Raw genomic sequence first — 115,343 nt, 5'->3', positions numbered from 1 at the left:
CGGCCGTGGTGGTCGCCGATGGCGCCGACCCCGATCCCGAACACCTGCGCGCCCTGGTCCGCGACCACCTCGGAGACCTCCATGTCCCCCGACGGGTGGAATTCGTGCGGAGCATCCCCGTCACCCCGGCGGGCAAGCCGGACAAGGTCAAGGTACGAACCTGGTTCACCGACTGAGCGGCCCGAGAAGTCCCGCGGGCGACGTCCGCCCCCGCCCCAACCGACGCACGCCTTCATCCGACGAGCATAAGGAGACAACGGTGAGGCAGATCGAAATCGAATGGGTCCAGCCGGGCATCACGGTCACGGCCGACCTGAGCTGGGAACGCAACCCGGAGCTGGCCGAACTGCTGTGGACGGGGCTTCTCCCCTACAACAGCCTGCAAAACCACGCCCTGGTCTCCGGCAACCACCTCTACCACCTCATCGCCGACCCCCGGCTCGTCTACACCGAGGCCCGTTATAAGGAGGACCGCACGAAGTCCCCCGACGGCACGGTCTTCCTGTCCCAACTCCAGCACCTGGCGGTCAAGTACGGGCCGCTGACCGAGTACCTGCCGGCCGCGCCCGTCGGCTCGGTCGTCCCCGAGGACATCGACGCCCTGCGCGAGGCCGGCCGGGCGTGCTGGAAGGCCGCGTGGGAGACCAAGCAGCCCATCGAGGTCAGGGTGCGCCGCAAGGGCGAGGCGGTGACCGACTTCGCGCTGCCGCGCACGCCGCCCGTCGACCATCCCGGCGTGCAGAAACTGGTCGAGGAGATCCAGGACGAGACCGAGCGGGTGTGGATCACCCCGCCCGCCGAGATCGTGGACATGCACCAGGGACGGATCGCGAGCCGGGCCGGAAGCTACGACCAGTACTTCTCCACCCTGGTGTTCCTCAACGGAGAGGTGCGGCCGCTCGGCTACTGCGCCCTGAACGGGCTCCTCAAGATCTGCCGGACCACCGACCTCACCCTGAACGACCTGAAGCGGATCACCCCCACCTTCATCAAGACCCCGGCGGAGTTCCTGGGGTACACGGGCCTGGACACGTTGTGGAGGTTCACCCAGCAGGTGCTGACGCTCCTGCCCGACGTGGAGACCCGGGAACAGTACTTCGCCCTGGTCAACGCCCTCGCCCTGTACGCGAACATGCTCAACACCTGGAACCTCCACTTCTTCCCGTGGCAGCACGGCACCGACTACCGCTATCTGGACGCATGACCGACAGGGAACCGGTGGGGCCGGCCGGGCCGTACGCGGCGGTGCTGGAGGACATGCGGCGCAGGATGTTGCGTCCCGACGAGCAGAACCGCGACGAACTGCGCGAGCGGATCGGCGTCCTGTTCTCCGGCCTCCCCCGCGACACGCCGGCCGACGACTCCTGGCTCGGTACGGCGACCCCGGACTACGGCTGGTTACGGGCGTTCGAGCACATACCGCGGACCGGCGCGGATCGCGATCTGGTGCTCGGCGCGGTCGCGGCGGCCCTCAACGGGCAGTTGCGCCAGCACTCGCTGGGCACCTTCTTCAACCTGATGCCGCTGCCGCTGCTCGACGCGGTGGCGGCGGCGGCCGTGACCGATCTCTACAGCCCCAACGCCCTGTGGGACCTGGTCAGTTCCGGTGTGCTCGACGTCGAACGGCAGATCGTCCGGCAGCTCGCCGGGCTGGCCGGCTGGCGGCCCGAGCTGGCCGGGGGCACGTTCTCCTTCGGGGGCAAGGCCGGGCTGATCTACGCGATCCGCCTGGGGCTGAACCGCTGCCGGCCGGAGGCATCACGGCGGGGGCTGGCCGGGGGACCGGCCCCGGTGGTGATCACCACCGGCCACAACCACGACAGCGTGGAGATGGCCTGCTCGCTCCTTGGGCTGGGGACCGAGGCGTGCCTGCGCGTCCCCGTGGCCCCGGGGCGGGCGGTGTCGCCCCGGGCGGTCGAGGAGACGGTCGCCGGGCTGGTGGCGCGGGGGGTTCCGATCGCCTGCGTGGTGCTGTCGGGCGGCAACATCCTGCACAACGCGATGGACCCGGTCCACGAGGTCGCCGACGCGCTGACCCGGACCTGTCGAGGGCTGTCCTACCGGCCCTATCTCCACTTCGACACCGCGTTCGGCTGGCCGTGGCTGTTCTTCGGGGACTACGACTTCGCCGGCAACCCCCTCGGTATCGAGGAGGGCGTGCTGGCCCGCATCGAACAGTCCACGCGCCTGGTCACCGGGGTCGAGGCCGCCGACTCGATGACCGCGGACTTCCACAAGATCGGTTTCTGCCCCTACTCCTCCAGCGTCTTCCTCGCCAAGGAGGACGCCGAGCTGCGATCGCTCCACGGCGAAACGACGACCCCGCGCGAGGGGGCGTGGGGGGACACCCTCGTGCTCCACCACACCATCGAACACTCCCGCAGCGGGGCGGGGATCCTCGCCGCCTGGGTGGCCCTGCAAAGCGTCGGCCGGACCGGTTTCCAGGTCTATCTCGCCCACATGATCGCCATCTCCGACGTCTTCCGGTCCCTCCTGCCGGGCGGGGGGTATGAGCTGCTCAACCCGTGGGCGACCGGTCCCACGGCCGTGTACTGGCCCGTGCCGCCAGGGGGGCCGGACCGCTTCGCCGACCTGCGCGGCGGCGACTCGTCGCCGCTCATCGAGCGCGCGAACCGCTACACCCACGCCCTGTACCGGCGGCTGGCCGGCCTCGACGGGAAGGCCGGCGCGAGCAGGATCACGTTGGGGCTCCTCCCCACCTACGAGCGGAGCGCCCGAGGAGAACCGATCGCGGCACTGCGGCTGCTTCCCACCTCGCTCCACCACGACCATTCCCGCACCGCGGAACTGGCCGGACGCATGGTCGAGGTGAAGAAGGAACTCGACAAGACGGTCGAGCGCGGTTCGGGGTGGCTTCCCGACGCCCGTCTCTATCCGGTTCCGGAGTGAACCTGCGGCGCGGGGCGGGTCCGGGCCGGACACGAGGGGTTTCCGCCAGTGTCGGACGTACCGGGCCGGCGGCGACCTCGCGAACACCCAAGGCGTGTACGGGGAACCCGTGAAGCGCCGCGGGTGGCCGAGCGCGGGTTCCGCCCGCCCTCGGCCGGCGCGTACCCGTCTCGTTCCCGCAGGCGGTTCGAATCGGATGCGGTGATAGATCAATGGGTCCTTTCCCATGGGGAGCGGCCTGGACGTTCAGGTCTGGGCGAACATGGCGGCGTGGTCGCGGGCGAAGTCGGTGATGTCGCGCGCGGGCCTTCCGGTGAGGTCGGTGACGCAGGAGTACACCTCCGCGGCTTCACCGCGGGCGTAGTGGGCGTAGTCCTCGACGAGGCCGTCGAGCTGCCATGGCGGCATGAGCCCGGTCAGCGCGGCGGCGAACTGTTCGTCGGGCACCTCCTGGAAGGTGATCTCCCGCCCGGTGGCGGTGGAGAGCGCCTGGGCGATCTGGCCGTGGGTCACGGCGCGGGGCCCGGTCAACGTGTAGGTGCGGCCGGTGTGCCCCGACGTGGTCAGCACGACCGCGGCGGTCTCCGCGATGTCCCTGGTGTCGATGACGCTGACGGCGGCGTCGCCGATGGGCGCGGCGAACCAGCCCTGTGCGATGGTGCCGGCGAAACCGAGCAGTGCCTGCATGTAGAGGTTGGGGCGCAGCACGGTGTGGTCGAGGCCGAGTCGCCGCACGTGCGCCTCGACTTCGGCGTGCCAGCGCAGGAACCGCACCGGCGAGTCGACGCGCGCCGCGTACTGCGAGAGCAGCACGAGCCGGCTGACGCCGGCGTCGCGGGCCAGGTCGGCGAACCGGATCTGTAGCGCCGCGGCGTCCTGCGCCGAGGGGCTGTTGAGGAAGACCGCGTCGACGCCCTGCACAGCGGTGGCGACCGCCCGCGGGTCGTTCAGGTCGGCGACGACGTTCTCGACGCCGGGGACGGCGCGGCCGGCGTCGCGGACCATGGCGCGGACGGTGGCGCCGCGGGCGCGTAGGGCGGGGACCAGGGCGGATCCCACGGTTCCGGTCGCTCCGGTCACGAGTACGGTGGGCGTGTTCATCGGTGTGTCCTTTCCTGGTGGTGTCATCGGGGTCTGTTGCTCGAAGGGGTTATCGAAGGGCAGGAGGGGCCGGCGGCGGCCGGGGGCATTCGGGGGTGGGACAGAGGGAGAAGGGCCAGGACGAGGGAGACGACGACGAGCACGCTCTGGCCGAGGAGGACGGTCGTGAACGCGATGCCGCCTGATGTCCCCGCGGTGCCGATGGCGATCCCGGCCAGGGCGGCGAGCCCGATCGCGCCGCCCAGCCGCTGCACGGCGTTGACCAGCCCGCTGAGCACACCCGATTCGCCTTCCCCGGTGTCGTGCAGCGCCATCGAGGTGGCGGTGACGGCGCCGAGGCGGCCGCCGAGCAGCAATCCGGCGAACGCGATGAGGTAGCCGTTCACGACGAGTGTGAGTTCAGCGGTCGAGAGCCCGAGGTCCTCGCGGATCGCCGGCTCGGCGAGGTCGATCATCGCGGTGGTGAGAACGATCAGGAACATGGAGGTCGCCAGCCCGGCCACCGCGCGTGGTACTCGCGGGCGTGGGCGGGTGTCCGCCGTGGGGGGCGTGGTTGGGGCGCTCATCGGTCCGTCCTTCCAGCGAGTGTTCGCTTCCACGGTTGGGGCGGTGGTGACGCGCTCCCGTCTCGATGTGCCCGGTCGGTCGCAATTCTCTCTTTGAGAGTGAGTAGTCACTATCAAAAACTTAAAAAACACGTTGCTTCCGGCGCTCAGGAGCCGGAATCCAGAAAACGCTTGGCCCACTCGTCGTGTTCGGCGCGGGCCGGCAGGTCCATGGAGGCGGCCACCATGTACAACATGCCCGCGGCGAAGAAGTCGTGCGCCGGATCGGTGCCGACCTCGGGCAGGACCTCCAAGCGCTCGAAGACGTCCTGTGTCCATCGGTGCATCAGGTCGCGAATGTCGGGATCCTCGCAGGCGGCATACCCCTGGAGCAGGATGAGCATCAGCTCGCGTCGTTCCATCAGGCTTCCCCAGGCGTCCGCCATCGTCTGGAGTGGATCGCGTTCGGCGGCCTCGCCCGGAACGAGCATCTCCTGTGCGATCGTTTCGAAGGTCTGCTCCAGGACCGCGATGAACAGCTCCTTCTTGGTCGAGAAGACACGGAACAGGTTCGGGTGGGAGATCTCGACCGCCTTGGCGATGTTCACGGTCGAACCACCGTGGAGCCCCTTGTGACTGAACTCCTTCAGCGCCGCGGCGAGGATCTGCTCGCGGCGGCGTTCGAAGCTGACCCGTGGTCTGCGCCCTCCCGGCATGTTTGATAGTTAACACTCACTACGAAACCGGCGTCAACCCTGCGGCCTCTGGAGCGGGTGCCAGGGTGTGGTGTGCGGCGACGCCGCCGTTGAGCTGGCCGAAGACGTGGTGTGGGTCGTGGCCCCGGAGTCGGGGAGGGCCGTCTTGGGACGGGTAGGGAACGCCGGAGGGGCCGGGAGCGCGGCCGTGATCTGGGGTTCGGTGTCCGGAGGCGGAGAACGGCGCACTCGCGGTCACGAGGTGCGGTGTGGGTCACATTCACGTCGGCGTGGTTTGGTGGCGGGGACGGGCGGCCCGGGCTGTCCGTCCGGGACGCCGGCGGCGGGGGAGGCGAGGCGTCCACCATCAGGACACCCCCGAGACGGAGCGGCGGGGACTCGGTGTGCCCGAGTGCCGAAGGTAGAGGGGCGTGGTGACCCCCGCCCCCCGGGGGTGAACGGCTCTTCGCCGTGACACCGGTGCTGGGGAGCGTCAGCGTCGGGAAGACGAGAACGGGTCCGCCGGGACGGTGGTCTCCCGGAGATCTCTGCGGCGGAGTACCAGGCTCCGCCGAAGGCGGCGGGCTCCAGGCGGAGTCGCCGGCCCATGCTCCCGCGGTGCGCGCAGCGGTCGGTCACGCGGTCCGATGACGCCGGCCGGCGCGTACAGCACCATGAAGGCCGCGCTGAGCGGTGGCAGGACGGGAAGACCCTTGTTCGGCGGTCACCGGGCGAGGGCCGGTTCCCCGGCGGCCCGCTTCGCGTGGGCGGCAGGACCCGTTCGCAGGACCACGCGCCCGCACGAGGGCCGACTCCCGCGGAAAACCGCCGTCCTCCGCGTCCGGCCCCGTCGGGGAGCGCGCCGGCCGCGCGCTCTGAGCGGCGGACGCGATCGCCGCAGCACCGCCGGCCGCGCCTGTCCCGCCATGCGAGGCCCTCCCCGACACCACGGGCAAGGCGCGTCTCGCCCGCGCCCTACGGCACCGCTGCGGCGAAGACCGTCGTCCTCCGGGGCGCGTACACGTATCCGAGGTGCCGTGATGAGGTGGCCCCTCGACCGTGGATCAGACGCCGCCACGGACCTTCGTGTAGACGAACAGCAGCGCGCTCATCGACGTGCCCGCCACGATCTTCCGCTGCGCGACCAGCTCCGGTACCGACGCCAGCGGTACCCACTCGATCCGCTCGGCCTCCCAGTCGTCAGCCGGATCGCCCACGCGCTCCGCCGTCTCGGCGAGGAACACGTGATGCTCGGAGTCGCTGATGCCCGGGCTCGGCTGGACACGGAGCAGCGGACGCAGCGGGCCCGGCCGCCAGCCGGTCTCCTCCTCCACCTCGCGGGCCGCGGCCGCCGCCGGTTCCTCGTCGTCGTCGATGCCGCCGAGGGGGATCTCATAGCCCCAGGTGTCGGTGATGAAGCGGTGGCGCCATTCCAGCAGCACCCGGTTGCGGTCGTCGAGGACGACGGCGCCGGCCCCGGGAGCCGAGCGGATCAGCCGGTGCCGCAGGTGTCGGCCGGCGGTGATCTCCACATCGGCGATCCGGACATCCAGCCACGGATCGGTGTAGAGCGGCTTCTCGGAATGGACGGTCCAGCGCATGGGGCGACTCCCAGGAGCGAGGGCGGCGTCAGCGGCGTCGCTCCCTAGGACACCACACCCCGGGAGGGGGCTCCGCAACGGCGTGTCCGACGGACTCCCACACTCGGGCCGACCACTGCGGGAGGCCACCGCCGCGCGCACGGACCGGAGGCGGCCGTGGAGCCACCCGGACTCGATCCCGCGAACCCGTTGCGGCGTGCGCCGGGTCCGCGCTGGCGCCTCGTCGACACGGCCACGCCGGGCGCAGCCGGGGACCGGGCCGGCGGATCCGCCCGCGCGGGTGCGCGCCGCGCTGCGCCGAAGCGAGATCGCCGAGCCGCCGTAGTGCCTCGGCTCGCCGGGGCACCAGCAGGCCGGGTTGTACGCAGGAGGACTCCCGCGGACCGCGTGTCGACGCGGATACGCCCGGCCGGGGACCCCGGCAACGAGGCCAGGGGCGCGCCGATCGCCATACGGGCGGACGCGCGGACCCGTGCCGCGTTCGGGACGCCGGTCAGGGCCGTCGGCGCGCGCAGGGCCGTCCCGTAGCTGGACGGCCAGCCGGTACTCACTCCGTGGCGGCCACGGCCCGGCCGACAAGAGAACGGGGAGACACCGAACGCGCGGCCCCGCCCGCCCCGGCCACGCGCGGCGCGGCGAGGAAGTGGCCAGGGCGTCCTCGGTGCCGACCGACGTGTAACACCGCGCCCAGTCCCCAGGGGACACGATCATGGCCGGGGGCTCGGCAGGACACAGGGCCGGCTCGTGCAGCCCGTCGAGAAGGGCCCGCAACGGCCGGTAGCGCGAGGTGCAAGACGCGGCCGGTCGCGCCCTCGACGTGGCCCACGGGCGGGCCGTCGGGGAACTCCGGCGGCGTGACCGGGACGGCGCTGCCGCAAGGGCGGTGCCCACCCCGAAAACGAAAAAGGCCTCCCAGTCGTCTCCCACGTCGGCGTGAACCGTCGAGGGATCTCTCTGAGAGACCCATGGTGTTACTGGTGGGCGATACAGGATTCGAACCTGTGACCTCTACCGTGTCAAGGTAGCGCTCTAACCAACTGAGCTAACCGCCCGAGTCGAACTCGAGGTGGAGACGGGATTTGAACCCGTGTCGACGGCTTTGCAGGCCGCTGCCTCGCCTCTCGGCCACTCCACCGGATTCACTTGGAGGAACGCGCTCCTCCTCGTCTCCGAGCGGACGACGGGATTCGAACCCGCGACCCTCACCTTGGCAAGGTGATGCTCTACCAGCTGAGCCACGTCCGCCTGAGGTTCGGCCCCCGGTCCGTTTTCCCGGCCCCGGCGCCGCCCTGCGAGAAGAACTTTATCGGAATCTCCGGATACGGCAAATCGAGGTGAGAGGGGTGGACGGGCTCCCCGGGGCGAGGAGGGGCCGGCGCGCCCGAGGGGGTTGGGGGCACGCCGTGGCGCGGATGCCGGGGATATAAGTGGAGGGGTGCGAGTACACAGAGAGGCGAGGGCCCACGGCGCGGACATCGCCCGGCCCTGGAACGTCGCCCGCGCGGCGGCGCGCGACCTCGGCGCCCGGGCCGTCCGTCCGCCCACGCGGCGGCTGCCGTTAGAGGAGGCACGCGGCGCGACGCTCGCCGAAGACCTGGTGGCACTGGTCGGGGTGCCCTCCTACGACACCTCCGCCATGGACGGCTACGCCGTCGCCGGCCCCGGCCCCTGGAACGTCGTCGGCCGTGTCCTGGCGGGACAGCGCGACGGCCACGCGGCGCTGCGACCGGGGCAGGCCGTCGAGATCGCCACGGGCGCCCCGGTCCCCGGGGGAACCGAGGCCGTACTGCCCTACGAGCACGCGCTCCGCCGTGGCGCCGAGGTCACCGGTGAGGCCCGGCCGGGCCGGCACGTCCGCCGGGCGGGGGAGGAGACCGCCCGCGGCGAGACGGTGCTGCCGGCCGGGACATCGGTCACGCCGGCCGTGCTCGGCCTGGCCGCGAGCCTGGGACACGACGCGCTCGCGGTGCGGCGGCCGCGGGTCGCCGCCCTGGTCACCGGCGACGAGCTGGTCCACTCGGGGCTTCCCGCCCCGGGGACCGTGCGGGACGCGATCGGCCCGCTGCTGCCCGGAATGGTGGAGTGGGCGGGCGCCCTGCTCGAGGACCCCCGCCACATCGGCGACGGGTTCGGGACGATGGTCTCGGAGCTGTCCCGGATCGTGACGGCCGGGACGGTCTCGATGATCGTGGTCTGCGGAGCCTCCTCGGTCGGGCCGGCCGACCATGTGCGCGGGGCGCTCGCCGAGCTGGGGGCTCGGACGGTCGTGGACGGGGTGTCCTGCCGCCCCGGACACCCCCAGCTCCTGGGGCACCTCGGTTCGCTTCGGGAACCCGGCCCCCTCGTGGTCGGGCTTCCGGGCAACCCGGGCGCGGCGCTGGCGGCGGCGGTGACCCTGCTCGTGCCAGCCCTCGCCGCGCTGTCCGGCCGGGCCGACCCCACGGCGCGGTCGCCCCGCGCGCTGCCCCTGCGGGGGGAGGTCGAACCGCACGGGCACGACACCCGCCTGGTCGCGGTGCGGATCGAGGACGGCCACGCGGTCCCCGTCGGCCACGACCGGCCGGGAACGCTGCGCGGCGCGGCCATGGCCGACGCGCTGGCGGTGATCCCCCCGGGCTGGTCGCCCCCCGAGGCCGAACTGGTGTGGCTGCCCCGGTAGCGCGGTCCCGGGATCAGCGCAGCGTCAGGGCGTGCTCCCCCTGGGGGAGCAGTTCCCCGATGACGGTGCCGCCGGGGATCTCGCCGGCCACCAGCAGACCACCGGAGGTCTGGGCGTCGGCCAGCAGGAGCAGGCCCTCCTCCCCGGTCCCGCCCGGGTCCAGGTGGGGGGCCACCCAGGCGAGGTTGCGCCGGGTGCCGCCGCTGACGTGTCCGGCCCGCACGGCCTCGCGCGCGCCGGGCAGGAGGGGAACCGCCGCGACGTCGATGACCGCGGACACCTTCGAGGCCCGGGCCATCTTGTAGCAGTGGCCGAGGAGACCGAAACCGGTGACGTCGGTGGCGGCGGCGATACCGGCCGCCACCGCCGCGCGCGCCGCGTCGCGGTTCAGCGTGGTCATCGTGGCGATCGCCTCGGCGCTGACCTCCCCCGTCGCCTTGTGGCGGGTGTTGAGCACGCCGACGCCCAGGGGCTTGGTCAACGACAGAGGGCTTCCGGGGCGCGCCGCCCCGATACGCAGGAGCCGCGCGGGGTCGGCGAGCCCGGTGACCGCCATGCCGTACTTGGGTTCGGGGTCGTCCACGCTGTGACCGCCGGCGACGTGGCATCCGGCGGCGTGTGCGACGTCGAGGCCGCCGCGCAGCACCTCGGCGGCGAGGTCGCCGGGCAGGATGCCACGCGGCCATCCCAGCAGGTTGACGGCGACCAGCGGTTCGCCGCCCACGGCGTAGACGTCGGACAGCGCGTTGGCCGCGGCGATGCGCCCCCAGTCGTAGGGGTCGTCGACCACCGGGGTGAAGAAGTCCGCGGTGGCCACGACCGCCCGGCCGTCCCCCGTCCGCACGACGGCGGCGTCGTCGCCGTCGTCCAACCCGATCAGCAGCTCGCCGACAGGGGAGCGCGGCGTCCCCCCGAGCAGGCCGGCCACCACCGTCTCCAGTTCGCCGGGCGGGATCTTGCAGGCGCACCCGCCCCCGTGGGCGTAGTGGGTCAGGCGGGGCGCGGCGGGCCGGGGCGAGGCGACTTCGGGCTCCTTCGTCGTCATGCGACCACGCTAAGTGACGACGGCGTCGGTGTCGCCTTCCCGGCGTTCTCGGCCTTTCGCGCCGCGGCCCTGCCCCGGCCGTGGGGTTGAGTAGACTTCGGGCACGACAGCCCCGGACGCCCCGGGCCTTTGACCCTCGACGAAAACGGAGCCGCTCCGCCCATGGCCGCATCCCGTTCCTCCGAAGGGCTGCTCACCAACCGCGTGCAGCGTCCGGTCCCGTTGCGTGAGGCGGTGTATGAGGCTCTGTTGGAGCTGATCACCCGGCGTCAGTTGGAGCCGGGGCGGCATCTGGTGGAGAGTGAGCTGGCGGTCCAGTTGGGGGTGTCGCGTCAGCCGGTGCGTGAGGCGTTGCAGCGGTTGAGCAACGAGGGGTGGGTGGACCTGCGGCCCGGGTATGGGGCGTTCGTGCACCGGCCGACCGAGAGCGAGGCCGATCAGCTGCTGGCGGTGCGGGCCCTGTTGGAGACCGAGTCCGCGCGCCTGGCCGCGCGCAACGCCGACGAGGACGGCGTTGCGCGGCTGCGCGAGCTGTACCGCGCAGGGGTGGCGGGACTGGAGCGCGCCGACAGCGACGCCATGGTCGACGCCAACGCCGACCTGCACCGCTGCATCACCGAACTGTCCGGCAACACGGTGCTGGCCGAGCTCGCCGGTCAGGTGGCGCGCCGGGTCCGCTGGTACCACGCGTTGGTCGTGCTGGACCGCGGCGCCGCGGCCTGGGACGAGCACGCCCGCATCATCGACGCGATCGCGGCCGGCGACGCCGAGCAGGCCGCCCGCCTCATGCGCGAGCACACCGAGGCCACGCGCCGGGCCTACCACGAGCGGGCCGCCGAGGAGACGACGGAGGACCGCTAGCCGGGCGCGGGCCCACGACGTGCCGGGTCAGTGCCCGCTGTTCTCGGGCGCGCGGTAACGCCCCGCCCCGCGCAGCAGGAACCCGGCCTGCACCGCGGCGTAGGCCACGATCACCATGCCGATGAGGCTGGTCACGTGGATGCCGTCGGTGAAGGCGGTGCGCGCGGCGAGCATCAGCGCCGCGCCGGCCTCCCCGCCCAGTCCGCCGGCCGCCTCGACCGCCCCGCCCAGCGTCTCGCGGGCGGCGTCCATCACCGCCGCGGGCACCCCGGCCACCGGTTCGAGGTGGGAGCGGTACATGGCGGTCAGGACACTGCCGAGGACGGCGACGCCCAGCGCTCCGCCCAGCTCGTAGGCGGTCTCGGACACCGCCGAGGCCGCGCCGGCCCGGCTCGGCGGGGCCGCCGACATGATCGCGTCGTTGGTGAGCGTGTCGGAGAGCCCCACGCCGGCGCCGATCAACGCGAACGCGATGGTCACCGGGACCACGCCGTCGTCCAGCGGCAACCGGGTCAGCAGCGCGAACCCGACCGCGGTGAGCGACAGCCCGATGACGATCACCCCGCCCAGGCTCAGCCGGCGGGCCAGGGCGACCGCGACGAAGTGCGCCACGATCGTCAGGACCAGGCCGGGCAGGAGGAGCACGCCCGCGCGCAGTGGGGAGATCCCCTGCACGATCTGGAGGTACTGGGTGAGGAAGAACAGCGACGCCGACAGCGCGAACACGACCATCAGGTTCGTGGCCACGCCGACGCTGAAGGCCCGGATCCGGAACAGGCGGACGTCGATCATCGGCGCGTCCAGGCGGAGCTGACGCCGGACGAACACGTAGCCCAGGAACAGGCCGAACGCGATCGCCGCGAGCGGGACGAGTCCGGGACCGCCCTCGGCGATCTTCTTCACGCCATAGACCAGGGGCAGCATCGCCAGGAGGGACAGCGCCGCGCTGGGCAGGTCGTAGCGGCCGGGGGAGGGGTCGCGCGACTCGCGCACGAGGAGCGGGGTCAGCGCCAGGATCAGCAGCATGACGGGCAGGTTGATGAGGAACACCGACCCCCAGCGGTAGTGCTCCAGAAGCCAGCCGCCCAGGATCGGGCCCAGCGCGGATCCCGCGGAGAACATCGAGGCCCACGCGGCGATCGCGAGCAGCCGCTGGCGGGCGTCCAGGAAGATGTTGCGGATGAGCGACAGGGTCGAGGGCATCAACGTGGCCCCGGCGAGCCCGAGGAGGGCCCGCGCCGCGATCAGCATCTCGGGGCTGGAGGCGTAGGCGGCCGCGAGGGAGGCCAGGCCGAACCCGGCCGATCCGATGAGGAGGAGCCGGCGGCGGCCGATGCGGTCGCCCAGGGTGCCCATGGTCACGAGCAGGCCGGCCAGCATGAACGAGTAGATGTCGACGATCCACAGCAGCTGGGTGCCGGTGGGGGCGAGGTCCTCGCTCAGGTAGGGCACGGCGAAACCGAGCACGGTGGCGTCGACGGCGATCAACAGGACCGGCAGGGTGAGCACGGCGAGGGCGGCCCACTCGCGCGGCCCGGCCTTGGGAGCGCCCGTGTGGGTGCCGGTAACTGCGGAGGTCATGGTTCCTGATCTCTTCGGAAAGTGGGATGCGGGGCGGCGAGGGGACGCACGGATCCCATTCTCAACCGTCCGGCCGGTACAGTACCGTCCAGCCGGTACAGTGTCAATCGTGAGTGCTGCGACCACCCGAGACCGTATTCTCGACGCCCTCCAGGACATCCTGATCGAGCAGGGCGGATCCGCCGTGACGCTGGAGGCCGTCGCCGCCGCCGCGGGCGTCTCCAAGGGCGGCCTGCTCTACCACTTCCCCTCGAAGTCGGCGATGATGACCGGACTGGCGCGCCGTCTCGCCGACCGGGCCCGCGACGAGTTCCACGAGGCGGTCCACAGCGAGGAGGGCGTCGTCCGGCGGTTCCTCAGAACCTCGCTGCCCGAGTCGGTGGAGGAGACCGAGCTCTACTGGTCGGTCATCGCCGCGTTGCGCGGTGAGGAGGACGTCTCCGACGAGGCGCGCCGGCTCATCGGTTACGTCTTCGCCGAATGGGCGCGGCTCCTGCACGACGAGATCGACGATCCCGTGCTCGCCGAGACCATCCGTCTCGTCGGCGACGGTCTCTACCTCACCGCCATCGCCGGTCTGCCCCAGCCCGACCCCGATCTGGTGCGGCGGGTCATGGGCCGGCTCGTGGCGCAGGCCGAGTCCCACCGGCGCCGCTGAGCGGTCGCGGGCCGGGAAACGCCCGTCCCCGGCCCGCGCGTGCGGCGTCGCCGTGACGGGATGCCCCGGCGCGGGGCCGGCCGCGAGGTCAGCCCGCCCCGCCCCCCGCGCCGTGACCGGCGCAGGCCAGGGCCAGCAGGACGGCGGCGGCCTCGGTGGGACGCGAGGGGGAGTATCCGGTCAGCTCGGCGAAACGGGACAGCCGGTTGAGAACCGTGTTGCGGTGGCAGTACAGGGCGCGCGCGGTCTCGGCCACCGATCCCCGCGCGCAGTAGACCGTCACCGTCTCCAAGAGCCGTTCCCGCTCGTGCGGGGCCACGGTCTCCAGCCCGCCCAGCACCACCTCGGCGAGCATCGCGCCGACGTCGCCGAGCCGGGCGGCGGCCACCGGGGCCCACGCCTCGCCGAGCGTCACCGGCTGCCGGGCGTCGCCGTCCAACGTGGTGGCGACCTCGGCGGTCGCGCGCAGCACGTCGGGGACCCGGGCCAGGCCGCGGGCCCTCGGGCCGATCGCGCACGGCACCCTGTCCAGCCAGGCCGGCGCCGTGCCGCGCCCACGCGGCAGTTCGGCCACCAGCACCAACAGGCCGTTGTGATCGTGCAGGTGCAGCGCGTCGTCGGAGGGGTGCGCCGCGACCGCCGCGCGCAGGGCGGACTGGTGGTCCGGCGGCGCCACCGCCACCACGAAGTCGGCCTGGGCGTTCATCCGCAGCGCCGTCGCGACCTGCGCGACCAGGTGGGTGTCGCGTCCGTCGGAGGAGAGCAGACGCCCCATGAGCACGGTGCGCTGGCGCTCCCGCTCGCGGGCGAGCACGGCCACCTCGTCCAGGTAGGCCGTGTGCACCTGCACGGTGTGGAGCTCCACGGCCTCCCAGACCCGCACGGCGCCGCGGGTCAGCGCCGGCAGGTCGGCCGGGCGGATCCGTTCCAGCATCGCCGTCCACAGCACGCGGAAGTCCATGCGGACCGCCTGGAGCAGCAGTTCCAGCGGAAGCCCCTGGTGGACCCGGCGCCGTCCCAGGCGCGCGGAGATGTCGGCCAGACGGTCGGGGATCGACAGCCCCCCGATGATGCGCAGCAGCAGCTCCAGGCAGGGGCGCGCGGTCTCGCGCAGGTCCTCGACCGGCACGGAGTCGTGGTAGCCCTCGACGGCGTTCACCTGGGCGACGAACAGTTCGACGAGCTCGTCGAGGTCGTCCAGGCACTCGTGGACGACCTGACGCAGCGCCTCGGGGACGGGCAGGGACGGAGGAACGCCGAAGTCGTCACGCACCGCGACGGAGGCCGCCGCTGGGTCGCCGAAACGGTCCGAATTGTGCATGTGCCCATTATGCGCCGGCGAGGTCGCTGCGATTCACCATTGTCTCCGCCCAGGTCACGGCGGCATGGTTGAGGGAAGGTGAGCGGCCCCACATGGTGACCGTGGTCGCATCGGCACAGCCCGGCGGCCGCGTCCCGGCGCCGCGCGGAGACCACGACCACGGGAGACGGCGATGCATGTGACGCCACGCGAGCAGGAGCGGCTGACACTGTTCGCGGCCGCGCAACTCGCCCGGCGGCGGCTGGAGCGCGGCGCGCGCCTCGGGGCGACCGAGGCGATCGCGCTGGTGTGCGACGAGATCCTGGAGATGGCCTGGGACGGCCTCGCGCTGGAGGAGGTGGTCGAGCGCGCCCGCTCCGTCGTGCCCCGTGAGGCCCTCCTCCCCGGTGTCGCCGCGACGGTGCCCAGCATCCAGGTCGAGGCATTGTTCCCGCACGGCTCCTCCCTGGTCCACGTGGACCTTCCCTTCGGACCCCCCGAGGCCGACGGGCCCGGGGCGGTGCGCACCGCGGCCCCCGACATCGAACTCGCCCCCGGGCGTCGCCGCGCCGAGCTGGAGATCGTCAACACAGGCCACCGCCCGGTCTGGGTGTCGTCGCACTTCCCGTTGGAGGAGGCCAACGCGGCGCTGGAGTTCGACCGGGAGGCCGCGCGCGGCTACCGGCTGGACGTCCCCGCGGGCACGTCCCTGGAGTTCCGTCCGGCCGAGCGCCACACCGTCGGCATCGTCGAGCGAGGAGGAGACCGATGACCCGCATGGACCGCGGAGACTACGCCGCCCTCTACGGGCCGACCACGGGCGACCGGATCCGACTCGCCGACACCGACCTGTGGGTGCGTGTCGAGGCCGACGACACCGAACCGGGCGAGGAACTGCTCGGCGGCTGCGGCAAGACCGCCCGTGACGGCCTGCTCGTCACCGGAAAGGCCCCGCGCGACAGCGCGCTCGACATGGTCATCCTCGGCGTGGTCGTCATGGACCCGCTGATCGGCGTCCGCAAGACCAACATCGGCATCAAGGACGGCCGCATCGTCGGCATCGGCCGGGCCGGCAACCCCGACACCACCGACGGCGTCGAGCTGGTCGTCGACTCCCACACGGCGATGATCACCGGCGAGGGCATGATCGCCACAGCGGGCGTGGTCGACTCCCACGTCCACCTCTCCAGTCCCGAGGTCGTGCCCGCCGCGCTCGCCGCCGGCGTCACCTCGCTGGTCGGGATGGGGATCGGCGGCGTCTGGGATGTCGGCGCCAACCCCGCCTACAACCTGCACAGCCTCATCGAGGGCTGGCGCGACGCGCCGATCAACGTCGCCTTCCTGGCCCGTGGCTCCTCCTCGTCCACGGAGCTGCTGGAACGGGCGGTGATGGCCGGCGCCGGAGGCTTCAAGATCCACGAGGACTGGGGGGCCACCCCGCGCATCGTCGACACCTGCCTGGACGTCGCCGAGCACGCCGACCTGCCGGTGGCGCTGCACACCGACACGCTGAACGAGTCGGGGTACCTCTCCGACACGCTGCTGGCCACCCGCGGGCGCACCGTGCACGCCTACCACGTCGAGGGCGGCGGCGGCCATCCCGACCTCCTGGAGATCGTGTCCCAGCCGCACGTCCTCACCTCCTCCACCACCCCGACGCTGCCGCTCACCCCGGCCACCGTCGCCGAGCTGCTGCCGATGACGCTCACCGTCCACCGGGGGCACCATGGCGTCGACAGCGACCTGTCGATCGCCGCCAGCCGGGTGCGCGAACACGCCATCGCGGCGGAGAACGCGCTCCACGACCTCGGCGCGATCAGCATCGTCAACTCCGACTCGATGGGCATGGGCCGCATCGCGGAGACCGCCCGGCGCACCTGGCAGCTCGCCCACGTCCAGGCCCACCTCGCCGGCGAGGCCGGTCCGGACGTCGACAACAACGCGCGCGTGCTGCGCTACCTCGCCAAGATCACCCTCAACCCCGCCATCGCGCACGGCATGGCCCACGAGGTGGGGGCGTTGCGCCCCGGCGCCATCGCCGACATCGTCCTGTGGCGGCCGGCGACCTTCGGCGCCCAGCCGGAGATGGTGCTCAAGTCCGGGTTCGTCGCCTGGGGCGTGAGCGGTTCGGGCTCCGGCTCCACCCGGCTCACCCAGCCCCGCGTCATGCGCCCCTACTTCGGGGGACTGGGCGGGGCGCCGCGCCGGCTGTCGCGCGTGTTCGTCTCCCAGGCGTGCCTGGACGACCGCGCCGCGGCCGACGCCCTGCCCAAGGGGGTCCGCTACGCCGCGATCCGGGACAGCCGTGGCCTCTCCCGCGCCGACATGATCGCCAACACCGCGGTCCCCGACGTGAAGGTCCCCACCACACCCGACTCGGTGCTCGTGGACGGGCGTCCCATCGACATCCACCACGCGGCGCAGCTCCCGCTCACCCGGCTGCACCACCTGGCCTGACCGGCCAGGGCATCACCAACGGAGAATGAAGTCCACGTGCTCGACCTGAAACTGCGCAACGCCCGGATACGGACGGTCGACGACGACCGGCCCCGGGCCCACACCCTGGGCGTGTTCGCCGGCCGCATCCTCGGCCTCGACGAGGACGTCGCGGACCTGCCGGCCCGCACCACGATCGACTGTGGCGGGGCGGTCGTCGTCCCCGGGTTCGGCGACGCGCACAACCACATGGCCTGGTACGGCCAGTCCCTGGGGGAACTCGACCTGGAGGGCGTGGCGACGCTGCCCGCGCTCTACGACGCGGTCGCCCGCCGCGCCGCGGAGCTGCCGCCCGACGCCTGGGTGCTCGGTTCCGGCTACGACGACACCGTCATGGGCGCGCATCCGCACCGGGCGGAACTGGACCGGGCCGCGGGCGGGCGCCCGGTGTGGCTCAAGCACCGCTCCGGCCACATGTGCGCGGTCAACAGCGAGGTGCTGCGGCGGGCCGGGGTGCTCGACGGCGGCGCGCGCGTCCCCGAGGGCGGTGTCGTGGTCCGCGACGCCGACGGGGAGCCGACGGGCCTGCTCCAGGAGCAGGCCCAGAGCCTGGTCTCCGCCCTCGTCATGCCCTACTCCGTCGAGGAGCTGGCCGAGGCCGTCGGCCGGGCCAGCCGCATCTACGCGGCCGAAGGGCTCACCCACGTCGTGGAGGCGGGGATGGGCCGCGGCCTGATCGGCCGCAGCCCCGTCGAGGCCGCCGCCTACCAGCTCGCCCGCGACCGCGGCACGCTGCTGACCCGCGTGGAGCTGATGCCGGCCGGCGACAACCTGCACCCGTTGGAGTCCCACGCCGACGACGGCATCGACGTCGGACTGGACCTCGGCCTGCGCACCGGGTTCGGGGACGACCGGCTGCGCCTGGGACCGATGAAGATCTGGCTCGACGGCTCCCTGATCGGCCGCACCGCGGCGGTGAGCGAACCGTTCTGCGGCCACCACGCCCACGGCAGCGGCTACTTCCAAGACGACCCGGAGCGGATGCGCCGACTGGTGATCGACGCCCACCGCGCCGGCTGGCGGGTCGCCGCGCACGCCATCGGGGACGAGGCGATCGACCTCGCGCTCGCCGCGTTCGCCGAGGCGCAGCAGAGTCTCCCGCGCCGCGACGTCCGCCACCGGATCGAGCACTCCGCGGTCGTGCGCCCCGACCAGCTCGACCGCTACGCCGAACTCGGCGTGGTCCCCGTCCCCCAGGCGCACTTCCTCTACGCGGTCGGCGACACCATGTCCGAGGCGCTCGGCCCCGAGCGCACCCGCTGGATGTACCGGCACCGGTCCTTCCTGGACCACGGGCTGCGGGTGCCGGGCAGTTCGGACCGGCCGGTGGCGCCGGGCGCGCCGCTGCTCGGCATGCAGTCCATGGTCGAGCGGCGCACCGCGTCGGGGGCCGTCTTGGCCCCACAGGAGCGCGTCACCGCCGAGGAGGCGCTGCGCGCCTACACCCTCGACGCCGCCTGGGCGAGCCACGACGAGCACCGTCGCGGCAGTCTCACCCCGGGCAAGGCAGCCGATTTCGTGCTGCTCGCCGACGACCCGCTCGACGTCGACAGCGGCCAGATCGGCGGAATCCACGTCCTGGCCACCTTCGTGGCCGGCGAATGCGTCCACGGGGCCGACCTGATCGCCGGCCACGGGCTGGCCGGCGACGGCCCGATCCCCCTGCCGCCCAACGCGGCCGGACTCTAGGAGCAACACCATGACCCAACACAGCCCGTCCGCACCCGGCGCGCCGCCCCAGGGGGGCAAGCCCGTCGTGACCGACAAGGACGCCGGCCGCATCGCCTTCGCCGCGTTCGTCGGCACCGCGCTGGAGTGGTACGACTACTTCCTGTTCGGTACGGCCGCCGCCATCGTCTTCAACCGGCTGTACTTCACCACGCTCAACCCGACGGCCGCCACGCTCGCCGCGTTCGCGACCTTCGGTGTCGGCTTCGTGGCCCGCCCCGTCGGCGCCGTGATCTTCGGCTGGGTCGGCGACCGGATCGGACGGCGCCCGGCACTGCTGATCACCGTGGTGATGATCGGTGTGGCGACGGGCCTCATCGGTGTCCTGCCCGACTACGCCGCGATCGGGATCGCCGCGCCGATCCTGCTCGCGCTGCTGCGGCTGCTCCAGGGCATCGCGGTGGGCGGCGAATGGGGCGGCGCGGTGACGCTGGCCGTCGAGCACGCCCCGCCGGAGCGGCGCGGACGCTACGCGGTGCTCCCGCAGATCGGCTCGCCGGTCGGTACGCTGCTGTCCTCGGGGGCCTTCTCCCTGGTGCTGATGATGCCCGCGGACACCTTCGACTCCTGGGGTTGGCGTCTGCCCTTCCTCGCGGCCTTCCCCCTGCTGGTCGTCGCCGTCTACATCCGCCGCAAGGTCGAGGAGTCCCCGCTCTTCGACGAGCTGCTCCAGCAGGACGACCGCGCCAAGGTGCCGGCGGTGGACGTGTTCCGCCAGGCGTGGGGACGTCTGATCGTCGCGATCGCCTCGGCCTTCCTCGGCGTGGGCGGCTTCTACATCATGACGACGTTCGCCATCAGCTACGGCAGCGACACCCTCGGCGTCGAGCGGTCCGTCATGGTCAACGCGACCCTGGTCGCCGCGGTCGCCCAGATCGTCGTGCTGATCGTGGTGGGACGGATCTCGGACCGGCTCGGCCCGGGCCGGGTCACCCTGTGGGGCGGTGTGGCGACCGCGATCTGCGCGCTGCCGATCTTCATGCTGATCGACACCCGCAGTCCGCTGCTCATCATCCTGGCGGTCTCGGCCGGGGTGTGCGTGCTCTCGGTGGCCTACGCGGTCTCGGGCGCGCTCCTCACCGAGCTGTTCCCCGCCCACCTGCGCTACAGCGGTGTGGCCCTGGCCTACAACATCGCCGGCGCGCTCAGCGGCTTCCTGCCGTTCGTGGCGACCGCGCTGCTGGACCGCACCGGCGGCAGTTCCGTGGCGCCGGTGGCGCTGCTGATCGGCGTCTCGCTGATCACGGCGGTCGGCGGCTTCTACGGGGAGCGGCTGCGGGTCAAGGACAACGTGGTCAGCGCCTGACCCCTTTTCCGGCCCCGCCGTCGTGGGCCCGTTCCTCGGACGCGAGGGACGGGCCCACACGTCTGTCGGGGAAGCGGTGCGGGTCAGGGGAGGGCTCCCTTGACTATCGTTGCCACATGGCAGCCAGTGACGAGCGCAGGGACAGGGCCGGGAGTGGAACCCGGCGGGGGGACGTCGAGAGCGGGGGACCGAGGTCTGCCGGCGGGCGAGGGGCGCGCGGGAGGGACGGGTCGCCGGTGCAGTCGGTCGATCGGGCCGTCACGGTGCTGGAGATCCTCGCCCGCTACGGGCAGGCCGGCGTGACCGAGATCGCGGGGGAGCTGGGGGTCCACAAGTCCACGGCCTTCCGGCTCGTCGGCGCGCTGGAACGGCGAGGCCTGGTCGAGCAGCCGGGCTCGCGGGGGAAGTACCGTCTGGGGATCGGCGTCGTCCGGCTGGCCGGGGCCATGACCACGGGCCTCGTTCTCGTCCGGCACAGCCGTCCGGTCTGCGAAGTCCTCGCCGCGGAGCTGGAGGCGACCGTGGACGTCGCGGTTCCCGGCGATGGCGGGGTCGTCAACGTCGACCGCGTGACGCCGGCGCCGGGAGAGGACGGCGCGCGACAGGTCGGCCGGGCGGGCCCGTTGCACGCCTCCTCCACCGGCAAGGTCCTCCTCGCCCACATGCGGCACAGTGAGCGGGGCCGGGTGCTGCGCGGCTCCCTGGAGCAGGTCACCCCCGAGACCGTCACCGTTCCCGAACAGCTGCGTGCCCAGCTCGACGAGGTGCTGGAGCGGGGCTATGCGACGGAGGTGGGGGAGCGGCAGGCGGGGCTCAACGCGGTCGCCGCCCCCATCCGCGCCGCGGACGGTCAGGTCGTCGCCGCGGTCGGCGTCACGGCCCCCTCCACCCGGATGCCCACGGGAAGGCTGGGGGAGATCGGCGCCGAGGTCGTCGCGGCGGCGAGGAAGATCTCGGCCCGCCTGGGGGGCGGCTAGCGCAGCGCCGATCCGGCCGGACCGTCGGAGAGGTCGGCGATGCGCCCGTCGATGAAGCGTACGGCCAGGTCGATGATCTCCTCGGGAGACGGCTCGACGTCGATCACGATGCCCGCCTCGTCCTGCTCCAGGGGTTCCAGGGTCGCCGCCTGGGAGGCCAGCAGGCCGGCGGGCATGAAATGCCCGGCGCGCTCGCGCAGCCGCCGTCCGATCAGCTCGGTGGAACCGTCGAGGTGGATGAACTCCACCCGGCCGGGGGCGCCGCTGCGCAGTACGTCCCGGTAGCTGCGCTTGAGGGCGGAGCAGGCGACCACGGTGGTCTCGCCGCGGCGCTCGTGCTCCTCGATCCACTGGGCGAGCGAACGCAGCCAGGGCATTCGGTCCTCGTCGGTGAGGGGGACGCCGCTCGACATCTTGGCGATGTTGGACTCGGGGTGGAAGGCGTCGGCCTCGGCGTGGGGCAGACCCAGCCGTTCGGCGACCCGCAGGGCCACCGTGCTCTTCCCGCTGCCGGACACTCCCATGACGACGAAGTGCATCTGTCCACCCTTCCGCGACACCGTCGCGTGAATATGTGATCGCCCAAGAGCGATCCGTTCAATAGTGTTACCAATGATCGCGCTAGTCTTCCGTGCGCCCGGCACCGGCCCGGCGGAACGGGCCCGTGACGGCGCGATGACCTGAGGAGCGCGATGACAGCCGAGGCGGATCACCGCACCCTGCACAACCGTGTGCTGGCCGTACTGGGCCCGGCGATCGCCGCGGGGGAGTACGCCCCCGGCCACGTCTTCACCCTGGAGCGGCTGGAACGCGACCACGGGGTCTCGCGGACCGTGGCCCGCGAGGCGGTCCGGGTCCTGGAGTCCATGAGGCTCGTCGTGAGCCGGCCCCGCACCGGGGTGCGGGTCCGCCCGCCCGAGGACTGGAGCGTCCTGGACCCCCGCCTCATCCGCTGGCGGCTGGCCGGACCGGGACGCGGCACGCAGCTGCGCTCGCTCACCGAGCTGCGCGCGGCGATCGAGCCGCCGGCCGCCGCCGCGGCGGCCCGCCGCGCCAGCGCCGCCCAGCGCGACCGCGTGGTGGCGATCAACGAGCGGATGGCGGTGACGGGCCGGGCCGGCGACATGGAGACGTTCCTGCGCCTGGACATCGAGTTCCACCACCTCATCCTTGAGTTGTCCGGAAACGAGATGTTCGCCGGCCTGTCCGGGGTGGTCGCCGAGGTGCTGGCCGGGCGGACCGCCTACGACCTGATGCCGCGTCACCCCAGACCCGAGGCGCTGCGCCTGCACGCCCACGTCGCCTCGGCCATCCATGACGGCCTCCCCGATGTCGCGGAGGCCGCCATGCGGGCGATCGTGGACGAGGTGGTCACGGCGCTGGAACAGGCCGGGGAGACCCCCGCGTCCCCCTAGAGCACCAGGCTCAGCAGGAAGGCGAAGGCGAAGCCGATCACGCCGATCAGCGTCTCCATCACCGTCCAGGTCTTCAGCGTGGTCTTGGTGTCCATGCCGAGGAAGCGGCCGACCAGCCAGAACCCGGAGTCGTTGACGTGGGAGAGCGCGGTCGAACCACAGGCGATCGCGATGACGATCAGCGCCAGGTCGATGCCGGACAGCCCCGCGGTGGCCTCGACGGTCGGCGCGACCAGCGCCGCCGCGGTGGTCAGCGCCACGGTGGCCGAGCCCTGCGCGACCCGCAGGGCCAGCGCGATCACGAACGCGGCGACGATCACGGGCAGGCCGGTGGACTCCAGGCTGGAGGCGAGCGCCTCGCCGATGCCGCTGGCGCGCAGCACGCCGCCGAACATGCCGCCGGCGCCGGTGATGAGGATGATGGCGCAGACCGGGCCCAACGCGCCGTTGACGATCTCCTCGACCTGGGCGCGGGAGCGGCCCCGGCCCAGCACGATCATGCTGACGATCGCGGTGATCAGCAGCGCGATCGAGGTCTGGCCGATCAGGACCAGGATCTGGGCCCACAGCTGTTCCCCGTCGACGACGCCGGCGGTGCTCAGCGTCGTGATGCCGGTGTTGCAGAAGATCAGCACCATCGGCAGCAGCAGGATGAACAGGACCGTGCCGAAGGACGGCGGACGGTCGTACTTCAGCTCGCCCTCGGCGGTGAAGTCGTCGGGGACCGGGACCTGGAAGCGGCCGCCCGCGTACTTGGAGAACAGGTAGGAGGCCAGGTACCAGGTGGGGATGGCCAAAATGGTGCCGAAGAGCAGCGTCGTGCCGAGGTTGGCGCCGAGCAGGTCGGCGGCGGCCACCGGTCCGGGGTGGGGCGGCACGAAGGCGTGCATGACGGCGAAGGCGCCGGCCGCGGGCAGCGCGTACAGCAGGACCGAGCCGCCCAGGCGGCGGGCGACGCTGAACACGACCGGCAGCATGACGATGAGGCCGGCGTCGAAGAAGATCGGGAAGCCGAACAGCAGCGAGGCGACGCCCAGGGCGAACGGCGCACGCTTCTCACCGAACGTCTTGATCAGGGTGTGGGCCAAGACGGCGGCGCCGCCGGTGATCTCCAGTAGGCGTCCGATCATCACGCCCAGGCCGACCAGCAGAGCGACGCTGGCCAGGGTGCCGCCGAAGCCGTCCAGCAGGGTGGGGACGATGTCGGCGACGGGGATCCGCGTCGCGATCGCGACGAGCAGGCTGACCAGGACCAGCGACACGAACGCGTGCAGCCGCACCTTCATGACGAGGAAGAGCAGCACGGCGACGGCGCCTGCTGCGATCAGCAGCAACGGCCCTGTGCCGTATGCGGGCTCGATGGCTTCCAACTGTGCCTCCGGACGAGGGGTCGCAGGGGGCGGGGCGCGGTGGGGGAAGCGCCCGGCCGGATATCTGCGGCAATGGTAATACCATTTGTGAGCCTTTGTGAGCCTGCCTGTTCGAAATTGTTAGGAGGGGGAGGGTGGGGCGGTCCACGCCGCGCCTGGGAGTCCGCCGTGGCCGGGGTTGAACGCCGCGGGGTGAGACGGGTCACCGCGGCCTCCAACGATCCGCCTGGTGAGCCGTCCCCGGTGTCCTCTCCACGACGAGGGGAAGGACAAGAACACGGAGAGCAGGAGGCGACGGGGTGGTGCCCTCACCACCCTGGCCGTAGCGACAGCCCTGAAGACACGGAGAAGCCGAGTCCGGGAGACTGGGCAAATCGGGCGCTATGAGACGGCAACGAAAGAGCGGGGCGGATGCGAAGGCTGATCAACCAGGTACGCCCGTACGCGTGGGGCTCCCAGACCGCGATTCCCCGCCTGCTGGGAACCCCTCCGGACGGTCGTCCCCAGGCCGAGCTGTGGCTCGGCGCGCATCCGGGGGCGCCGAGCCGTCTGCTCGTCGACGGCGAGGAGGTGCCGTTCGACGGGGTCATCGCGCAGGATCCCAAGGAGACCCTGGGCGAGCAGGTGGTGCTGCGCTTCGGGGAACGGCTGCCGTTCCTGCTGAAGGTGCTCGCGGCCGAGGCCCCGCTCTCGCTCCAGGCCCACCCCGACTCCAGCCGGGCCTGCGCCGGTTTCCTCGCGGAGGAGGCGGCGGGCATTCCGGTGGACGCTCCGCACCGCAACTACCGTGACCCCCACCACAAGCCCGAACTCGTCCTCGCGCTGGAGCCCTTCGAGGCGTTGTGCGGCTTCCGGGACCCCGCCGAGACGTTCGCCGACCTGGCACCGTGTGAGGGACGCCTGGCGCGGCTCCTGCGCGGCGACCTGGAGACGGCCGACCCCAACGTCGCGCTACGGGCCGCCATGACCAGGCTGTTGACGCTGCCCGCGGATGGACGCGCCGAACTGGTCGGTGAACTCGTGGAGTCGCTCCGCGATCCGGCGTGCGCCCGCCCCGGCAGCGCCATGAACGCCCGGGCAACGATCGAGCTGGCCGAACGCTACCCCGGCGACCCGGGAGCGGTCGCGGCGCTCCTGCTCAACTGGGTGGAGCTGCAACCCGGCCAGGCGCTGTTCCTGCCGGCCGGCAACGTCCACGCCTACCTGCGGGGCACCGCCGTGGAGGTCATGGCCAGTTCCGACAACGTGCTGCGGGCGGGCCTGACCAGCAAGCACGTCGACATCCAGGAGCTGCTCGACGTGGTGGACTTCTCGGTGCTGCCCATCCCCTACGTGCGGCCGGTGCGCAGCCAGGGACGTCTGGACTACCTGCCCGGTGTCGAGGAGTTCGCGCTGTCGGTCGTGGAGCCGGGAACCGGCGTCGCGCGGCTTCCCGGCGAGGTGCCGCGGATCGTCCTGGTGCTGGAGGGACGGGCCGAGCTGCGCCCCGAGCGGGGAGGGGCGCTCGTGCTGGGCCGGGGCGACTCGGTGTTCGTCCCGGCGGCGGACGGCGAGGTCGAGATCGGCGGGGACGCCCACGTGGTCGCCGCGACCATCGGCGGCCGGGCCACCGCGGGGCCGCGATGACCGCCGCCCGGGGAGGGGACGACGGTGGCGCGGGGGACCCGGCGCAGGCCCTAGGCTGAAGAGCTCATTTCCGACGATTCCCAGGGGGAACACACGATGGCGCTTGAGCGTCCCGAGGTCGACTTCGTCGACGGCCCGCCGCCGGCGGACCTCCAGATCACCGACATCACCATCGGAGAGGGGGCCCAGGCCGGCCACGGCTCCACCGTCAGCGTCCACTACGTCGGCGTCGCGCACTCCACGGGCGAGGAGTTCGACGCCTCGTGGAACCGGGGCGAGCCGCTGCGCTTCAAGCTGGGCGCCCGCCAGGTCATCGAGGGCTGGGACCAGGGCGTGCTCGGTATGCGCGTGGGCGGCCGGCGCAGGCTGGTCATCCCGCCGCACCTCGCCTACGGCGACCGTGGGGCGGGCGGCCGCATCAAGCCGGGCGAGACGTTGATCTTCGTCGTCGACCTCGTCGGGGTGAACTGAGGTTCGGCGAGGGGCGTCCGCACGGGACGCCCCTCGGTCACGACAGCGTCGAGCCGACCGTGACGTGTCCCTTGAGCAGGTCGCGGGCGATGGTGCGGCGCTGGATCTCGTCGGTGCCCTCGTAGATGCGCAGCAGCCGCAGCTCCCGGTACCAGCGTTCGATGGGCAGTTCCCTGGTGTAGCCCATGCCCCCGTGGATCTGGAGCACCCGGTCGACGATCTCGTTCGCCTTCACCCCGCCGTAGAGCTTGGCGATGGACTGGGCGTGGCGGGAGTCGCGGCCGTGGCCGACCTGCCAGGCCGCGTGCAGCACCAGCAGGCGGAGCGCCTCGATCTCCACCTGCGAGTCCGCGATCATCCATTGGATGGCCTGACGGTCGGCGAGCGGCGCCCCGAAGGTCTCGCGGGTCCGGGCGTGCTCGATCGCCATGGCGAGCAGGCGTTCGCAGGCGCCCAGGGCGCGGGCCGGCAGGAGATAGCGTCCCTTGCCGATCCACTGCATCGCCAGTTCGAAGCCCCGGCCCACCTCTCCGAGCACGTTGGCCTCGGGGACCCGCACGTCCTCGAACACCAGGGAGGCCGGTCCCCACTCGCCCATCGTGGAGATCGGCTCGGAGCGCCAGCCGGCCTCGCGGTCCACCAGGAAGCAGGTCACGCCGCCGTTCGCCCCCTTGGCGGGGTCGGTCACCGCGAACACCATGGCGAAGTCGGCCTCGTGGCCGCGGGTGATGAACGTCTTCTCCCCGTTGATCACCCAGTCCGCGCCGTCCCGGTGGGCGCGGGTGCGGATCGCCTTCGCGTCGGAGCCCGCTCCGGGTTCGGTGATGGCGAAGCAGGAGACGCGCTCGCCCGCGATGGTGGGCAGCAGGTAGCGCTCACGCTGCTGGGCGTTGGCGTGGTAGAGGATGTTGTCGGCGTCGCCCCCGAAGCGGAACGGGACGAAGGAGCGGCCCAGCTCGATCTCCACCAGGGCGGCGCTGACGGGGTCCAGGCCCATGCCGCCGTACTCGGTGGGCGTCAGTATCCCCCAGAAGTCGGACCGTTTCGCGAGGAGTTGCAGGTCGCGCAGTTCCTCGGGGGTCAGGCCGTGGGTCTCGCCGCGGCGCTCGCGGCGCAGGACCTCGGTCTCCAGCGGCATGACCTCCCGTTCGACGAAGGTGCGGACCCAGGAACGGATCTCCCGTTGCTCCTCGGTGAGCGCGAAATCGACCATCGTCTCGACCCCTTCCGCGGGAGGGCCGTGCCGGATTCCCGTGCCGGTCTGGCGGCGCGCACGACCCATAAACTAACGCTGTTCGGTTTTGAGCGTAGGTCCACGGAAGGCGCGCGGGCAAGGGGCGGTTCCCCGATACTGGGAGACGACATCGAACATCTGACGGGAGAACCACGGGTGGCCCGACCGAAGACGCCGATCCTCAGCCCCGAGCGCATCCGGCGCGCGGCCCTCGACCTCGTCGACCGCGACGGGCTGGAGGGCCTGTCCATGCGCAGGCTCGCCGGCGAACTCGGTGTCCAGGCCGCCTCGCTGTACGGCCACTACCGCACAAAGGACGACCTCCTCCACGACATCGCCAACGAGATCATGGAGAAGGTCGACGTCTCCGGTTTCGAGGGGGGCGACTGGCGCCACGGTCTGACCGTCTGGGCGCGCTCCTACCGCGCCGCGCTGGCCGCGCACCCGCACATGGTGCCCTTCATCGCCATGGGGCCGGGGCGGCGGGAGGCGTCGCTGCGTCGCGCCGACGCGGTCCACGGAGGGCTCACCGGCGCCGGCTGGCCGCCCCGGATGGCCACCCTGATCGGCGCGGCGACGAAGTACCTGGTGGTCGGGGCGGCCATCAACTCCTTCGCCCGGGGCTTCGACGATGACGTCCGCGTCTACCTGGACCGCTACCCCAACCTCTCGCAGGCCCACCGCCTCTCCGAGCACGCCGCCCACATCGACGGCGACGGCTTCGACCTCGCCCTCTCGGCGTTCCTCGACGGTCTCGCCGACCGTTTCCCCCCGCGCTCCGACTGACTCGGGCCGTTCCGGCGGAACGGGGCCGCGCGGGTCGCGGGGTCGGCCCCGGATTCGAACGTCGCACCCGTCCATGGCAATATCGGGCGAATAGCGCTCCAGGTCGCAAACAGTGATATCGGCCCTCGTGCCAGAGCGCGAACACCGCCAGCAGCACGGTGTTCCCTTGTCCGCGCGTCCGTCCGTCCGGGGTGATCCCCCCCCGTGTTCGCGCGCCACCGCGGTGGGCCCGCTGTCCGCCCCACAGGACACCAGCCGGGCCACCGCGGTATGCCCGCCACCGGACCCCGCCCCGTCGCGGAACGTGGAGTAAGGACCCCGTGACCCCTCAGCTCGTCTCCCTGGCCGTCCTGGTCGCGATGTTCGTGGTCGCGACCCTGTACCCGATCAACCTCGGCCTCATGGCCTTCGCGGCGGCGTTCGTCGTCGGAGCCCTGCTCCTGGGCATGTCCGTCGACGACATCGTCGCCGGCTTCCCCGGCGACATGTTCATCACCCTGGGCGGCATCACCTTCCTGTTCGGTATCGCCCAGGCCAACGGGACCGTCGACCTGATCATCTCCTCCGCGATCAGGCTGGTGCGCGGCCGGCTGTGGGCGGTGGTGTGGCTGATGTTCGCCCTGGCGGCCACGCTCATGGCCCTCGGTTCGATCATGGCGGTGGCGATGGTCGCCCCCATCGCCCTGGGGATCGCGGCCCGGCACCGCATCGATCCCCTGCTCATGGGGTTCATGGTGGTCCACGGGGCACTGGGGGCGGGTTTCTCGCCGCTGAGCGTCTACGGCGCGTTCGTCAACGGGATGATCGCCAAGACCGACCTGCCGCACAGCCCGTTGCTGCTGTTCCTCATCCCCTTCGCCCTCAACCTGGCGTTCGCGCTGGTCCTGTTCCTCACGCTCGGCCGGCCGCTGCTGCGCTCCTCCACGGGCTCGGTTCCGCTCGAAAAGGACACCTCGGACGGGGCGACGGGGGGAGGACGGACGCCGCGCGCGCTCCTGTTCCAGCGGGCGGCGACCCTGCTCGGCCTGGTCGCCCTGTTCGTGGGGGCCGCCGGATTCGGAGTGGACGTCGGGTTCGCCGCGATCTGCATCGGGGTGGTCCTGGTGCTCATGGCGCCCAGGTCCTACGCCGACATCCTCGACCGGGTCAGCTGGTCCACGATCACCCTGGTCTGCGGGATGATGACCTACATGGCGGTGCTCGACTCCGCGGGCACCATCGACATGGCGGGGGAGGCCGTCGCGGGTCTGGGCGTACCGCTCGTGGCCGCGCTGCTGCTCTGCTACGTCGGGGGCGTCGTCTCGGCGTTCGGCTCCTCCATCGGGACCCTGGGGATCACCCTGCCCCTGGCGATGCCGCTGCTGTTGACCGGTGAGGTGGGCGCCATCGGGCTCGTCGCGGCGCTCGCGGCCTGTGCGACCATCGTCGACGTCAGCCCCTTCTCGACCAACGGCGCGATGGTGCTGGCCAACGCCCAGGTCGAGGACCGCGACCGTTTCTACCGCCGGATGGTCGCCTACAGCGGCCTGGTCGTGGGGCTCGCCCCGCTCCTGGTCTGGGGTGCCGCGGTCGTCCCCGGGACGCTGTGAGGGGGCGCCGGCGAATCGGCGCGTGGACCGGCCGGCTCCCCGATCGCTGGGGTCCTGTGCCCCGCGCGAGCCTCATGATGGGGGCGGTCCCGTCCGACGAGGCGCGCGCCTCGGGGGCCGAGGAGGGGCGGACGCCGCCCCCATGCTCCTCGGGGACGGCCGCGACGACCTGCGCCACAGCGCCCATCCCCCGGTCAGGGCCAGACCCACGGCGGCGGCGGTGAGCACGACGACGTACGGATCCACGGAAGCGGCCGAGACCCCCACGGCGTAGCCCACGCCGATCTCCAGCGTCGCCCACCCGGCGGCCCCCAGCACGGCCCCCGGGGCGACCCTGCGGTAGGGGAGCCCGCCGAGGCCTACCAGATGCGGGGTCAGCGTTCGGACGAAGGGGATGAAACGCCCCACGAACATCGCCCAGGCGCCGTACCTGCGAATGATTTCCTCGGCGCGCTGACGGTGGCGCAGGACCCGCTCCGACCGGCTGCCGCGCCATAGCCGCGGCCCCAGCAGGCGAGCGCTGTGGAAGCCGATGGCGTCGCCGGCCACCGCCGCCGTCACGGCGGTGGCCAGGACGGCGGCCAACGGCACCGTCCCGGTGGCCGCGAGAAGGCCGGCGGTCAGCATGATGGCCAGGCTGGGGACCACGACCCCGGGCAGCAGCGCGGTCTCGGCGAGCACGAACAGCCCCAGGGCGGGGAGGAGCAGGGGCGTGGGCAGGTCGGCGAGCAGGTCGCCGGAGGAGGTCATCGGCCGTGTGGGGGACGGGGGCGCACCGGTCCGGCCGTGACGGAATCGGGGTCGCGCACCGCTCACCTCACCCGTCGTCATCGTCGTCCCGGGACGATCCTAGCCGTATCGCCTCCCGGCGGTCCCCGAATTCGGGCCTGGGGCGGGACGGAATTCGGGAGGTCCGGCCGAAGACCGTCCGGAAACGAGGCCGATCCTGGGATGACCTCTGACATTCCAGCGTGAACACGGCAGGGAAAATGTGTGAATCCCCCCGCTCCTTCGGGAACGGAACCGTGGGCGTGGTCGATGACTAAAATTCGCTTCCGGCCACGAGGGTGGCGGATGTCTTCATATCCCCGATCCGGTTGTGGTCACCGATTTCCGGAAACACCTTGCTCCGGCAAGGGAGAGGAGTGATGGATATGGCCCACCGGCTGGAATTTCGCGTTCTCGGCCCTCTTGACGTCACCTCGCAGAGCGGACCGGTCCGCATTCCCGCCGGTAAACAGCGGGTACTGCTGTCCGCGCTCCTGCTCGCGCCCAACACCGTGGTGTCGCTGGAGGAACTGGTCGGCCTCCTGTGGGACGACGTGCGGCCGGACAGCCCCCGCGCTGCCCTGCACACCTGTCTCACCAGGTTGCGCGCGACCCTCGACTCCCGTGGAGCGGGCCCCTCCGGCCTCATCCGCACCACCGCCGCCGGCTATCTCATCGAGGTGGGACCCGAGGAACTGGATCTCCTGCGCTTTCGCGCCCACAGCGGCGCGGCGCACGCCGCGGCGAAGCGGGGCGACCAGGCGGCGGAGCGTATGGCCCTGGACCGCGCGGTGGAACTGTGGCGCGGCCCGATGCTGCCGGACGTCCGCTCCGCCTCCCTCCACCGCGACGTCGTTCCCCGGATCACCGAGGAGTGGCTGCGGGTGCGCGAGCGCCGGCATGAGATCAGCATGGCGGGAGGGTGCTACGACGAGCTCGTCGGTGAACTGCGGGAGCTCGTCCGCCGCTACCCCTTCCATGAGCGGTTCTGGTATCAGCTCATCGTCTGTCTGTGCCGTTGCGGGCGCCGTGTCGAGGCGCTTGAGGCGTTCGGTGAGATCAGTGGGCGCTTGCGCGAGGAGATGGGGATGGACCCCGGCCGGCAGCTGCGTGACCTGCACCTGTCCATTCTTCGGGGCGAACCGGACTGAACGCCAATATGGCGACGATAGTTTCCTAGTTCTCTAAAATTGACATCCGGCCGTTTTTTCTCGAAGCTTGAAAAAGTTCGCTCATATTTCCTATCGATTTACTGGGAAATGTGCTGCCGAGTGTAAGTGGAGAGAAAGTCCACTGAAAGCCTGGGCTGCTTATATTTACTTTGCGCGATGTAGGGGAACGGTGAAAAGCGGGATTTTCCGGAACCTTTGTTTGGTCTGTCCTGACCAGTGAGGAAGGTGGCTGATGACGGTAAAGCCTCCCACCATATATGAAGGCGTCCACACTATTCGTCAGATTCAGAGTCTGATGATTCTGTGCTCGCTTCTCCCACCTGACGGAAAGCTTCGCGAGGCCCTCCAGATCGCGCTCGCGCTGCACGAGGAGCCTCTGCTCGCCCAGATCACGCCCATATCAGACCTCCACCCGCACACCGCCAAGGAGTGGCTCGAAACCCTCTGGAGGCGCGACGACCTGTCACCCCAGGTGAAGGAGTTGGTCGACTGGCAGAGCAATAGCGACAACATGAGTGCCGCCATCCAAGAACTCAGAAACGTCGAGCAGCAGAGCGGTATGAAGCTGGTCGCCGTGAAGCCCGAGCAGACCACCTGACCAACGGTCAGGTCACACCACGAGAAGGAGTCTCCATGTCCATGACCATGACCCTCCAGCAGGCCGTCGTCGACGACGAGTTCCGCAGCGTCCTGCTCGCCGACCCCGCGGCCTTCGGCCTCTCGGTCGAGTCGCTGCCCGGCGCGGTCGAGCGGCAGGACCACGAGGCGATCGAGGCCTTCACCGAGGCCGTTGTCGCCAGCGAGATCTACGCCTGCGCCAGCACCTGCAGCTTCGGCCCCTTCACCATCGCCTGCGACGGCACCACGAAGTAGCCGGAGAGCCGGCGCGGGGTGACCCCGCGCCGGCGGGGTGGCGGGCCGGTGGTGCCGGATCGCCACCCCTCGGAGTCCGTTCCGCGTGTTTCCGCCGTTTCGTCGTCCACCGAGGAGCCCCCAGTATGGGAAACGCCCACCCAGTCGATATCGCGGCCCGCGCCTGCAACCTGGCGGAGCGCATGCGTGTCGTCGAATCCCTTGGTGGGCCTCCCCCGACGGCCCCCACCGACCTCGGCCCTCTCGACACCTGGCGGATCGGCCGCATCGCGGGCCGGCTCGCCCTCAAGGCCGCCCGCGAGGTCCACCACGTACCGACCCCGCCCCGCTACGACAAGGACGAGCTGGTCCGCGTCCTGACCGACTACCGGCGGCACGAACTCGCCCTCGACTCCTCGGAGGACTCCGCCGCGAAGCTACGCGAGCTCCTCGGCGACATCCACGGCGAATGGCTGCCCACCTACCGGTCGGCCCTTGAGGGGTTCGACGCGGGCGAGGACCCCGACGCAGGGTGGCGCGACTTCGACACCTACTACGGACGGTTGGCCAAGGCCTGCGAACCGTTCCTCCTCGAACTCGGCCGCCGGTTGCGCGGGCCGCGCAGGCCCGACACCGCTCCCGCCGCCCCCGGCGTCGTCGAGGGCTTCCAACGCCACCTGCTCGACCGGTTCGAACTCGCGTTGGCCTGGGCCGTCGAGGCCGACGCCAAGGTCCACTGCGCCCAGGCCGGGATCGATCCCGACCGGGCCTCCCGTGACGACTACCTCGGCTACCTCGACTCCACCTTCGGCGACGCCTCCTCCTACCACGCCTTCTACCTCCGCTTCCCGGTACTGGGACGATGGTTGGCCCACGTCACCCGGCTTCTCGCCGATTACGGCCGGGACCTCACCGCTCACCTCGCAGCCGACGGCCCCCTTCTCTCCCGGGCCTTCTTCGACCGGCCCGTCACGGGCGTGCGCGCCGTGCGCCTCGGACGCTCCGACCCGCACGCCGGCGCGCGCAGCGTCGCGTTCGTCGACGTCGAACTCGCCGACGGGGGGACCGGAACCGTCGTCTACAAACCGCGCTGCATCGCCGCCGAGTCGGCCATGCAGGAGCTGCTGTCCCGCATCACCGAGGACGGCGCCCTCGACTTCGCCACTCGCCATGTGCTGCCCCGGGACGGCTACGGTTACGAAGCGCTCATCCCCTCCGGGCGCAATCGGGTCCGTACCTCGGAACAGGTCAAGCGCATCTACCGCCAACTCGGCGGTTATCTCGGCGTCTTCCACGCCCTGGGAGGCGGCGACCTCCACTTCGAGAACGTCATCGTCGCGGACGGGAACGCCTACATCTGCGACTGCGAGACCGTGCTCGGGGTGCGTCCCAAGGGACAGGGGAACAAGTCCGGCACCCTGCTCGACTCCGTCTTCAGCACGGGACTGCTCGAATGGCCCGATTCCCAGGCGCGCGGAGGGCCCGCCACCATGCGCATCAGCGGTTACACCGGCGGCACCTCGTATGAGATGCCGGTGGCCGTCCCGCGCATCGGCGACGAGCGGCTCAGCTTCCGCGCCGGCGTCGTCCACCGCACCGGTGTCGAGGTCCACCCCGACGCGGCCAACCGTGTCTTCCTCGGTGAGCAGCTGGTCCAGCCGGATGAGCACGCCGACGCCATCGCCGACGGGTTCGCCCGCGTCTACGAGTGGTTCCGCCGTCCCGACGCCGCCCGCCACGTCACCGAGGTCTTCACCGGTGTCTCCGTCCGCTTCATCAACCGCAGCACCCAGGTGTACGCCCAGGCGCTCATGTCGGCCCGCCACCCCAAGGCCCTGAGCGACCCGCTCGAGGTGGACCTCCTCAACAGCGTCGTCCGGACCTTCCCCCGCGCCTGGGACGACGGAGGGATCCTCGTCGAGCACGAACTCGGCTCCCTGTGGCGGCTGGACGTCCCCCTGTTCTCCGTGCAGGCCACGCGCCGCGACCTCGTCCACGACCACCGCGGCGAGATCCCCGGCTACCTCGAACTCTCCCCGCTCGAACACGTCACCGAGCGCATCGGCCGGTTGTCCGACACCGACCGCGGCCGGCAACACCACTACATCACCGCGAGCCTGTCCACCGGCGAGATCACCAGCCCCTCCTTTGTCGCGGCCTGCCTGGACAAGGCCGCCCAGGTCGGCGACCGCCTCTGCGCGGCCCTGCGCGAACCCACCGCCTCCGCCCCGTGGACCTCCTACGACGTCAGCGACGGACGCACCGTCAAGGTCGACGTCGAGGGCGATCTCTACCACGGGGCGGCGGGTATCGCCCTGTTCCTCGCCCACCTCGACTCCCTCGTCCCGCGGCCCGAGTTCCGACGGGCGGCCGAACGCGCGCTGGCCCACGCCGTCACGGCCTGCGACACCGACAGGATCGGTGCCTTCCAGGGGATGGGCGGGCTCATCTACCTGCTCACCCACCTCTCGCGCCTGTGGGACGATCCGGCTCTGCTCGAACGAGCCGTCCGGCTCGGCCGTGAGCTGCCCGACCGCATCGACGCCGACCGCCACCTCGACCTCTTCGGAGGAGCGGCCGGGCTCATCCCGATCCTGCTCGGCCTGGCGGCGGCCACCGACGGCAACGGTCTCGACACCGCCCGGCAATGCGCCGACCACCTGTTGCGCACCGCCGAGGCCGATGGCGAGGCGCTGACCTGGCCTCCCTTCCCGCCCGAGAGCAACCCGGTCCCGCTCACCGGATTCGCCCACGGCAGCGCCGGCATCGGATGGTCGCTGATCACGCTGGGGGCCTTCCTCGACCGTGGCGACTACGTCGAGGCGGGCCGACGGGCCTTCGCCTACGAGGCCCGCCACTTCGATTCCACCGAGCACGACTGGTACGACCTGCGCACCCTCGGCGGAGGGGTGGCGCGCGGCGGCCGGCACTACGCCAACGCCTGGTGCAACGGCGCCGCCGGCATCGGGCTGAGCCGCATCACCGGCTGGGCGGCGCTCGGCCGCGATGACGAGGGCCTGCTGCTCGAGGCACGCCAGGCGCTGGCCGCGACCATGCGGAACTTCCCTCGGCTCCGCAACGACACCCTGTGCCACGGTCGGTCGGGCAACGCCGAACTCTTCCTGCGTTTCGCCGAGCTCAAGGACGAGCCCGCGTTCCGGATGGAGGCCAACGTCCAGGCCCAGGCCCAGTGGCGCCACCTCGAATCCGGCGAGGGCGACTCCACTCGCTTCTTCCCGGGGCTCATGCTCGGCATCGCCGGTACCGGCATGCACATGCTGCGTCTGGCAGCACCCGACCGTGTGCCTTCCGTACTGCTGCTCGACCCGCCCGTGTCCACCACCGAGAAGGGCTGACCCGACCGATGTCGATCGAATCCTGCACCGATTTCCTGCGCACCGCGTACGCCTCGGAGGAGCTCATGCGGACCCTTCGGGCCATGACCGGGCCGAAGGAGATCATCGCGCTCGGCCGCCGGCACGGTTACGACTTCCACCTGGGTGACCTCGCGACGGCCTCCATGTCCTTCGCCCCCGAGTCCGCGCCGGGACCGCGCCCCGCGGCGTCGCCGCCTCCCTCCGAATCAGTCTTCTACCACCACGAATACGACATCGCCGATCTCCCCGGATTCGGCGACATCATCGATCTGCTCCCCCGGCTCAAGGTGCAACCGGACACGGTCGACCTCGCCCGTTTCGCCGACCGCTACCGTGAGGAGGACCGCGCCTCCACCGACCTCTCCCCGGTGAGCCAGGAGTTCCGGCGCTGGCAGAACCGGGTCGAGCGGGAGGAGAGCGCCAGGGGAGCCGACCCCCAACAGCGGGGTTTCCACCTCGTCAACCTCGACGAGCACGTCGACCACTCCGGGTACGACTCCTATCTCGACGCCAAGAGCGCCGCCGTCGGAGCGCTCGAAAGGGCCTTCGGCACCGAGGTCCGTTTCTCGGGGTCCATGTGGTATCCGCCGTCCAGCTACCGGCTGTGGCACACCAACGAGACCCAACCGGGCTGGCGCATGTACCTCATCGACTTCGACGCCCCCTTCACCGATCCCGAGCACACCACCTTCTTCCGCTACCTGCATCCGCGGACGGGTGAGCTCGTCACCTTGCGCGAGCGTCCGCGCATCGCCCGGTTCTTCAAGATCGAGCAGGATCCCGACCGGCTCTTCTGGCACTGCATCGTCAACCCCACCCAACGCCACCGGTGGAGCTTCGGGTTCGTGGTCCCCGACGACTGGCGCGAACGTCTGGGGCTGCCCGCCTGATCCGGCCCCGTGCCACGGCGACCGCGACCGCGGTCGCCCCACCAGCGAAGGGAGACCCCGTTGTTCCGAATCCGGCGTTTCGGTGGACGCACGCCCGCTCCTGCCGGCCCGCTCCCCGAAACGCCGGACGGTCACGCCGTTCCGGCGATCCGGGCCGTCGGAGTGCGCAAGAACTATCCCGGTGTCGAGGCGGTCCGCGGCCTCGACCTCACCGTCGCCCAGGGCGAGATGTTCGGCTTCCTCGGCCCCAACGGGTGCGGCAAGACGACCACCATCGCCATGATGTGCACGCTGGCCCGCCCCACCGCGGGCCGCATCGAGATCGCCGGACACGACACCTGCACGGCCCCCGGCCGGGTCCGCCGCCGGCTCGGCCTGGTCTTCCAGGAGACCACCCTCGATCTCGAACTCACCGCCGAGGAGAACCTGCGCTTCCACGCCGACCTGTACGCGCTGCCGCGCGCCACACTGGCCGGGCGCATCGAGGAGATGCTGTCCCTCGCCGGGCTCACCGACCGCCGCGACCGACCGGTGCGCACGTTCTCCGGGGGGATGCGCCGGCGTCTGGAGATCGCCCGAGGGTTGCTCCACCGGCCCAGCGTGCTGTTCTTGGACGAGCCCACCCTGGGACTCGACCCGCAGGCCCGCGCCGACATCTGGGAGCATCTGCGCGAGGTCCGTCGGCGTGAGGACACCACCCTCTTCCTCACCACGCACTACCTGGACGAGGCCGAGCAGTGCGACCGGATCGCCATCATCGACCACGGCCGCATCGTCACCCAGGGCTCCCCTGAAGAGCTCAAATCGGTGGTCGGCGCCGACCTGGTGGAACTGCGCACCGGCGACGACGCGGCGGCGGCCCGCGACCTGCGGGACCGTTTCGGCCTGGACCCGGCGGTGGGGGCCGGCGGCGTCGCGGTCCGCGCTCCCGACGGCGCCCGCCTCGTCCCCCGGCTCTGCGCGGGACTGGATGTGCCCGTCTACGCGGTCACCGTCACCCGCCCCACCCTCGACGACGTCTTCCTCCACCACACCGGGCACCGGATCCGCGAGGAGCCGACGCCCGCCAGCGCCACGCTCACCGAACTCGCCGGAGACCGCTCATGACCTCGATCGTGGCCCCCTCCGACCGGGGCGCTGTCGGTGACGAGAGGGACCGTTCCTCCACATTCGGCGCCGAGCTGCGCGCCGGCCGCATGGTGTGGTGGCGCGAGATGCTGCACTTCCTGCGCGATCCCGCGCGCACCGCTGTGTCGCTCTTCCAGCCGCTGATCTTCCTGTTCATCCTCGGGGTGGGGCTCTCCCGGCTCTACGCCCAGGCCGGCGCCGACCCGGGCGCGGGCGCCGACTACCTGGTCTTCCTGTTCCCCGGCGTGCTCGTCATGGCCGCCCAGGTGCCCGCGGTCTCGGTGGGGGCGTCCATCGTCTGGGATCGGCAGAGCGGGTTCCTGCGCGAGATGCTCGTCGCTCCGGTGCGTCGTTCGACCCTGCTCATCGGCAAGTGCCTGGGCGGGGCCACGGTCGCCACCTGTACCGGAACCGTCGTCCTCCTCTGCTGTGGGCTGGTCGGCGTCCCCTACCGTTTCGGTCTGTCGTTGCTGCTGCTCGCCGAATTGGGGTTGGCCTCGCTCGTCATGACCGCGCTCGGTGCGCTGGTGGCCGTGACCATCCGGCGCATCCAGACGTTCAACATCGTCCTCGGTGTGCTGATGACCCCGTTGCTCTTCCTGTCGGGCGCGGTGTTCCCGGTCGCGGCCATGCCGACCTGGATGGTGCCGGTCGCCCTGGTGAACCCGCTGACCTACACGATCGACGCGATGCGCCGGACCATCGCCCACTACACCGAGGACGGTGTCGCGCTCGCCGACCCGGTGGCATGGGGAACCTGGCATCCACCGGTGCTTCTCGAGCTGGGTCTGGCGGTCGGCTTCAGCGTGGTGCTGTTGGCGTTGGCGGCCCGCAGGTTCGCCCGCATCGACTGATCCCGTGCCCGGGCCGCGCTCGGGAGACGCAGGGCCCGCATCGTCACGTGGCCAACCGCGCGTCCGTTCGGGGAGGCGGCGCCGGTCTCGAAGCGCCGGTGTCCACGCCCGGTCCGATCGGGGGAGGAGCCCAGGTCGTCCACGCCCTATACGAGACGGGCATCCCCGGGCCGTCTCGTTCGCCGGACGCGTGGCGGTGGAGGGGGCGGACGCCCCTTGGCACGGGTAAGAGGGGCCTGCCGGTACCCGCCCTGCCGGTGGGACCGCGGACACGGTCTCACCGACACGGCCGATCGTCACCGCGCCTTGGGGCGCGGGTCCCGGTGGGAGGGGCACCCAGGGACCGGGACGGCGCGGAGGGGGAGCGGCGGCGTCCCGCTCCCCACGCCCTCCCGAGGGGGCTCATCGCAGGGGGCGCGTCGGGGACCGGCATGCCGCCTGGTGGCCGACGGGGCGTCCACGCGGCACAGCGCGGGTTTCGCGGGCGCCCTCCCCGCGCGAGCGCGCGGGGAGGGCGGTCTCCTTCCGTGTCCGGGCGATGATCCTGTGTCACGGTCCCCGATGCGACACGGCCCGTCCCAATCGGTACTCCTATGCCGTCCGTCCGCCTCCGGCGGCGCCCTCGCTCAACGGGAGGGGGAGACGGTCCTTTCGGCGGGAGCCGCTGCCATGGACCACGACCGTGGGAGGAGGGAGGGCATGGCGACCCGCAACGCCACCCCGGGGGACAGCAGTGACGCGGGGCCGTGGCTCAGGTTGAGAAGTCCCATGAAGGCGTGTTGGGCGGTGGGGTGGCGGGTGCCCGCGGCCAGGACGCGGTCGAGATAACGCCCCATGAGCCGGTGGTGGAACGGCGTCGCGGGCCCGTCGGTGTCAGGGAAGCGCCGGTCGGCGACGGTGGCCATGATCCACGGGACTTCGTGTAGTTGCTGGAGGCGGCGGTGGAAGTGGCGGGGAGGGAGCCCGCTCTCCAGCCAGGAGTCCAGCAGGCGTGCGCTGAGCGCCGCCAGCGTCATGCCCTGGGCGTATACGGGGTTGAGCGCGCAGACGGAGTCGCCGACGCCCACGAGGTTGTCGGGAAGTTCCGTGACGTCGCCCAGACGGCGTCTCCTGTTCGCGGTGGAACCGCTGCAGAGCACGGGGGTCAGGGGGTGCGCGTCGGCCAGGGTGGTGGCGATGAGTGGAGTGGTCAGCGTGCGGGCGAACGGAAGGAAGTCCTCGGCGCGTGAGGAGGGCTGGTCGTTTCCCACCCCGCTGAGCGTGGCGATCCAGCGGTCGCCCTCGAGGGGGGCCAGCACTCCTCCCCGTGTGATCGCCGGCCCGAACGGTAAGGAATAACAGGCGCGCCACCCTCGTGGTTCGGCGTCGCCGTCCAGCTGGTAGACGCGGGTCGCGTAGCGCAGGTGGGCGTCGACCACGGTCTCGGGGACCGGGGGACAGCCCAGCTCCTCCAGCCACGCCGGCAGCCGGGAGCCGCGGCCCGTGGCGTCCACGACCAGGCCGGTGGGCAGGTCGAAGCCGCGGCCGGTGGTCCGATGGCGGAGCGTCACCGCGGTCACGTGCCGAGGGGTTCCCACCAGGGAGTCCACCGTGTGCTCCTGGAGAAGGCGTACCCGGGGCAGGGCGAGCACACGTTCGCGGATCACCGCCTCGATGAGGGGGCGGCTGGCGCTCACCGCGCCCAGTCCGGAGTGGAAGCGGGTCCCCCATCCGTGCGGGGTGGCCACCGCCAAGTCGTTGCAGGCGTCGATACGGTGTCCGCCCCTACGGCACACCTCGTCGCTGAAGCCGGGAAGGAGCGCGTCGATGGTCTCCACCCCCTTGGCGAACAGGGCGTGGACGTGGCTGCTCTGGGGAACGCCCGCTCGGCGCTGAGGCCGGTCTGGAAGGCGGTCGCGGTCCACCACGATGACCTCGGGGTGATGGGCGGCGAGGACGCGGGCTGCCAGCAGCCCGGCGATGCCGGCACCGACGACCACCGCGGGCTCACGGCCGATGAGAGGGAGCATCTGTCGGTCTCCATGCTTTCCGGGGGATATATGGGGGATGGGCGAGGGCCCACCCATGTTCGTCCTCCACATGGTCGACCTGGGGGTATGACGGCCTCTTCTCTCGAGAGGGCGGGAAGGTAGCCACGAGGTACGAGAGGAGTGCCATCGTGCCCAGGGTCCCAAGCGACACCAGTCCTACCCAGATTCCGTGCGGGGAAGAGCGTCCGGTCACTGCCGGGGACCAGGTGGGGAGCCGTGGCCCCGCTTTTGTCGGGCGAGGACGCGCGACACCCTAGGGCGCGGAAGGCGGGGGCGCGTTCGGACGGCGGGGCGTGACGGCTCGCCGGCGTGCGGAGTAGCGGTGGCCGGGACGGCCTCTGGGGCCGTCAGGTCGATGCCGCTCGGCCTCCAATGACTATGGGAAAAGCCGAAGGGCCAGAGGAGACCTCTGGCCCTTTGAGGGTGGTGGGCGATACAGGATTCGAACCTGTGACCTCTACCGTGTCAAGGTAGCGCTCTAACCAACTGAGCTAACCGCCCAAGTCGAGACTTGGATTGGAGGCGGAGACGGGAATCGAACCCGTGTACAGGGATTTGCAGTCCCTTGCCTAAGCCACTCGGCCACTCCGCCACGAGTGCCGCCGGGTGGGGTACCCGAGGGCTTCTCCGAGCGGACGACGGGATTCGAACCCGCGACCCTCACCTTGGCAAGGTGATGCTCTACCAGCTGAGCCACGTCCGCGTGTCATGGAACGGTGTCCATGAGACCTTGTTGCTTCGAGCGGACGACGGGATTCGAACCCGCGACCCTCACCTTGGCAAGGTGATGCTCTACCAGCTGAGCCACGTCCGCGCGGCGAGTGATCCGGATCCGGTTTCCCGGGCCGCGTCCCTCGCTGCGTTAAGAACTCTAGCGGATTCCGGCGCTTGTACAAACTCGAAAGCGCTGGCCGAGGGGAAAGCGGTGGTTCGCGGGGGCGTCGGTGAGGGGGCGGGGCCGGGGCCGCGCACGGCCCCGGGCCCGATGTTCAGCCCTTGACGCGCGCCGGCGTGGAGGGCATGTCCGGGCGCGGCGGAGCCGACAGGTACTGTCCGACACGCTGGATCACTTTGTTCATTTCGTAGGCGACCAGGCCGACATCGCACTCGGAGTCGGAGACGAGCGCCATGCAGGCACCCTCCCCGGCCGCTGCGACGAACAGGAAGGCCTTGTCCATCTCGATGATGCTTTGGCGGATCTCCCCGGCGGCGAACTGCTTGCTCACTCCGCCGGCCAGACTCTGTAGCCCCGAGGCGATCGCCGCGAGGTGCTCCGCGGCCGGCCGTTCCAGTTGACTCGACGACGCCATCAGCAGCCCGTCGGTGGACAGCACGATGGCGTGATGCGTGCCCTCCGCACGGGTGAGGAGGTCGTCGAGCAACCAGCTCAGCTCGCCAGGGGCGGTGCTCCGTGAGGTCATGGCTCTCTTGATCTGTTTCGTCTTCGGTGTGGGCAGGGAGGGGGAAGGGGACGGAGATTCACGTACGGCTATCTGTGGACGCATGCGAGTGTCCCGCAAGTGTTGCCCAGATGATAGTCATTCGTAACTTATCCGGCTCCTCTCTGCGTAGATTCCGAACCGCTGAGGTTGCGATCCGACTGGGGGCGCACCGTGGTGGTTGGCTACGGTACTCCCGCGCACGCCGCGAAACATGAAACCCGGCCGGTGCTGGTCAGAGGGGTTGCGATCGTACCGTCCGACGTTGTCGCCGGCAGCGCACGTCCAAGGCCCGTTGCGGCCGGGGAGAGTGGCAGGATCAGGTCAGCGAGGACCGAGCGGGAGGAGACGAGCGAGATGCGGATGTGGATCGCCGGCGCCGGATACGGCGCGGGGCGCGTGCTGGAGGCGGAGGAGGTCCAAATCCCGGCCCTGGACCACGGGATCACCGTCGGCGACGGCGTCTTCGAGACGGTCAAGGCGGTGGGAGGCCGGCCGTTCGCGCTCACTCGGCACCTGCGCCGTCTCGCCCGTTCCGCCGAGGGGATCGGCCTGCCCGCGCCCGATCTGGAACGCATCGCCGATGGGGTGCGCCAGGTCCTGGAGGCCAATCCGGCCATCGACCCGGCCCGGGTGCGCATCACCGTGACCGCCGGGGTGGGGCCGCTCGGTTCCGACCGTGGACCGGGGGAGCCGACCTGCATGGTGGCGGTCGCGGAGTTCGCCAGGCCGGCACCCATGGTCGATGTCGTGCTCGTGCCGTGGACGCGCAACGAGAACGGCGCTCTCAGTGGCCTGAAGACGACCTCCTACGCGGAGAACGTGGTCGCGCTGGCCTATGCGCGGGAGCGGGGCGCGGGGGAGGCGATCTTCGCCAACACCGCCGGCAACCTGTGCGAGGGGACCGGAAGCAACGTCTTCGTGGTGGTGGACGGCCGGCTGATCACGCCGCCGCTCGCCGCGGGACCGCTCGCGGGGATCACCCGGGAACTCGTGCTGGAGTGGTGCGGCGGCGAGGAGGCCGACCTGCCGGTGGCGCGGCTGGGCGAGGTCGAGGAGGCGTTCCTGGCCTCGACCGGACGCGATGTCCAGCCGATCCGCGCGATCGACGGCCGGGAGCTGCCGCAGGCGCCGGGGCCGGTGACCCGCAAGGCGATGGAGGTGTTCGCCGAGCGCGGCGCCTCGGACATGGACCCCTGAGACGTCGCCCGATGTGACGGGAAGACGGGAATGCCGCGGCTCGCAGGGGCCGCGGCATTCCCGGGGAAAGTAAGACGTTCGAGGCGGTTTGCCGGTCATCTGGCCGGGTAAACCATCAGACAGAACTGCGGGCTTATGTCCCGCTTTTGGGCGTGTGGCGGTACGGAACCGGGCGAGAGGTCCGGGAGGGGCGCTTCCGTTCGGGCGCCTCAGGAAAGGTGCTGGGCGATCTCGGCGTCGAGGTCCACGAAGTCCGCCTCCTGGCCGGCCGGAACGATCTCGTAGGTGCGGTGCAGGAACTCCGCCAGCGGCGAGATCGGCGCGTTGAACTCGGCGTTGCCGAACGGGGAGGACAGGGCGATGTTGATCGCCCGCTCGCCGTCACCCTTGGCCGGCCACACCCGGACGTCCCCCTCGCCGACGGGGCGCACGATGCCCACGGTCAGCAGCTCGCGGGCGAAGATCCACTCGACCGGCTCGTCTTCGCCGACGTGGAAGGCCACCTTGATGGCGTAGGGGTCCTCGGCGGTGTAATCGAGCCGGGCGACCAGAGGGACCGCGGCGCGGTCGGGGACGACGAGCCGGAGACCCAGCTCGGCGGTGGCAGTGGTGCCGCTACTGTTCATGTTCGCCAAACCTTTTCTCGTCCGGCCCCGCGACTTTGCGGGTTGGTTGCCGTCGCATCCGTACCCGACACGGCCGGTCGATGACTAGTGACGCGCAACCGGGAAACTTCTTCGTCTGGGGTCGTGGGGTGGCATCCCGCCAAGTCTTTCCCGACCCTTCGTCAATTTAATGAGCTGCGGAAACTAGGAATTTCCGGATGATCTGTGGCCCGCGTCACCCGGAGTGGCGTGGGGGCGGCCACGCCGGCCGGTCCTGGTCTCTGCATCTCCCTTGTATGAGGGAATCTCGCGTTTTGCGTTCCGTTGAGGTGACCTGGACGAACCTGTGGTGAGACGTCGATCACGTACCCGATCGCCGTCGAGGGGCACGTGGGGGCCTCGGCACCCCTCCAGATGCGCTAGAGTCTTTCTTGTTCGCCCCGAGGGGCGGCGAAAAACCCGGGCCATTAGCTCAGTCGGCTAGAGCGCTTCGTTCACACCGAAGAGGTCACTGGTTCGAGTCCAGTATGGCCCACCCCGACGAGAGGTCGGCTCCGAATCACGGAGCCGGCCTCTCTGCTGTCCGGCCCTTCTCCGTAGCGGGGAGCCCGTGGCGACATCCGCGGGCGCGGAACCGCTCAGGTCCGCGGCCTCGTGCGGTGGAGGGGGAGCCGCGCCGGCCTCGGGATGGGGGCGTGCCCGCGAGGCCGTGGCCGGTTCATCTGGTCTGTGAGCCCGCCGGAATTCGTTCCGACCGTTTCTCGAAGCCCGGTGGAGGTCCTTACCCCACCGACGGCCTCTTGCGCGCGCGCCTGCGCCGCTGGGTCTCAATGGCGGTCTCCTTGGCTCGGTGGGCCCACACGCGGGCGCGCCGCAGCAGGCCCCGAGCCCAGGCGAACTCGGTCGCCAGGATCGCCAGGCCCAGGATGATCCCCGCCGCGCCCGGTCCAGGGGTGAGGCACATGACGATGCCCGCGAGCAGGATGAGACCGCCCACCAGGACCACCAGGGTGCGCCAGGCCCAGTGGAGGACGGGATGGGAGTGCATGCGGATACGCCAGATCCGCATGTGCACACGGAAACGCCGCCAGCGGCGGGACACACGTCGCGGCGACGATGCCGCCGGGTCCGGTCGGCTCGCCTCGACTGAAGGGCTCGGTGACATGACCTCACAATATCGGCCGGATCAAGACCTGGTTTCGGGCTCATCACGCCACGGCGTGTCCAGGGGCGACGGTCACCGGACTCTCGACTAGTGAAGAGTGATCTCAGGGAAGGCCGGCGGTCACACGGTCCACGTCGTGGCCGTACAACCAGTCGGGGTCGGCGATCTCCGCCCCCGCCGAGGCCGCCGCCGCAGCCCGCAGGATGGGGGACTCGCCATCGTCACGGTACAACAGCCGTAGCAGTTCCCAACACCCCTCCCGCACCCGGCGCACCCGTTCCTCGCGCAACGCGCTGTAGCGGGCCAGCGCGTCCTGCACCGTGGTGACGTCGGCCCCCCGCAGGCAGGCCGCCAGCACGATGGCGTCCTCCACCGCCAGGTTGGTCCCCTGGGCCAGGAAGGGCGGCATCGGATGGGCGGCGTCGCCGAGCAGGGCGATCCGACCGCGCCACCAGCTGGCGAGCGTCGTGTACTCCTGGAGCGGCCACACACCGATCCAATCGCTCGCCGACACGAGCGCGCGCACCCGCGGATCCCACCCCTCGAACGCGCGGAGCAGATCGGCGATCCGGTCCCGGGTGCCCCACGATCCCGGTCGGGTGCGGGGGGCCGGCGTCATCGCGGTGAAGCTGATCAGGCGCCCGGCGTCCACCGGGTAACAGGTGAAGTGCCGGTCGGGTCCCAGCCACACCCGGACCCGTCTCTCCCCCGTGGCGAACGGTGACCGTTCGACCGGGACCAGTCCTCGGTGGACGCTGATCCCGGCGAAGTGCTGCCGCTCCGGCCGGACCGCCCCGCGCACGGCGGAGTGGAGGCCGTCGGCGCCGACCACCACGTCCGCGTAGACCTCGTGCCCGTCGGAGCAGCGTAGGGCGATACCGTCACTGCTCTCCAGCAGGTCGGTCACGTAGCGGCCGGGGTGGGCCTGTTCCCGCGGCACCAGCGATCGGACGGCCGCGTGCAGGTCACTGCGCAACAGGGTGTAGTAGGGGGCCGCGTACCTCCGCTCGTAGAACTCTCCCATCGGGGTGGACCCGATGCGCTCCCCGCTGTCCCAGCACAGAAGGTCGCGACGCTCGGGCCGCACCGAGACCGCCGCCAGCCGTTCGCCCAGTCCCAGCCGCAGCAGGGGACGGGAGGCGTTGGGGGACAGCCGCACCCCCGCTCCCGGCGACCGGGAGGTGTGGCTCTGCTCCAGCACCTCCGCGCGCACGCCCCCGCGGGCCAGCGCCCCGGCGAGCGTCAACCCTCCGATCCCGCCCCCTACGATGACGATGCGCACGTTGTCCCCCCGGTGCCGGCCCTGTAAGGCTGTGCATACCCATGCGAGGGGCCGGCGCACGTCCTTGCTCGCGGAGCCGGTCTGTGACCGGGTGGGATGCCCATGGCGGGCAGTCGAGCCGATCGGCGATTGCCGCTAGCATCGAGGTCGGAGGACCGGTTCGTCCCGGCCTCCTCGGCGCCCGGGCCCTCCCGTGGCGCCTCCCGACCTCGTTTCGCTACAACCCTCTGGGAGTCACTGTGTCGGCCGTGCCTGAGCTGCGTATCACCCTCGCCGGATCCGAGCGTGCGGTGGCGGCCGGGACGACCGCCGGCCAGGCACTCGAAGCCGACGGCCGCACGGTCATCGCGGCCCGCGTCAACGGCGAACCCCGCGACCTGGCCCACGAACTGGCCGACGGGGACGTCGTCGAGCCGATCACCATCGACTCCGACGAGGGACGCGCGATCCTGCGCCACTCCACCGCCCACATCATGGCGCAGGCGGTGCAGGAGCTGTTCCCCGAGGCCAAGCTCGGGATCGGGCCGCCCATCGAGAACGGCTTCTACTACGACTTCGACGTCGCCGAGCCCTTCACCCCCGACGATCTCAAGCGCATCGAGAAGAAGATGCAGGAGATCGTCAAGCAGGGACAGCGCTTCGCGCGCCGGCCCGTCACCGACGAGGCCGCCCGGACGGAGCTGGCCGGCGAACCCTACAAGCTCGAGCTGATCGGCCTGAAGGGCGGCGCGAGCGAGGCCGCCGAGGGCGCCGGGGTCGAGGTCGGGGCCGGCGAGCTCACCATCTACGACAACCTGCACCCGCGCACGGGGGAACTGTGCTGGAAGGACCTGTGCCGCGGCCCGCACCTGCCGACCACCAAGGTGGTCCCGGCGTTCAAGCTCATGCGCTCGGCCGCCGCCTACTGGCGGGGCAGCGAGAAGAACCCCCAGCTCCAGCGCATCTACGGCACCGCCTGGGAGAGCAAGGACGCGCTCAAGGCCTATCTCACCTTCCTGGAGGAGGCCGAGAAGCGCGACCACCGCAGGCTGGGGGCGGAACTCGACCTGTTCTCCTTCCCCGATGAGATCGGATCGGGTCTGGCGGTCTTCCACCCCAAGGGGGGTGTGATCCGCAGGGCCATGGAGGACTACTCCCGGCGCCGCCACGAAGAGGCGGGGTACGAGTTCGTCTACACGCCGCACGCCACCAAGGGCAGGCTGTTCGAGAAGTCCGGCCACCTCGACTGGTACGCCGATGGCATGTACCCCCCCATGCAGTTGGACGAGGGCCAGGACTACTACCTCAAGCCCATGAACTGCCCGATGCACAACCTGATCTTCGGGTCCCGGGGCCGCTCCTACCGTGAGCTCCCGCTGCGGCTGTTCGAGTTCGGGACGGTCTACCGCTACGAGAAGTCCGGGGTGGTCCACGGCCTGACCCGCGCCCGTGGCTTCACCCAGGACGACGCGCACATCTACTGCACCCCCGAGCAGATGCCCGGCGAGCTCGACTCGCTGCTGACGTTCGTGCTGGACCTGCTGCGCGACTACGGTCTGGACGACTTCTACCTGGAGCTGTCCACCCGTGACCCGGAGAAGTCCATCGGCTCCGACGAGATCTGGGAGGAGGCCACCCAGATCCTGCGCGAGGCCGCCGAGAAGCAGGGGCTCGAACTCGTCCTGGACCCGGGGGGCGCCGCGTTCTACGGGCCCAAGATCTCGGTCCAGGCCCGTGACGCCATCGGCCGCACCTGGCAGATGTCGACCATCCAGGTCGATTTCAACCTGCCTGAGCGCTTCGATCTGGAGTACCAGGCCTCCGATGGTTCCCGGCAGCGTCCCGTCATGATCCACCGGGCCCTGTTCGGTTCGATCGAGCGCTTCTTCGCCGTGCTGCTGGAGCACTACGCCGGCGCGTTCCCCGCCTGGCTGGCACCGGTCCAGGTGGTCGGCATCCCGATCACCGACGAGCACGTGCCCTACCTGGAGCGTGTCGCCGAGAAGCTGCGCGCCGAGGGGATCAGGGTCGAGATCGACTCCAGCGACGACCGGATGCAGAAGAAGATCCGCAACGCCCAGAAGCAGAAGGTCCCGTTCATGCTGCTGGCCGGCGACGAGGACGCCGGCAAGGCCGCGGTGTCGTTCCGCTACCGAGACGGTTCGCAGAACAACGGCGTGCCGATCGACGAGGCCGTCGCCGAGATCGTCGCGACGGTCCGCGAGCGCCGCTGAGGCGGCCGGGACGCGATGACGGGGCCGTGGCGGACAACCGCCACGGCCCCGTTTCCGTGGTGGGTCTTCCCGTTCAGGGGCGGACCCGCATCGCCATGGCCCGCACGGGAGCCCCGTCCGCGCCCGCCAGCCGGACGGGGACCGCGCTGAACAGGGGGTCGGGGAAGTCGATCTCCTCCAGGCCGCGCAGGTTCTCGATCAGCACCCCGCCGGCTCCCAGCACGGTGCGGTGGACCGGCCAGTCACCACCGGCCGTTCCCTCTCGTGGTGTCTCGTCCGGGTTGGGGGCGTCGATACCGATCGTGCGCACGCCCGCCGCGACCAGGCGGGCCGCGGCCTCGCCGCTCAGGTAGGGATGGTCGAAGTAACGGGGCTTCCCGTAGTGGCGGGCCCAGCCGGTGCGCAGGAGCACCACCTTCCCCGGACCCACGCCCGTCGCCTGCGCCGAGATGTCGGCCCAGTCGATGCTGGAGCGGTCCCTGCGCCCGGACACGTCGATGACGACGGCCGGGCCGACGAACAGGTCCAGGGCGAGTTCGTCGATCCGCGCGCCCGCGTCGAAGAAGTGGAAGGGCGCGTCGGCGTGTGTTCCGCTCTGCGTCCCCATCGACACGTGCGCGAGGTTGTAGCCGTCGTCGGCGAGGGTGGCGACCGGGGTCAGGGAGGGGACCGGATCCCCGGGATAGACCTGGGTCTGCGGCCCCACGGGGTGGCTCAGGTCGACGACGTGGGTGACGCGCATGGGCACTCCGATCCGGGTGGGGCCGGTGCCCCTCCCCGTCCGCGTGGGGCACCTCGCCGACGATAGCCCCCAGGGGAGGGGACGCGCCGCCGTCCGGGGAAGATAAGCCGATGGAGGACGTGCGCGCGTCGACGCGAACGGGCAGGATGGAGGGGATGACTGAAACGCCAGACCACCGGCTGCCCGATCCCGGTGCCAACGCCATGACCGACCGGTTCCGCGAGGTCTCCTCCCGCATCCTCGACGCCCTGTTGGAGGAGCGCCCGGAGTGGGCCACCGAGCTCGGTGACGACCGGTTCGACGACCGGCTCACCGACCACTCCGAGGACGCCGGGGCGCGCCGGGCCGCCACGCTGGCCGACGCCCTCGGCGCGCTCGACGAGATCGACGACACGCTGCTGCCGCCCGAGGACCGGGTGGATCTGGAGTTGCTGCGCACGAGGGTCAGCGGCGACCTGTGGCGGACCACCGAACTACGGCCCCACACCTGGGATCCGCTGGAACAGCTGCCCGGCGAGGGACTGTCCCCGCTCATCGAACGCGAGTCCGCCCCGGCCGCGGTCCGGCTGGAGAGGCTGGCCGCGCGCTGCGCCGCGGTGCCCGACTTCCTGTCCACCGCCCGTTCCGTGCTGGACTCCGGGCCGGGCATGCCCAGGGTGCACGTGGAGACCGCGATCGCGCGGGTCCGTGCCACGGCGGAGCTCCTCACGGGCGGGGTCGACGCCCTGCTCGCCGACGAGCCGTCCCTGGCCTCACGGGTGCTTCCCGCCCGCGACGCCGCTCGTGAGGCCCTGAGCACGCACGCCGCCTGGTTGGCGGAACGCCTCGACTCCGCGGTCGCCGACCCCCGCCTGGGCGCCCGTGACTACGCCGCCCAGCTCTGGTACACCCTCGACTCCGAGCTCTCTCCCGAGACGCTGCTCACCCGGGCCGAGAGCGATCTGCTCGCGGCGGAGGAGGAGATCGCCGAGCTCGCGGCCGAGTACGAGGGGCGGCCCCGCCACCCCGGACAGGTGCGCCGCGTCCTGGACCGGATCGCCGAGCGCAGTGCCTCCGAGGAGGCCACGGTCCGCCCCATGTGCGAGAAGGCGCTGGAGCACCTTGTGGCCCGGACGGCCGAGCTGGACCTCGTCACCGTCCCCGACACCGCCATCCGCATCGTCGCGATGCCCGGCCCGCGCCGGGGCGTCTGTGTCGCCTACTGCGACCCGCCCGGGCCGTTGGCGCCCCGGGGGGAGGAGCCGACCACCATCGCGGTGGCCCCGCCGCCAGGGGAGTGGCCGGCCGCGCGCCGGGCCTCCTTCCACCGCGAGTACAACAGCCACATGCTGCGCAACCTGATGGTGCACGAGGCGGTTCCCGGCCACGCTCTCCAGCTCGCCCACGCGGCCCGCTACCAGGGCGCCACCCGGGTCCGGACGGCGCTGCGCAGCGGGTCCTTCGTCGAGGGCTGGGCGGTCTACGCCGAGGACCTGATCGCGGAGAACGGTTGGGGGGAGGAGCCGGACCTGCCGTTGCGGCTGACGCACCTGAAGATGCGGTTGCGGACGCTGCTCAACGCGATCATCGACGTGCGCGTCCACGCCCACGACCTGTCCGAGGCCGAGGCGATGGAACTGCTGACCCAACGTGGCCACCAGGAGGAGGGCGAGGCCGCGGGCAAGTGGCGGCGGGCCCTGCTCACCAGCGCGCAGCTGGCCACCTACTATGTGGGGCACCGCGAGATCGCCGCGATCGCCCGGGACCTCGCCGCGGCCCGTCCCGCCGATTCCGCGCGCCGCCGCCACGACGCCATGCTCGCCCACGGCTCCCCCTCGCCCCGGCACCTGCGCGCCTTACTCGGGGTGTGACCAGGGGCACCGGGCGGGGCCGCTTTATGCGTCGCTTATCCACGCCTTCCTAGATTCTTGGGGCCATGCCCGTACCCTCTCTCGGAGCTGACGACCCCCCATGCCCACGGACCTGATAGTCGGATTCTTCACGCTGACGCTGCTGGAGATCGTGCTCGGGATCGACAACCTCGTCTTCATCTCGATCCTGTCGAGCAAACTGCCCGAACACCAGCGCGACAAGGCCCGCAAACTCGGCATCGGGCTCGCCCTCATCACCCGCCTGGCCCTGCTGGGCTCCATCAGCTGGATCATCCAGCTCACCGAACCGCTGTTCTCGATCGGTGACATGGAGTTCAGCGGTCAGTCGCTGATCCTGCTGGTCGGCGGCTTCTTCCTCCTCGCCAAGGGCACCTACGAGATCCACGAGAGTCTGGAGGGCGAGGAGGACCACAAGGGGTCCAAGGTGGGGGCCGCCTTCGGCATGGTGGTCACCCAGATCGTGGCGCTGGACCTGGTCTTCTCGCTGGACTCGGTCATCACCGCGGTCGGCATGATCGACCCCGAGGGCGCGGGGATCTGGGTCATGGTCGCCGCCGTCGTCATCGCGGTCATCGTGATGCTGGTCTCGGCGAACCCGCTGTCCAAGTTCGTGCACGACCACCCGACCGTGAAGATGCTGGCCCTGGCCTTCCTTCTGCTCATCGGCATGAGCCTGGTCGCCGAGGGCTTCGGCTTCCACATCGAGAAGGGCTTCATCTACACCGCGATGGGCTTCTCGCTGTTCGTGGAGATCCTCAACCTGCTGGCGGCCCGCCGCCGTCGTAAGCGGAGCGGTGCGCAGGCCAGCCCGGTCAAGCTGGCCAGCCGCTACGCCGAGACGCCCGCCACGGGTGACGCCGGCGCGGTCGCGGCGGCCGACGCCGTGGCGCCGCGCGAGGCCGAAGAGGAGAGCACGACCGGGCGGACGGAGCCGACCTCGGGCGGTTCCGCCTGACGGCCGACACGTCGGCGCCGGGCCGTTCCGCGTTGCGCGGGGCGGCCCGGCCCCGTTCCGGGCGAGAGGACTTCCGCGGTCGCCCTGCCTGCGGGCGGGCGGCGGAAGTCAATATGCTGGCCCTTATGAGCACTGACGAGTGGGGGGACCACGACGGTGCCGGCGACGCCGACGGCTTCGAACGGCTCTGGACACCGCATCGCATGGCCTACATCAAGGGCGAGAACAAGCCCACCGGATCGGCGCCGGAGGACGGCTGTCCGTTCTGCCGGGTCCCGTCGCTCCCCGACGATGAGGGGCTCGTCGTGGCCCGCGGCAAGAACGCCTTCGCCGTGCTCAACCTCTACCCCTACAACAGCGGCCATCTGATGGTCTGCCCCTACCGGCACGTCGCCGACTACGCCGAGCTCGACGAGGGCGAGACCATCGAGATCGCCTCGCTCACCCAGTCCGCCATCACCGCGTTGCGCTCCGCCTTCGGGGCACAGGGCTTCAACGTGGGGATGAACCTCGGCGCGGTCGCCGGCGCGGGCATCGCCGCGCACCTGCACCAGCACATCGTCCCCCGTTGGGGAGGCGACACCAACTTCATGCCGGTGGTCGGACGGACCAAGGTGCTTCCGCAGATGCTGGGGCAGACGCGGGAGCTCCTCGCCGAACACTGGCCCCAGCCCTGACGAGCCCGAGCCCGGAGGCAAGCGATGAGTGGTCCCGCGCCGGTCCTCGACGGCGACCGCGGTCTCCGCGCGGCGTGCCCGACCACGGGGCCGACGCGCTCGCCGTGCCCCTCCTCGCCTCCGCCCGCCCGGGGCGGGTGCCGGTGGCCGGCGTCCACCGCCGTGGGGCGCGCGACCGTCGCCGGTCGTCGGTCCCGCCGCGCGTCCCTCGTTCCTCCCCGGAGGCTCCGGTGACGACCACCCTGTCCTCCGCCTCCTCCCCGTCCCTTCCGCGGACCGCGTCCTTTGGATCCGGCGCTCCCGCGGGATGCTCCGTCCACGGCGCGCTGCGCGCCTCCTACGATCAGAAGAAGCCATGCTGAAGAACCTGCGTCCCGTGCTCGCGCGAGTACTGCTCCCCCTGGGCCGGGCACTCGCGAGGTTCGGCGTCACCCCGAACATGGTCACGTTCGTGGGAACGGCCGGCGTCGTCGTGAGCGCCCTCTTCTTCTATCCACGCGGGCAGCTTTACGTCGGCACCGTGGTCATCACGGTCTTCGTCCTGTTCGACATGCTCGACGGCGCGGTCGCCCGCGCGACGGGCAGCACCAGCCGCTGGGGGGCCTTCCTCGACTCCACGCTGGACCGGCTCTCCGACGCCGCGATCTTCTCGGGCCTGCTGCTGTGGTTCATGGGGGACGGGGACGACCGGATCCTCGCCTGGGCCGCGCTCTTCTGCCTGGTCAGCGGCTTCGGGGTGTCCTACATCAAGGCCCGGGCCGAGGGGCTGGGGGCCAACTGCGACGTGGGACTGGCCGAGCGGACCGAGCGGCTGATCATCGGGTTGGTCTCCATCGGCCTGGGAGGCCTGGGCGTCCCCTACGTGCTGGCCGGTGGACTGTGGCTGCTCGCCTTCCTCAGCACGCTGACGATCATCCAGCGGCTGATCGAGACCCGCAACCGGCTGGCGGAGCCCAGGCAGCGCGCCGGCAACTCCTGAAGGCGCCCGGCCGCGGGGTCGGTGTGGCACCACGGTGAAGGAGAGGCATGGGAGAACGACTGGCCGTCGCGGCCTATTCGCTCGGCTGGTCCCTGGTCCGCAGGGTCCCCGAACCGCTGGGGCGCGCGGTCTTCACCGCCATCGCCGACCAGGCCTGGCGGAGCCGGGGTGACGGTGTCCGCCGGCTCGAAGCCAACCTGCGCCGGGTCATCGGCCCCGACGCCCCCGAGGAACAGCTGCGCGCGCTGTCACGCGCCGGGATGCGCTCCTACCTGCGCTACTGGTACGAGACGTTTCGGATGCCGGCGATGTCCTCCCGCCAGATCCTGGAACGCGCCCGTTGCGAGGGCATCGAGGCGCTCCAGGCCCATCTGGCGTCGGGACGCGGTGTGGTCGCGGCGCTGCCGCACATGGGGAACTGGGACCACGCCGGTGCCTGGATGACGTTGCGGGGCACACCGCTGACGACGGTGGCCGAGCGGTTGCGCCCCGAACGGCTCTTCGAGCGGTTCGTGGAGTTCCGGGAACGTCTGGGGATGGAGGTGCTGCCGCTCACAGGGACGGGGGCGGGGACGGTCGGCACGCTCGCGCGCCGGTTGCGTTCGGGGGGGCTGGTCTGCCTCCTCGCCGACCGCGACCTGACCTCGGGCGGGATCGAGGTGTCCCTCTTCGGGGAACCGGCCCGCCTGCCGGCGGGCCCCGCGGCACTCGCCGAGCGCACGGGGGCGGCCTTGATGCCCGTCACACTGTGGTTCGACGGTCCCTACTGGGGTATCCGGGTGCACGAGGAGATCCCAATACCGGACGAAGGGGACAGGGCCGCGAAGATCAAGAGCATGACACAGGAACTCGCCCGGGTCTTCGAGACCGGGATCGCCGAGCACCCCGAGGACTGGCACATGTTGCAGCGCGTCTTCGTCGCGGACTTCGAGACCACCGGCCCTCCGCCCCGGGGGAGGTGACCGGTGCGCATCGGACTGGTCTGCCCCTACACCTGGGACGTTCCGGGCGGAGTGCAGCAGCACGTCGGCGACCTCGCCGAGGCGCTCATGGACCTGGGCCACGAGGTGTCGGTGCTGACCCCCTGCGACTCCGAGACCGAGCTTCCGGCCCACATCGTCCCGGCCGGCCGGGCCATCCCCGTGCCCTACAACGGGTCGGTGGCGCGTCTGGCGTTCGGGTTCCGCGCGGCGGCGCGGGTGCGGCGCTGGATCCACGAGGGCGGCTTCGACGTCCTGCACGTCCACGAGCCGGCCGCGCCGAGCCTGTCCCTGCTGGCCTGTTGGGTCGCCGACGGGCCGATCGTGGCGACCTTCCACACCTCCAATCCGCGTTCGCGGGCGATGGCGGTGTCGGCCGCCGCGCTGCGCACGGCGCTGGAGAAGATCAACGGACGCATCGCGGTGTCGGAGGCGGCCCGCAAGACCCTGGTGGAACACCTGGGAGGCGACGCCGTCCTGATCCCCAACGGGGTGGCGGTGCGACGCTACGAGAACGCCAGGCCGCTGGAGGGCTGGCCGGGAGATGGCGGCGCCATCGGCTTCCTCGGGCGCATGGACGAACCCCGCAAGGGGCTGCCGGTACTCCTGGAGGCGTTCGAGACCCTGGGGCGCCGCCGGCCGGGGCTGCGTCTGCTCGTCGCCGGGCCGGGAGACGCGGCGGAGGTCCGCGAGCGCGTCTCCGCGGAGCTGCGCGACCGGGTGGTGCTGCTCGGCCGCGTCGACGAGGCCGACAAGATCCGCGCCTACCACTCCGTGGACGTCTTCTGCGCGCCCAACCTCGGTGGCGAGAGCTTCGGCATCGTGCTCACCGAAGCGATGTCGGCGGGGGCGCCGATCGTCGCCAGCGACATCCCCGCCTTCCGCAGCGTGCTGCGCGAGGGTGCCGCGGGGGAGCTGTTCGCCGTGGGCGACCCGATGGACCTCGTCCGCGCCGTGGAGTCCCTGCTGGACGACCCCGAACGGCGCGTCGCGCTGTCGGGGGCCGCGCGCGCCGCGGTCCGCGCCTATGACTGGGCTTCGGTGGCCGGTGACGTGGTCGGGGTCTATGAGACGGTCCTGGCCGGGGTCGCGGCCACGGGCGCGGTGCCGGCCGCCCACGGTGAGGGGGAGTGATCCCGGGCGTGCTCTCCGACTGGCTGACCCCCCTCATCGCGCTCTTCGCGCTGGTGGTGCTCTTCTCGTTCTACATCTCCTGGCGGGCGACCCGGCTGGACCGGCTGCACACCCGGGTCGAGACCGCGCACGCCGCACTGGACGCGGCCCTGCTGCGGCGCAGCGCCGTGGTGTTGGAACTGGCGTCGGCCAGCGAACTCGAACCCGCGTCCAGCGTGCTGCTGGCCGACGCGGCGGGCCAGGCGCGCCGCGCCGAGGAGCAGGGCCGGCGCGAGCTCGCCGAGAGCAACCTGTCGCGGGCGCTGCGCGCGGTGGTCGAGGAGCCCGGTTTCGCCGGGGGGATGTCGGACGCGGCCGCCCAGGGCGGCGGGGGCGTGACCGCGGGGCCGATCGTCCCGGCGGGGACATCGGGGGAGGCGCCGCCGGCCGAGCTCCTGGCCGAGGTCGAGTCGGCGGCCAAGCGGGTGCACATCGCCCGGAGGTTCTACAACGACGCCGTCGCCGCGACCCGCGAGGCCCGTTCGAGCCGGTTGGTGCGGGTGCTGCGCCTGGCGGGACGGGCGCCCATGCCGGACTTCTTCGAAATGGATGACGAGCCCCCGGTGTTCCCTCCTTGGGGGTGACCGCTACGGCCAGGGACAAACTGGAAGGGCTTTTCAGGCGCCAACTCCGATATGTCCTGAAAAGGGGCAGTGGTGGAGGTTCTACCATGGTCATCGGAGGCGCCGGAACGGCCGACCAGGCTACGGCGTCACCCGACCGATCCTCCGCGCACGGGCCACCACCCGTGTCCGCCCAGAACTTGGAGTCCGCCACCGTGGTCAACAACGCTGAAAACCCGACCCAGAGCACGGTCGGCACCACCCGTGTCAAGCGGGGCATGGCCGAGCAGCTCAAGAACGGCGTGATCATGGACGTGGTCACGCCCGAGCAGGCGAAGATCGCTGAGGACGCGGGTGCCGTCGCGGTCATGGCGCTGGAGCGGGTCCCCGCCGACATCCGCAAGGACGGCGGGGTCGCCCGGATGTCCGACCCCGACATGATCGAGGGCATCAAGGACGCCGTCTCCATCCCGGTCATGGCCAAGGTCCGCATCGGCCACTTCGTCGAAGCCCAGGTCCTGGAGTACCTCGGCGTCGACTTCATCGACGAGTCCGAGGTCCTCACCCCCGCCGACGAGGCCTACCACATCGACAAGTGGGCGTTCACGGTTCCCTTCGTCTGCGGCGCGACCAACCTCGGCGAGGCGCTGCGCCGTATCGCCGAGGGCGCGGCCATGATCCGCTCCAAGGGCGAGGCCGGTACCGGCAACGTCGTCGAGGCCACCCGGCACATGCGCTCGATCAGCTCCGAGATCAAGCGTCTGGGCACCCTCGACGAGGCCGAGCTGTTCGGCGCAGCAAAGGAGCTGCGCGCCCCCTACGAGATCGTCAAGGAGGTCGCGCGCCTGGGGAAGCTGCCCGTCCCGCTGTTCTCCGCCGGTGGCGTCGCCACCCCGGCCGACGCCGCGCTGATGCGCCAGCTCGGCGCGGAGAGCGTCTTCGTCGGATCGGGCATCTTCAAGTCCGGCGACCCGGCCAAGCGGGCCGACGCGATCGTGCAGGCGACGCTGCACTACGACGACCCGTCGGTCATCGCCAAGGTCTCGCGCGGCCTGGGCGAGGCCATGGTCGGCATCAACCTGGACGAGCTCAGCGACTCCCAGCGTTACGCCGGGCGCGGCTGGTAGTCCTCCGGATCCCCACAGCGGGCCGGGCGCGAGCCCGGCCCATGACGGCGTGGTCCGGCCGGGCGGCGTCGGCCGCGCCGGACCCTCGCCGGCCGGCGCGCCCTGTTTCAGCGGGCGACCTCGGGTGTCCCGCCGGCCGCGCGCCGTCGTCTTCGTCTCCCGGCCGCGCGCCGTCGTCTTCGCCTCCCGGCCGTTGCCCGGGGTCGCCCCCTGCGCGGCCGCCGTCGCCGCAGACCGGAGCCCCTACCCTGGGGAGGCGACGAGCGGCGCCGTCTTCCCGCGAGGGGAAGACGGACGCCGGCCGTGGCGTTCTCGTGGTCGGGGCTCCCGCCCGTGAACCCTCCAGCAGTCAAGTGAGGTCGTCCCTTGCCCGCCACTCCCACCATCGGTGTGCTCGCCCTCCAGGGCGATGTCGCCGAGCATCAGCGCGTGCTCGACACCCTCGGGGTGCGGACCACGCGGGTCCTGCGTCCCGAACAGCTCGACGACATCCAGGGGATCGTCATCCCCGGAGGCGAGTCGACCACGATGTCCAAGCTCGCCGTGCGCTACGAGCTCATGGAGCCGCTTCGCAAACTGGTACGCGAAGGGCTGCCCGCCTTCGGAACCTGTGCGGGCATGATCATGCTGGCCGACCGTATCCTCGACGGTATCGAGGGGCAGCAGACGGTCGGCGGGATCGACATGACCGTCCGCCGTAACGCCTTCGGGCGTCAGACCGAGTCCTTCGAAGCGCACGTCGACGTCCACGGGGTCGAGGGCGAGCCGGTGGAGGCGATCTTCATCCGCGCCCCCTGGGTCGAGTCTGTCGGCGCGCAGGTCCAGGAACTCGCGCACATCGCGTACGGGGAACGGGCCGGTAGGATCGTCGCGGTACGTCAGGGGGGCCTGCTGGCCACCTCGTTCCATCCCGAACTCACCGGGGACGCGCGGATCCACCGACTCTTCGTCGAAATGGTGAAAGGACAGGCATGAGCGGCCACTCCAAGTGGGCCACCACCAAGCACAAGAAAGCCGTCATCGACGCGAAGCGGGGCAAGCTCTTCGCCAAGCTGATCAAGAACGTCGAGGTGGCCGCGCGCACAGGTGGCGGGGACCCAGACGGCAACCCGACCCTGTACGACGCCATCCAGAAGGCGCGCAAGAACTCCGTCCCGCTGGACAACATCGAGCGCGCGCGCAAGCGCGGCGCCGGTGAGGAGGCCGGTGGCGCCGACTGGCAGACCATCATGTACGAGGGGTACGCCCCCGGAGGCGTCGCGCTGCTGGTGGAGTGCCTGACCGACAACCGCAACCGCGCAGCCTCGGAGGTGCGTGTGGCCGTCACCCGCAACGGCGGGTCCATGGCCGACGCCGGTTCGGTCTCCTACCTCTTCAACCGCAAAGGCGTCGTGATCGTGCCCAAGGAGGGCACCAGCGAGGACGACGTGATGCTCGCGGTCGCCGACGCGGGCGCCGAGGACGTCAACGATCTCGGTGAGGCCTTCGAGGTCGTCTGCGAGGCGACCGACCTGGTCGCCGTCCGCGCGGCGCTTCAGGAGGCCGGCATCGACTACGAGTCCGCCGAGACCAACTTCCTGCCCAGCATGGAGGTCCCGCTCGACGAGGAGAACGCCAAGAAGGTGCTGCGCATCGTCGACGCGCTGGAGGACTCCGACGACGTACAGAACGTCTTCACCAACGCCGACATCCCCGACGAGATCATGGAGAAGATCGGCTGACGGTCCTTTCCCGTCCCTCGGAGCCCGGGGCGCCCGGCTGGAAGACCCCAGCCGGGCGTTTTGCGTGGCAGGGGAGTCGAGCCTGCGTCCCGACCCCCGCGGAAGGCCGGTGGCCTCGGGAGGTGCCGGCCTTCCGTGTTCCCGCCGGAGCCTCACCACCGGGGACCGCGAGGTCCGGCACGCCGACGCGGTGAGGGGGCGAGGGACGTCTCGCCCCCTCCCGGGAGCCGGTGGACGTGGAGGTGCGGGAACGCGGTCGGTCGCGTCCTCCGCTCGGGACGGCGGCTTCCGGATCCCGGGGCCCCAGGCCCGTTCCTCCGGGCGGCGGCGCGCGTCCGTCCCCCTCCGGCGGTAGGCTCTGCGAACGGACGTTCGACGACCGGGCCGGAACGGGGGAACACAGGTGCGAGTGCTGGGGGTCGACCCCGGGCTGACCCGATGCGGTGTCGGCGTGGTCGACGGTTCCATCGGCCGCCCCTTGACCTTCGTCGCCGCGGGGGTGATCCGCACCCCCGCCGACGATGATCTCCCCCAACGGCTCCTCGGGGTCGAACAGGGGATCGAGCGCTGGCTCGACGAGCACCGTCCCGAGGCGGTCGCCGTCGAGCGGGTGTTCGCCCAGCACAACGTCAGCACGGTCATCGGCACCGCCCAGGCCGGCGCGGTCGCCGTCGTGTGCGCCGCCCGCCGCGGCCTGCCCGTCGTCTTGCACACCCCCAGCGAGGTCAAGGCCGCCATCACCGGAAGCGGTCGCGCCGACAAGGCGCAGGTCGGCACCATGGTGGCGCGACTACTGCGGCTGGAGGGACCTCCTCGTCCCGCGGACGCCGCCGACGCGGTCGCGCTCGCCATCTGCCACATCTGGCGCGGTGGCGCGCAGGCGCGCGTCGCCCGGGCCCAGCAGGAGTTCGCGCGTAAGGTCGAGTCGGTGCGGTGGGCCAACGAGCGCTGACGGCCCCCGTCCCAGTCCAAGGAAGGTAACCCGTGATCGCGTTCCTGAGCGGCCGCGTGGCCGGCCGCACCGGCACCACCGCCGTGATCGAGGTCGGGGGCGTCGGCATGACCGTGCAGTGCACGCCCGCCACGCTCGCCCGCCTCCAGGTGGGAGAACCCGCCACCGTCGCCACCTCGCTGGTGGTCCGCGAGGAGTCGCTCACCCTCTACGGTTTCGCCGACGACGACGAGCGCGACGTCTTCGAGCGGGTGCAGACGGCCAGCGGCGTGGGGCCGCGTCTCGCCCTGGCCATGCTCGCCGTGCACACCCCCGACGCGCTGCGCCGCGCAGTCGCCGCCGAGGACACCGGGGCGCTCACCCAGGTGCCGGGGATCGGGAAGAAGGGAGCCCAGCGCATCGTGCTGGAGCTGAAGGACAAACTGGGCGCGCCCCGGGACGTCTCCGGTCCCTTCGACGGTCTGGCGGCCCCGGCGTCCCCCGTCTCCTGGCGCCCACAGGTGGTCTCCGGGCTGGTCAACCTGGGGTGGCCGGCCAAGGACGCCGAGTCCGCGGCGGACGCGGTGGCGGCCGAGGCGGGAGACGAGACCGACGTCACCGTGCTGTTGCGCGCCGCGCTGCGCAGGCTGAGCCGCGCCTGAGGTCCGCCGTCCGCCGGACACGACGACACAGCGAAGGAGGTGCCGGCGCATGGCCGAGCACGAACGGGACGTGGTGTCCCCAGAGGCCGACCTGGACGAACGCGCGATCGAGGGGGCGCTGCGCCCCCGCAGGCTGGAGGACTTCGTCGGACAAGAGCGCGTCCGCGAACAGCTCTCCCTGGTGCTGCGCAGCGCCCAGCGCCGCGGCCGGGCCCCCGATCACATCCTGATGTCGGGGCCGCCCGGCCTGGGCAAGACGACGTTGGCGATGATCATCGCCGCCGAGCTCGGCGCCCCGCTGCGCATCACGTCGGGGCCGGCCATCGAGCGTTCGGGGGACCTGGCGGCGGTGCTGTCGACGTTGCAGGAGGGCGAGGTGCTCTTCCTCGACGAGATCCACCGGATGGCCCGGCCGGCGGAGGAGATGCTCTACGTCGCGATGGAGGACTACCGGGTCGACGTCATCGTCGGCAAGGGGCCCGGGGCGACGGCCATCCCGCTCGACATCGCGCCGTTCACCCTGGTGGGCGCCACCACCCGGGCCGGGCTGCTGCCGGCTCCGCTGAGGGACCGGTTCGGCTTCGTCGCGCACATGGACTTCTACCGCCCCGAGGAACTGCGGCGGATCATCGACCGCTCGGCCGGACTCCTCGGCGCGCCGCTGGAGGAGGACGCCGCGGTCGAGATCGCCCGCCGCTCCCGTGGCACACCCCGGATCGCCAACCGGCTGCTGCGCCGGGTGCGCGACTACGCCGAGGTGCGCGGGGACGGCCGGTTGACCCTGGAGGTCGCCCGTGCCGCGCTCAGCCTCTACGAGGTGGACGAGGAAGGGCTGGACCGCCTGGACCGGGCGGTGCTGCACGCCCTGTTGCGCCGGTTCCGCGGTGGGCCGGTGGGGCTGTCCACCCTCGCCGTGTCGGTGGGGGAGGAGCCCGAGACGGTCGAGGTCGTCGCCGAGCCCTTCCTGGTCCGGTCGGGGTTCATCGCCCGCACGCCCAGGGGGCGGGTCGCGACCCCCGAGGCGTGGGCGCACATGGGGCTCACCCCGCCGCCCGATGCCGCGTTCGGGGCCGCGGCGCTGTTCGACGACCCCGAGGGGGAGACCGGCGGGTGAGGCGGCCCCGGGCCCGCGACTTTGGACGGCGGACACACTTGCGCCGGCCGAATAGGCTGGGACCAGGGACGATGTCCCGGTCTGGGGACGCCGTGCCGACCGCGCGGCCCGGATGGGGCTCTCCTACCAGGGAAGGACCGCCCAGGACCATGGAATTCCATGGGGGACGGGGGAACGTGTCGGGGCTCTTGCTCGTTGGAGCAGGACGTGCCGGCCGCGTACCGTACCCTCACCCCGGCGGCCGAAGCAGAACTCTAGGAAGGACGCCCCGTGCAGGGCTTTGACACTCTTGCGGCGCAAGGCCAGACCAGTGCTGGTCTGCTCCAGCCGCTCATCATGTTCCTCCTCGTCATCGTGGTCTTCTACCTGCTGTTCTGGCGCCCCCAGCAGAAGCGCCGTCAGCAGGAGCTCCAGATGCACAGCTCGCTCACCCCGGGCACGGAGGTCCTGACCAAGGCCGGCATCTTCGCCACGGTGGTCGAGGTCCGCGACGACGAGGTCGAGCTGGAGATCTCCCCCGGCACCCGGATCCGGATGCTCAAGGCCGGTGTCGGCGACATCGTCTCCCCCAAGGACGCTCCGGCCGCCGACGACGACACCCCGGTCGAGGACCGGCCGGACTTCCCGGGCAACCGCCCGGGCGACGAGGACGGACCGAACAACGGTCCAGACGCCCCCCGGTCCTGACCCGTCTCCATCCGGTACCGGTCCGTACGGGCCGGTACCGTTGTCATGTTCCCCGCCGAAACGACCCCGAAGGCCCCATGTCCAGCGATCTGTCCACACTCATCTCCGCACGGGTCCGCGACGTCCCGGACTACCCCAAGCCCGGCGTGCTGTTCAAGGACATCACCCCGCTGCTCGCCGACCCTGTCGCCTTCGCCGAGGTCGTCACCGCCCTCGCCGAGGGACACGCTGGAGAGGTCGACCACGTGGTGGGGCTGGAGGCCCGGGGGTTCATCCTCGCGGCCCCGGTCGCCCTGGCCCTCGGCGCGGGCTTCGTTCCGGTCCGCAAAGCCGGGAAACTGCCCTCGCGCACTCTGCGCGAGACCTATGATCTCGAATACGGTTCCGCGACCGTCGAGATGCACACCGACGCGATCTCCCCCGGCGACCGTGTGCTCATCGTCGACGACGTGCTTGCGACAGGGGGCACGGGACGGGCCGCGGTGGAATTGGTCCGGCGGGCGGGTGGTACCGTCGTGGGATTCTCGGTCCTGATGGAGCTGGGCTTCCTCAAGGGACGCGAGAAGCTGTCCGACGTGGAGCTGCGCGCCCTTACCAGCGTCTGACCCGCCGACCTCATGGACGGCCTCTCCGGGAGCGCGTCGACGTGCGGATACGTCAGCGCGCCGGGCGCTAGACTGGTGGGAAGGCCAGAGCATCGCAGCGGTGCGTCGGAACCGGGTGAGCTCACCGCTCACGGCAGAGATGGAACCGGCACGCCGGGGTGACGAGGACGTCCCCCGTCGCCGGGTGACGTAGGCCGACCCCCGTCAAGGATCCGACCGGATCGGCCCGGCCCACCCGGCGCGATCCGAGCGGCGATCGCCGGGGTGGACCGCGGGAGGTAGTCATGCGAAGTGAAGCGGTTTCAACCAAGGTGGTCGCCGCGCGAACCGAGCCGTCCGCGCCTTCGCGTGAACAGCCCCGGGAATCCCTTCCGCCGGGTGGGGAAGCGGGACAGGAGTGTCGGCAGGGCGCCGCGGAATCCGCGGCGCCCTGCCTGTCCACCGGAGCTCCCGGCGACACGTCCACCCCGAAAGGAGACGGCGCACAGCCCGACCATGAGCGGTCCGCCTCCACCACACCACCCGGTCCGTCCTCTACCGTGCGAGTACGCCGCAGACTCGCGCGACTCGGCGCTCAGCGGGGGGTGACCATGAACCCGGTGCTCGAACCACTCATCAAGACCGTCAGAGCGACCCATCCCAAGGTTGACGTCCGGCTCATCGAACGGGCTTATGAGGTGGCGGCCTACCACCACCGCAACCAGAAACGCAAGAGCGGCGACCCCTATATCACCCACCCGCTCGCCGTCGCCACCATCCTGGCGGAACTGGGCATGCAGGAGCCCACCCTGGCCGCGGCCCTGCTCCACGACACGGTCGAGGACACCGAGTACACGCTCGACCAGCTCCGCGGCGACTTCGGCGACGAGATCGCCGAACTCGTCGACGGGGTCACCAAGCTCGACAAGGTCAAGTACGGCGAGGCCACCCAGGCCGAGACCGTGCGCAAGATGGTCGTCGCGATGTCGCGCGACATCAAGGTACTGGTCATCAAGCTCTGCGACCGGCTGCACAACATGCGCACGCTGCGCTACCTCCCGCAGGCCAAACGGGAGAAGAAGGCGCGCGAGACGCTGGAGATCTTCGCCCCGCTCGCCCACCGCCTGGGCATGAACACGATCAAGTGGGAGCTTGAGGACCTCGCCTTCGCGACGCTGTACCCCAAGCGTTTCGACGAGATCGCCCGGCTCGTCTCCGAGCGGGCGCCCCGCCGCGACGTCTACCTGCAAGACGTCATCGAGGCGGTCTCGGCCGACCTGCGCGAGGCCAAGATCAAGGCCACCGTGCGCGGGCGCCCCAAGCACTACTACTCGATCTACCAGAAGATGATCGCCCGCAACTGCGGGTTCGACGAGATCTACGACCTCGTCGGCATCCGCGTCCTCGTCGACAGCGTCCGCGACTGCTACGCGGCGCTGGGAACCATCCACGCGCGCTGGAACCCGGTGCCGGGCCGGTTCAAGGACTACATCGCGATGCCGAAGTTCAACATGTACCAGTCGCTGCACACGACGGTCATCGGCCCCGCGGGCAACCCCGTCGAGTTGCAGATCCGCACCCGCGCCATGCACCGCCGCGCCGAGTACGGCATCGCCGCGCACTGGAAGTACAAGGAGGACCGGGCGGGCGGCGCCAAGGACGGCGGGAGGTCCAAGGGCACCGGCGACATGGCCTGGCTGCGCCAGCTCATCGACTGGCAGCAGGAGACCAAGGACCCCGGCGAGTTCCTGGAGTCGCTGCGCTTCGACCTGTCGGTGCAGGAGGTCTTCGTCTTCACCCCGCAGGGCGATGTCATCTCGCTGCCCCAGGGGGCGACCGCCGTGGACTTCGCCTACGCCGTCCACACCGAGGTGGGGCACCGCACGGTCGGGGCGCGGGTCAACGGGCGCCTGGTACCGCTGGAGAGCCAGCTCAACAACGGCGAGACCGTGGAGATCCTCACCTCCAAGGCCCCCGACGCCGGCCCCAGCCAGGACTGGCTGAACTTCGTCAAGAGCGCGCGGGCGCGCAACAAGATCCGGCAGTGGTTCACCAAGGAGCGCCGGGAAGCAGCCATCGAACAGGGCAAGGACGCCATCGCCCGCGTCATGCGCAAACAGGAGCTGCCGATCAAGCGCCTGTTCAGCAGCGAGGCCCTGATCGCGCTCGCCCACGACCTGCGCTACTCCGACGTCGACGCGCTGTACGCGGCCGTCGGCGAGAGCCACATCAGCGCCCAAAGCGTCGTCCAAAAGCTCGTTGACTCCCTCGGCGGGATCGAGAGCGCCGAGGAGGACCTGGCCGAGACGTCGCTGCCCACCCGCTCCTCGCGGGTCCGGCAGCGTCCCGCGGGCAACCCCGGCGTCGTGGTCGAAGGCGACTCCGACGTCTGGGTCCGGCTGTCCAAGTGCTGCACCCCGGTCCCGGGAGACCAGATCGTCGGCTTCGTCACCCGTGGCAACGGGGTCTCGGTGCACCGCAGCGACTGCGTCAACACCAAGCACCTCGACTCGCAGCGCATGGTCCAGGTGCAGTGGCAGCCCACCGAGGACTCCATGTTCCTGGTGGCCCTCCAGGTCGAGGCGCTGGACCGTACCCGGCTGCTGTCCGACATCACCCGGGTGCTGTCCGACCAGCACGTCAACATCCTCTCGGCGACCGTCCAGACCAGCCGCGACCGTGTCGCGCTGAGCCGGTTCACCTTCGAGATGGCCGATCCCACCCATCTGGGGCACGTGCTCAAGGCGGTTCGCGGCGTGGACGGCGTCTACGACGTCTACCGCATCAGGAACTAGGGCCCACACGCCGACGGCCCGCCCCCGGGAGGGAGCGGGCCGTCGGCGTCGCGGGGGAGGGGATCAGCTCATCTCCTCCAGGGCCTTCTCGGCCTCCTCCAGCCAGGAGCGGCGGGCGGTCAGCGCCTCCTCCAGCTCGCCGGTCTTGCGGGCGTCGCCGGCGGTGCGCGCCTTCTCCAGCCGGGTCTCAAGCTGGCTGATCGAGTCGCGCAGCTGGGTCACCGTCGCCTCGGCGCGGGCCCGCGCCTCGGGGTTGGTGCGCTGCCACTCGTCCTCCTCGGCCTTGCGCACCGCGTCCTCGATCTTGCGGAACGCGCCCTCGAGACGGTCCCGGGCGTCGCGGGGCAGCGCTCCCGCGGCCTCCCAGCGCTCCTGGTAGTCACGCAGTCGCGCGCGTGCCTCGCGAGGGTCGCGCACCGGCAGCAGCTCGGCGCGCGCCTCCTCCAGGATCTTCTCCTTGGCCTCGGCGTTGACCCTCAGTTCGGCGTCGCGCTCGGCGAACACCGCGTTGCGCGCCTCGAAGAAGCGGTCCTGGGCGCCCTTGAAACGCGCCCACAGCCGGTCCTCGCTCGTGCGGTCGGTGCGCCCGCTGTTCTTCCACTGCTGCATCAACTCGCGGTAGCGCGAGGCGGTGGGGCCCCAGTCGGTGGAGTCGGCGATCGCCTCGGCCTCGGCGACGATCCGCTCCTTCTCGGCGCGCACCTGGCCGCGCTGCTCGTCGAGCCCGGCGAAGTAGGCCTTACGCCGTTTGGAGAAGGCGTTGCGGGCCGTGGACATCCGCTTCCACAGCGTCTGCTCGGTCGCGCGGTCGGCGCGCGGCGCGGCCTTCCACTCCTCGACCAGCTCGCGCATCCGCTCACCACCGGACTTCCAGTGGGTGGTCTCCTCGGCCACCCGCTCGGCCTCGGCGACGATGCGCTCCTTGATGTCGCGGGCCTCGGTGCGGGCCTGCTCCTGCGCGTGCTTCTGCTCGACCCGGCGTTCCTCGGCGCGCTCGGCGAGCGCGTCCAGCCTGCGGGAGAGCGCGTCGAGGTCACCGACGGCGTTGGCCTCGCGGACCGTGGCGCGCAGTTTGTCCACGCTGGCCAGCGCCTGGCCGGCGGCCAGGTCGGTGGTGCGCAGGCGCTTCTCCAAAAGCTCGACCTCGGTCACCAGCGCGTCGTACTTGCGCCGGAAGAAGGTCAGGGCCTCTTCGGGAGCGCCGGCCTGCCACGACCCGACGACACGTTCGCCCTCGCTCGTGCGCACGTAGACCGTGCCGTCGTCGTCTACGCGGCCCCAGGGGTCCGTGGTCACCGTGTCCTCCTGCTGTGATGAGCCTGACTCTGTTCGTCAGGTCCGTGTGGTCGTGACAGAACCTGGCGTGATCGCCCCGGTCCACCGCCGTGACCGGGCGCGGTCCATCGTGACTATGCACGATATCCATATGGGTCCGCTGCTATCGACCTGCGCCATCGCACTCTCGGTGATCTCCCACGCGCGTCCCGGCGTGCCGCGACAGAGGGTGGCCACGTCGCGACGGAGCGATGTCGCGCCGTGCGGCGGGCCCGCCTGGAGCACGTGAGACACGTGCCGTTTCGGGCATGGACCAATATGACACCACCACGCCGTTTGGCAAAGGGTCGAGCCCCCCGTGGTGATCGAATGGTGATGATCGGTGCGATCGGCTCCGCCGCGGCGCTGTTGCCCGACGCAGACCTCCTCGGCTGGTCGCCCCGATCGCTCGACCTCGGTAGGCTTCCTATTCGCACAGGAACAGCGTTCTTCCCGGGTGCGGCGGGCGGCGCGACCGCCGACGCCGGCCGGCGCCTGTTCCCCACCAGACGGAAACGAGGTCAGTGCCCACCGTGCTCATCGCCGCTTTCCCCGCCGGGCCGCTCGCCGCGAACTGCTACGTGGTCGCGCCGGCTGAGGGCGGGCCCTGCGTCGTCGTCGATCCCGGCCAGAACGCGGCCGGCGGAGTCGCCGGCCTGCTCGCCGAGCACGACCTCACCCTGGCGGCGGTGCTGCTCACCCACGGGCACTTCGACCATGTGTGGTCGGCGGCGGAGCTGGCCGACGCCCACTCCGCGCCCGTCTACATCCACCCCGCCGACCGGGCGTTGCTGACCGACCCCGGCAGGGGGCTGGACCCCGCGCTCGCCGCGCAGGTGACGTCGTTGCTGGGGCCCGGGGCGCCCAAGGAGCCCGAACAGGTCGTCGAGATCCCCGGTGGCGAGCCCGTGGAGATCGCCGGGCTGCGGCTGGACGTGGAACACGCCCCCGGCCACACCCCCGGGTCCGTCGTCTACGCGCTGGCCGCCACGCAGGAGCGTCCCGAGGTGATGTTCACCGGGGACCTGCTCTTCGCCGGGTCGATCGGACGTAGCGACTTCCCCGGCGGCGACCACGCCGAGATCCTGCGGAGCCTGGAGCGGGTCTGCCTGAGCAGGCCCGACGACACCTCGGTGTTGCCCGGCCACGGCCCCCAGACCACGATCGGCCGCGAGCGCTCCACCAACCCCTTCCTGCGCGACATCATCGGCCGCTGACCCGGCGGCGGATACCCGCTCCACGACCACCACGCGAAGAGATGACGAACGACACCCGGCCGACGGGCTCCCCACACGCCTTCCCCTGCCTGCCGCGCGGGCGAGATAGCGGCACCGGCCCCACGATCTCCGGGGTCGGCCCTTCGCGTGTCAGGCACCATGAGACAGACGAGGAAACGTTGAAGGAGAGCAACCGTTGATCCGCACACATGAAGCGGGCGCGCTGCGCAGGCACGACGCCGGCGCCGAAGTGGTCCTGGCGGGCTGGGTGGCCCGGCGCCGTGACCACGGCGGGGTCGTCTTCCTGGACCTGCGTGAGGCGTCGGGCGTCGTCCAGGTGGTGGTCCGTGAGGACGACCTCGCCCACGACCTCCGCTCGGAGTACTGCATCAAGGTGACGGGCGCCGTGCGCGTCCGCCCCGAGGGCAACGAGAATCCGGAGATCCCCACCGGCGAGATCGAGGTCGTCGCCAGCGAGATCGAGGTTCTCAGCGAGGCCGCCCCGCTCCCGTTCCAGCTGGAGGGGGCCGGCGACGTGGCCGAGGAGACCCGGCTGCGCTACCGCTACCTCGACATCCGCCGCCAGGAGATGGCGGAGAACCTGCGGATCCGTTCGAAGGCGACCTACATCGCCCACGAGATCATGAACGAGAACGGGTTCGTCTACGTCGAGACGCCCTACATGACGCGCTCCACCCCCGAGGGGGCCCGGGACTTCCTGGTGCCGGTCCGCCTGCAGCCGGGGAACTGGTACGCGCTGCCCCAGTCGCCCCAGCTGTTCAAGCAGCTCCTCATGGTCGGCGGCATGGAGCGCTACTACCAGCTCACCCGTTGCTTCCGTGACGAGGACCTGCGTGCCGACCGTCAGCCGGAGTTCACCCAGATCGACCTGGAGATGAGCTTCGTCGACGAGGAGGACATCTTCGCCATCGGTGAGCAGCTGTTCAGCCGGCTCCTGCGCGAGATCCGCGACGTCGAACTGCCCCGCCCCTTCCGGCGGATGAGGTTCGCCGAGGCGATGGACCGCTTCGGCTCCGACAAGCCGGACCTGCGCTTCGGGCAGGAGCTCGTGGAGCTGACCGACTTCTTCTCCGAGACCCCCTTCCGGGTCTTCCAGGCCCCCTACGTCGGTGCCGTGGTGATGCCCGGTGGGGCCACGCAGACGCGCCGCGAACTCGACGCCTGGCAGGAGTGGGCCAAGTCCCGCGGTGCCAAGGGGCTGGCCTACGTGCTGGTCCAGGAGGACGGAACGCTCGGCGGGCCCGTCGCCAAGAACCTCTCCGAGCAGGAGCGGTCCGGATTGGCCGAGCGGGTCGGCGCCCGTCCGGGGGACGCCGTCTTCTTCGCGGCGGGGCAGCGCGCCGCGAGCCAGGAGCTGCTCGGCGCGGCCCGGCTGGAGATCGGCCGACGCTGTGGCCTGATCGACGAATCCCGCTGGGAGATCCTGTGGATCACCGACATGCCCCTGTTCGAGGAGGGTGAGGAGCCCGGTACCTGGACCTCGGTCCACCACCCCTTCACGGCGCCGGCGGTCGAGGTCGAGGACACCTTCCAGGACGACCCCGGCGCGGCCAACTCGCGCGCCTTCGACCTGGTGCTCAACGGCTACGAACTGGTGTCGGGCTCGATCCGTATCCACCGTGCCGAGATGCAGCAGAGGGTCTTCGACGTCATCGGCCTGAGCAAGGCCGAGGCCGAGACGAAGTTCGGGTTCCTGCTGGAGGCGTTCAAGTACGGCCCGCCGCCGCACGGCGGCCTCGCCGTCGGCTGGGACCGCCTGGTCATGCTGTTGGCGGGGCAGAACACCATCCGCGAGGTGATCGCCTTTCCCAAGACGGCGTCGGGCGGCGACCCGCTCACCGGTGCGCCCACGCAGATCACGCCGGAGCAGCGTGAGGAGGCGGGCATCGACTTCGTCCCCGAGGACGAGGCCTGATCCCTCTCCCGCCCGCCGTCACGGACGGACGTCTCGTCCGTCCGTGACGGCGGGAGCCCGGTCGCTGCGGGCGGCCGTGGCGCAAAGCGGCGCGACAGTGGTCCGCCCGCGCCGCCGTTCCGCAGCACCGAAGACGGCGCGATGATCAGGGGAGCGGATTCCCGGGAGTCTCGGATAACGGGTGTGGGGCGGCATAGGGGGACGAATCGCCCGTCGCCATTCGATGGTCGCGCAAGCGCCGAGGTGTTTCAGAGGGTGACGCCGCCACTTCGCACCGTTTCGATTTTGATGTGTGGCGGTCCGGTGTCCCAGGGCGTCTATTCGGGGCCGTCCCCCAACGGTGACCAATGGCCGTCCCGTAATGCCGTGAATGGCGTTGAAGTGCCAGAACGAGGGGGCGGGTTTCCCCCTTCCACGGCGGCCGTCCGGGGAAAGAACAGATGGGCGTGTGCCGAAAGACGCTCCCCGTCGGTCCCGGACGGGAACGACGCCTCGCGGCCGGGGAGCGCGGTCCGGCCTCTGCTTGGGCGGGGGGTCGCCCTCGGCCGTCGTCATCCCCGTGGCCTCCTCGCCGGCCCTGGTCGGAGCCTGCCGGGCGCGGCACCGGGACGGCGGTTCCCGATGGGAGGCCGCCGTGCCCGGTCCGATGTGGCGGGTTTCCGGTAGGGACTTTCGGTCCGGAGAACAGGAAGGGTCATCGGATATTTCCGCTCCGGCCGGAGTCACGCCGGAGTAACGATTTCGGCAAATGGTGGCCGGGTGGGGCCGGCGATTCGCTTGTATTCATCTCGTCCGGCCGCGTTTTGTTCCCGGTGTAGTGAAATGATCTGTGCGAGTGGGAATCCGGGCGCCGGCCGGTGTTGCCGAATCGGGGCGCTCCTCACCTGCTCCGACGGGTGACCATGTCGTTAAACTAAGCCGAATCGGATGTTCTCGGGGGACCCCGCTGAGGTGGGCGGGACATCCGTAACGACACAGGGATGATCTATACGTGAACGGCACAACCGGCATCACCGATGGCTTCGCCGGTTCCGGGGGAATGACCGGTGCGGCTTTCGCGGCGGGCGCGGGGGACCCGGCCGCCGCCGCGTTCCGGCGCGCGTCGGCGGCCATGTTCGTCGTCGACCACGAGGGCCATGTCCTGCTGGCCAACCGCGCGTTCGGCGAGCTCGTCGGACGGACCCCGGACGAGATCGCCGGCTGCCTGTGGCCGGAGTTGTTCTCCGAACCGGGACAGGCGTGGGAGCTGCACCGTGCCGCCACGCACAGAGCCCCTCAGCAGGCGCAGCGCAGTCTGACCCTGGTCGGTGTCGACGGCGCCCAACCCCGGGTCATCGTCGAGCCGTGCCCGCTCGACGGGGGCGGGGAGGAGGCCGGTCCGGCCGCCGGGCTCGTCGTGGTCTGCCACCGTCCCATGCGGGACGAGGAGATGCTGCGCGCCGTCACCGAACTGCGCACCGAGAACTCCGACACCGCGCTGTGGACCTTGGACCTGTCAACCGGTGAGCTGGGCGAGCTGTTCGGCCCCTCCCCTCTCGGGAGGTTGCTCGCCGGCGACAACCGGACCCTGGAGGAGTGCCTGGCCCGGGTGCACCGCGACGACATCGCGCGGTTGCGCGACGCGATGGAGGCCTCCTATCAGGGACGCGACTACGAGCAGCGATTCCGGATGTTCGACCAGGTCGGTGAGGAACGCTGGCTGCACGCCCGGGCCAGATACCTCGACAGCGGCGGCCCCCGCCTCGTCGGGGTCGTCGACGACGTCACCGAACACGTCCAGCTCGTGCGGCGCCTGGCCGACCGTCGCCGGATCGAGGCGACCAAGGGCCGCAGGGTCAACGAACTCGCCGCCAAGCTCGTCTCCGCGACCACGGTGGACGAGGTGGCCGGTCTGCTCACCGAGCAGTTCGCGCCGATCTTCGACAGCGACGCGGCCGGCATCGTCTTGGTGGAGGACGGCAAACTCACCGTCCGTCCCGTGGGCGGTTCCGTCAGCGAGGCGGTCCGGATGATCGACGGCCGGCCCGCCGACGATCCCTCCCTGCCCGTGGGAGCGGTCCTCCAGGACCGGCAGCCCCGCTTCTTCGAAAGCCGCGCCGAACTGCTCGACCGCTTCCCCGACACCGAGGAGCTGCTGCACCGGGTGGAGGGGCAGTCCTGGGCCATCGTCCCGGTCTTCGGCGACAGTCGCGTGGCCCTGGGCGTGTGGGCGGTCTCCTGGAACCAGCCCCACCACGCCGCCCCCGACGAGCGGGCGCTGATGCTCACCCTGGCGGGGCTGGCCGGACAGGCGCTCCAGCGCGTCAGTCACCAGCAGGCCGAGCTGGAGCTGGCCGACGCCGTCCAGCGCCGGATGCTCCCGCCTCAGCTTCCGGAGTTCCCCGACCTCGACATCGCGGTCCGCTACCTCCCCTCGCGCGCCGGGTGGCGGGTGTGCGGCGACTTCTACGACGCGATCGAACTCCCCGGTGACCGCATCGGCCTGGTCGTGGGCGACGTCCAGGGCCACGGGGTCGAGGCGGCCGCCGCCATGGGGCAGATCCGGGTGGCCTTCCGCGCCTATGCGACCAACCAGATCGATCCGGGGGTCGTGCTCGCCGAGACCAACCGTCTGCTGAGCGAGACCGGCGAGATCGTCTTCGCGACCTGCGGCTACCTGGTGCTGGACCTGAACAACGGGGAGATGCAGGCCGCGTGGGCCGGCCAGCCGCCGGCGATCATCGCCACCTCCGAGAGCTTCGAGGTGTGGGCGCCCGAGACCGGACCGCCGGTCGGGGTCGACGGCGACAGCAAGTATCCCGTCACCTCCCGCCGCCTGGCGGCGGGGGAGACCCTGCTGATGTGCTCCGACGGTCTCGTCGAGAGCTCCGAGCTGCACATGGAGGAGGGGCTGCGGCAGGTGGGGGTGGCCCTGCAGAACATGGCGACCGACCTGCACGCGGCGGCCACGTCGCTGGCCGACCTCACCCCCGCGGGACGCGGCGACGACATCGCCTTCGTCCTCGCCCGCAAACGCTAGGGGCACGCGCTCGCGCGGGCGGTGACTGTCCCGCCTCTCAGCGGGTACCATCCGCGTCGCCCGTGTCCGCGTGAGAAAGGAGTCTCCCATCACCCGCCGTGCTCCCCTGTTGTCCGGTCTGGCCCTGCTGCTGGCCTTCCTGCTCCTGGTGGTCGTGCTGCTCCCCGATGTGGCGGCCCCGCCCTTCCAAGACGCGGACCAGGCGATCACCGACGCGGCCCGTGACACGCGCTCCCCCTTCCTCACCTCGGTCGCGGTCTTCCTCGACTACATCGGGCAGCGTCCCTGGGGGGCGGTGCTGCTCGCGGGGGTGCTCATCCCGCTCCTGGTCACCCGTCGCCTGCGGGCCGCCCTGCTGGTGGCCGTCGCCTGGCTGGTGACCTCGGCGGTCACGGTGCCGCTGGTCAAGACGCTGCTGGACCGGGAACGTCCACTCCAGCAGCTGGTCGAGACGGGAACGGCGTCCTTCCCCTCGGGGCACACGGCCTACGCGGCGGTGCTCGCCATGTCGGTCGTCGCGGTGTGGCCCGGCCGCCGGGGATGGGCGTTGGCGGGCGGTCTGCTGTTCACCGCGTTGATGGGCTGGAGCCGCATCTACCTCGGGGTCCACTGGTTCTCCGACACCCTCGCCGGCGCGCTCATCGGCTGGTCCATCGCCCTGCTCACCTGGTGGGCGCTGCCGCAGGAGAGGACGTCGGAGAAGGTGGGCGGACAGGAGACGCCTGCCGGCCCGCCCGAGCGGGATCGAGACGGCGGATGAGTCCCGGCCTTTGGGCCGGGAGCGGCGTGGTCGCGAGGAGCAAGGCCGGGGCCGGTGGCGCATAGGCTGGGAGGCGTGTCCGAAACGCTGTTCGATGACGCCGGGGCCGAAGCCCAGCGGAGCCAGGAACCCCTTGCCGTGCGCATGCGCCCGCGCACGCTCGACGAGGTCGTCGGGCAGCGCCACCTGCTCGGCGAGGGCAGCCCGCTGCGAAGGCTGGTCGAGGACGACGCGCCGATGTCCCTCTTCCTGTGGGGGCCGCCCGGCACGGGAAAGACCACGCTGGCCACGGTGGTCAGCCGGGCGACGCAACGCCGCTTCGTGGAGCTCTCCGCGGTCACCGCGGGGGTCAAGGACGTGCGCGCGGTCATCGACGAGGCGCGTCGGCAGATGGGGATGCGCGGCACCCGCACGCTGCTCTTCGTCGACGAGGTCCACCGGTTCAACAAGACCCAGCAGGACGCCCTCCTGCCCGCGGTGGAGAACCGTTGGGTGAGCTTCATCGGCGCGACCACCGAGAACCCGTTCTTCTCCGTGGTCAGCCCCCTGATGTCGAGGTCGCTGCTGCTCACCTTGGAGCCCCTCACCGACGAGGACGTGCGCGCGGTGCTGGAACGCGCGCTGACCGACGAGCGCGGGCTGGGGGGACGCTACACGCTCGCCGGGGCCGCGGCCGAGCACCTGGTGCGGCTGGCCGGCGGTGACGCCCGCAGGTCGCTGACCTACCTTGAGGCCGCCGCGCTGGTGGCCGGCACCCGGCCAGAGATCGGCGTGGCCGACGTGGAGCGCGCCGTCGACCGGCACGCCGTCCGTTACGACCGCTCCGGCGACCAGCACTACGACGTGGTCAGCGCGTTCATCAAGAGCATGCGCGGTAGCGACGTGGACGCGGCGCTGCACTACCTCGCCCGCATGATCGAGGCGGGGGAGGACCCGCGGTTCATCGCCCGGCGCATCGTCGTGCACGCCAGCGAGGACGTCGGCATGGCCGACCCCATGGCGTTGCAGGTCGCGGTCGCCGCGGCCCAGGCGGTCGAGTTGGTCGGCCTGCCCGAAGCCCGCATCAACCTGGCCCAGGCGGTCATCCACATCGCCCTCGCCCCCAAGTCCAACGCGGTGATCGGCGCCATCGACGCGGCCCTGGGGGACGTGCGCGCCGGGCGGGCCGGCCCGGTCCCGCCGCACCTGCGCGACGGCCACTACAAGGGGGCCAGGGAACTCGGCCACGGCGAGGGCTACAAGTACGCCCACGACTTCCCCGGCGGGGTGGTCGCCCAGCGTTACGCGCCCGACTCCGTCGCCGAGCGCGAGTACTACCGGCCCACCACGCACGGCGCGGAGCGCAGGTTCGGCGAGGTGCTGGAACGGATCAAGGGGGTGCTGCGGGGGTGATCCGGGGGAAGGTCACTGGGGGTCGCGCGCGTTGGGCTGGGGAACCTCGCGGGCCTCGCTGATCTCCAGCGTCCCGTCCTCGCCCGTGGTGTAGCCGACCTCCAGGAGTATCGGCGCGGTGCTGCGTTCGACCGCGTCGACGAGCTCCTCCGCGGAGGTCTGCCATGTCGGCCGCCCGTCCGCGTCGAACAGGTGGTCCTCCACCCACTCCGGTGCGCAGTGCAGCCCGCAGAGCACCTCGGCGTCGGGCAGCACCCGGGCCCAGCGCAGGGGGGTGTGCTCCGACACGCCCCATCGGCCGTCGTCGGGTTTGGGCTCGTCCAGCTCGGAGACCTTCGTGGCCTGGGCGTAGGGCAGCACGCCGGCCCCCGCGGGGCGGGGCGCCTCGGGTGTCACGCCCGACACCAGGTAGACCATGCCCGTTCCACGTTCCGGCAGGGGGGTGGGGGAGGGGGCGGAAGGGGAGGGCGAGGGGGAGGGCTCCGGGGCGGCCGCCCCGGAGCCGGACGCCTCGGCGCAGGCCGTGCCCAGGGCCAGGAGCCCCAGACTGGTCAGGAGAAACCGGGAGGAGGTCCGCATCCCCGCATTATCGGCCGCTCCGTCCGCCGATGACGCTGGGCTGTCACGTTCCGGCCAACACGGGCCTACGGAGGGTCAGCCGCTCGAAGGCGGCAGCAGTTCGGTGACCGCCACGATCTCGGGAAGCCCGTCCTCGCCCTCTTCGTCCGCGAAGGTCACCTCGGCGATCACGACGTCGCCCCACCCCAGGTAGTCGATGAGGTCCTGCCCGGTCACCGGGTAGGTGCCGTGCCCCTCGTCGTCGACGCTGACCTGTCCGGGGATCATGCAGAACCGGGCGCATCGGACCTCGGCGTCGGGGGCGATGCGCGCCTCGGCCACCTCGTCGACGTCGCGCCACCGGGCGCTCCACTCCTGGGGCGTCGGGGGCCGGCCGTCGTCGGTGGAGGGGGAGGGCGCGGCGTCCTCCACGGGCTCCACCTCGGTGTAGACCCAGGGGCCCTCGAATGGGGACGGCTGGGGGACCGCCCCGAAACGGACCACGGCGGTGTCGGGCCCCTCGCTGACCGGTTCGGCCGGCGTGGGGGAGGAGGGGAGGGAGGGGCGCGCGGACGGGGCGGCCTGGGGAGCGTCGGAGGTCGCCGAGACCACCGCCCACGTCCCCACGCCGGCCAGGGCCAGCACCAGCGCGGCGGCGCCGCCGAGCAGCAGGCCGCGCCCCCGACCGGAGCGAGCCGCCCCGTCCAGGTGGACGACCCGCGGCAGGCCGGCCGGCTCGAGGATGCCCTGCCACTCGTGGGTCAGGAGCTGGGTGACGGCCGTCCCCGGTACCTCGGGGTGCAGGGCGGCGGTGCTGGCCTCCCAGACCGCGATGGTGGCGCCCATGATCTCGCGCAGCGAGGGGCGCCGCCGCGGGTCCTCCTCCAGGGTCCGTCGCAACAGCGGCTCCAGCACCGCGGGGACCCCGGCGAGGTCGGGGGCGCCCTCGGCGATGCGGGGGACGACCTCCTCGGGCAGCCCCATGCCGAACGGGGAGCGGCCGGTCGCGGCGAAGACCACGACACAGCCCCAGCCGAACACGTCGGCGGCAGGGGAGGGGGGATCCCCGAGGTGACGCTCGGGGGCCAGCCAGGCGGCCGAGGAACGCAGCATTGTCGCGTCGCCGGGGAGGGCGCAGTCCAACAGGCGCGGTCCCGAGGAGCCGAGCAGGATGTTGCTGGGTTTGAGGTCGCCGTGCGCGAGCCCCGCCCCGTGCAGTGCGGAGAGCCCTTCGGCCAGTCCGGCCGCCAGCGCGACGAGGCGGCCCTCGCCCAGGGGGCCGCGTTTGCGCACGTACTGGGCGAGCGGAACACCGGACGTGTAGGGCATGGCCAGCCATGGCGGGGTCGCGCGCGCGTCGAAGGCGACGGGCGGGACGTAGCAGCGCCCGTCGACCTCCGCCAACGCCCGCAGGCGCCCCTCCAACTCGACGAGGGTCGCCTCGTCGGTCAGGTGCGAGGGGTGCAGGGTCTTGACCGCGAGCACCGCGTCGCTGGTCACCGCCGGATTCACCGCCGCGTAGACGGTCCCGGTGCGCCCCGAGCCGATGCGGCCGATCACCGTGTAGGGGCCGATGGTCCGGGGATCCTCGGGCGCGAGGGGAATGAGATTGGGAGGCACCAGGACGGAGATCGTCCGCTGGGAACGTCGGCTCATGGGGGGTCCTGTCTCAGTGAAATCCGTGGGGGCGGAGATACGCGGCGCAATCGTAGCCACTGTCGATGGGGCTTTCCCGCGGCGGCGACCCGGGCGCGCCGAGACACAGCTCACCCGTGCGGTCGGGCGCGCCCCGGTCGCCTGCTCCCGTCCCTTGTCACGGTAGGGGACGAGGGGGGAGACGGGGGGATCTTGTCCCGATCACGGTCGGGGTTCTCCCGTGACGCGCTGTGGGGGATGGGGCGGCCTCTTCCCCGGACGCGATAGGGTCACCCCTATTCGGATCTTTTCGGCGCCCTCGACGGATCCCGGTGGAACCGAGGGCCGGGCCGGCTGAGGAGCCCGGTCCCGTGATCCGCGGGACCCGTACCGCTGTCCCGGTGGCGCCAGACGCCTGTCCAACCCGTTCGTTCGCGAACGTCCCCAATCATTGCGGAGTCCGCATGCTGACCGGAGGAGAACTGGCCGCCCTGATCGCCGTGGTGGTCTGGGCGGTGCTGGTCGCGTTCCTGTGCGTTGCGCTCGTCAGGCTCACACGGCTGCTGACCGAGGCCACGAAGGTCGTCTCGGAGTTCGGCAAGCGTACGGCCCCGTTGCTCGACGACGTCGCCGCGACCGTCGAACGGACTAATGTGTCCCTGGAACGGGTGGAAGAGATCACCGCGAACGTGGCCACCACGACCGAGGACGTGTCGAGCATGACCGCTCTCACCCGGTCGGTCGTCACCGGCCCGCTGGTGAAGATCGCCTCCTTCTCCTATGGGGTTCGCCGTGTGCTCGGCCAGCGCCGGGCGCTCGCCGTCATCCGCACCCGACGTCGGAGGGAGGGCGCGTGATCGGCAGGACCTTCTGTTTCTTCGCGGGCGCGGCCGTCGGCGGGTATCTTGTGCACAAGCTCAACCGCACCGTTCGTGCGTGGAGCCCGGGCGGTATCGCCGACCGCGTCGAGGGCCACGTCGCCGATTATCGCGCCGCCCTCCGCGAGTTCAACGAGGACGTCCAGGACGCCATGGAACGACACGAGGCCGAACTGCGTCGTCGTTACTCTCCCGCCGACGCGAGCCGCGCGCTGGAACCCGTCGAGGTCCGTCGCGGCCACCCGAAACAAGCCCACGACATGAAGGACGGCCACTGATGGAGACGGCAGAAATCGCTCGCCGCTTCCTCACTTTCTTCGAGAACAACGGGCACACCGTGGTTCCCTCTGCCAGCCTGATCGCCGAGGACCCCACGCTGCTGCTGGTCAACGCCGGCATGGTCCCGTTCAAGCCGTATTTCCTCGGCCAGCGCACGCCTCCCTACGACCGTGCCACCAGCGCCCAGAAATGCGTGCGGACGATCGACATCGACGAAGTGGGCAAGACCTCGCGCCACGCATCCTTCTTCCAGATGCTGGGCAACTTCTCCTTCGGTGACTACTTCAAGGAACAGGCGATCCCCTTCGCCTGGGAGCTGCTCACCCGTCCCGTCGGCGAAGGCGGTTTCGGCTTCGACGCCGAGAAGCTGTGGGTCACCGTCTTCCACGACGACGACGAGGCCGAGACCCTGTGGCGCGAGCGCGTGGGCGTCCCCGCCGAGCGCATCCAGCGTCGTGGCATGGCCGACAACTTCTGGTCCATGGGCGTGCCCGGTCCGTGCGGGCCCTGCTCGGAGATCTACTACGACCGCGGACCCGAGTACGGCCGCGACGGCGGCCCGATCGCCGACGAGAACCGCTACCTCGAGGTGTGGAACCTCGTGTTCATGCAGTTCGAGCGCGGCCCGGGCAGCGGCAAGGACGACTTCCCGATCCTGGGCGAGCTGCCCAGCAAGAACATCGACACCGGTATGGGCCTGGAGCGGATGGCCGCGTTGCTCCAGGGGGTCGACAACATCTACGAGACCGACACGCTCGGCCGCATCCTCGACCGCGCCGCCACGCTCACCGGGGTCAAGTACGGTGACCACGAGCGTTCCGACGTCAGCCTGCGCGTCATCGCCGACCACGTGCGCACCGCCACCATGCTCGTCTCCGACGGGGTCAAGCCCGGTAACGAGAAGCGCGGCTACGTGCTGCGCCGCATCCTGCGCCGCTCCATCCGCAACCTGCGTCTGCTCTCCGGCGACGACGTGTTCTTCATGCACGACCTCACCGACACCGCCATCCAGGCGATGGGGGGGTTGTACCCCGAGCTGGCCTCCAGCGCCGACATGATCCACAACGTGATCGACGCCGAGGAGAAGAACTTCGCCGACACGCTGCGTTCGGGGACCACCTTGTTCAACCGGGCGGCCCAGCGGACGAAGGCCGGCGGGGGGACCGTCCTGTCCGGTGACGACGCCTTCCGGCTGCACGACACCTACGGCTTCCCCATCGACCTGACCCTGGAGATGGCGGCCGAGCAGGGCCTCAGCGTCGACGAGAACACCTTCCGCGACCTGATGAACCGCCAGCGGGAGACCGGTAAGCGCGACGCGCGGCTCAAGAAGCTCGGCAACGCCGACATCAGCACCTACGCGCGGCTCCTGGAGACCTCCGGCGCGACCGCCTTCCTCGGCTACACCGACCAGGAGAGCGAGGCCCGGGTGCTCGGGCTCGTCGTCAACGGCGAGCCGGTCACGGTCGCGCGCGCCGGTGACGACGTCGAGCTGGTGCTGGACCGCACCCCCTTCTACGCCGAGAGCGGTGGCCAGCTCGCCGACAAGGGCACCATCACCGCCGACGGGCGCGGGATCATGCAGGTCGACGACGTCCAAAAGCCGCTCGCCGGCCTGTTCGTCCACCGCGGTACCGTCCGTTCCGGCGAGATCGTCGTCGACGACCAGGTGCACGCCGCCATCGACGGCGACCGCCGCGCCTCGGTCTCGCGCTCCCACTCGGCCACGCACCTGATCCACTCGGCGCTGCGCAACGCGCTGGGCCCCTCCGCGGGGCAGGCGGGTTCGGAGAACCAGCCCGGACGTCTGCGGTTCGACTTCACCGCGAACCGGGCCCTGGGCGACGCCGAGCTCGCCGAGGTCGAGGAGGAGGTCAACACCGTCCTCGCCGGCGACATCCAGGTCCGCGACTTCGAGACCACCCTGGACGAGGCGTTGGCCATGGGCGCCCTGGCGATGTTCGGTGAGAAGTACGGCGACCGGGTCCGCGTCGTCGAGATGAGCGACTACTCGCGCGAGCTGTGCGGCGGCACCCACGTCGGTGCCACCGGCCAGCTCGGCATCGTCAAGCTGCTCGGCGAGTCCTCCGTCGGTTCCGGGGTGCGCCGGGTCGAGGCCGCGGTGGGGATCGACGCCTTCCGGCGGCTGTCCAAGGAGTCCCTGCTCGTCGGACAGCTCTCCGAGCAGCTCAAGACCCCACGCGAGCAACTGCCCGAGCGCATCGACGCCATGGTGTCCCGGCTGCGCGCGGCGGAGAAGGAGATCGAGCGGCTGCGCGCCGCGCAGGTCCTCCAGGCCGCCGCTGGGCTGGCGGCCGGCGCGCGCGAGTGCGGGACCGCCCTGCTGGTCACGCACCGCGCCACCGAGGGAGTCGAAGCGGACGACCTGCGCAAGCTCGCGCTGGACGTGCGCGGCAGGCTCGGCGAGGACCGCCCGGTCGTCGTCGCGGTCACAGGTGTCCCCAAGGACCGTCCGGTCGTCGTCATCGCCGTCAACAAGGCGGGACAGGCCGCCGGGCTGAAGGCCGGCGAACTCGTCGGCCACGCCGCCCGGGTGCTGGGCGGTGGCGGCGGCGGCAAGCCGGACGTCGCCCAGGGCGGCGGCACCGACGCCGCAGCGGTGGACGCGGCGCTGCGCGCCGTGGAAGAGCGAGTCGCGGAGGCTCGGTGACCCACCCAGATCACGTGCCGGTCGTATCGGCGGCCGGTCCACCCGTTCCTGCCCGCTGCGCGGGGGAGCCCGCTCGTTGAGACACGGAGTACGACTCGCAGTCGATCCGGGTGACGCCCGGATCGGGGTCGCGCGCAGCGACCCCAGCGGAACGCTGGCCACCCCGGTGGAAACCGTCCGGCGGGGTAGAGGCGATCTCGACCGCCTCGCCGGGCTCGTGCTGGAGCACGAGGCCCGCGAGGTGATCGTCGGCTATCCGGCCTCGCTCTCGGGCGAGGAGGGGCCCGCGGCGCGTAACGCGCGGGCCTTCGCCGCCGCGTTGGCGCGCAAGCTCGCGCCCGTCCCGGTCCGGCTGGTCGACGAACGCCTGACGACCGTGACCGCCCAGACGCAGCTGCGGTCGGGCGCGTCGTTCGGCAAGCGTGGCGCACACGGCGGCCGGGCTCGCCGTGGCGTCATCGACCAGGCCGCCGCGACGGTGCTACTACAGAGCGCGCTCGACACCGAGCGTCAGACCGGACGCCCTCCAGGAGAATTGGTCGGGGAGACGGCGTGAACGACAACGATGGCTACGAGGACGGATCACGGCGCTCGCGGCGTGCGGGCCGTGACCCGTATGGCTCCCCGGAGGAGCGCGGATATCGGGAGCCCGATCCTCTGACCGACCCGTGGGAACGCGCACCGGTCCAGGCCCATCAAGGGGCCAGGGCCGCCGGGTGGCCCGACCCGGGCGCGGGAACGTCCGGCCCCGTGGCGGAGAGACGGGGCCGCAGGGCCGCCCCCGGCCCCGTGGAACCCGAGGCCGGATTCGATCCGGCCAGCCGCCCCCGTGGCCGGCGGCACCGACCGGATCCGGCCCTGGACGGCGATCTCGCCTCCGAGGTGCCGCGGGTCCCGCCCCCGGCGCCGCCCGGGACGCCCGCCTCCGGCCTGGATATCGGGGAGCGTTCCGCGGGGCGCCGTCGACGCGGGGGAACGGACGACCCCCCTCCTTCCCGGGACGGCGCCGGCCGGGAGGAGCGTGACCTCGCGGCTCCCCGGCGCGCCCGGCGGATCGAGGACGATCCGCTCGCGGACACGGCCGATTCCCACGGTGGACACGGCGCCCCGTCAGGGGGCCACCGCCGCGGCGAGGGCGACGGACGGGGCGGTGACCTTCCCCCACGGCGCCGGCGCGCTCGCAGGGGGAGGGACGAACCGGGAGACGACGAGTTCGACGCCCCGGGCGAGGAGGACTCCCGTTCCGCGGCCCCGAGACGCGGCCGGGCCGAACGGTCCGATGACATGACGTCGGTGATCGGCGCCTTCGAGCTGCCCGCCGAGGACCCCGACGAGCCCGTGGAACGTCGAAGCCGGCGCTCCCGGTCTCGTGACGTCGATCTCGATGATGAGGAGGTCGGTTCCGGGCGGCGGGGCCGGCGTTCGCGTGGTCGTGACGACGAGGAGGACGAGGGCGGCTCGCGGCGTTGTTCTCGTTCCCGGTCCCGTGAGGCCGATCTCGATGATGAGGAGGTCGGTTCCGGGCGGCGGGGCCGGCGTTCGCGTGGTCGTGATGACGAGGAGGACGAGGGCGGCGCGCGGCGGAGGTCGCGTTCCCGGGGCCGCGACGCCGACCCCGACGATGACGAGGAGGCTCCGGCTCCCCGTAGGGCGCGCTCCCGCGCGCGCGGGGACGATGACGCGGAGGGGACGGGGGAACGCCGCGGCGGTTCCCGGCGCGCCCCCCGTCGCCGGGCCGGCCGGCGCCGGCCGGCGAAGTGGCTGGTCGTCACGGCCGCGGTGGTGATCCTGGGCGGAGGTGTCGGCGGGGCCGTCGTGCTGCGCCCCTACCTGTTCCCGCCCGACTACGACGGAGAGGGCACCGGGGAGGTCGAGGTCGTCATCGAGGCCGGCGACACCGGGGCCGATGTCGGCGCCGCCCTCCAGGAGGCCGGTGTCGTCGCGAGCGTGCGGGCCTTCACCAACGCGATCACCGACGAGGCCGGCATCACCCCCGGCACCTACCGGTTGCGCTCGCAGATGAGCGCGGACGCCGCGGTGGAGCTGCTGTCGGACCCGGCCTCGCGTGTCGGCGTCCAGGTCACCATCCGCGAGGGACTGCGCTCCAGCAGCATCCTGGAGGAGATCTCGGCGAACACCGAGATCCCGCTGGAGGAGCTGGAGGCCGCCTACAACGACACCGAGGCGTTGGGACTGCCCGAGTACGCCACGGCGGGGCCCGAGGGGTACCTCTTCCCCGACACCTACATGTTCGAGCCGAATGCCGAGGCCGTCGACATCCTCAAGCAGATGGTCGACCGCTACAAGCAGATGGCCGAGGAGCTCGACCTGGAGGCGAGGGCGCAGGAGACCGGTTACACCCCCAACGAGATCATGGCGATGGCCGCCATCATCCAGGCCGAGTCGGGAGGGGTGGAGGACATGCCCAAGATCTCCCGGGTCATCTACAACCGCCTGGAGATCGACATGGAGCTGGGGATGGACAGCACCTGCTTCTACGCGATCGGCGAGTACGGCATCGCGCTCAACAACGCCCAGCTCCAGGCGTGCCGGGACAGCGGCAGCGAGTACGCCACCTACTACCGCAGCGGTCTGCCGATCGGTCCGATCGTCAGTCCCGGCGCCGACGCGATCAACGCGGCCCTGGATCCGGCCGAGGGCGAGTGGCTCTTCTTCGTCGCCACCGATCCGGAGAACGGGATCACCGAGTTCGCCGAGACCGAGGCGGAGTTCCTGGAACTGGTGGACAAGTTCCAGCAGAGCCAGCAGAACTAGAGAGAATCGGCGGGCGCGCACCCAGGCGGGCGCGCCCGCCCCAGGCAGGATCGCAGGAGGAACGGTGAAGCGTGCCGCCGTGCTCGGTTCCCCCATCGCCCATTCGCTCTCCCCGGTGCTGCACCGGGCCGCCTACGCGGAGCTGGGTCTGGCGGGGGAGTGGACCTATGACCGTTACGAGTGCGCGGAGGACGGGCTCGCCGCCTTCCTCGAGGGCTGTGACGACTCCTGGGCGGGGCTGTCGCTGACCATGCCCCTCAAACGTGTCGCGCTGGCGCTGGCCGACGAGGTCGAGGAGACCGCCGCGCAGGTCGGCGGGGCCAACACCATCGTCTTCAGGGACGGGCGGCGTCACGCCGCCAACACCGATGTCACCGGGATCGTCGAAGCCCTGCGCGAGGCGGGGGTGACGCGCGTGCGCACCGCCACGATCCTGGGCGCCGGCGCGACCGCGGCCTCGGCGCTGGCCGCGGTGCGTCGGCTCGGGGCCACGGAGCCCGGCGCGGTGACCGTCCTGGCCCGTTACCTGGGCCGCACGGCCGGGATCTCCGAGGCGGCCGAACGGATGGGAGCCCGGATCGCCATCGCCCCGCTGGGCGGGCTGGCCGCACATCTCGACGTCGACCTCGTGGTCTCCACCCTGCCCGAGGGTGCCGCGGACGACTTCGCCGGCGAGATCGCCGCGAGCCGGGCCTCCGTGTTCGACGTCGTCTACGCCTCCTGGCCGACCGGGCTGGCGCGCGCCGCCTCCGCGGCGGGGCGCACGGTGGTGGGCGGTTTCCCCATGCTGCTGCACCAGGCCGTGGCGCAGGTGGAGCTGATGACCGGTTGTTCGCCGGTCCCCGTCGCCGCGATGCGCGAGGCGGGGGAGTCCGAGCTCCACCGTCGCCGGAAAGCCGATGAACGCGGGGAATAGCGCCTCTTTCGGTGTGGTTGACACTGCTGTGGGAGGTCCGCCCGTTCCGTGGGTCGCCAGGGGGTGTTTTCCTGGTAGAGTGAGTTCCTGACCTGATCCGGCGCCCGTGGGCGTCCGGACATGTAAGCGGAGGCCGATCCTCCCACCTTCGGGGGCCTTGCCCGCGTGGGTTCCGGTACACGATACGGAGATCGTCTCGCGCCCTGGGCGCGATCCCGCGTCCTTCGTAGCGTGGCGCGAGGGTCAACGGCCCGCACGGGCTCGAAGGCTCCTCGTGTCACCCGGTGGATCACCCCGCTTGCAGCCGCTGGCGGGGTTTTTGCATTGGCTCACGGGCCTGGGCGACCCCCCAACATCCGAAAGCACTCGACGAAAGATGAGGGAGGGGTCCCATCAGCGCTGAGCAGCCCCGCATCAACGACCGAATCCGGGTTCCCGAGGTCCGCCTGGTCGGACCGAACGGTGAGCAGGTCGGCATCGTCCCCGTCGGCGACGCCCTCCGCCTCGCCCAGGAGGCCGACCTCGACCTGGTCGAGGTCGCCCCGACCGCCCGGCCGCCGGTCGCGAAGCTGATGGACTACGGAAAGTTCAAGTACGAGTCCGCGGTCAAGGCGCGCGAGTCGCGTAAGAACCAGACGAACACGATCATCAAGGAGATCAAGCTCCGCCCGAAGATCGACCCGCACGACTACGAGACCAAGAAGGGTCACGTGGTCCGGTTCCTCAAGGGCGGCGACAAGGTCAAGGTGACGATCATGTTCCGTGGTCGGGAGCAGTCCCGGCCGGAGCTGGGCCGCCGACTGCTGAGCCGGCTGGCCGAGGACGTTCAGGAACTGGGTCAGGTCGAGTCCCAGCCCAAGCAGGACGGCCGCAACATGGTCATGGTGATCGGCCCGCACAAGCGGCGCGCCGAGCACAAGGCCGAGGCGCGCGCCGCCGCCGAAGGCAGGACCCGCGGGCAGCGGCCGGCCGCGCGCACCGACCAGGGGGAGTAACCCCCGCCGGGCTCTCCCGGTGGTGATGGCGCCCGCCGCGGGCCCCACCCGACGACGGCGAGGGGGCCATGTGGGGGAGGGCATGCGAGTGACCCGGCCCCACGGGCCGCCTCGCCGCACCATGAGACACGGCCGGGTGGACGTTCCCGAATTCCGCACTGGCCGGCTCCGTGTAGCGCAGAGCGTCCAAGTACCCGTGCCACCAGTCCTCGGTGGCACGCCGAGTGAGTAGCTGAAGGAGACGACGGCGACAATGCCGAAGAACAAATCGCACAGTGGGGCCAGCAAGCGTTTCCGCGTGACCGGCTCCGGCAAGATCATGCGCCGCCGTGCCAACAAGAACCACCTCCTGGAGCACAAGCCCACCAAGCGCACCCGCCGGCTCAGCCCGGAGGTCCAGCTGGCTCCGGCCGACACCAGGAAGATCAAGAAGCTGCTCGGCTAGCTCTGACGCCGCTTTCCCCGGGTGTCGCACGGGCCGAACGAACGCCCGCGCCGCCCACCCGCATCGCGGGTCGCCGGCCGCACCGCCCGGCGAGCAAGTCCGTTCAACCAGGCCGACCGGTCCTTTCGACCGGCGGGGCCGACCGGTAGCGCGGTGATCGCGCACCGGATATCCACGAGGAGTCACAGTGGCACGCGTCAAGCGCGCTCTCAACGCCAAGAAGAAGCGCCGGGTCGTCCTCGAGCGCGCCAGCGGTTACCGCGGCCAGCGGTCGCGCCTGTACCGCAAGGCCAAGGAGCAGATGCTCCACTCGATGACCTACGCCTACCGGGACCGCAAGGACCGTAAGGGCCAGTTCCGGCGGCTGTGGATCCAGCGCATCAACGCGGCCTCCCGCGCCAACGGCCTCACCTACAACCGCTTCATGCAGGGCCTCAAGGCCGCCGGCATCGAGGTCGACCGCCGCATGCTGGCCGAGCTCGCGGTGAACGACGCCGCCGCCTTCGCGGCGCTCGTCGAGACCGCCAAGAAGGCCATCCCGGCCCCGGCCGCGGCCTGACCGGATACGGCGCGATGGCGGGCCACGAGTTCACGAGCATCCGTTCTCCCCGGATCAAAGGGGCTCGTCGGCTCGCCAAACGCGCGTTCCGGCAGCGTGAACGGCGTTTCCTCGCGGAGGGGCCGCAGGCCGTCCGGGAGGCGCTGGCCCGTCCGGACACGGTGCACGAGCTGTATGTGACGGCCGAGGCGACCGTGCGCCACGCCGACCTGGTCGCCGCCGCCCACACGGCGGGCGTGGCGACCCACAGGGTCACCCTGGAGGTCATGGGGGAGCTCGCCCAGACGGTCTCCCCCCAAGGGCTGCTCGCGGTCTGCTCCTTCGTCGACGTGCCGCTCGCCGAGGTCAGTGGGGCGCGGCTGGCCGTGGTCCTGTCGCACGTGCGCGATCCGGGTAACGCCGGGACGGTGCTGCGGACCGCGGACGCGGCAGGCGCCGACGTCGTGATCTTCACCGACGCCTCCGTCGACCCGTACAACGGCAAGTGCGTCCGGGCGTCGGCCGGAAGCCTCTTCCACCTTCCGGTCGTCGTGGGTCCGCGCGTCGCCGAGGTCGTCGACCACCTCAGGGCCGGAGGGGCCCGTGTCCTGGCGGCCGATGGCGCGGGGGAACGCGACCTCGACGAGGTGAGCGACTCCGGCGCGCTGGCCGACAACGTGGCCTGGGTCTTCGGCAACGAGGCATGGGGACTGCCGCAGGAGACGGTCGAGCTGACCGACGGCGCGGTGCGCGTGCCGATCTACGGTGGCGCCGAGAGCCTCAACCTCGCCACGGCGGCCGCCGTGTGCCTCTACGCCACGGCGCGGGAGCAGCGCCGAAAGTGAGCCCGTCCGTTCGGGGAACGCCGCCGGGCGGGAATCCATGCGTCAGCCGCGTAATGACCCGGAATACGGGTAAGCGGGCGTCGCCGCTGTTCCACGCCGGGTCACGACGCCTCACAGGCGTCCGCCATCAGGGTCCGGTCCCGTCGCGGGGCCGGACTCCGGCTTTCCGGATTGTTGGAGCGTGCCTTCCAGCCGATACGCTCGGTATCTCACACGGACGGTGACGACGGGTCCGCCCGGCGCGTGCCGCGCGGCCGGGGCCGCGTCACGGTGCGTGACGGAGGTGGGCAGCGGGTAGGGATCCCCGGAGAGCTGTCGGCCGGTGCCGGCGGTGGGGGCTTCGCTTTCTCCCGCTGACACGGAAGTTCACATATGGCTTGGGAGGCGGTCGTGGGCGGCGACCAGTCGGCGCATACGCTCGGTCGGCACGATGGGATGCTCTCGGCCGAGGACCTGCCCGACGGGGTCCTCGTGGCCGGCCGCGACGGCCGAGTGGTGACCTTCAACCGGCGGGCCGCCCGCCTCGTCGGAGTTCCCGCCCCCTCCGCGCTGGGCCGCGACTTCCGCGACGTCCTGCCGCTGCACGACCATCAGGGACGCGACTGGTGGAAGTGCACCGACCCCTACGGGGGGTTGCGCACCCGCACCCGGCAACCCGAACGGCTGCTCATGCTCGCCGACGGCCGCGAGCTCCTGGTCGCCGCCCGTTACCTCAGGGACTGCCCGCGCGGCGAACTGTCCGGCCTGGTGGTCACCTTGCGTGACGCCGCGCACCGCGCCCGGTCCGAGCGCAGCCGGGCCGACCTCGTCTCCACCGTCGCCCACGAGCTGCGTTCGCCCCTGACCAGCGTCAAGGGGTTCACCGCCACGCTGCTGGCCAAATGGGACCGCCTCACCGAGAAGCAGAAGCGTTTCATGCTGGAGACGGTCAACGCCGACGCCGACCGTGTCACCCGGCTCATCAGCGAACTGCTCGACGTCTCCCGGATCGAGTCGGGTCGCCTGGAACTGCGACGCCAAGTGGTCGACCTCCCCGAACTCGCCCGCAGGGCCGTCGCGGGCCGCGTCGCAGCGGGGGACCCCGAGGAACGTTTCCGCCTTGAGGTGCACGGAACACTGCCGGAGCTGTGGTTGGACGCCGACAAGGTCCAGCAGATCATGGCGAACCTGGTGGAAAACGGCGTGCGGCACGGCGCTGGTACTGTCACCATTGTGATCGAGCCCCATGAGGGAGGAGCAGCGGTGTCGGTGCGCGACGAGGGCGAGGGCATACCGCCCGAGGTCATTCCGCGCGTCTTCCGTCAGTTCTGGCGTACCAAGCGCCGCGGCGGCACCGGCCTGGGGCTGTTCATCGTCAAGGGCCTGGTCGAGGCCCACGGCGGCACGATCACGGTCGGCAGGGCGCCCAGTGGCGGCGCCGAGTTCCGATTTACCGTGCCCGCCGGCACCCCCGAGTTCGTCTGAGCCCGGGACCACGGCGGGCGGTCCCAGCTTCCTTGTCGGCTTGAGTCCGCCGTTCGGCGGGCCGTGACGGCCGCCCCGCCCACGGCGCGGGCGGCGAGGCAACCAATCATGTCTGCACCCAATAATTCCTATGATCCCGTCGAGGTGACCTCGTTGCACCCGGACGAGGTCGCCCGCATGCGCGAGGAGGCGCTGGCCGCCATCGCCGGGGCGTCCAGCCTGGAGGAGCTCAAGGAGGTCCGCCTCGCGCACGCCGGCGACCGCGCTCCGCTGGCGCTGGCCAACCGTGAGATCGGCGCGCTGCCGCCGGCGGCCAAGGCCGACGCGGGCAAGCGCGTCGGCGGCGCCCGGCGCGACGTCTCCGAGGCGCTCAAACGTCGCCAGGCCGAGTTGGAGGAGGAGCGTGACGCGCGCGTCCTCGTCGAGGAGGCCGTCGACGTCACGCTGCCGTGGGACCGGGTGTCCCGCGGGGCCCGCCACCCGCTCACGACGATCGCCGAGCGCATGACCGACATCTTCGTCGGAATGGGCTTCGAGGTGGCCGAAGGGCCCGAGGTCGAGGCCGAGTGGTACAACTTCGACGCCCTGAACTTCCAGCCCGACCACCCGGCACGCACCATGCAGGACACCTTCTTCGTCGAGGGGGCGGGGGGACGGCCCTCGGGGCTGGTGCTGCGCACGCACACCTCCCCGGTGCAGGTCCGGGCGCTGCTGACCCGCGAGCTGCCGGTCTACGTCGTCGCCCCGGGCACGACCTTCCGCACCGACGAGCTCGACGCGACCCACACCCCGGTCTTCCACCAGCTCGAAGGGCTGGTGGTGGACGAGGGCGTCACGCTGGCGCATCTGCGCGGCGCGATCGACGCGTTCGTCTCCCGGATGTTCGGTGAGGGACTGACCACCCGGTTCCGCCCCTCCTACTTCCCGTTCACCGAGCCTTCGGGAGAGGTGGACATGCAGTGCTTCGTCTGCCGGGGCGCTTCGGTCGGCAACCCCGACGCGCCCTGCCGCACCTGCAGCTCCGAGGGGTGGATCGAGATCGGCGGCTGCGGCGTCGTCAATCCGCGGGTGCTGACCGCGGCCGGGGTCGACACCGAACGCTACAGCGGCTGGGCGTTCGGTCTGGGGGTGGAGCGGACGCTCATGTTCGCCCACGGAGTCCGCGACATGCACGACATGGTCGAGGGGGACGTGCGGTTCACCTCGGCGTTCGGGATGGAGATCTGATGCGCGTCCCCGTTTCCTGGCTGCGGGAGTACGTCGACCTGCCCACTGAGGTGACGGCCCGTGAACTCGCCGCGAAGCTGATCGCGGCCGGTCTGGAGGTCGAGACCGTCGAGGAGGTCGGCGCCGACATCTCGGGGCCCATCGTGGTGGGCCGGGTGCTCGAGATCGAGGAGCTCACCGGTTTCAAGAAACCGATCCGCCACTGCCGGGTCGACGTCGGCGCGGCCAACGGGTCCGGTGAGCCGCAGAACATCATCTGTGGTGCCCGTAACTTCTCGGAGGGCGACCTGGTGGTCGTCTCCCTGCCGGGGGCCGAGCTGCCCGGCGGTTTCAAGATCGGCGCCCGCAAGACCTACGGCAGGATGTCGGAGGGCATGATCTGCTCGGCCTCCGAGCTGAACCTGTGGGAGGACCACGCGGGCATCATCGTGCTGCCCGAGGGGACGGCCGAGCCCGGTACCGACGCCTTCGAACTGCTCGGGCTGCGCGAGGACGTCCTCGACATCGCGGTCACCCCCGATCGGGGTTACGCCCTGTCCCTGCGCGGTGTGGCCCGTGAGGCCGCCGCGCTCTACGAGGTCGACTTCCGCGACCCCGCCGAGGCCGAGCCGATCGAGGAGAACGGCGAGGGCTACCCCGCCGAGATCGCCGACATCGACGCCTGCGACCGGTTCGTGCTGCGCGAGGTCAGCGGCTTCGACTCCGACGCGCCCACCCCCATGTGGATGAAGCGCCGCCTGGCGCTGGCCGGGATGCGGCCGGTGTCGCTGGCCGTCGACGTCACCAACTACGTCATGTGGGAGCTGGGCCAGCCCCTCCACGCCTTCGACCGCACCAAGCTGTCGGGGGGGATCGTGGTGCGCCGGGCCGAGGCGGGGGAGCGCCTGGAGACGCTCGACCACGTCGTTCGCGACCTCGACCCCGATGACATCGTCATCAGCGACGCGAGCGGTCCCATTTCGCTGGCCGGGACCATGGGCGGGCTCGACAGCGAGATCGACGACGCCTCCACCGAGCTGGTGATCGAGGCCGCGCACTTCTCGGCGCCGAACGTCGCGCGGATGGCACGGCGGCACAACCTGCACTCCGAGGCGTCCCGGCGGTTCGAACGCGGTGTCGACCGGGAGCTGCCGTTGCGGGCGTCGGCCCGGGCGGTGGAGTTGCTGACCAGGCTGGGAGGCGGTCGGCCGGGCGGGCTGACCAGTGTCGACCCGAAGGTGCCGGGGCCGGCCCCCATCGTCATCGCCGAGCGGCACGCGGCGCGCATCGCGGGGGTCGACTACCCCGAGGGCACCGCGGCCCGACGGTTGCGTCAGATCGGTTGTGAGGTCGTCGAAGAGGGGGACACGCTGCGGGTGTCCCCGCCGTCGTGGCGTCCCGACCTCACCGACCCCAACGACCTCGCGGAAGAGGTCATCCGCTACGAGGGCTACGAGAACATCCCCTCGATCCCGCCGCGCGCGCCGGTGGGGCGAGGGCTCAGCCCGGGGCAGCGGCTGCGCCGCGCCGTCGGGCGTGCCCTGGCCGGTGCCGGGTTCACCGAGGTGCTCTCCTACCCCTTCGTGGGGGAGCGTGACCTCGACGGTCTCCAGGTCGAGGCCGATGACGCGCGCCGCGACGCGCTCCGCCTGGCCAACCCCCTCAACGACGACGAACCGTTCCTGCGGACCACGTTGCTGCCGGGCCTGCTCAAGACGCTGGTCCGCAACGTCGGACGCGGGTTCCCCGACGTCGCCCTGTTCGAGATGGGTCTGGTCTACCTGCCGAAGGAGGGGATGCCCGCCGCGCCGCTGCCCGGGGTCGACCGCGCGCCCACGGCCGAGGAGCTCGCCGAGCTGGAAGCGGCCATCCCTCACCAGCCGCGCCGGGTGGCCGCGGTGCTGGCCGGCGACCGGGAACCCGCCGGCTGGTGGGGGCAGGGGCGGGCGGCCACGTGGGCCGACGCGATCGAGGCCGCGCGCGAGGTGGGACGTGCCGCCGGGGTCGAGATCACCGTCCGGCCCGGTCGGTACGCCCCCTGGCATCCGGGGCGCTGCGCCGAGCTGTATGTGACCGTGGACGGCGGTGAGGTCCTGGTCGGCCACGCCGGCGAACTCCACCCGCGGGTGACCAAGGCCTACGGGCTGCCCGCGCGCACCGCCGCGATGGAGGTCGACCTCGATCCCGTCGAGCGCGCGCGCGAGGCGGTGCGGGCTCCGGAGGTGTCCACCTATCCGGTGGCCACCCAGGACGTGGCGCTGGTCGTCGAGACGTCGGTGCCGGCGGGCGAGGTCGAGGCCGCGCTGCGCGAGGGCGCCGGGGAGCTTCTCGAGGACGTGCGCCTGTTCGATGTCTACACCGGTGAGCAGGTGGGCGAGGGGCGCAAGTCGCTGGCCTACTCGTTGCGTTTCCGGGCCGGGGACCGGACGCTGACGGCCGAGGAGGCCACGGCGGCGCGTGACGCCGCGGTGGCCGTGGCCGCCGAGCGTGTCGGAGCCGTACTGCGAGGGTGAACCACGACGGGTGGGGCCGGCGCTGTGGGGCGGCCCCACCCGTTCCCTTCCTGGAAAGATATTTCTAGATAGGATGTATCCCGCGGCCACGCTGAGGTGGCCGGGGAGGGGCGATGAGTACGGAGACGGAAACGACGACGGAGACGAACACGGAGTCTCCCGTCGGCGAAGGGGCCGGCGGGTGTATCGACGACGACGAACTGATCACCGCGTGGGGGCTGCTGCACGAGGCCCTCACCACGCTGGGGCCGCTGCTGCTGCGCGGTATCGATCCCTGTGGCCACGACATGTCGGGACCATGGTTTGAGGTCCTGCTCAGACTGCAGCGTTCCCCGCAGCATCGACTGCCGATGAGCCGGCTGGCCCGCGAGGTCAGTCTCAGCAGTGGTGGTTTCACCAAGCTCGCCGATCGGCTCGAACGCAACGGCTACCTCGCGCGCCAGTCCTGTCCCTCGGACCGGAGGGTCACCTATGCGGTGCTCACCCCCGAGGGGCTGGAGCTGGCCGAGCAGGCGCGGCGCAGACACGTCGAGCTGTTGCGGCTGCACGTGTTGCAGCCCTTGGGGAAGGGCGCGCTGCGCGATCTCGCCGACCACGCTCGGACGCTGCGTGACCACGCGCGGGAACGAACTACGTGACCGCGCCCGAGTGAAACCTCGGCCATCCCATGATCCGGGTGTCCTGTCCTCCCCCCCTTCGAGGGGAGCAGGGCGCCCAGGCTGATGTCGAACCGTGCATACCTCCGCAAAGGCCGCACAGGTACGCTGTCGGCGACCGGCCCGTTGCGCCCCTTCTGCGGCGCCGTGGATCCGTGTCGTCATGCCAGCACACAGGAGTCCAGGGGAAGACGACATGAAACTCATCGCCAGCGCGGCCGAGATGCGCGCGATTCCCCGTTCCGCGGAGTTCCGTAATGGCGGTGTCTCCTTCTGGTACCGGGAGACCGGGCTGCCCGAACGCCGTCCCGCGCTTCCCGGAAGCGCCGACTACGACGTCTGCATCGTCGGCGGTGGTTACACCGGCCTGTGGACGGCCTACTACCTGAAGAAGGCGCGGCCCGAGTTGCGGGTCGCGATCCTGGAGCGGGAGTTCGCGGGTTTCGGGGCCTCGGGACGTAACGGCGGATGGCTCTCCGCGGAGTTCGCCGGATCGCGGGAGCGCTACGCCCAGACGCACGGCAAGGGGGCGATGATCGCCCTGCAACGCGCCATGATGGCCGCGGTCGACGAGGTCATCGCGGTCGCCGAGGCGGAGGGGATCGACGCCGACATCGTCAAGGACGGCATGCGTCTGGTCGCCACCAACCAGGCCCAGCGCGAGCGCCTGGAGGAGGAGGTGCGCCACCTCCAGGAGTGGGGCTACTGGCCCGAGGACATCTACCTGCTCGAGGACGACCGCGAACCCGCGTTGCGCGTGGCCGACACGGTCGCCGCGGCCTACAGTCCGCACGCCGCGCGCATCCAGCCCGCCAAGCTCGTCCTCGGCCTGGCCTCGGTGGTCGAGGGACTCGGCGTCGACATCTTCGAGGACACCCCGGTGACCGAGATCCGGCCGAGGGAAGAGGGGCGTCCGGCCGCCGCCGTCACCGAGACGGGGGAGGAGGTCCGCGCCGAGTACGTGATCCGGGCGACGGAGGGGTTCACCGCCTCGCTGAGCGGTCAACGCCGCCAATGGCTGCCGATGAACAGTTCGATGATCGCCACGGAGCCCATCGGGGCCGACATCTGGGAACGGATCGGCTGGGAGCGCCGCGAGCTGCTCGGTGACAGCGCCCACACTTACATCTACGCCCAGCGCACCGCCGACGACCGCATCGCGATCGGGGGCCGGGGGATCCCCTACCGTTTCGGGTCGGGGCACGATTCCAACGGCGCGACCCCGCCGCAGACGATCGCGGAACTGTGGCGCGCGTTGACCCGGCTGTTCCCCGAGGTGCGCGAGGTGCCGGTCGCCCACGCCTGGTCCGGTGTGCTGGGCGTGCCCCGGGACTGGTGCCCGACGGTGAGCCTGAACCGTGAGGAGGGGCTCGGCTGGGCCGGCGGATATGTGGGCAGCGGGGTCACCACCTCCAACCTGGCCGGGCGGACACTGTGCGACCTCGTGCTGGGCCGGGACGGGGAGCTGGCCCGCCTGCCCTGGGTGGGACGACGGGTGCGTGGCTGGGAGCCCGAGCCTCTGCGCTGGGTGGGCACCCAGGTCATCTACGGCCTCTACCGCTCCGCCGACCGGCGCGAGGCCGACCGGGGGTCCCGGACCTCCAGACTCGCCGGGATCGCCGGGCGCATCGCCGGGCGGTGACGCCGGAGCGCCCTCGGCGCCCCGCGTGGTCCCGGTCACGCGGGGTTGTCCTCTCCCTCTCTTGCATAACTTTGCAGTCGAGTGCATGATGGTGCAGGAAAGTCGTCGCCGAGACGAGGAGAGCGGGATGGGGTATACGGCCGCTATCGCGGGGGCCAGTGGTTATGTCGGAGGTGAGCTCCTGCGCCTGCTGCTCGGCCACCCCGACATCGCGATCGGGACGTTGACAGCGGGCGGGAACGCGGGGACCCGCCTGGGGGACCACCACCCGCACCTGCGTCCCCTCGCCGACCGGGTGCTCGCCGAGACCGCCATCGCCGAGCTCGCCGGGCACGACATCGTCTTCCTGGCGTTGCCGCACGGACATTCCGCGGCCGTCGCCGCCGAACTCGGTGACAGCACCCTCGTCGTCGACTGCGGCGCCGACCACCGGCTCGCCGACCCCGACGCCTGGACCGCCTACTACGGTTCCGAGCACGCGGGCACCTGGCCCTACGGGCTCCCCGAACTCCCCGGTGCGCGTGAGAGGCTCGCCTCCACCAAGCGCATCGCGGTCCCCGGATGCTTCCCCACCTCCGGCACCCTCGCCATGTTCCCGGCCCTCGCCGAAGGACTGGTCCGCCCCGAGGTCGTGGTGGTCGCCGCCACCGGCACCTCCGGTGCCGGCAAGGCCCTCAAACCCCACCTGACCGCCAGCGAGGTCATGGGGGCGGTGAGCGTCTACGGTGTCGGCGGCACCCACCGGCACACCCCCGAGTTCACCCAGAACCTCTCCGCTGTCGCGGGCGCCCCCGTGACGGTGTCCTTCACGCCGATGCTGGTGCCCATGCCGCGCGGCATCCTGGCCACCTGCTCGGCGCCCCTCACCGAGGGGGCCACGGCGCAGGACGTGCGCGCGGCCTACGAACGCCGCTTCTCCGCCGAACCCTTCGTGCACCTGCTGCCCGAGGGGACATGGCCGACCACCGCGATGACCCTGGGGGCCAACACCGCGCTCGTCCAGGTCACCGTTGACGAACACGCCGGCAGGCTGATCGCCGTCGCCGCCATCGACAACCTCACCAAGGGCACCGCGGGCGGTGCGATCCAAAGCGCCAACATCGCCCTCGGGCTTCCCGAAACCACCGGACTTCCCCTGACAGGAGTCGCACCTTGAGCGTTACCGCCCCCCGTGGTTTCCGGGCGGCCGGCGTCGCCGCGGGTCTCAAACCCAGCGGCAACCGCGACGTCGCCGTCGTCATCAACGACGGACCCTCGCGAGCCGCAGCCGGCGTCTTCACCCGCAACCGGGTCAAGGCCGCGCCGGTCCTGTGGTCCGAGCAGGTCCTCAAAGGCGGCCGGGTGCGCGCCGTGGTCCTCAACGCGGGCAACGCCAACGCCTGCACGGGCGCCCCGGGGTTCCAGGACACCCACGCCACGGCCGAGCGCGCCGCCGCGGCCCTGGACGACTCCGCCGCCGAGATCGCGGTGTGCTCCACCGGTCTGATCGGCGAGCGGCTGCCGATGCCCGAACTCCTCGCCGGTGTCGACGCGGTCATCGCCGAGGCGGCCCGTGACGGTGGCCTGGCCGCGGCCGACGCGATCCGCACGACCGACACCGTCGCCAAGATCGCCTTCAAACGGGGCGAGGGGTACACCATCGGCGGTATGGCCAAGGGGGCGGGCATGCTCGCGCCATCGCTGGCCACCATGCTGTCGGTCATCACCACCGACGCGGACCTCACCGCCGAGCAGTGTGACCGGCTCCTGCGCCGGGCCACCTCGGTCACCTTCGACCGGATCGACTCCGACGGCTGCCTGTCCACCAACGACACCGTCCTGCTGCTGGCCAACGCCGCGTCCGGGGTCGTCCCCGACGAGGCGGAGTTCGCCCGGTTGCTCACCGAGGTCTGCGACGATCTGGCCCGCCAGCTCATCGCCGACGCCGAAGGCGCCTCCAAGTCCATCGCCATCGAGGTCGTGGGCGCGGCGAGCGAGGACGACGCGGTCACGGTCGCCCGCGCGATCGCCCGCAACAACCTGTTCAAGTGCGCGATCTACGGTGAGGACCCCAACTGGGGGCGGGTGCTCGCCGCCGTCGGCACCACCGACGCCGCCTTCGAACCCGACCAGCTCAACGTCGCCATCAACGGCGTCTGGATCTGCCGGGGCGGCGCCGTCGGCGACGACCGGGCCAAGGTCGACCTCAAGCCACGCGACGTCACCGTCACGGTCGACCTGTCCGCCGGAAGCTCGGCGGCCACCGTGTGGACCACGGACCTGACCGTCGAATACGTCCACGAGAACTCGGCCTACACGACATGATCTCCCGCGTCCACCAGCAGGCCCTGGACAAGGCCAACGTCCTCCTCGAGGCGCTTCCCTGGCTCACCCGCTTCCACGGCCACACCGTCGTGGTCAAGTACGGCGGCAACGCCATGACCTCGCCGGAGCTGCGCGCCGGCTTCGCCGAGAACATCGTGTTCCTCCTGCACGCGGGGCTGCGCCCGGTGGTCGTGCACGGGGGCGGACCCCAGATCAACGCGCACCTGAACCGGCTGGGGGTGGAGAGCACCTTCGCCGGCGGACTGCGGGTCACCACGCCCGAGACGATGGACATCGTGCGGATGGTGCTGGTCGGCCAGGTCAACCGCGAGATCGTCGGCCTGATCAACGCCCACGGTCCGTTCGCGGTCGGGATGTCCGGTGAGGACGCGCACCTGTTCACCGCCGAACGCAAGCCCGCCATCGTCGACGGCGAGCCCGTGGACATCGGTCTGGTCGGCGAGGTCGTCGACGTCCAGCCCGGCGCCGTCAACACCCTGCTGGACGACGGGCGCATCCCCGTCATCTCCAGCATCGCGCGCTCCGACGACGGCGTCTACAACGTCAACGCCGACACCGCGGCCGCGGCGCTGGCCGTCGGTCTCGACGCGAGTAAGCTCATCATGCTCACCGACGTCGAAGGGCTTTACGCCGACTACCCGACCAACTCCCGTCTCATCAGCCGGCTCACGGCCGGTGAGCTCGAGGAGCTGCTGCCCCACCTCTCCTCGGGCATGGTGCCCAAGATGGAGGCGTGCCTGCGCGCGGTGCGGGGCGGGGTCCCCCAGGCCCACGTCCTGGACGGGCGGCTGCCCAACGCGATGCTGCTGGAGATGTTCACCAACGACGGGATCGGCACCATGGTCGTCGCCGAGTCGGACGAACCGGTCGCCGCCACCGCAGGAGAGGACGCATGAGCGCCACGACCGCCCTTCAGGCGCGCTTCGAGGCCGCGCTGATGCCCAACTACGGCACCCCGCCCATCGCGCTGGCCCGAGGCGAGGGCAACCACGTCTGGGACGTCGAGGGCAGACGCTACCTCGACCTCATCGCGGGGATCGCGGTCTCCACCCTCGGCCACGGCCACCCGGCCCTGGTCAAGGCCGTCACCGAACAGGTCGCCACACTGGCGCACACCAGCAACCTGTTCCTGCACGAACGCGAGGTCGAACTGGCCGAGCGTCTCCTCGGCCTGCTGGGCGCGCAGGCCCGGGTCTTCTTCGCCAACTCCGGCACCGAGGCGAACGAGGCGGCGCTGAAACTGGTCAAGCGGGCCGCCGGGCCCGGACGCGACCACATCGTCTCCACGGTCGCGAGCTTCCACGGTCGCACCTCCGGCGCTCTCGCGATCACCGGCAAGGCGGCCATCCGCGACCCCTTCGGCCCGTTCGGGATGGACGTGCGCTTCGTCCCCTATGGAGACGGCGACGCGTTGCGCGAGGCGGTCGACGACTCCACCATCGCGGTCTTCGTCGAGCCCACCCAGGGCGAGGCGGGCATCGTCACGCCGCCCGCGGGCTACCTCGCCGACGTGCGCGAGGTCTGTGACGCCACCGGCGCGGCCTTCGTCCTGGACGAGATCCAAAGCGGCGTCGGCCGTACCGGACACTGGTTCGCCCACCAGGCGGCCGGTGTGCTGCCCGATGTGCTCACCCTCGCCAAGGGACTCGCCGGCGGGCTGCCCATCGGGGCCTGTGTCGGGTTCGGCCGCTACGGTGAAGCGTTCGCCAAGGGCGACCACGGCTCCACCTTCGGCGGTAACCCGGTCGCCGCCGCGGCCGCGCTCGCCGTGCTGGACACGATCGAGCGTGCGGACCTGCTCACCAACGCCGCCCGCACCGGTGAACTGCTGGCCGCGGGCGTCGAGGAGGTGGCGGATCCGCTGCTCCTCGGGGTGCGCGGCACGGGGCTGTGGCGCGCGCTGCTGCTCGCCGAACCGGCCGCCGTCGAGGTGCAAAGCGCCGCCGCCCGCCACGGTTTCCTGGTCAACGCGGTCGCGCCCGACATCGTGCGCGTCGCCCCTCCGCTGACCATCACCCCCGGCGAGGTCGAGGGGTTCGTCCGAGCGTTGCCGGCCATCCTCCAGGAGGCCGGTGGGGGAGGACAGGATGGCTGAGCCCGACCGTGTTCCCGTGATCCCGAAGAGGCGTTCGGGCGCCTCCCCCATCCGAGAGGACGGGCGACGATGAACGTCGGCGGTGCCCCCACCCCCATGACGAAGGCCGCGCGGCACGCCCGGATCACCGAGGTGCTGACGAAGAACGACGTCCGTTCCCAAAGCGAACTGGCGAAGCTGCTGGCCGAGTCCGGTGTCCAGGTCACCCAGGCCACCTTGTCGAGGGACCTGGACGAGCTGGGGGCGGTCAAACTGCGCACCGTCGACGGAAGCCTGGTCTACGTCCTGCCCGGGGAAGGCGGTGAGCGCCTCCAGCGGGCGCGCCCCGACAACCTGGATCTGGGACACGTGTCCAACTCGCGTCTGACCCGTCTCGCCGAGGACCTGCTGGTATCGGCGGAGTCCTCGGCCAACATGGTCATCGTCCGCACCCCTCCGGGGGCGGCGCAGTACCTGGCCTCGGCGATCGACCACACCGACATCCCCGCCATCCTGGGCACCATCGCCGGAGACGACACCATCCTGGTGATCTCCCGGGACCCCCAGGGGGGCGAGGAACTGGCGTCCGCGCTGCTGCGGCTGGCCAACCGGCGGTGACGCCGCCCGGGGACGGGCGGCGGGATCCCGGCCGTCAGGACGCGGTCCGGACCTGCGCGAGGAGCCGTCCGGCCGTGGTGTGGACGGCTACGATCAAGGCCCGCCCCGACCGGGCCACCGGTCCTGGGGCGGCGACACCGACCGCCACGGGACGGGACCCGTCCCGGCGCCGGACCTGGGGCTCCCACCCGCGGCCTTCGCCGCCGTGGCACGGCCCCCCGGAGAGAGCGCGGGAGCCCCGCCCCACCGACCCCATCCGTCTCTTCCAACGATTCACGTAAGGACCACATCGTGGCTGACGAGCCCGACACCTCCGTCACCCGGCTGTGGGGAGGCCGGTTCGCCGGCGGCCCCTCCGAGGCGCTCGCCCGGCTCTCCCTGAGCACCCACTTCGACTGGCGGCTCGCCCGGCACGACATCGCCGGCTCCCGCGCGCACGCCCGCGTCCTGCGCGCGGCCGGGCTGCTGGACGACGACGAGCTCGCCGGGATGCTGGACGGCCTGGACCGTCTGGAGGCCGACGTGGTCTCCGGGGCCTTCACCCCGGTCCTGGAGGACGAGGACGTGCACACCGCGTTGGAGCGCGGGTTCATCGAACGCGTCGGTCCCGAACTGGGCGGCCGGCTGCGCGCGGGACGTTCCCGCAACGATCAGATCGCCACGCTCGTGCGGATGTACCTGCGCGAACAGGCGCGGCTGATCGCCCAGGAGGTCCTCGCCCTGGTCACGGCGCTGGCCGACCAGGCGCAGGCCAACATCGACGTCGCGATGCCGGGCCGGACCCACCTCCAGCACGCCCAGCCGGTGCTGCTGGCCCACCACCTGATGGCGCACGCCTGGCCGTTGGTGCGCGACGTGGAGCGGTTGCGCGACTGGGACCGCCGGGCCGACGTCTCCGCCTACGGGTCCGGCGCGCTGGCGGGCTCCTCCCTCGGGCTGGACCCCGAGGCCGTGGCCGCCGACCTCGGTTTCTCGGCGTCGGTGGAGAACTCGATCGACGGGACCGCCTCCCGCGACGTCGTCGCCGAGTTCGGGTTCGTCACCGCGATGATCGGTGTGGACCTGTCCAGGCTCGCCGAGGAGATCATCCTGTGGTCGACCAAGGAGTTCTCCTTCGTCACCCTCGACGACGCCTTCGCGACCGGCTCCTCGATCATGCCGCAGAAGAAGAACCCCGACATCGCCGAGCTGGCCCGGGGCAAGTCCGGACGGCTCATCGGAGACCTCGCCGGTCTGCTGACCACGCTCAAGGGCCTGCCCCTCGCCTACAACCGCGACCTCCAGGAGGACAAGGAGCCGGTCTTCGACGCCGTGGACACCCTCCAGCTCCTCCTCCCGGCGTTCACCGGCATGGTGGCGACGCTGCGCTTCCACCGCGAGCGCATGGAGGAGCTGGCGCCGCAGGGCTTCTCCCTGGCCACCGACATCGCCGAGTGGCTGGTGCGCGCGAGGGTCCCGTTCCGCGAGGCGCACGAGATCGCCGGAGCGTGCGTGCGCCTGTGCGAGGAGCGGGGCATCGACCTGCCCGACCTCACCGACGCCGATTTCACGGCGATCTCGCCCCACCTGACGCCGGCGGTGCGGGAGGTGCTGACGGTGCGCGGATCCCTGGAGTCGCGTTCGGGCAAGGGCGGCACGGCGCCCGCGCGGGTGGCCGAACAGCTCACCCGACTCCGCGCCGCGGTCGCCGACCACGCCGGCTACGCAGAGAAGGGGTGAGCGACGCCCGGACGGCGGGTGGGCGTGGGAGAGGTGTCCTCCGCCCACTGCTGTTTCGGTAGCTTTTCCGGTGAGACGAACCGGAATATGGACGAATGCCGGCCTGAGTCGCTTACTCGGTACCGAATCCGACGAAGCGGCGTCAAGGCCTGCCCTGATGCTGTAGCGTCCAGTTCCTGCGGGCACCTTGGGTGCGCTCTCCCTAGCGGAACGTGACCAAGGGGCGGGCCAAGCCGGGCCGGGAGACGGGCGTGCGTGCCAGGTCGCGCTCCGAGGAGGGACCGATCCCCTCCTCGCTCCCGGCAGCGTCCGGCGCCATCCCGGCGCATGGCGATGCCCGCGTGCCCAGCGTGGGAGGAGCTTGATGGGCCAATCGGGCGGTACCGGCCGCAGTATCAGATCGCAGCTCAACAGGATCGTGCTGATCCCCAGCATCACATCCCTGTTGCTGTTCGTGATATTGAGCGGTGCGACCCTGGTCCAGGCGTTCTCACTGCGCACGGCGACCGAGGACGGAAAGATCGGCCTGGATCTGTACCGGGCCGTCGTCCAGCTCCAGCACGAACGCCGCCTCGCCCTGGCCTACCTCGGTGATCCCTCGACGGAATCCCTCCAGGTCCTGCGGGAGCAGGCCGACATCACCGACGACGCGGTGCGCGGCTTCCAGGAGAAGGCCGGGGACCTTGAGGAGAGCGACGAGGCCCTACGCCGTCGCGCGGTGACGTTCGTCAACGCCCTGGAGTCCCGTTCCCAGGTGCGCGAGAGCGTGGTCGCCGGCGAGCTCGACCCCGACGCCGCGATCGACGCCTACGGGGGCATCGTCACCGACGCCTACGCCTTCTACGAGGCCAAGGGGCGTCTCCTGGAGGACGGCCAGTCCGTCGCCCAGATCGGTGACGCGGTCTCCCTGCTGCGGGCGCAGGAACTGTTCTCCCGGGCCGACGCGCTGTTGACGGGGGCGGCCGCCCGTGGCGAGCTCAGCCCGGAGGAGCAGACCCGTTTCGCCGCCAACATCGTCAACCTCCGTTATCGCATGGAGGTCACCGGTCCGGTGCTCGGCGGCTCCTCCTTCACCGCCTACACCCGCATGACCAGTGCCGAGGGCTGGGCCGAGATCAACCGCCTGGCCGACCGGGTGGCGGCATACGAACCCGAGGTCACCGTGGACCCCATCACAGGGCAGCAGTCCACCTCCCGCGACCTCCCCGTCGAGGGCGATGCCTGGCGTGAGGCGGCCGACTCCGTCGACGCCGCCATGGTGGTCCTCGGCGAGACCCAGATCCAGACCGCGATCAACGCCACCGACAGCGCCAGCGCGCAGATGTTCACCACCGCTTTGGGAGCCGGACTGCTCTCCCTGTTCGCGGCCACGCTCGCCTACATGGTCGCGTCGCGTTCGGCCAACCGCCTGACCAGGCGACTGGTCCGGCTGCGCGCCGATACCCTGAGCATCGCCCACGAGGACCTGCCGCGGATCGTGCACCGGCTCGGCGAGGGCGAGTCCGTCGACCTCGACGCCGAGATGAAACAGCTCGACTACGGCACCGACGAGGTCGGCCAGGTGGCCGACGCGTTCAACACGGCGCAGCGCACCGCGGTGGCCGCGGCGGTGAAGCAGGCCGAGATCCGCGAGGGCGCCAACCGGGTCTTCCTCGGCATCGCCCACCGCAACCAGTCCCTCGTGCAGCGCCAGCTCCAGCTCCTCGACCGTGTCGAACGCGAGGAAGAGGACCCGGACCTGCTCGAGCACCTGTTCCAGCTCGACCACCTCGCCACCCGGGGCCGGCGCAACGCCGAGAACCTCATCATCCTCGGCGGCTCCCAACCGGGCCGGCGCTGGCGCAACCCGATCCCTCTCGTCGACATCCTGCGCGGCGCGATCTCCGAGACCGAGGAGTACGCCCGGGTCAAGTTGAAGGTCGTCCCCAACCTCTCGCTCCGCGGTGCCGTCGTCGCCGACGTCATCCACCTGGTCGCCGAACTCGTCGAGAACGCCACCGCGTTCTCCCCGCCCCACACCAAGGTGCACATCCACAGCGAGATCGTCCCCAAGGGGGTCGTCGTGGAGGTCGAGGACCGGGGGCTGGGCATGGGCGAGGACGACTACGCCGAGGCCAATGAGACCCTCTCCGGCGCTCCGGAGTTCGACGTCATGGCGATCAACGAGGACACCCGGCTCGGCCTGTTCGTCGTGGCGCGCCTGGCGGCCAAACACGACATCAACGTCCGGCTGTGCAGCTCCCCCTATGGGGGAACCCGCGCGGTGATCCTCATCCCCGCGGAGCTCATCGCCTCCGGTGAGCACTCCGACTCCCCGCTGCCGGGCGAAGAGCCGCTCGCCCGGCCGGGCGCGGCCGATCTGCTCGCACCGCGCGACGACCGGCCCGAGCCCCGGCCACCGGCGTCGCCCCCGCCCCCGCGACCGGTCATCCGCTCCCGCCCGGCCGTCACTGACACGGCCGGGCGGCGCGAGGACGCGTTGGTCTCCGCTCCCACCGCGTCCCGTCCCACGCTGCCCACACGGCCGACGAACGGGTCCGCGACCGCGGCGCCGTCGAAGTCCGCTGACCGCCCGGAGCTACCCAAACGGCGCAGACAGGCCAATCTGGCGCCCCAGCTGCGGCAGGAGACGGCGCAGGGCGCGGCGGACGGCGTGTGGCCGAGCACGATCCGCTCTCCCGAGGAGGCGCGTCGCGTGATGGACGCCTTCCAAAGCGGCACCCGACGAGGTCGGGCCGAAGACCTCGGTGATCCGCCCTCTGAACCGCTGGAGGGTGCCTGGAAGGTCGGGGAGGGCGACCATCCCGGCTCAGCGACCACCGCGCGTAGCGGTGACGGGGACATCGGCCGACCGGCCGGTGACCACACTGAAGAGAGTGAATGATGGTGGAGATGAGCAACGCTACGGGAGACCTGAACTGGCTGCTCGACGACCTGGTCGACCGCGTGGTCGGCGCGGACCACGCCATCGTGTTGTCCGCTGATGGGCTTCTCATCGGCCGTTCCCGTGACCTGCTGGCCGAAGACGGTGAACACCTTTCGGCGGTGGCGTCGGCCTTCCAGAGCCTGGCACGGGGCACGGGGCGCCACTTCGGAGGAGGCGCCGTTCGGCAGACCGTCGTGGAGATGGAGCACGCCTACCTGTTCGTGACCGCGGCGGGCGAGGGAGCCTGTCTCGCGGTCCTCGCCTCCGAGGACGCGGATGTCGGCCTCGTCGCCTACGAGATGAACATGCGGATCAAGCGGGTCGGTCAGTTCCTCAGTACCGCGCCACGCTTTCCTGAGTCCGCCGGCGTCGTCGGCGGCAGCAGGTCATGATGCACTCAGGGGAGAACCGGCTCGGTGCTCTGCCCTCCCGCCTGCCGCGCGGAGCGGACGAGGGCGCCGAGCCGCAACCCGGTGACTCTCTCCCCGACGCCGCGGCCGGCCCCCTGGTGCGTCCTTACACCATGACGGGTGGCCGGACCCGTCCGGGCTCGATCGAACTGGACCTGATCAGCGTTGTCGTCGCGGCGCGTCAACACGTTGAGCAGGGCACCCTGGAACCCGAGCACGAGGCGATCCTGCAACTGTGCCGGCGACCGCTCTCCGTCGCGGAGATCTCCGCGCACCTGGATATCCCGCTCACCGTGATCAAGGTGCTGTTGGGCGATCTCATCAGCAGGGGCGCCGTTCTCGCGCGCGCCCCGCTACCCACCGCGCAACCCCCTCAAATGAACGTACTTCAGGCGGTACTTGATGGCATCCGTAGGCTCTGAGGAAGAGGCCGGCACCGAGGTGATCCCCCTAGCGGTCAAGATCCTGATCGCTGGCGGATTCGGCGCCGGGAAAACGACGCTGGTGGGCTCGGTCAGCGAGATCACCCCGCTCAGCACCGAGGAGGTGATGACCGAGGCGAGCCTCGGCATCGATGATCTCAACGGGGTCGAGGAGAAGACGACCACGACCGTCGCATTGGATTTCGGCCGCATCACCATCAGCGACGGAGTCGTCCTCTACCTGTTCGGCACTCCCGGCCAGGACCGTTTCTGGTTCATGTGGGAGGAACTGGCCCAAGGCGCCCTGGGGGCGGTCGTCCTCGCCGACACCCGGCGCCTGGAGACCTGCTTCCACGCCGTGGACTTCTTCGAACGCAGGGGCGTTCCCTTCGTCATCGCGGTCAACCGCTTCGACGGGGCCCACGCCTACACCGAGCACGAGGTCCGCGAGGCCATCGGGACCGGGCCGGACGTGCCGATCCTGATGGCGGACGCGCGCAGCCGCGAATCCGCCAAGGACGTGTTGATAACGCTGGTGGAACACGTCATGACGCACCACACCCCGGCGGTCACCGGCTGACCGCCTCCGTTCCCCTCATCCGGCGATGATCCGCTCTTCCCATGCCCCCGCCAGTGACGGGAAAGTGCGAAGGCGCGATCATCACTCCCGACTCGTTAGCATCTTTCGCGTGAATCCTGACACTACGCAGAATCCGGACAGGCTCCCCCCGCGTGATCTTCCCCGGCGACGCTCCGGGCGGCACCGCAACCCGCTGTCGTTCGACAGCGCCATCGGTACGCCCGAGCTCGTCCTCGCCGTGCCCGGCGCGGCCGAGGCCGACCCCCTCGGCCGCCAGATGGCCGATCTCGTCCGCGCCTACCGTCCCGAGGTCGAGATCCGTTTCGGCTACGCCGAGGGGGAGCAGCACCGGCTCGGTGACGTCCTCGCCGGTCTCGAAGCACACGAGGGGCGCGCGGTGCGCGCCGTCATCGTCCCCCTGGTCACCGCGCCGCACGCCCCCACGTTGAAGGCCATCGACGACGCGGTCGCGGCCACCGGCGCCGACGTCCGGGTCAGCGAGGGGCTGGGGCCCCACCCGATGCTCGCCGAGGTGCTCCACCTGCGCCTGGCCGAGGCCGGGTTCGTCCGCGCCGACCGCATGCGCCTCATCAGCGTCGTGGCGGCCGGCACGGGAATGGCCGACGGCGTCGTCGTGGGGTCGGCCGGCGGCTCCGAGGCGCTCGGCGCCGCGGGGGTGACCGCGGTGCTCCTCGCCGCGCGGCTCGGCGTCACCGTGCTGCCCGCGGCGATGGACGACCCCGACCACATCAAGGAGGTGTTCGGCCAGCTACGCGACGCCGGGTGCGTCAGCCCGGTCCTCGCGCCCAGCGTCATCGGAGCCGAGTTCCCCGCCGAGGCCGTGACCGAACTCGCCCAGCAGCACGGCGCCCGCGCCTGTGCCCCGCTCGGCACCAACAGCACGATCGCCAAGATCGTCGCGTTGCGCTACGCCGAGATCCTCAACTCGTTGGGGATCGAAGAACCGCCGACTCTGGAAGAGCTCCCCGCACCGGTGGGCTCCCGGCACCGTCCAGAGAGCTGAGCGCCTTCGCCGCCCCGCCACGGCACCGACGGTTCGGCGACGCCTTCGGTGCCGTGGCGGGGAAGGCAGTCCCCCCTCGTCGCTTACGAACAGTGATGAAGTGATCACGAGGCGGCGTCGAATCCGGTAGCGTCGGTCTCCGCGAAGGGCGCCGCGTGCCGGTCGGCACTGCTCTGCGCAGCAATCTCCACCCCGTCCGCCGCGCGCCCGTTCACGGGGGGAGAACCCATGGACACAACGCGCGGACAGACCGCGAGTACCACCATCCGCCGTCAGCTCACCCGGATCGTCCTGGTTCCCAGCATCAGTTTCCTGGCACTGTGGGCGACCGTCACCACGGTGGGCGCGGTCCAGGCGGGGGCGCTGATGCTGTCGGCGACCGACGGACGCATGGGGGCCGAGGCGTTCGGCTCGATCGTCGGCCAGCTGCGCGAGGAACGCCGGCTCGCCCAGATCCACCTCGGATCCCCCTCCCCGGCGTCGCTCACCGCCCTGGAGGAACAGTGGCGGCGTACCGACGAGGCGTTCACGGCGGAGCGGGACACCATCCTGCTACTCGGCGAGCGAGCCGGGGGCGAGAGCGGGGAGCAGGCCGAAGAGTTCCTCGACACCTGGGAGGAGCTTCCCCGGTTGAGGAGCGAGGTGGCCGAGAACAGGGTCCACCGGGAGGCCGCGCTGGAACGCTACTCCGATCTCGTCGCCGACGCCCATCTGGTCTCCGAGGTGATCGTGATGGGCGTGGGCGACAACGGGAGCCTCACCGAGGGGGTCCTCGCCCTCCAGGTCCTCCGGGCGCGGGACGAGTACTCCCAGGCCGAGGCCCTCCTCGCCGGGGCGATCGCTGCGGGAGGGATGTCCTACGCGGAAACGGCCCACTTCACCCACCTGACGGCCTCCTACCGCGACAGGCTCACCAACGCCCGCCGTGACATGTCCCCCTCGGTCGCCGCGCGCTACGACTCGATGGTCAAGACCGCGCCCTGGGAGGAGGTCCAGCGGCTCAGCAGGGCCGTGGTCACCCGGGACCCGGTGAAGGACACGGCCCTGCCTTTCGGGACGACGGCGACCTGGAACAGCGACATTCCCGTCACCGCCGCGCAGTGGCACACCACGGCCCGGGCCACCGACCCGGTCCTGGGCGAACTCACGGCGGCGCAGGTTCAGATCTCCCTTGAGCAGGCCCGCCGGTCGGCTCTGCGCGGCGTCCTCCTCAACGCCTGTGGCTGCCTGTCCGCGCTCGCCGCCGGGGCGCTGGCGATCAACAGCGCCCTACGTTCCTCCCGCGGTCTCACCGAGCGTCTCCAGCGCCTGCGCGCCGAAACCCTGGAGCTCTCCGACACGCGCCTGCCCGACATCGTCTCCCGGCTTCAAGAGGGACGCCGCGTCGACCTCGCGCTGGAGCCGCCACCGCTATGGCACGGCGCGGACGAGATCGGCCAGGTGGCCGACGCGTTCAACACGGCGCAGCGCACCGCGGTGGCCGCGGCGGTGAAGCAGGCCGAGATCCGCGAGGGCGCCAACCGGGTCTTCCTCGGCATCGCCTACCGCAACCAGACCCTGGTGCAGCGCCAGCTCCGCCTGCTCGACGAGATGGAGCACGCGGAGAGCGACCCCGAGACGCTGCGCCGGCTCTTCCGCCTGGACCATCTCGTCACCCGGGGACGGCGCTACGCCGACAACCTCATCATCCTCGGCGGGGCCCATTCGGCCAGGCGGTGGCGGGAACCGCTCCCCCTCGTCGACGTGCTGCGCGCGGCCATCTCGGAGACGGAGGACTACGAGCGCGTCCGGCTCAGATCCGCGCCGAAGATGAGCGTCCAGGGCTTCGCGGTGGCCGACGTCGTCCACCTGCTGGCCGAGCTCATCGAGAACGCCACGCAGTTCTCCCCCGAGGGCTCGGCCGTCGACGTCAACAGCGGCCTGGTCTCCTCGGGGCTCACGGTCGACGTCGAGGACCGTGGGCTCGGCATGACCCACAGCGCCTATGAGGCGATCAACCGCACGCTCGCGGAAGCCCCGGAGTTCGACGTCATGGCCTTTCCGGACGAGCCCCGGCTCGGCCTGTTCGTCGTCGCCCGGCTCGCCGAGCGGCACGGGGTCAAGGTGCGCCTGTGTCCCTCCCCCTATGGGGGGACCCGCGCGGTCGCGGTCCTTCCCGCGCGCCTGCTGGAAGAGGCGCCGTCCCCGGACACGGCCGGTCAGGAGCTCACCTCTCTCCGCCTGCGACACCTCGCGGAGCGAACCGGGTCGTCGCGTCCAGGCGGGGCGGCCCGGTGATCGTGGGCGACGGAGGCCGCGGCCCGGCGCGGTTGCTCCGTCCGTTCGCGCTCGGACTGGGAGGCGGGGCCGCTACCTCACTGGACCTGCTCTGTCGTGTCGTCGCCGCCCGTTCGCCTGGCGAGACAGGGGCCTGCCAACCCGAGAGGGAGACGGTCCTGCGGCTGTGCCTGCGTCCTCGCAGCGTCGCGGAGGTGTCGGCGGTCCTGGACATACCGCTCACGGCCGCGCGTCTGCTGCTCGCGGACATGATCGGCAGAGGGGAGCTGCGCTCCTGCGCGGACGGGGCGAAGGCCGTCGAGGAGGGGGTGGTGTTGCGCGCCGTCCTGGACGGTCTGCGAGCGCTGTAGAGGGACCGGCTCCGGCGCTGGAGTCCCGCTGTGGCGAGGGGACCCGGTACCCCCGGGGGCGCCCCGCTGCTAGTTGTGGAGTCCGGACCGTCCAACGGAGGTGAAGTGAGCACCGAACGCATTGGCATCATCGGAGCCGGCATCATCGGTCTGGCTCTCGCCCGACGCATCGCCCAGGTGCGGCCCGAGGCCCGGGTCACCGTTATGGAGAAGGAGTCCCGTGTCGCCGCGCACCAGACCGGCCACAACAGCGGGGTCGTCCACGCCGGCCTGTACTACCGGCCGGGCTCGCTCAAGGCGACCTTGTGCCGGCGCGGGGTCGGGATGCTCCGCGACTACTGCGCCGAGCGCGGTCTTCCCTACGAGCAGGTGGGCAAGGTCCTGGTCGCGCGTACCGCCGAGGAGGCCGCGCGCCTGCGCGACATCGAACGCACCGCCACGGCGAACGGAGTCCCGGGGGTGCGCCTGCTGGGTCCGGAGGGACTACGCGAACTCGAGCCCCACGTTCGCGGCGTCGCCGCGCTGCACTCACCGAGCACCGCCATCACCGACTACGGCGCGGTCGCCGAGGCGTTGGCCGCGGATGTCCGGCGGGCCGGGGGCAGGGTGCTGTTGCGGACCCCGGTGATCGGGTTGCGCCAGGACGCCGACGGGGCCGACGTGCTCACCGGAGATCCCCGGGGAGAGCGTCTCCGGCACCGCTTCGACAGGGTCGTGGTCTGCGCGGGCCTGCAGGGCGATCGCCTCGTCCGGCTCGCCGGGGCCGCCGGCGACCCGCGCATCGTCCCCTTCCGCGGCCAGTACCACGAGCTGCTGCCCGAGCGCCGCCACCTCGTCCGCGGGCTCGTCTATCCGGTCCCCGACCCGCGCTACCCCTTTCTCGGGGTCCATCTCACCCGTCACGTCCACGGCGAGGTGCTGGCCGGTCCCAACGCGATCCTCGCCACCGCCCTCGAGGGCTACCGCGCCCGCGACCTGTCCGTCCGGGAGCTCGCCACGACGCTGACCTGGCCCGGTTTCTGGCGACTGGCCGGCCGCCACTGGACCACCGGTGTCCGGGAGATGGCCGTCTCGGTGTCACGCGCCGCCTTCGCCCGGCAGGCGCGCCGGCTCGTGCCCGAGCTCTCCGCCGCCGATCTGCGACCGGCTCCGGCCGGCGTGCGGGCCCAGGCCCTGGGCGCCGACGGGAACCTCCTCGACGACTTCGCGATCGCCGAGCACGGGCGGTTCGTGTTCGTGCGCAACGCGCCCTCCCCCGCGGCGACCTCGTCCCTGGCGATCGCCGAGCACCTCGCCCCTTTGGCCCTCGCCTCCTAAAGACGGCGCCCCGCCCGGCAGGGCCGGGCGGGGCGCGGGTCCTCGCGGGTCAGCAGGCGGAACCGAGCAGGTCCTGCAACGCGGCCTTCTCGGCGGAGTCGACGCTCAGCGACCAGGTGTGCTTGACGTGCACCCAGGTGCGGGCGTAGGTGCAGTGGATCCCCGTCCGGGCGGGCAGCCATTCCGCGGGATCCTTGTCGCCCTTGGCCGAGTTGCTCGTGGCGGTCACCGCCCACAGCTGGCCGGTGGTCAGGTCGTTGGCGAACGCCTGGCGCCGGCTCGTCGTCCAGGTGTCGGCGCCCGAGCGCCAGGCCTCGGCGAGGGGGACGAAGTGGTCGATGCTGATCTGGGAGGGGACCGAGGTCGTCACCCCGTCATAGGGGCTGGTCCAGCTCCCGGCGGTCGGATAGCAGTCGGAACCGACCCGGACGCCCGATCCGTCGCGTTTGAGCACGGTCTCGCGGGTGTTGCAGCTTCCTTCCACCGTGGTCCAGTGCGGGAACAGGTCACGGTCGTAGCTGGAGGAGGCCCCTTCGGGCTCGACCACGAGTCCGGCGAGTTGGGAGCGCGCCTCCGACAACGAGGGCGGCGGCGGGGGAGCGGCGGCCGCAGGGGAGGACAGTCCCGCCACGAGGAGGAGGGCGGCGGCAACCGCCGCGGCGAGGCCGGCTGCGCGGCGCGGAATCAGGTGCATGCGTGTCTCCAGAGCAGAGCGGGTGCCGGATCGACACGGCCACCTTGGACCGGCGGGTTCACAAGCACAACATCAGATGGTGAACAAGTCGTTACCAAAAGTGTCCGATTGTGGCCTGGGCGGTGTGCCGCTCTCCCGGCCGGCGCCCGCCACCACAAGACCATCCCGTCGCTCCCGAGACCCCTCGGAGGGAAGGGGAGGAGGATCACCATGTCGGCCGGGGAGGGACCGGATACGGTAGAGGACGTCCGGACCCCGCCAGGCCGTCCGGCCTGCGCAGCGACCGGGCCACGCAACCATCCGACCACGCTGGAAAGACACCGTGACCGACATCATCGACGAACTCGAATGGCGCGGGCTCCTCGCGCAGACCACCGACCTTGACGAACTCCGCAAGGCACTCGCCGATGGCCCGGTCACCCTCTATTGCGGCTTCGACCCGACCGCCGGGAGCCTCCACGTCGGGCACCTCACCCAGATCCTCACCCTGGCCCGCTTCCAGCGGGCCGGACATCGGCCGATCGCGCTCGTCGGCGGGGGCACCGGACTGATCGGCGATCCCAAGCCCAACGCCGAGCGGACGCTCAACTCCCCCGAGACCGTCAAGGGGTGGGTCAAGGTCCTCGGCCGTCAGCTCTCCGCCTTCCTGCGCTTCACCCCCGAAGGCGAGACCCCCGCGCCCGACGACGCCATCCTGGAGGACAACGGCAGGTGGCTCGCCGAGATGAGCTCGATCGAGCTCCTGCGCGACATCGGCAAGCACTTCAGCGTCAACCAGATGCTCGCGCGCGAGACCGTCAAGAGCCGTCTTGACGGAGCGGGAATGAGCTACACCGAGTTCAGTTACGTGCTCCTCCAGTCCTACGACTACGTCGAGCTCTACCGCCGCTACGGCTGTGTCCTGCAGACCGGGGGCAGCGACCAGTGGGGCAACATCACCGCGGGCCTGGACCTGATCCGCCGAATGGACGGAAACGAGCCGCACGGCCCCGCGCACGGGCTCACGACGAACCTCCTCACCAAGAGCGACGGGACGAAGTTCGGCAAGACCGAGAGCGGGACGGTGTGGCTCGACCCCGAGCTGACCAGTCCCTACGCCTTCTACCAGTTCTGGTTCAACACCGACGACCGTGACGTCGTGCGCTACCTCAAGGTGTTCAGCTTCCGCTCCCGCGAGGAGATCGAGGAGCTGGAGCGCCAGACGCTCGAGCGTCCCGCCGCCCGCGCGGCCCAGCGCGCGCTCGCGGAGGAGCTCACCGTGCTGGTGCACGGAAGGGAGGAGTGCGACAAGGTGGTCGAGGCGAGCAAGGCCCTGTTCGGCCAGGGTGACCTGGGCGGGCTGGACTCCGCGACCCTTGGCGCGGCCCTCGCCGAGGTGCCCCGCGCCGAGGTCTCCGGTCCGGTGGACGTCCTGCCCCCGGTGGTCGACCTGCTCGCCGAGACCGGGTTGGTCGCGAGCAAGTCGGCGGCCCGGCGCGTGGTGCAGGAAGGCGGTGCCTACCTCAACAACGCGAAGCTCACCGATGTGGACGCACGGGTCTCCGCGGAGGATCTGTTGCACGGCCGCTACCTCGTGCTGCGCAGGGGGAAGCGCAACGTCGGCGGGGTCGTGGTGAGCTAGCCGCCACGGGGCCGGTGAGGAGCGGGCCTCCTCGCCGGCCCTGCCCGGCCCCGGACCCGCCGCCGAAATTTTTTCGGCGAGGGTGTTTGAGGCGGGAGGGCACGGGCAGGTATGACCTTGAAACAATCAACCTGACGTACCGCGCAGATCCCTCCGACGACCTGCGTGAGCTCGGGAGCGACCGGCCTGTCCCAAGGCCGATACCCCGGTGACCAGGGCTTCTGTCCCGGTCCGGGGCTCGATTTGACGCTCTTGGGCGCGGAGCCTATTGTTACCCGTGCACCGCGGGGAGCCGGAGGAGCCACAAGGCTCTGGAAGGCCGTCGCGGGGCCGATCCGAAGAGCGAACCGGTCACGACGACAGTCGGGGAGCGGTAAGGTCTGATCTCGGTTCTCCGCCGAGAATAATCGGATAGGCTTAACCGGAAATGAATTTCCGAAAAGGCAATTTGGTCCTGATCGGAAAACTCCGGTAAGCTGGAGAAACAACAAAGCGGAAGCACCGCCTCTGCGGAAGAGCGTCGGACGAGGGTTCGGGCTTGTAGGCGAGGATGCGGTTGTTTTTTGAGAACTCAACAGCGCGTGTTCGATTTTCTTTAAGCCAAGTTTGTTTTGGCCCCGTCCACCACGATGGTGGTGGGTAGGGTTCCTTTGATTACTCCATGATTGTTGGAGTGGTCAGGGTTCACCTCTTCCAGGTTTGCCGGTGGCCGTGTGTTGCCGGTGGTTAGACCTTGATGGAGAGTTTGATCCTGGCTCAGGACGAACGCTGGCGGCGTGCTTAACACATGCAAGTCGAGCGGTAAGGCCCTTCGGGGTACACGAGCGGCGAACGGGTGAGTA

Annotated in this window: 97 protein-coding genes, 8 tRNA genes and 1 rRNA gene (1 of these 106 running past the window's edge); 78 read left to right on the top strand and 28 right to left on the bottom strand. The window is 71.3% G+C overall.

Annotated features, from left to right (window positions below):
* The 3 genes from B5D66_RS17970 to B5D66_RS17960 form a co-directional block, all read left to right on the top strand.
* Positions 1–176, top strand: the 3' portion of a protein-coding gene (locus B5D66_RS17970; protein WP_144390195.1) for a class I adenylate-forming enzyme family protein. Its footprint begins 1,312 nt before the window's first position; the window shows 176 of its 1,488 coding nt (coding positions 1,313–1,488); its start codon lies off the left edge, out of view; it ends in the stop codon at positions 174–176.
* An 83-nt stretch (positions 177–259) separates the two neighbouring features.
* Positions 260–1,204: a cucumopine synthase-related protein gene (locus tag B5D66_RS17965; RefSeq protein WP_078762928.1), complete on the top strand. Its 945-nt coding sequence runs from the start codon at positions 260–262 to the stop codon at positions 1,202–1,204.
* Entirely contained in the window at positions 1,201–2,910 is a 1,710-nt protein-coding gene (locus B5D66_RS17960) for a pyridoxal phosphate-dependent decarboxylase family protein (protein WP_078762927.1), read from the top strand. The genes B5D66_RS17965 and B5D66_RS17960 overlap by 4 nt, the downstream gene beginning before the upstream one ends.
* A 246-nt stretch (positions 2,911–3,156) precedes the next feature.
* Here B5D66_RS17960 and B5D66_RS17955 read toward each other — a convergent pair whose 3' ends face one another.
* The 7 genes from B5D66_RS17955 to B5D66_RS17925 all read right to left on the bottom strand — a co-directional run bounded on the left by B5D66_RS17955 (position 3,157) and on the right by B5D66_RS17925 (position 8,097).
* Positions 3,157–4,011 (bottom strand): SDR family oxidoreductase, encoded by an 855-nt coding sequence (locus B5D66_RS17955; protein ID WP_078762926.1) that lies wholly within the window; start codon positions 4,009–4,011, stop codon positions 3,157–3,159.
* A gap of 23 nt (positions 4,012–4,034) precedes the next feature.
* Positions 4,035–4,577, bottom strand: coding sequence for an MFS transporter (locus B5D66_RS17950; protein WP_144390194.1), 543 nt, complete (start codon positions 4,575–4,577; stop codon positions 4,035–4,037).
* Positions 4,578–4,723: 146 nt separating this feature from the next.
* Positions 4,724–5,272 carry a TetR/AcrR family transcriptional regulator gene (locus B5D66_RS17945; RefSeq protein ID WP_078762924.1) on the bottom strand — a complete coding sequence of 183 codons (549 nt, stop codon included), beginning with the start codon at positions 5,270–5,272 and terminating at the stop codon, positions 4,724–4,726.
* A gap of 1,043 nt (positions 5,273–6,315) precedes the next feature.
* Positions 6,316–6,852, bottom strand: a complete 537-nt coding sequence (locus B5D66_RS17940) for an NUDIX hydrolase (RefSeq protein ID WP_078762923.1) — start codon at positions 6,850–6,852, stop codon at positions 6,316–6,318.
* A gap of 975 nt (positions 6,853–7,827) precedes the next feature.
* A tRNA-Val gene (locus B5D66_RS17935) sits at positions 7,828–7,904 on the bottom strand.
* Between the two features lie 12 nt (positions 7,905–7,916).
* Positions 7,917–7,987 (bottom strand) — tRNA-Cys (locus B5D66_RS17930).
* 37 nt (positions 7,988–8,024) lie between these two features.
* A tRNA-Gly gene (locus B5D66_RS17925) sits at positions 8,025–8,097 on the bottom strand.
* Positions 8,098–8,287: 190 nt separating this feature from the next.
* On the opposite strand from B5D66_RS17925, the gene B5D66_RS17920 reads away from it, so the two are divergent.
* Positions 8,288–9,511 (top strand): molybdopterin molybdotransferase MoeA, encoded by a 1,224-nt coding sequence (locus tag B5D66_RS17920; protein WP_235001077.1) that lies wholly within the window; start codon positions 8,288–8,290, stop codon positions 9,509–9,511.
* A gap of 13 nt (positions 9,512–9,524) precedes the next feature.
* Here B5D66_RS17920 and selD read toward each other — a convergent pair whose 3' ends face one another.
* A complete protein-coding gene (gene selD / locus B5D66_RS17915) occupies positions 9,525–10,556 on the bottom strand; it encodes a selenide, water dikinase SelD (protein WP_078762922.1) in 1,032 nt (343 codons plus the stop codon).
* A 162-nt stretch (positions 10,557–10,718) separates the two neighbouring features.
* Between selD and B5D66_RS17910 the strand changes: the two genes are divergently transcribed.
* Positions 10,719–11,417 (top strand): GntR family transcriptional regulator, encoded by a 699-nt coding sequence (locus B5D66_RS17910; RefSeq protein WP_078762921.1) that lies wholly within the window; start codon positions 10,719–10,721, stop codon positions 11,415–11,417.
* A gap of 27 nt (positions 11,418–11,444) precedes the next feature.
* On the opposite strand, the gene B5D66_RS17905 is transcribed toward B5D66_RS17910, so the two are convergent.
* On the bottom strand, positions 11,445–12,998 hold the full coding sequence (locus B5D66_RS17905) for an MFS transporter (RefSeq protein ID WP_078762920.1): 1,554 nt from the start codon (positions 12,996–12,998) through the stop codon (positions 11,445–11,447).
* Positions 12,999–13,107: 109 nt separating this feature from the next.
* Here B5D66_RS17905 and B5D66_RS17900 point away from each other — a divergent pair, with 109 nt between their 5' ends.
* Positions 13,108–13,656, top strand: a complete 549-nt coding sequence (locus B5D66_RS17900; protein ID WP_078762919.1) for a TetR/AcrR family transcriptional regulator — start codon at positions 13,108–13,110, stop codon at positions 13,654–13,656.
* A gap of 88 nt (positions 13,657–13,744) precedes the next feature.
* Here B5D66_RS17900 and B5D66_RS17895 read toward each other — a convergent pair whose 3' ends face one another.
* Positions 13,745–14,977, bottom strand: coding sequence for a PucR family transcriptional regulator (locus B5D66_RS17895; RefSeq protein WP_078762918.1), 1,233 nt, complete (start codon positions 14,975–14,977; stop codon positions 13,745–13,747).
* A 172-nt stretch (positions 14,978–15,149) separates the two neighbouring features.
* Between B5D66_RS17895 and B5D66_RS17890 the strand changes: the two genes are divergently transcribed.
* From B5D66_RS17890 to B5D66_RS17870, 5 genes are all read left to right on the top strand, one after another.
* Positions 15,150–15,728: an urease subunit gamma gene (locus tag B5D66_RS17890; RefSeq protein ID WP_078762917.1), complete on the top strand. Its 579-nt coding sequence runs from the start codon at positions 15,150–15,152 to the stop codon at positions 15,726–15,728.
* Positions 15,725–17,413 carry an urease subunit alpha gene (locus tag B5D66_RS17885; protein ID WP_078762916.1) on the top strand — a complete coding sequence of 563 codons (1,689 nt, stop codon included), beginning with the start codon at positions 15,725–15,727 and terminating at the stop codon, positions 17,411–17,413. The genes B5D66_RS17890 and B5D66_RS17885 overlap by 4 nt, the downstream gene beginning before the upstream one ends.
* Positions 17,414–17,449: 36 nt before the next feature.
* Positions 17,450–19,141, top strand: coding sequence for an amidohydrolase (locus tag B5D66_RS17880; RefSeq protein WP_078762915.1), 1,692 nt, complete (start codon positions 17,450–17,452; stop codon positions 19,139–19,141).
* Positions 19,142–19,151: 10 nt separating this feature from the next.
* Entirely contained in the window at positions 19,152–20,486 is a 1,335-nt protein-coding gene (locus B5D66_RS17875) for an MFS transporter (RefSeq protein ID WP_078762914.1), read from the top strand.
* Between the two features lie 236 nt (positions 20,487–20,722).
* Entirely contained in the window at positions 20,723–21,463 is a 741-nt protein-coding gene (locus B5D66_RS17870) for an IclR family transcriptional regulator (RefSeq protein ID WP_235001076.1), read from the top strand.
* On the opposite strand, the gene B5D66_RS17865 is transcribed toward B5D66_RS17870, so the two are convergent.
* Positions 21,460–22,002 carry a gluconokinase gene (locus B5D66_RS17865; protein WP_078762912.1) on the bottom strand — a complete coding sequence of 181 codons (543 nt, stop codon included), beginning with the start codon at positions 22,000–22,002 and terminating at the stop codon, positions 21,460–21,462. The two genes, B5D66_RS17870 and B5D66_RS17865, sit on opposite strands and share 4 nt — an antisense overlap.
* Positions 22,003–22,155: 153 nt before the next feature.
* On the opposite strand from B5D66_RS17865, the gene B5D66_RS17860 reads away from it, so the two are divergent.
* Positions 22,156–22,878, top strand: coding sequence for a FadR/GntR family transcriptional regulator (locus B5D66_RS17860; protein WP_078762911.1), 723 nt, complete (start codon positions 22,156–22,158; stop codon positions 22,876–22,878).
* Here B5D66_RS17860 and B5D66_RS17855 read toward each other — a convergent pair.
* Positions 22,875–24,248: a GntP family permease gene (locus B5D66_RS17855; protein ID WP_078762910.1), complete on the bottom strand. Its 1,374-nt coding sequence runs from the start codon at positions 24,246–24,248 to the stop codon at positions 22,875–22,877. The two genes, B5D66_RS17860 and B5D66_RS17855, sit on opposite strands and share 4 nt — an antisense overlap.
* A gap of 411 nt (positions 24,249–24,659) precedes the next feature.
* Between B5D66_RS17855 and manA the strand changes: the two genes are divergently transcribed.
* Complete coding sequence (gene manA, locus B5D66_RS17850) at positions 24,660–25,874, top strand: mannose-6-phosphate isomerase, class I (protein WP_078762909.1); 1,215 nt, start codon at positions 24,660–24,662, stop codon at positions 25,872–25,874.
* A gap of 96 nt (positions 25,875–25,970) precedes the next feature.
* Positions 25,971–26,345, top strand: coding sequence for an FKBP-type peptidyl-prolyl cis-trans isomerase (locus B5D66_RS17845; RefSeq protein ID WP_078762908.1), 375 nt, complete (start codon positions 25,971–25,973; stop codon positions 26,343–26,345).
* A 37-nt stretch (positions 26,346–26,382) separates the two neighbouring features.
* On the opposite strand, the gene B5D66_RS17840 is transcribed toward B5D66_RS17845, so the two are convergent.
* The gene (locus tag B5D66_RS17840; protein ID WP_078762907.1) at positions 26,383–27,558 is read right to left on the bottom strand and encodes an acyl-CoA dehydrogenase family protein; all 1,176 of its coding nucleotides are present in this window, start codon (positions 27,556–27,558) and stop codon (positions 26,383–26,385) included.
* 177 nt (positions 27,559–27,735) lie between these two features.
* Between B5D66_RS17840 and B5D66_RS17835 the strand changes: the two genes are divergently transcribed.
* Both B5D66_RS17835 and B5D66_RS17830 read left to right on the top strand, forming a co-directional pair.
* Complete coding sequence (locus B5D66_RS17835) at positions 27,736–28,365, top strand: TetR/AcrR family transcriptional regulator (RefSeq protein WP_078762906.1); 630 nt, start codon at positions 27,736–27,738, stop codon at positions 28,363–28,365.
* 320 nt (positions 28,366–28,685) lie between these two features.
* Positions 28,686–29,954 (top strand): SLC13 family permease, encoded by a 1,269-nt coding sequence (locus tag B5D66_RS17830; protein WP_078762905.1) that lies wholly within the window; start codon positions 28,686–28,688, stop codon positions 29,952–29,954.
* A 72-nt stretch (positions 29,955–30,026) separates the two neighbouring features.
* Here the strand turns inward: B5D66_RS17830 and B5D66_RS17825 are convergent, their stop codons facing one another.
* Positions 30,027–30,704, bottom strand: a complete 678-nt coding sequence (locus B5D66_RS17825) for a DedA family protein (RefSeq protein WP_159457287.1) — start codon at positions 30,702–30,704, stop codon at positions 30,027–30,029.
* Between the two features lie 398 nt (positions 30,705–31,102).
* Here B5D66_RS17825 and B5D66_RS17820 point away from each other — a divergent pair, with 398 nt between their 5' ends.
* From B5D66_RS17820 to B5D66_RS17790, 7 genes are all read left to right on the top strand, one after another.
* Positions 31,103–31,873: an AfsR/SARP family transcriptional regulator gene (locus tag B5D66_RS17820; RefSeq protein ID WP_078762903.1), complete on the top strand. Its 771-nt coding sequence runs from the start codon at positions 31,103–31,105 to the stop codon at positions 31,871–31,873.
* 253 nt (positions 31,874–32,126) lie between these two features.
* The gene (locus B5D66_RS17815; protein ID WP_078762902.1) at positions 32,127–32,492 is read left to right on the top strand and encodes a DurN family substrate-assisted peptide maturase; all 366 of its coding nucleotides are present in this window, start codon (positions 32,127–32,129) and stop codon (positions 32,490–32,492) included.
* A 35-nt stretch (positions 32,493–32,527) separates the two neighbouring features.
* The gene (locus B5D66_RS17810; protein ID WP_078762901.1) at positions 32,528–32,767 is read left to right on the top strand and encodes a cinnamycin family lantibiotic; all 240 of its coding nucleotides are present in this window, start codon (positions 32,528–32,530) and stop codon (positions 32,765–32,767) included.
* 125 nt (positions 32,768–32,892) lie between these two features.
* Entirely contained in the window at positions 32,893–36,102 is a 3,210-nt protein-coding gene (locus tag B5D66_RS17805; RefSeq protein ID WP_078762900.1) for a type 2 lanthipeptide synthetase LanM family protein, read from the top strand.
* Positions 36,103–36,110: 8 nt separating this feature from the next.
* Positions 36,111–37,013 carry a Nif11-like leader peptide family natural product precursor gene (locus tag B5D66_RS17800; protein ID WP_078762899.1) on the top strand — a complete coding sequence of 301 codons (903 nt, stop codon included), beginning with the start codon at positions 36,111–36,113 and terminating at the stop codon, positions 37,011–37,013.
* Positions 37,014–37,175: 162 nt separating this feature from the next.
* Complete coding sequence (locus B5D66_RS17795) at positions 37,176–38,120, top strand: ATP-binding cassette domain-containing protein (RefSeq protein WP_235001075.1); 945 nt, start codon at positions 37,176–37,178, stop codon at positions 38,118–38,120.
* On the top strand, positions 38,117–38,995 hold the full coding sequence (locus tag B5D66_RS17790; protein WP_078762898.1) for an ABC transporter permease: 879 nt from the start codon (positions 38,117–38,119) through the stop codon (positions 38,993–38,995). The genes B5D66_RS17795 and B5D66_RS17790 overlap by 4 nt, the downstream gene beginning before the upstream one ends.
* Positions 38,996–39,621: 626 nt before the next feature.
* Here the strand turns inward: B5D66_RS17790 and B5D66_RS17785 are convergent.
* From B5D66_RS17785 to B5D66_RS17760, 6 genes are all read right to left on the bottom strand, one after another.
* A complete protein-coding gene (locus B5D66_RS17785; RefSeq protein WP_078762897.1) occupies positions 39,622–41,004 on the bottom strand; it encodes an NAD(P)/FAD-dependent oxidoreductase in 1,383 nt (460 codons plus the stop codon).
* A gap of 445 nt (positions 41,005–41,449) precedes the next feature.
* Positions 41,450–41,526 (bottom strand) — tRNA-Val (locus tag B5D66_RS17780).
* Between the two features lie 16 nt (positions 41,527–41,542).
* A tRNA-Cys gene (locus tag B5D66_RS17775) sits at positions 41,543–41,617 on the bottom strand.
* 38 nt (positions 41,618–41,655) lie between these two features.
* Positions 41,656–41,728: transfer RNA gene (locus B5D66_RS17770), tRNA-Gly, on the bottom strand.
* 38 nt (positions 41,729–41,766) lie between these two features.
* A tRNA-Gly gene (locus tag B5D66_RS17765) sits at positions 41,767–41,839 on the bottom strand.
* A gap of 175 nt (positions 41,840–42,014) precedes the next feature.
* Positions 42,015–42,446, bottom strand: coding sequence for a roadblock/LC7 domain-containing protein (locus B5D66_RS17760; protein ID WP_078762896.1), 432 nt, complete (start codon positions 42,444–42,446; stop codon positions 42,015–42,017).
* Between the two features lie 375 nt (positions 42,447–42,821).
* Here B5D66_RS17760 and B5D66_RS17755 point away from each other — a divergent pair, with 375 nt between their 5' ends.
* A complete protein-coding gene (locus B5D66_RS17755; RefSeq protein WP_078762895.1) occupies positions 42,822–43,664 on the top strand; it encodes an aminotransferase class IV in 843 nt (280 codons plus the stop codon).
* A 209-nt stretch (positions 43,665–43,873) separates the two neighbouring features.
* Here the strand turns inward: B5D66_RS17755 and B5D66_RS17750 are convergent, their stop codons facing one another.
* Complete coding sequence (locus B5D66_RS17750; RefSeq protein ID WP_078762894.1) at positions 43,874–44,290, bottom strand: SsgA family sporulation/cell division regulator; 417 nt, start codon at positions 44,288–44,290, stop codon at positions 43,874–43,876.
* Positions 44,291–44,730: 440 nt separating this feature from the next.
* Here B5D66_RS17750 and B5D66_RS17745 point away from each other — a divergent pair.
* Positions 44,731–44,804: transfer RNA gene (locus B5D66_RS17745), tRNA-Val, on the top strand.
* A gap of 246 nt (positions 44,805–45,050) precedes the next feature.
* Here B5D66_RS17745 and B5D66_RS17740 read toward each other — a convergent pair.
* Both B5D66_RS17740 and B5D66_RS17735 read right to left on the bottom strand, forming a co-directional pair.
* The gene (locus B5D66_RS17740; protein WP_235001074.1) at positions 45,051–45,338 is read right to left on the bottom strand and encodes a PGPGW domain-containing protein; all 288 of its coding nucleotides are present in this window, start codon (positions 45,336–45,338) and stop codon (positions 45,051–45,053) included.
* 199 nt (positions 45,339–45,537) lie between these two features.
* On the bottom strand, positions 45,538–46,716 hold the full coding sequence (locus B5D66_RS17735) for an FAD-dependent monooxygenase (RefSeq protein WP_078762893.1): 1,179 nt from the start codon (positions 46,714–46,716) through the stop codon (positions 45,538–45,540).
* A gap of 239 nt (positions 46,717–46,955) precedes the next feature.
* Between B5D66_RS17735 and thrS the strand changes: the two genes are divergently transcribed.
* Entirely contained in the window at positions 46,956–48,929 is a 1,974-nt protein-coding gene (thrS, locus tag B5D66_RS17730; protein ID WP_078762892.1) for a threonine--tRNA ligase, read from the top strand.
* A gap of 73 nt (positions 48,930–49,002) precedes the next feature.
* On the opposite strand, the gene B5D66_RS17725 is transcribed toward thrS, so the two are convergent.
* Positions 49,003–49,671 (bottom strand): cyclase family protein, encoded by a 669-nt coding sequence (locus B5D66_RS17725; protein ID WP_078762891.1) that lies wholly within the window; start codon positions 49,669–49,671, stop codon positions 49,003–49,005.
* Positions 49,672–49,826: 155 nt separating this feature from the next.
* Between B5D66_RS17725 and B5D66_RS17720 the strand changes: the two genes are divergently transcribed.
* The 16 genes from B5D66_RS17720 to B5D66_RS17645 all read left to right on the top strand — a co-directional run bounded on the left by B5D66_RS17720 (position 49,827) and on the right by B5D66_RS17645 (position 66,490).
* A complete protein-coding gene (locus B5D66_RS17720; RefSeq protein ID WP_394330067.1) occupies positions 49,827–51,521 on the top strand; it encodes a DUF885 domain-containing protein in 1,695 nt (564 codons plus the stop codon).
* Positions 51,522–51,621: 100 nt separating this feature from the next.
* The gene (locus B5D66_RS17715; RefSeq protein ID WP_078762890.1) at positions 51,622–52,497 is read left to right on the top strand and encodes a TerC family protein; all 876 of its coding nucleotides are present in this window, start codon (positions 51,622–51,624) and stop codon (positions 52,495–52,497) included.
* A gap of 125 nt (positions 52,498–52,622) precedes the next feature.
* Positions 52,623–53,174: an HIT family protein gene (locus tag B5D66_RS17710; RefSeq protein WP_078762889.1), complete on the top strand. Its 552-nt coding sequence runs from the start codon at positions 52,623–52,625 to the stop codon at positions 53,172–53,174.
* Positions 53,175–53,529: 355 nt separating this feature from the next.
* Positions 53,530–54,153 carry a phosphatidylinositol phosphate synthase gene (pgsA, locus tag B5D66_RS17705; RefSeq protein WP_394330066.1) on the top strand — a complete coding sequence of 208 codons (624 nt, stop codon included), beginning with the start codon at positions 53,530–53,532 and terminating at the stop codon, positions 54,151–54,153.
* Between the two features lie 47 nt (positions 54,154–54,200).
* Positions 54,201–55,115 carry a phosphatidylinositol mannoside acyltransferase gene (locus tag B5D66_RS17700; RefSeq protein ID WP_078762888.1) on the top strand — a complete coding sequence of 305 codons (915 nt, stop codon included), beginning with the start codon at positions 54,201–54,203 and terminating at the stop codon, positions 55,113–55,115.
* A 3-nt stretch (positions 55,116–55,118) separates the two neighbouring features.
* Positions 55,119–56,267, top strand: a complete 1,149-nt coding sequence (locus B5D66_RS17695) for a glycosyltransferase family 4 protein (RefSeq protein WP_078762887.1) — start codon at positions 55,119–55,121, stop codon at positions 56,265–56,267.
* Between the two features lie 8 nt (positions 56,268–56,275).
* On the top strand, positions 56,276–56,890 hold the full coding sequence (locus B5D66_RS17690) for a hypothetical protein (RefSeq protein ID WP_235001073.1): 615 nt from the start codon (positions 56,276–56,278) through the stop codon (positions 56,888–56,890).
* Between the two features lie 194 nt (positions 56,891–57,084).
* Positions 57,085–57,996, top strand: coding sequence for a pyridoxal 5'-phosphate synthase lyase subunit PdxS (gene pdxS, locus B5D66_RS17685; protein WP_078763048.1), 912 nt, complete (start codon positions 57,085–57,087; stop codon positions 57,994–57,996).
* A 366-nt stretch (positions 57,997–58,362) separates the two neighbouring features.
* Entirely contained in the window at positions 58,363–58,971 is a 609-nt protein-coding gene (pdxT, locus tag B5D66_RS17680; RefSeq protein WP_078762886.1) for a pyridoxal 5'-phosphate synthase glutaminase subunit PdxT, read from the top strand.
* On the top strand, positions 58,968–59,717 hold the full coding sequence (locus B5D66_RS17675) for a YebC/PmpR family DNA-binding transcriptional regulator (protein WP_078762885.1): 750 nt from the start codon (positions 58,968–58,970) through the stop codon (positions 59,715–59,717). Before pdxT ends, B5D66_RS17675 begins: the two co-directional genes overlap by 4 nt.
* A gap of 403 nt (positions 59,718–60,120) precedes the next feature.
* Positions 60,121–60,669 carry a crossover junction endodeoxyribonuclease RuvC gene (ruvC, locus tag B5D66_RS17670; RefSeq protein WP_078762884.1) on the top strand — a complete coding sequence of 183 codons (549 nt, stop codon included), beginning with the start codon at positions 60,121–60,123 and terminating at the stop codon, positions 60,667–60,669.
* A gap of 32 nt (positions 60,670–60,701) precedes the next feature.
* Positions 60,702–61,310, top strand: coding sequence for a Holliday junction branch migration protein RuvA (ruvA, locus tag B5D66_RS17665; protein ID WP_078762883.1), 609 nt, complete (start codon positions 60,702–60,704; stop codon positions 61,308–61,310).
* Positions 61,311–61,359: 49 nt separating this feature from the next.
* Positions 61,360–62,424, top strand: a complete 1,065-nt coding sequence (gene ruvB, locus B5D66_RS17660; RefSeq protein WP_078762882.1) for a Holliday junction branch migration DNA helicase RuvB — start codon at positions 61,360–61,362, stop codon at positions 62,422–62,424.
* Between the two features lie 270 nt (positions 62,425–62,694).
* Positions 62,695–63,111, top strand: coding sequence for a preprotein translocase subunit YajC (gene yajC / locus B5D66_RS17655; protein WP_078762881.1), 417 nt, complete (start codon positions 62,695–62,697; stop codon positions 63,109–63,111).
* A gap of 77 nt (positions 63,112–63,188) precedes the next feature.
* Positions 63,189–63,716 carry an adenine phosphoribosyltransferase gene (locus tag B5D66_RS17650; RefSeq protein WP_078762880.1) on the top strand — a complete coding sequence of 176 codons (528 nt, stop codon included), beginning with the start codon at positions 63,189–63,191 and terminating at the stop codon, positions 63,714–63,716.
* A 590-nt stretch (positions 63,717–64,306) separates the two neighbouring features.
* Complete coding sequence (locus B5D66_RS17645; protein WP_078762879.1) at positions 64,307–66,490, top strand: RelA/SpoT family protein; 2,184 nt, start codon at positions 64,307–64,309, stop codon at positions 66,488–66,490.
* Between the two features lie 63 nt (positions 66,491–66,553).
* Here the strand turns inward: B5D66_RS17645 and B5D66_RS17640 are convergent, their stop codons facing one another.
* Positions 66,554–67,786 (bottom strand): DUF349 domain-containing protein, encoded by a 1,233-nt coding sequence (locus tag B5D66_RS17640; protein ID WP_078762878.1) that lies wholly within the window; start codon positions 67,784–67,786, stop codon positions 66,554–66,556.
* 551 nt (positions 67,787–68,337) lie between these two features.
* Here B5D66_RS17640 and B5D66_RS17635 point away from each other — a divergent pair.
* The 5 genes from B5D66_RS17635 to B5D66_RS17615 all read left to right on the top strand — a co-directional run bounded on the left by B5D66_RS17635 (position 68,338) and on the right by B5D66_RS17615 (position 76,128).
* A complete protein-coding gene (locus tag B5D66_RS17635; protein ID WP_078763047.1) occupies positions 68,338–69,021 on the top strand; it encodes an MBL fold metallo-hydrolase in 684 nt (227 codons plus the stop codon).
* A 196-nt stretch (positions 69,022–69,217) separates the two neighbouring features.
* A complete protein-coding gene (gene aspS, locus B5D66_RS17630) occupies positions 69,218–70,957 on the top strand; it encodes an aspartate--tRNA ligase (protein WP_078762877.1) in 1,740 nt (579 codons plus the stop codon).
* Between the two features lie 1,039 nt (positions 70,958–71,996).
* A complete protein-coding gene (locus tag B5D66_RS17625; protein WP_078763046.1) occupies positions 71,997–73,976 on the top strand; it encodes a SpoIIE family protein phosphatase in 1,980 nt (659 codons plus the stop codon).
* 70 nt (positions 73,977–74,046) lie between these two features.
* Positions 74,047–74,736, top strand: coding sequence for a phosphatase PAP2 family protein (locus B5D66_RS17620; RefSeq protein ID WP_159457286.1), 690 nt, complete (start codon positions 74,047–74,049; stop codon positions 74,734–74,736).
* Between the two features lie 75 nt (positions 74,737–74,811).
* Entirely contained in the window at positions 74,812–76,128 is a 1,317-nt protein-coding gene (locus tag B5D66_RS17615; RefSeq protein WP_078762876.1) for a replication-associated recombination protein A, read from the top strand.
* A gap of 12 nt (positions 76,129–76,140) precedes the next feature.
* On the opposite strand, the gene B5D66_RS25175 is transcribed toward B5D66_RS17615, so the two are convergent.
* Positions 76,141–76,707: a hypothetical protein gene (locus B5D66_RS25175; protein WP_144390190.1), complete on the bottom strand. Its 567-nt coding sequence runs from the start codon at positions 76,705–76,707 to the stop codon at positions 76,141–76,143.
* 75 nt (positions 76,708–76,782) lie between these two features.
* Positions 76,783–78,342: a serine/threonine-protein kinase gene (locus B5D66_RS17605; RefSeq protein ID WP_078762875.1), complete on the bottom strand. Its 1,560-nt coding sequence runs from the start codon at positions 78,340–78,342 to the stop codon at positions 76,783–76,785.
* A 443-nt stretch (positions 78,343–78,785) separates the two neighbouring features.
* On the opposite strand from B5D66_RS17605, the gene B5D66_RS17600 reads away from it, so the two are divergent.
* From B5D66_RS17600 to lhgO, 29 genes are all read left to right on the top strand, one after another.
* Entirely contained in the window at positions 78,786–79,178 is a 393-nt protein-coding gene (locus tag B5D66_RS17600; protein WP_078762874.1) for a DUF948 domain-containing protein, read from the top strand.
* Positions 79,175–79,477 carry a hypothetical protein gene (locus B5D66_RS17595; RefSeq protein ID WP_078762873.1) on the top strand — a complete coding sequence of 101 codons (303 nt, stop codon included), beginning with the start codon at positions 79,175–79,177 and terminating at the stop codon, positions 79,475–79,477. Before B5D66_RS17600 ends, B5D66_RS17595 begins: the two co-directional genes overlap by 4 nt.
* Complete coding sequence (gene alaS, locus B5D66_RS17590; RefSeq protein WP_078762872.1) at positions 79,477–82,149, top strand: alanine--tRNA ligase; 2,673 nt, start codon at positions 79,477–79,479, stop codon at positions 82,147–82,149. Before B5D66_RS17595 ends, alaS begins: the two co-directional genes overlap by 1 nt.
* A 76-nt stretch (positions 82,150–82,225) precedes the next feature.
* Positions 82,226–82,705, top strand: a complete 480-nt coding sequence (gene ruvX / locus B5D66_RS17585; RefSeq protein WP_078762871.1) for a Holliday junction resolvase RuvX — start codon at positions 82,226–82,228, stop codon at positions 82,703–82,705.
* A 728-nt stretch (positions 82,706–83,433) separates the two neighbouring features.
* A complete protein-coding gene (gene mltG, locus B5D66_RS17580) occupies positions 83,434–84,924 on the top strand; it encodes an endolytic transglycosylase MltG (RefSeq protein ID WP_235001072.1) in 1,491 nt (496 codons plus the stop codon).
* Between the two features lie 64 nt (positions 84,925–84,988).
* Entirely contained in the window at positions 84,989–85,840 is an 852-nt protein-coding gene (locus tag B5D66_RS17575) for a shikimate dehydrogenase (protein ID WP_078762869.1), read from the top strand.
* A 392-nt stretch (positions 85,841–86,232) separates the two neighbouring features.
* Positions 86,233–86,835, top strand: coding sequence for a translation initiation factor IF-3 (gene infC, locus B5D66_RS17570; RefSeq protein WP_078762868.1), 603 nt, complete (start codon positions 86,233–86,235; stop codon positions 86,833–86,835).
* Positions 86,836–87,088: 253 nt separating this feature from the next.
* Positions 87,089–87,280, top strand: coding sequence for a 50S ribosomal protein L35 (gene rpmI, locus B5D66_RS17565; RefSeq protein ID WP_078762867.1), 192 nt, complete (start codon positions 87,089–87,091; stop codon positions 87,278–87,280).
* Positions 87,281–87,467: 187 nt separating this feature from the next.
* Positions 87,468–87,839, top strand: a complete 372-nt coding sequence (gene rplT / locus B5D66_RS17560) for a 50S ribosomal protein L20 (RefSeq protein WP_078762866.1) — start codon at positions 87,468–87,470, stop codon at positions 87,837–87,839.
* Positions 87,840–87,853: 14 nt separating this feature from the next.
* The gene (locus B5D66_RS17555) at positions 87,854–88,663 is read left to right on the top strand and encodes a TrmH family RNA methyltransferase (RefSeq protein WP_078762865.1); all 810 of its coding nucleotides are present in this window, start codon (positions 87,854–87,856) and stop codon (positions 88,661–88,663) included.
* 435 nt (positions 88,664–89,098) lie between these two features.
* On the top strand, positions 89,099–90,127 hold the full coding sequence (locus B5D66_RS17550; protein ID WP_235001094.1) for a sensor histidine kinase: 1,029 nt from the start codon (positions 89,099–89,101) through the stop codon (positions 90,125–90,127).
* A 108-nt stretch (positions 90,128–90,235) separates the two neighbouring features.
* Positions 90,236–91,354 (top strand): phenylalanine--tRNA ligase subunit alpha, encoded by a 1,119-nt coding sequence (gene pheS, locus B5D66_RS17545; protein ID WP_078762863.1) that lies wholly within the window; start codon positions 90,236–90,238, stop codon positions 91,352–91,354.
* Complete coding sequence (gene pheT, locus B5D66_RS17540; RefSeq protein WP_078762862.1) at positions 91,354–93,846, top strand: phenylalanine--tRNA ligase subunit beta; 2,493 nt, start codon at positions 91,354–91,356, stop codon at positions 93,844–93,846. Before pheS ends, pheT begins: the two co-directional genes overlap by 1 nt.
* A 113-nt stretch (positions 93,847–93,959) precedes the next feature.
* On the top strand, positions 93,960–94,484 hold the full coding sequence (locus B5D66_RS17535; protein ID WP_078762861.1) for a MarR family winged helix-turn-helix transcriptional regulator: 525 nt from the start codon (positions 93,960–93,962) through the stop codon (positions 94,482–94,484).
* A gap of 214 nt (positions 94,485–94,698) precedes the next feature.
* Entirely contained in the window at positions 94,699–96,144 is a 1,446-nt protein-coding gene (locus B5D66_RS17530) for an NAD(P)/FAD-dependent oxidoreductase (RefSeq protein ID WP_078762860.1), read from the top strand.
* Positions 96,145–96,271: 127 nt separating this feature from the next.
* Positions 96,272–97,300 (top strand): N-acetyl-gamma-glutamyl-phosphate reductase, encoded by a 1,029-nt coding sequence (argC, locus tag B5D66_RS17525; protein ID WP_078762859.1) that lies wholly within the window; start codon positions 96,272–96,274, stop codon positions 97,298–97,300.
* The gene (gene argJ / locus B5D66_RS17520; RefSeq protein ID WP_078762858.1) at positions 97,297–98,448 is read left to right on the top strand and encodes a bifunctional glutamate N-acetyltransferase/amino-acid acetyltransferase ArgJ; all 1,152 of its coding nucleotides are present in this window, start codon (positions 97,297–97,299) and stop codon (positions 98,446–98,448) included. Before argC ends, argJ begins: the two co-directional genes overlap by 4 nt.
* Positions 98,445–99,365 (top strand): acetylglutamate kinase, encoded by a 921-nt coding sequence (argB, locus tag B5D66_RS17515; RefSeq protein ID WP_078762857.1) that lies wholly within the window; start codon positions 98,445–98,447, stop codon positions 99,363–99,365. Before argJ ends, argB begins: the two co-directional genes overlap by 4 nt.
* Entirely contained in the window at positions 99,362–100,564 is a 1,203-nt protein-coding gene (locus B5D66_RS17510) for an acetylornithine transaminase (protein WP_078762856.1), read from the top strand. The genes argB and B5D66_RS17510 overlap by 4 nt, the downstream gene beginning before the upstream one ends.
* A 69-nt stretch (positions 100,565–100,633) precedes the next feature.
* Positions 100,634–101,161, top strand: a complete 528-nt coding sequence (locus B5D66_RS17505; protein ID WP_078762855.1) for an arginine repressor — start codon at positions 100,634–100,636, stop codon at positions 101,159–101,161.
* 291 nt (positions 101,162–101,452) lie between these two features.
* On the top strand, positions 101,453–102,880 hold the full coding sequence (gene argH / locus B5D66_RS17500) for an argininosuccinate lyase (RefSeq protein ID WP_078762854.1): 1,428 nt from the start codon (positions 101,453–101,455) through the stop codon (positions 102,878–102,880).
* A 364-nt stretch (positions 102,881–103,244) separates the two neighbouring features.
* Positions 103,245–105,764 carry a sensor histidine kinase gene (locus B5D66_RS17495; protein ID WP_078762853.1) on the top strand — a complete coding sequence of 840 codons (2,520 nt, stop codon included), beginning with the start codon at positions 103,245–103,247 and terminating at the stop codon, positions 105,762–105,764.
* Positions 105,764–106,198, top strand: coding sequence for a roadblock/LC7 domain-containing protein (locus tag B5D66_RS17490; protein ID WP_078763044.1), 435 nt, complete (start codon positions 105,764–105,766; stop codon positions 106,196–106,198). Before B5D66_RS17495 ends, B5D66_RS17490 begins: the two co-directional genes overlap by 1 nt.
* Positions 106,195–106,638: a DUF742 domain-containing protein gene (locus tag B5D66_RS17485; RefSeq protein WP_078762852.1), complete on the top strand. Its 444-nt coding sequence runs from the start codon at positions 106,195–106,197 to the stop codon at positions 106,636–106,638. The genes B5D66_RS17490 and B5D66_RS17485 overlap by 4 nt, the downstream gene beginning before the upstream one ends.
* Positions 106,619–107,218, top strand: coding sequence for a GTP-binding protein (locus tag B5D66_RS17480; RefSeq protein ID WP_078762851.1), 600 nt, complete (start codon positions 106,619–106,621; stop codon positions 107,216–107,218). Before B5D66_RS17485 ends, B5D66_RS17480 begins: the two co-directional genes overlap by 20 nt.
* A gap of 109 nt (positions 107,219–107,327) precedes the next feature.
* Positions 107,328–108,242 carry a sirohydrochlorin chelatase gene (locus tag B5D66_RS17475; RefSeq protein ID WP_078762850.1) on the top strand — a complete coding sequence of 305 codons (915 nt, stop codon included), beginning with the start codon at positions 107,328–107,330 and terminating at the stop codon, positions 108,240–108,242.
* Positions 108,243–108,470: 228 nt separating this feature from the next.
* Positions 108,471–110,519: a sensor histidine kinase gene (locus B5D66_RS17470; protein WP_078762849.1), complete on the top strand. Its 2,049-nt coding sequence runs from the start codon at positions 108,471–108,473 to the stop codon at positions 110,517–110,519.
* On the top strand, positions 110,516–110,869 hold the full coding sequence (locus tag B5D66_RS17465; protein ID WP_144390187.1) for a DUF742 domain-containing protein: 354 nt from the start codon (positions 110,516–110,518) through the stop codon (positions 110,867–110,869). Before B5D66_RS17470 ends, B5D66_RS17465 begins: the two co-directional genes overlap by 4 nt.
* 105 nt (positions 110,870–110,974) lie before the next feature.
* On the top strand, positions 110,975–112,186 hold the full coding sequence (gene lhgO / locus B5D66_RS17460; RefSeq protein ID WP_078762848.1) for an L-2-hydroxyglutarate oxidase: 1,212 nt from the start codon (positions 110,975–110,977) through the stop codon (positions 112,184–112,186).
* Between the two features lie 49 nt (positions 112,187–112,235).
* Here lhgO and B5D66_RS17455 read toward each other — a convergent pair whose 3' ends face one another.
* Positions 112,236–112,880, bottom strand: coding sequence for an HNH endonuclease family protein (locus tag B5D66_RS17455; protein WP_078762847.1), 645 nt, complete (start codon positions 112,878–112,880; stop codon positions 112,236–112,238).
* Positions 112,881–113,202: 322 nt separating this feature from the next.
* Between B5D66_RS17455 and tyrS the strand changes: the two genes are divergently transcribed.
* Together tyrS and B5D66_RS17445 are read left to right on the top strand one after the other, a co-directional pair.
* On the top strand, positions 113,203–114,501 hold the full coding sequence (tyrS, locus tag B5D66_RS17450; protein WP_078762846.1) for a tyrosine--tRNA ligase: 1,299 nt from the start codon (positions 113,203–113,205) through the stop codon (positions 114,499–114,501).
* Between the two features lie 733 nt (positions 114,502–115,234).
* Positions 115,235–115,343: ribosomal RNA gene (locus tag B5D66_RS17445) — 16S ribosomal RNA — on the top strand; the annotation flags it as partial.

Origin of the sequence: Marinactinospora thermotolerans DSM 45154, from assembly GCF_900167435.1 — a bacterium.
Classification (GTDB): Bacteria; Actinomycetota; Actinomycetes; order Streptosporangiales; family Streptosporangiaceae; genus Marinactinospora; species Marinactinospora thermotolerans.
This window is presented reverse-complemented; position numbering and strand designations above follow the sequence as displayed.

Coding starts and splice junctions, on each gene's coding strand:
- B5D66_RS17950 (WP_144390194.1), bottom strand. CDS start 4,577: ATGAGCGCCCCAACCACGCCCCCCACGGCGGACACCCGCCCACGCCCG.
- alaS (WP_078762872.1), top strand. CDS start 79,477: ATGGAGACGGCAGAAATCGCTCGCCGCTTCCTCACTTTCTTCGAGAAC.
- B5D66_RS17605 (WP_078762875.1), bottom strand. CDS start 78,342: ATGAGCCGACGTTCCCAGCGGACGATCTCCGTCCTGGTGCCTCCCAAT.
- B5D66_RS17800 (WP_078762899.1), top strand. CDS start 36,111: ATGTCGATCGAATCCTGCACCGATTTCCTGCGCACCGCGTACGCCTCG.
- selD (WP_078762922.1), bottom strand. CDS start 10,556: ATGACGACGAAGGAGCCCGAAGTCGCCTCGCCCCGGCCCGCCGCGCCC.
- pheT (WP_078762862.1), top strand. CDS start 91,354: ATGCGCGTCCCCGTTTCCTGGCTGCGGGAGTACGTCGACCTGCCCACT.
- B5D66_RS17755 (WP_078762895.1), top strand. CDS start 42,822: ATGCGGATGTGGATCGCCGGCGCCGGATACGGCGCGGGGCGCGTGCTG.
- B5D66_RS17485 (WP_078762852.1), top strand. CDS start 106,195: ATGATGCACTCAGGGGAGAACCGGCTCGGTGCTCTGCCCTCCCGCCTG.
- manA (WP_078762909.1), top strand. CDS start 24,660: ATGCGAAGGCTGATCAACCAGGTACGCCCGTACGCGTGGGGCTCCCAG.
- pheS (WP_078762863.1), top strand. CDS start 90,236: ATGTCTGCACCCAATAATTCCTATGATCCCGTCGAGGTGACCTCGTTG.
- B5D66_RS17455 (WP_078762847.1), bottom strand. CDS start 112,880: ATGCACCTGATTCCGCGCCGCGCAGCCGGCCTCGCCGCGGCGGTTGCC.
- B5D66_RS17750 (WP_078762894.1), bottom strand. CDS start 44,290: ATGAACAGTAGCGGCACCACTGCCACCGCCGAGCTGGGTCTCCGGCTC.
- B5D66_RS17805 (WP_078762900.1), top strand. CDS start 32,893: ATGGGAAACGCCCACCCAGTCGATATCGCGGCCCGCGCCTGCAACCTG.
- B5D66_RS17815 (WP_078762902.1), top strand. CDS start 32,127: ATGACGGTAAAGCCTCCCACCATATATGAAGGCGTCCACACTATTCGT.
- B5D66_RS17885 (WP_078762916.1), top strand. CDS start 15,725: ATGACCCGCATGGACCGCGGAGACTACGCCGCCCTCTACGGGCCGACC.
- B5D66_RS17505 (WP_078762855.1), top strand. CDS start 100,634: ATGAACGTCGGCGGTGCCCCCACCCCCATGACGAAGGCCGCGCGGCAC.
- B5D66_RS17490 (WP_078763044.1), top strand. CDS start 105,764: ATGGTGGAGATGAGCAACGCTACGGGAGACCTGAACTGGCTGCTCGAC.
- B5D66_RS17650 (WP_078762880.1), top strand. CDS start 63,189: ATGTCCAGCGATCTGTCCACACTCATCTCCGCACGGGTCCGCGACGTC.
- B5D66_RS17625 (WP_078763046.1), top strand. CDS start 71,997: ATGACCGGTGCGGCTTTCGCGGCGGGCGCGGGGGACCCGGCCGCCGCC.
- ruvB (WP_078762882.1), top strand. CDS start 61,360: ATGGCCGAGCACGAACGGGACGTGGTGTCCCCAGAGGCCGACCTGGAC.
- rpmI (WP_078762867.1), top strand. CDS start 87,089: ATGCCGAAGAACAAATCGCACAGTGGGGCCAGCAAGCGTTTCCGCGTG.
- B5D66_RS17535 (WP_078762861.1), top strand. CDS start 93,960: ATGAGTACGGAGACGGAAACGACGACGGAGACGAACACGGAGTCTCCC.
- B5D66_RS17785 (WP_078762897.1), bottom strand. CDS start 41,004: ATGCTCCCTCTCATCGGCCGTGAGCCCGCGGTGGTCGTCGGTGCCGGC.
- B5D66_RS17710 (WP_078762889.1), top strand. CDS start 52,623: ATGAGCACTGACGAGTGGGGGGACCACGACGGTGCCGGCGACGCCGAC.
- B5D66_RS17480 (WP_078762851.1), top strand. CDS start 106,619: ATGGCATCCGTAGGCTCTGAGGAAGAGGCCGGCACCGAGGTGATCCCC.
- B5D66_RS17720 (WP_394330067.1), top strand. CDS start 49,827: ATGACTGAAACGCCAGACCACCGGCTGCCCGATCCCGGTGCCAACGCC.
- B5D66_RS17940 (WP_078762923.1), bottom strand. CDS start 6,852: ATGCGCTGGACCGTCCATTCCGAGAAGCCGCTCTACACCGATCCGTGG.
- B5D66_RS17860 (WP_078762911.1), top strand. CDS start 22,156: ATGACAGCCGAGGCGGATCACCGCACCCTGCACAACCGTGTGCTGGCC.
- B5D66_RS17820 (WP_078762903.1), top strand. CDS start 31,103: ATGGATATGGCCCACCGGCTGGAATTTCGCGTTCTCGGCCCTCTTGAC.
- B5D66_RS17845 (WP_078762908.1), top strand. CDS start 25,971: ATGGCGCTTGAGCGTCCCGAGGTCGACTTCGTCGACGGCCCGCCGCCG.
- B5D66_RS17840 (WP_078762907.1), bottom strand. CDS start 27,558: ATGGTCGATTTCGCGCTCACCGAGGAGCAACGGGAGATCCGTTCCTGG.
- B5D66_RS17910 (WP_078762921.1), top strand. CDS start 10,719: ATGGCCGCATCCCGTTCCTCCGAAGGGCTGCTCACCAACCGCGTGCAG.
- B5D66_RS17890 (WP_078762917.1), top strand. CDS start 15,150: ATGCATGTGACGCCACGCGAGCAGGAGCGGCTGACACTGTTCGCGGCC.
- B5D66_RS17825 (WP_159457287.1), bottom strand. CDS start 30,704: ATGACCTCCTCCGGCGACCTGCTCGCCGACCTGCCCACGCCCCTGCTC.
- mltG (WP_235001072.1), top strand. CDS start 83,434: ATGACGTCGGTGATCGGCGCCTTCGAGCTGCCCGCCGAGGACCCCGAC.
- B5D66_RS17510 (WP_078762856.1), top strand. CDS start 99,362: ATGAGCGCCACGACCGCCCTTCAGGCGCGCTTCGAGGCCGCGCTGATG.
- B5D66_RS17495 (WP_078762853.1), top strand. CDS start 103,245: ATGGGCCAATCGGGCGGTACCGGCCGCAGTATCAGATCGCAGCTCAAC.
- B5D66_RS25175 (WP_144390190.1), bottom strand. CDS start 76,707: ATGCGGACCTCCTCCCGGTTTCTCCTGACCAGTCTGGGGCTCCTGGCC.
- B5D66_RS17790 (WP_078762898.1), top strand. CDS start 38,117: ATGACCTCGATCGTGGCCCCCTCCGACCGGGGCGCTGTCGGTGACGAG.
- B5D66_RS17725 (WP_078762891.1), bottom strand. CDS start 49,671: ATGCGCGTCACCCACGTCGTCGACCTGAGCCACCCCGTGGGGCCGCAG.
- B5D66_RS17945 (WP_078762924.1), bottom strand. CDS start 5,272: ATGCCGGGAGGGCGCAGACCACGGGTCAGCTTCGAACGCCGCCGCGAG.
- B5D66_RS17960 (WP_078762927.1), top strand. CDS start 1,201: ATGACCGACAGGGAACCGGTGGGGCCGGCCGGGCCGTACGCGGCGGTG.
- B5D66_RS17550 (WP_235001094.1), top strand. CDS start 89,099: ATGCTCTCGGCCGAGGACCTGCCCGACGGGGTCCTCGTGGCCGGCCGC.
- B5D66_RS17740 (WP_235001074.1), bottom strand. CDS start 45,338: ATGCGGATCTGGCGTATCCGCATGCACTCCCATCCCGTCCTCCACTGG.
- argC (WP_078762859.1), top strand. CDS start 96,272: ATGGGGTATACGGCCGCTATCGCGGGGGCCAGTGGTTATGTCGGAGGT.
- B5D66_RS17895 (WP_078762918.1), bottom strand. CDS start 14,977: ATGCACAATTCGGACCGTTTCGGCGACCCAGCGGCGGCCTCCGTCGCG.
- B5D66_RS17760 (WP_078762896.1), bottom strand. CDS start 42,446: ATGACCTCACGGAGCACCGCCCCTGGCGAGCTGAGCTGGTTGCTCGAC.
- B5D66_RS17715 (WP_078762890.1), top strand. CDS start 51,622: ATGCCCACGGACCTGATAGTCGGATTCTTCACGCTGACGCTGCTGGAG.
- B5D66_RS17530 (WP_078762860.1), top strand. CDS start 94,699: ATGAAACTCATCGCCAGCGCGGCCGAGATGCGCGCGATTCCCCGTTCC.
- B5D66_RS17955 (WP_078762926.1), bottom strand. CDS start 4,011: ATGAACACGCCCACCGTACTCGTGACCGGAGCGACCGGAACCGTGGGA.
- B5D66_RS17875 (WP_078762914.1), top strand. CDS start 19,152: ATGACCCAACACAGCCCGTCCGCACCCGGCGCGCCGCCCCAGGGGGGC.
- B5D66_RS17645 (WP_078762879.1), top strand. CDS start 64,307: ATGAACCCGGTGCTCGAACCACTCATCAAGACCGTCAGAGCGACCCAT.
- B5D66_RS17555 (WP_078762865.1), top strand. CDS start 87,854: ATGGCGGGCCACGAGTTCACGAGCATCCGTTCTCCCCGGATCAAAGGG.
- B5D66_RS17810 (WP_078762901.1), top strand. CDS start 32,528: ATGTCCATGACCATGACCCTCCAGCAGGCCGTCGTCGACGACGAGTTC.
- B5D66_RS17905 (WP_078762920.1), bottom strand. CDS start 12,998: ATGACCTCCGCAGTTACCGGCACCCACACGGGCGCTCCCAAGGCCGGG.
- B5D66_RS17470 (WP_078762849.1), top strand. CDS start 108,471: ATGGACACAACGCGCGGACAGACCGCGAGTACCACCATCCGCCGTCAG.
- B5D66_RS17700 (WP_078762888.1), top strand. CDS start 54,201: ATGGGAGAACGACTGGCCGTCGCGGCCTATTCGCTCGGCTGGTCCCTG.
- argB (WP_078762857.1), top strand. CDS start 98,445: ATGATCTCCCGCGTCCACCAGCAGGCCCTGGACAAGGCCAACGTCCTC.
- B5D66_RS17865 (WP_078762912.1), bottom strand. CDS start 22,002: ATGCACTTCGTCGTCATGGGAGTGTCCGGCAGCGGGAAGAGCACGGTG.
- B5D66_RS17675 (WP_078762885.1), top strand. CDS start 58,968: ATGAGCGGCCACTCCAAGTGGGCCACCACCAAGCACAAGAAAGCCGTC.
- pgsA (WP_394330066.1), top strand. CDS start 53,530: ATGCTGAAGAACCTGCGTCCCGTGCTCGCGCGAGTACTGCTCCCCCTG.
- B5D66_RS17600 (WP_078762874.1), top strand. CDS start 78,786: ATGCTGACCGGAGGAGAACTGGCCGCCCTGATCGCCGTGGTGGTCTGG.